This is a genomic window from Microcoleus sp. FACHB-672 (assembly GCF_014695725.1).
Lineage (GTDB): Bacteria > Cyanobacteriota > Cyanobacteriia > Cyanobacteriales > Oscillatoriaceae > FACHB-68.
The window spans coordinates 57,672-173,014 of record NZ_JACJOU010000020.1 but is presented as its reverse complement, the minus strand read 5'-3'; the positions used below and the strand labels follow the sequence as shown (position 1 = coordinate 173,014).

Genomic DNA, 115,343 nt, shown 5'->3' with positions numbered 1-115,343 from the left:
AAATGTTGTTTAATTCTTCTGACGGAATTTCAGCACCGGAATTGGTGACGCTGAACTGCACTCGGTCGCCCACTGTAACAACGTCTACAGTAATTTGCTCACCTGCCGGCGTGTACTTGCAGGCATTGGTCAGCAACTCTGCTAAAACTCGCTTCAGAATCGATGGATCGCCGAATAAATCTGGCAGATCGGGTGCCATCTCCAGTTGCAAAACTTGCTGACAGTTACGAGTTTGATCTTCAAAAGGCTCGACGATTTGCGGGATCAGCCGTTGCAGTTGGATGATTGCCGGTGCCCAAGTTTGAGAACCGGCATCAAGTTGCTGTAACTCCAGCAAGTCATTGATCAAGTGAATTTCTCTCTCACATTCATTTCGGACAATTTGGAAGTAGCGGGCGAGTTTGCTGCGTTCTGCTTCCGGCTTGGTCAATTCTGCAAAAAAGCCTGTTTCCTGATTCAGCGAGATCGCGAGCATTTGAATCGCCATTTTCATATTCGACAAAGGCGTCCGCAATTCGTGAGACACTGTACTCAAAAAGTCATCTTTCAGCTCATTAAGTTTCGCAAGTTCTGTTACTTGATTTTGCGCGGATTTATAAAGTCGAGCTTGTCGAAGTGCAATCGCGCAATGATGCGTCACGAGCTGCACTAAGCGAATTTCTAGATCGTTAAAATTATCCTCTGACTGTTTAAATAACCACAAATCGCCGAGGATTTCGTCCCCATGAGAAATCGGGCAAGCTAAGATGGCTGCTTTCCCTTGAAGGTTGTTGCTGCCGGCCTGACAAAACTGAAATTCCTTGCCTTGAAGCAGTTGGCAGTATACTTCGGGAAAGTCTGCCATTGGTCGGCTGCGTGGCGAAGGCGGCGACGAAGTTGAGTGTTCATGACAAAGCGTAACCGTTGTTCTGTCGGCACTGTACACTGCACTGCTACACTCTTCAATGCCTAGCACCTCAGCCAGTTCTTGAACTGCTGTTTGCAAAATCTGAGTTTCATCAAGACTGTTGCAGGCTTTATCGGTTATGCGTTGCAGCATTGCTTCAAACTCCAGAACTTGTTGCAGCTGTTCGTTGCAGTCTTCAACTTGACGGACTAAATCTGCATTGAGCTGCCGCACCTTCTCACACAGTCGCGATTGCTGGATTGCAGTTTCTAATTGTGTCGTAACTGAGGTCACTAAATCAATTTCAAATGGTTGCCACTGCCGGCTACTTTCGCACTGATGGGCAATCAGCAATCCCCACAATTTTGAAGGGGAATTTGACGGTTGAGAATCTAGAGTTTTTTGTGCGGGGTTGATTCTCAATTCTTCACCCACAAGCAAGGGGACAATTAACTGAGATTTAATCCCGAAAAATTCTAGAAGCTCAAGATGAGCCGGCTCCAAATTGACAGTGCTGGTATCCTCAATCGCTTGAAAGCGACCGCGCTGATACCGGCTCAGATACGGGTCGCTAGAAAGGCAGGGTTCGCGGAGCGAAAATCCCAGCATAGATATCCAGCCCGACGCTAAAGATTCTACAACAATTGAACCGCTCCAGGCTTCCGCAAATCGATAGATTAGCACCCGATCAGCTTGCATCGCCTCTCTGACTTCTGAGGCAGCCATGTTGAGCGTTTCTTGAAGGCTGGAAGAGTGCCGGATCTGCTGGGATATTGTCACACTCAGCCGTTCTTTTTGGGCTTGCCGGCGCACCACTGCTTCTAACTGCTGCTGTTCCTTGGCTTTTTGTTGCAGCTGTTCATCAGCCGCCTGCACAGATGAGATCAACTCGGTTTCTACCGCCGTACGTTCAGCGAGATGCTGTTCTAGCTCATTGACTTGATGCTGCGCCTGTTGGTATAAGACGGCTTGCCCAATGGCAGCTGCCACCATACTAGCTACGTCACACGCCCAGTGAATGTGTTCGGGGGTAAAGGCGTCTGGAGTGTCTGCCCCGATGTTGATGCAACCCAGGATGGGGGCTTTAGCGGGGCGAAAGTCTTCTGGATGCCCGACGATTGGTACGCTGAGATAGCAGCACACGCCCTCTGCTTGCAAGGCTTGAAGCGCTCTTGAAGGATTGGAGAGGTTGAGGAGGTTTCCTGTTAGGTGAACTTCACCTTGCCAAATTTCTGGGGCAAGCGCCAAGACTTCGAGGGGTAGGCGGGTTGCTTTTTCTCTGGGGGGTTCGCCGATGGTGTAGGTAGCGAGGATGGTTGCGGAACCGGCTTCTCTATCGAACTTGACTAGGCTGGCTTGCCGGCAGGGTACGAGTTGATGCAACTGGCTAATCGCTAAACGCGCCATAACTTGTAGGGAACGCGTCGGCTGCATCGATTGAGCGGTTTCTCCCTGACTTTCTAAATATTCTGCAGTGTACTGCATGGGTCTCTCCTTGATTATGTTTGTGCCGGTGTTTTCACGGCTAGCTCAGCCTCAACTGCATATCCTTTTCTCCCACGGCTACCCTGAATTTCCCAGCCCTGCATTAAACTTTCAACCCATTAAATCAGTCGCTTTTTTTATTTTTATTTTTCAAGGGTGCTAAGATATCGAGCAATTTTTTTAAAAAATTGCCTTTTTGCTGGGATATATTGGTATAAGCCAGTGAGATAAATAACTGACTTTTTTAGTATTCCCACTTTTGAATTCGATCTATCTTCTAGCTGTTTTGTTTATTTAATTTATTTATCTAATTTTTTAATAGCTTAGGGCAGATGGCTCAGGACATAAGCCGTTAACTCTTGGTGCCAGTGAGAAATGACAAAATCTTTTTTATAAACACAGTTTGTGTAATTTTCCAACAGTTTTTCCGCGTCTTCTGTAACGACGGGAGCTAGTAAATTTATCATTTCTCTGTTCATTCTTCAACTCCTGATCTATAATAAATCGTCAAGTTTATTGAGTTGTTTAAGATTACTCGTTCTTCACTTATTTTTTACAGTTTTGTTTACATTTTTTAAAAAATTAGAGTCATATCTTGATATTAGGCTTCTCTAGGAATTATTTAAACAAAGCGGTTAATCAGAAAGGATAAATAAACTTGGCTAAGGGTTTCTTAACTTTAAGAAACCCTTAGCGATTTTGTCCCAGTTAAACTGTGATAAATGTTTGGAAGTAAACTTTAATCTCACAGATACACACGAAACCTGTCTCGAGGCAGTCATTTCTTAGAACGTGAGGGCGACCGAGAGCCGGTTTCTCACCTCCGAATTAGTGGGTTCACGCTCAGGAGAGACTTTACCTACTCTCTTGAGCGTAGCTAGCGAATGTGAAGAAGTCGTGAAGATACAGCCGATTTTTGCAAAGAATTCGTTTTCCTGCCCTACTTCCGGCAGATAAAGCAGGGGAAAATCACTGCTGTACTTGACATTTGTCCTGTAATATGCAATTAAAATTAGGTGAGAGCCGGCGTTTATCCCTATTGGAGAAAACACAGATTAAGTAAACGTGCCGGCAAGCCGCTCTCATCATAAAGTAACTTGATTTAAGGCAAATCAAGCATTTCTTCAACAGCAAACCGCTTCTTAAAAACTCCAGTCCAATACTTGAGCAACTTGATTAGCGAGGTTCATCGGATCGAAAGGCTTGGCAATGACCCCCGCAACGCCTAATTCAGCAAATCGCCGCTGATCGGTTGCCTGTACCTTAGCGGTTAACAGAATCACGGGAATTTGCTGGGTTGCCTTGATCAGCTGCATTTTAGCAAAGGTAGCAGGGCCATCCATATCAGGCATCATGACATCGAGAAGGATGGCATCAGGCAGTTCAGCTTCAGCCTTAGCAATTCCCTCACTGCCCGAACCGGCTGTAAGAACTTCCCACCCGCCAACCATCTCCAAGCTGAGTTGAGCGACTTCGCGAATATCTTCCTCATCATCAATGACCAAGATGCGCTTGGCTGCCACGATTTTCGTCTTCCTCCATACGTTGAACGCTCAGCATAAGCTGCGTCTTGAAATTACCAGTCAAATTTTACCGGCTATTTGGGGCAATCGCTCACAAATAGACTGCGCTTTTATTCCTGATAGCTTTTGCCCGAACTTGTTTGTGTTTTGAGGACTATACAGTGGTAGATTACTCACTGGCTGATCTGGAGAAACACATTTAGCAGCAATTAGTGCTGCTTGAACTCTATTAACAAGGGTACGAGATCTCAGGATAACGCTTTTCCAACGCACAGTTCCCCACTGCATCACCTTGTTTAACTTATCGTGGCAATAAAAAATTATCATTAAACACAACGCTAGCTTTTAACATATTCTAAACCTGGATTGACTTCCCACTCTGGTTTAAATGAGGAAATAACGGTTAGCAGCTATTTAAAATGTGCGTTAGCCAACAAAAAAATATCTAGCATGGGGCAACAACTTTTTCGTCAAATTCTCAAGCGAGCGCAGTTAATTAAATCGCAACTGAAGCCCTATTTGCGCTGGGTGATTTTGGGCGGAACCCTGTTTTTCTTGGCGAAAACGCTCAAGGACAACTGGCAGGAAGTCGCCGCCATTCAGATTGCCGGCCCACAATTGGCCGGTTTGGCAACTGCATTAGGCGTCACCCTCCTCGCTCACATTTGGTCTGGATGGGTTTGGACTTGGATTCTGCGGGAGTTCAAGCAGCCGGTGCCGGTATTATGGGGTGTTCGAGTTTACCTGAAAACGAATATCGCTAAGTATCTACCCGGAAATGTTTGGCACTTTTACGGTCGCATTTTAGCCGTCAGCGGCATCGGAATCTCCCCAGATGTGGCAGCCTTAAGCGTACTAATCGAGCCGGTGTTAATGGCTGCTGCCGCCTTAGCGATCGCCTTAACCGGCAGTTTCTTCACAAATCGCGGCGGACTGTGGCAATATGCCTGGATTACCTTGCCGTTTGTACTGATAGTGATTCATCCCCGGGTTTTAAATCCCGTGATGCAATTGCTGAGACGCGTGAAGCAAAAAGCGCTGGGTAGCCAGTCACAGTCAGATGGGGATGAATTTAAAATTGAGCGATACCCTTTCTGGCTACTGATGGGAGAGATGGGATTTCTCGGACTGCGTGGCGCGGGATTCTTATTAACCGTCCTCGCCATCGCGCCGGCAGAAGTCCAAAACTTGGCACTTGTGCGTCTGCCAATGCTATTAGGCGCTTTTAGTTTGGCGTGGCTCTTGGGACTGGTTGTGCCTGGAGCACCGGGGGGAATCGGAGTGTTTGAAGCGACTGTGACGGTGCTTTTAAAAGGTCAATTTTCTGCCGGCCTAATTTTAAGTGCTGTTGCGTTTTACCGGCTGGTCAGTGTTTTAGCAGAAGTTGCCGGTGCTTTTCTGGCTTGGGTGGATCTCGCTCAAGCCTGCCGGTGGGTTAATCGTTATGCACACCAAAAGTATCTATCAAATTGGCACAAATCGAAAAAATAATCTGTTTTACAGATTATTTTTTTAACAATCAACGTCTTATTTTACTGTGCGAAAATTTCTTCTACCTCTACCGCAAACGGATTGAAATCCATGTCTGCATTGCTGCCGGTGGTGTCAAAAGGGTTTACATACACAGGCGAGTTGCCGGCAAGGGGTACAGCCGTATTTAAATCTGCTTCTAAATTACTTTCCTTTTTCGCCATGAGCTGTGAAAACACGCGATAAGCATCTAGATTAATTGTCGAACTCTCTTCTTTGAGGCTATTTTTCATTTTGAGCAAGTTGTACTGCACGTTATCATCATAAATGACAAAAGTAATCTTTAAAATTTCCAGAAAATTCACCACCCACTGACATTCTTCTTCTGGGTAATTAAGATAATATTGGATCAGATCTGCTAGACATCCTTCCAGGTAAGTACGAATCGGCTTGCAAATCAAGACTACCTTAAGCAAAATAATCACCAAGGTAATTGGATGACCTTGAGAGAGGAGTAAAACAAACAGTGAGGACGGAGTTTTGTGGTTTTCGGTCGTCAAAAATTCCACAACTCGCTTACACGATCTAAGCAGAATTGCATCATTGACGAGTTCCTCGTTATGCTCTTGATAGATCGGCTGAAGCTTTTTAGATAATTTAATATGCAGCGCTTCCACACAATCTTTGTTGTCTACCGAGTAAATTAAATATTTTTGAAGACTTTGCTTAAAATCTTCATACCTCAATTCTTTCGTTTGTTCTAGAAAAATATTCGCAAGGTTACCATAGCTAAATTGCCCACGTTTAACCACAATCAGCTTAATCAGCTTTAAAACTTCATCTCCTAAGCCGGTTGGGTTCTTAGGGTTCTCATTCTTATAAAGTGGAGAATTAGAACGAGCGGTATACATAGCCAAATCAAACTTAAACCGCTCTTTCAGTTGTTGTGATCGAATTCTAGCAGCTTCCCGCTGTTCGGGTGAATTTTTTATATTAATGTATTGATGCACCAACAAATAGGAAGTATAGCGGTCACTCCAATGCTTTTCTTCAGCTTCTTCATACCGAGAAGCAAACAGTTTTAACTCCTCATAATCTTTACTCTTGATAAAGTTTTCTATCCATTCCCTCAGCCGATTTAACGTCATGGACGAAGTATGTTCCTGAATCGCTGAATCAGAAAACACTTCCATGACTAACTGCTGAATTGCCTGGTGGTTTCTCTCGGCAGCCCAATTATTAATTAAAATATAACAAGACCGTTTTATGGTGTTGACAAACTCCTCTTCGTCGCCAGAAATAATAATTTCATAAAAAGCTTGAATAATTTCTGGATTAGACGCATCAAGAAGATGAATAAATAAATTTTTAAATTCTACTAAAACCCGATGAGATGATTCTTGTCTGACAAGATCCAGCCAAAATCGGTAGACTTTATCTTGAGCCTTTTGAATAATTTTTCTTTGTTCTGTCACTTGTAAAGAAGTCTCATTCTGAATTGCAGTGCTGACGAAATTTCTGACCATTGGTAGACTCTCCCTGAAATTTAAACATGAACCCTGATTTAAAAAAATATTTGCTTTTTACAAATCTTGTAAAAAAGAGTGATTGCCTGATGACAATGATTTCAACCTTGATGAGCGTTTGTTAATGATTGCGTGCGGCTAACGTATTTCAATTTTTACACTCACGGCTGCTTAATAAAACCTGCCTTCAGAAGGAACAGACAGTAAAGGAACCAAATTCAGTCTTGAGGATGAATCATATTGTTAAGTACGAATTGGATTCAAAAGAAGTGAGAGATAATTTTTAAAAGGTGGGGTCATGATAGAAAAAATCGGCTGTTTGCGATGAAAAGCTTTCGCCTCTGTGAAACTTATCAACTGCGGGGGGAAAACGCCGGCAAGAGAGGGCGGGGTGGTGCCGGCATCACTGCCAAGGTTGCTTGCAATTAACTTAAGAACAAGAGGGGTGGGCATCTGAACTTTAAGAACGGTTTGTTCATCCATAGTATGCGCTATTTTACAGTCAAGCTGGGTGATTGAACCCTGACGAGGATGTGACAATTTTTACTGAGCTTAGTGACCCCAATCACTCTTCGGATCGCTTCTGCCCTGGCCCTTGATTGTGTACAGATAGGGGTATACGACCGATGCTTGCGGTAGCCGGCAGGTTGGAGAAATCCAATGCCGATGCTTACCTCGCACAGCGATAAGAGGTTAAAAAGTCCCCTGACATTCAATAACTCTCACCGGCCCTCCCGATTCCCGGGAACCGCCAAAAGTTTTTACCAAAAACTCATCAAGTCTCGCTGACCCCACACCATCAACGCACCAGAAATTGCCATTGTAGCAAGAACGACTTGCCGAAACTGTTGCTCGCTCATCTTGCTGAGAACGTACTGACCAAGGTAGTTTGCCGGGACTGCTGCTAAACCGATCACCAACCCGTATCCGAGATACTCCGGAGTCAAAGCGCCCAAAGCTGCATAAGTCACCATTTTGGCAATATGAACAACCACCACATTGGCTGATTTTGTGGCGATCATCTCTTCTTTGACCAAGCCATAGTTCAGGTAAAGCGGATTCATCACCGGCCCGCTACTGCCAATAATTCCTGAGACAAACGCATACACAAAGCCAGCGGGTAAGAAATGCCACGATCTGGCCGTAAAAATACGTTCTTTTTTACCAAAACCGAAGCTAAAAACCGTAATCATCAAAAACAGGCCGATTAATAGTTGCAGCCAATCCAGATGGATTTTGGTAAAAGCATAAGCGCCGGCAACCGCCCCAACAATCGCACCCGGTAAATACCAAAACGTCACAGTCCAGTTGATATGCTGCCAAAACATGAAAATCCGCTGGGAATTTCCCAGCAGCATTCCCGTTGTGAGGGTTGGGGCTAAGGCTTGGGAACCCAATAGAAAATTCACCAGTGGAATCAGCAATAAAGGACTGCCACCACCAGCCAAGGCGCTGATGAACCAAGAAGCGAAACTGACTAAAGCCAGGAAAACAACGGGCATGGGCGCGTTAGCAGGAAAGGTTAAATATTGGTTAATTGTCGCACTTTTACTTATTTTGGGCAGGGTGGCTGTTGCTTTCCGGATTTGCCAGAAATGGGGCTGAATCACTAGGGAATTGTGGCCTACCTGTGAATCACAGGCGGTCCTCCACCTGAGCACCAGCGACGCGCTGGCCTTGTATGCTGCACTCTTTAGACGGTGTCTGAGATAATCACAAGAAATTGAACCTTGTGGTGTAAGCGAGTGAATAACATTCCCCCTCTTGACCTAGCCCAACAGTACGAAACCATTAGTGAAGAAGTCAGTAAAGCGGTCTTAGGGGTACTCGCCTCGGGCCGTTACATTGGCGGACCCTTGGTGGAAGGTTTTGAGCAGCAGTTTGCCGCCTATGTGGGTGTGTCTGAATGTGTGGCGTGCAACTCTGGTACAGATGCCCTCTATTTAGCCCTGAGAGCTTTAAAAATCGGCCCTGGGGATGAGGTGATTACAACGCCTTTCACATTTTTTGCCACGGCTGAGGTCATCAGTGATGCCGGCGCGACGCCGGTGTTTGTGGATATTGACCCGCAAACTTACAATCTTAATCTCAATCAGCTTTCATCTGCGATTACCGGCAAGACGCGGGCGATTGTGCCGGTACACTTGTTTGGGCAGCCGGTGAACATGACTGAATTGATGGCAATTGCCCAGCAGCACGGTTTGGCGGTGATTGAAGACTGCGCTCAAGCCACCGGCGCTGAATGGGCAGGGCAAAAAGTTGGTAGCATTGGTCATATTGGTTGCTTCAGTTTCTTTCCCACCAAAAATCTGGGTGCTTGTGGCGATGGTGGCGCACTGACAACGAATGATCCTGAAATCGCCGCTGAAGTTCGGGCGCTGAAGGAACACGGCCAGAAACGGCGCTACTATTACGAAGAAATTGGCATGAACAGCCGGCTTGATACTATACAAGCTGCAATTCTTCAAATTAAGCTGCGTTATCTTGATAATTGGAATGACCGGCGTCGGGCGGTTGCGGTGCATTATGACCAACTGTTGAGTCCAATTCCAGGCATCATTCGCCCTCAAGAACTGTCTGAGGGGCGCGGCGTTTGGAATCAATACACGATTCGCATTGCTCAAACGTCGCCAACGGGTGCCGGTCGCGACCAAGTCCGAGAGCGACTACAGCAGTTGGGCGTTAGTTCAATGGTCTATTATCCCTTGCCTTTGCATCTGCAACCAGTTTACAAAGAATTGGGTTATCAAGCCGGCCAGATGCCGGTGAGCGAACAGGTTGCAACAGAGGTCTTATCCTTACCGATGTTCCCAGAACTTTCACCGGCACAGCAAACTCAGGTCGTCTACAGCCTTAAAGATTGCTTGACACCGCCGGCAGAAAGTGCAAACGCCTGAAAAATTGAGTGAAAAGATACAAGCATAAAGTGAAATGTGATAAACTAAACTAGCAGGAACTTCACAGTAGATAATGGCAGATCAGTATTATCACGCTTCACTTTTCACTCTTCACTCTTTACGATAAATGTGATGCTCAGCCGATTAGAAAACCTCCGGCAATCAGGCGAACTAGCCGGCTGAGGTATTATATACCTTACACCCCCTACAAAATCTCAATCGCAGTAATCTCGATATGAGTTTTATCGGGCTGTCCGCAACCGCCACGAAGAGAGGCCAGCACTCCTCTTTCAGCCGCCATCAATTGTTTGCTGGGCATTCCATAGGAGAAACAAACACATGGAAACGATACAATTTGTAGATGACGTTGTCAAAGATTTAGAACGTATTGAAAATTTAATCAAAGTCAAAAAACTCCTGTTATGCGCTAGCAAAAATACATGGGAGAATGACCTGAAAAAGCTCGAAGCTATTCAATTATCCACCTTAATTAAAGACCTGCACGAAATTGCCCCAACTTACGGGCAGCTTAAATCGGTTCTGATTCAAGTTGTCAAAAAACTGAATAAAAAAGTTCAGTATTTCATGCTAGCCAATACGTTGATTCAAAAATTAAATAAACTGTATCCAGAAAATTTGGCATCAAGAAAACGGATACGCACGCAATTAAAACAACTCAAAAAAGGAGTAAAATATCCCTACGATTTATACGATTTAAAATTTAAAGTTGCCAGAGATTCAACCCTCCGGCGAGCAAAAGTTCTGGTATTTTCCGCCCTGAATTATAAATTTGCCTACAGCACGCAAGACTGGGCGACGCTTGATTCGCTAGAATTTGATGAGATAGTCAGAGCCTTGTTTTATTCGTGCGAAACACCCGAAGATTTAGAATTTAGATTGTACGGAACAGCAGCCTGCTTGGATGAGCCAGATAAGCAGATCGGCACAGCGGGAATCATCGTTGACTGTCTGCTACCTTACTATCAATACCTGCAAAAAGGTCGGGATATTACTGACGATGCGGATGAGGATGAACCTACAGCAATAGATTTAAAAGCTCCGTATAACCCTTCTTCAGAAGACTATCTTGCGCTGCCACTAAACAGCAAAGATGCCTTTGAGGATGATGATGAGGATGATAGTTGTAACTACGGCTTCTTAAATATTCCAGAATTTCCTTTGGGAACTGAGGATACAGAAGGAAGAATTAGTGACACCATTAAAAAGCAACTCGAACTGGAAGCCGTTGTTAAAGGATTGGTAGAACAGCGAGTCAATGAGGTGATGGCTGTCATTGAAAACAGCGTCCGGGACTTAGAAACTTATTTGGAACAAAACTTAGAAGAAGGCAATTTCCAAGGATCTATTCCGCTAAAATATCATAGTCTCAAGAGTTTTGTAAAAACCGTTCAATTCCAGTCCTCAAAATACCTGGAAATCTTACAAACTCTAGAAGATAATGAAAGAAGGGCCGGAAAAAGTGCGTAAATAAAGCTGTTCTCACAAGCATTCATCTGCGATGTAGGAGATGAATGCTTGAGTTCCAAAATATCTATTGCAATGCGGGAATTTTGAAGTGAAGAAACTCATTTAAAATCCCGCATTTTGTCATTTTTTCAAAAAATCTGCAGTCTTTGCCGCATTCCTTGAATTAGATAGATTCATGCCAGATTTTGATGTGATTGTCATTGGCACCGGCATTGGCGGCTTAGTGGCTGGGGCAATGCTGGCTCGCTATGGTAAAACTGTGGTGGTCTGCGAAAGCCACACAGCCCCAGGTGGCGCCGCACATGGCTTTCACCGGCAGGGATTTCACTTTGACACAGGCCCATCATTTTACTGCGGCTTATCAGGCCGGCAAAGTCTCAACCCCCTGCGGCAAGTGCTAGAAGTTTTGGGGGAATCTCTGCAAACCGTCCCTTACGAACCGCTGGGTCATTACCACTTTCCAAATTTCACGCTGCCGGTGTATTCTGATTCAGAACGTTATCGACAAGCTGTCGCCCAGATTACGCCCCAAGGTGCGCGGGAATTAGAGCGCTTTGAGAAGCGCCTCTTAACTCTCTACGATGCGCTTAAAGATATCCCCACCTTGGCACTACGGGCGGATTGGCAAATGCTGCCGGCATTGCTGCGATCTTGGCCGGCTTTGTTGAAGTTGCTGCCTCAAATTGGCACGATCCAGGGTTCTGCCGGCCAGGTAATGGATCGGGATGTCACTGACGCGCAAGTGCGGCAGCTCATTGATTTGGAATGTTTTCTGCTTTCCGGTTTGAAAGCACACGGAACCATTGCGCCAGAAGTGGCGTTTATGTTTGGGGAACGCAACCGCTGGGGCGTTGAATATCCAGTCGGAGGAAGTACCGCCATTGTTGATGCGTTGGTACGAGGATTAGAACGCTGGGGAGGCCGGCTGCGGCTGAAAACTCATGTCGAGCAAATTTTGGTAGAATCGGGTCGAGCGGTGGGTGTGCAGTTGCGATCGGGTGAAGTGATCCACGCACCAATCGTTATTTCCAACGCCACAATTTGGGATACCTACACCCATCTGCTTAAACCCGAAGACTTGCCGGCATCTTATCGACGCGATGCCCTTGAAACGCCGGCGGTGGAAAGCTTTATGCATTTACATCTCGGCATCCGAGGTGAGGGTTTGGAAGCGTTAACGGGTCATCATGTCGTTGTTCACGACAGCGATCTCGATATCGCCACACCCGGCAATACCTGCATGATTTCCATTCCCAGTGTTTGGGATTCCCAACTCGCGCCGGCAGGACACCATCTGGTTCATGCTTATACGTTGGAACCTTATGCCGGTTGGCAGCGAGATAGCGCTTATGAGGAACGCAAACAACTGAAAGCGCAACCTTTGTTTCGCGCGGTGGAACGGGTGATCCCAGACTTGCGGCAACGTATTAACATGGAAATGATCGGGACGCCGGTGACACACGCGAAGTATTTGCGCCGCTATCAAGGAACTTACGGGCCGGCAATTGCGGCTGGCAAGGGGATGTTTCCTGGCTTGCACACACCGATTGCCGGTTTGTACCGAGTGGGAGACAGCACGATGCCCGGTATCGGCGTTCCAGCGGTTGCTGCTTCTGGGATTTTGTGCGCCAATACTTTGGTAAATCCTGAACAAAGTGCGAAGTTGTTGGGCTTGTAATTTTGGGTGGTTATGAGGTCAAGATTTTGGGAGTTGCAACTGTCCTAAGATTTGATCACTCAAAACAGTTGCAACTCCCCACTCAAGACTCAACCGCCGGCGGCAAATGCGCTCATAATCGCGATGGATAGCGCTAAACCGGGTAGCAGCAGCATTCCTAACATTAACAGGTCGTGTGATGACATAATTCTGCAAAATGACAGTATAAGACCGGGCAAAGCCCTTTGTTTCTAGATTAGCACTCTCTCCATTAACAGGTTGGATTTGTTGTCAGTGCTGTTTGGTTAAATAATTTTTTATTTTACTGGATTTACCTTTTAATTTTGTTAAATTTAACATTTACTTCCAATTTTCTGTTTTTGCGGGTGAGGCCGGTTGAAGGTAAAATTAATAAATAAATGCTAAGACACGGCAACTTTCAAGAATTGACAGATAACTGTTTAAGCTTTCAAGCTTAAACAGTTATTTTGTCATTCCAATTTCACAAAAGAAGGCGATAGATGGGTTGGGTAGCGCAACACCGGCACTAATTTAAAACATTGGGTTTAAAACTCAACTAACATTTGCTGAGATTAGGACAAGCGGGCAAGATGCCGGCACTACCTATTTACAAAAATGGGATGTTCCCGTCGCTGTTCACAAGATAAGCTAGTCTCCCCCAAGCGGTGCCTGCCCTCTTGTTCCGCAAAACCCCTTAATGTCTCTTGTGGGGCGAATGACATCTGAAGATTATTTAACAGCAGTTCATATTCAACGACAAACACATTCATTCTTAAGCTGGCAATAATTTGTTTGCCGGCATAGGTTGCCTCTAAATGATGCACTCCCTCTTGAATGTAAGAATCCACTACATTCCAGAAAAAGTTAGGAAAGCCGGCACGCAAGTCCCCAGGATGGCGATAACCCAAGATTTTATTAGTGCCGATTTCTTCAAATTCATAAAAGAGTGCCGGCAATTTGTCTAAATAGCGCGGATCACTCAACTGCCCGATGAGATCGGCTGCCCGAACTAAGCCTGGAAAGTCAATGGTATCTTTATGATCTGCATCGTTGGGCACGGGAAAGCGCGTCAGCTCAATATTACGCTTAATGACTTCAACATCAATGAAATCGTGCCCAGAAAAATGCTCCTCGATAAACAGTTTTCCCCGATCTACATGATAGGGAGTGAGACTGGCATCTGTTGAACTCGGAGGCAGAGAAATCATGCCATCGCCTACGCCGGTTGCAAATAATCTTTCTTTGCTTCTGTCTTGCCGGCAAAGCCCCTTAACGTAGCCAATATCATGGCACAATAAAGAAATAATCGCGTGCAACCAGTCTTCACAGGAAACATTTCCTTCCCGAAGCTGCTTGCCTCGTAAGATTTCTTGCCCTACCAGGGTAACAATAACGGTGTGTTCAACGTTATGATAAAGGGCGTTGCTATTGGCAATGTTTTCTAAAGCGAGACTGGCAACCCAGCCGAGCATTTCAGCATACTTCGGCTTAAGATTTCCGTAAGTTTTACGGTAGCAAGTTTGTAAGCTTTCTGCGAAAGTTTTAATAAGTACGTCTGTGGGATTAAACATCTTTATAACTCTGAATAAACAGCAACCTGAACGCCTAATTTCAACACACCCTTATTGCTCTTTTTTTAGCACTTCTTCATTTTTTAACTCCGGAATCTGGCTTTCCTACTTTGTTTAGTATGGTTCAGAGTTCACAAGATTGTAACCAGAAAATCTCAGAATTTTAGGCAAGAAAATTTTCTACCTTTTGCTTTCACTCCGTAAAACCTCATAAAACCTCATAAAAACTTGTGAAATTACCAAAAAACCTCTGTTTGAGTTAAATAAGCAGTATCTTTGAAGCAGGGTTTAAAATCGCGGTACAACCGGCAAGCGCCAAGGCTCAGCAACCTTGCGGAGCGCGATCTAGACAGAGTCAGACAAAACTGAAACGGAAAAGCCCCACTGTCACTCGCTCTTTACCTTGCCTGATGGATGACGTGAATTCTATAATTTAGATTAATAAATTCTTCAATTCAGCCGGCAATATGGATTGTAAAGAAGCCTTAGAATTTGCAGATAACTTAATTTATGCCAGCACCGGCAAGCACCTCAACGATCTAGAAAGAGAAGTGTTCACCGGCTCTTGGCAAGGACAAACGTATGAGGAAATTTACCCAGTTAACCCTGAATATATAGAAAAATATGTTGGTTATAAGTTATGGCAAAAGCTTTCTGACGTTTTAGGAGAAAAAGTTACCAAAAAAAAGGTAAAAGGAGCGCTTGAAAGAGCCATCGAGCGACAAGGAAAACCCGCTAGTCTGGCGGTTAAAAAAGTTTTTATCAGCTATCGCAGCCAAGAACCAGATTCGTCTTTAGCGGCGCAATTTTGTGAAGCGATCTCAGCGGCTGGACATAAAGCATTTACTACGAATTTAGGAGTGGGTTCTCCCGGTTCTATTCAGCCGGCACAAGATTGGCTTTCTCAGCTTGACTCACAACTCAAAGATTGTGACTGTTTTTTACTACTACTTTCCCCACAAGCAGCCGTGAGTGAAATGGTAATTGAAGAGTTGCAGCGGGCGCGACAGTTGCGGGACTCTCGCCACAATAGCAAGCCTGTTGTGATACCGATTCGGATTAATTTTCCTCCCAATTTGTCGCTAAATCACGACTTGCAAAGCTACTTACACGGAACTGTGCAGAGTGAGTGGGTTTCGCCGACAGACACTCCTAGGATCGTAGGAGACGTTCTCAAGCAATTGGCAGAGGGTGTTGAAAAGGGACAACCGGATAAAATTGAAGAGTGGGAAAGTGTCGGCAGTTCCTCAATTTCCACCTCCCCATCCCTCAACCCGAATGCTCCACCCTCGCCGGTTGCCGAACCTGAGTTACCAAGTGGTCAAGTGCGTCTTGCTTCTGCATTTTACGTTGAGCGCGTTCCCTGTGAAACGCAATGTTATAAAGAAATTTTGCAACCCGGATGTTTAATTCGGATTAAAGCACCTAGGCAAATGGGCAAAACGTCATTAATGGCGAGAATTCTGTATCAAGCAAAAGAACAGGGATATCGCACCGTTCCTCTAAGTTTTCAACACGCCGATACGGCAGTTTTTACGAACCTTAAAGAACTTTTACAGTGGTTCTGTGGCAAAATTAGCAGAAAGTTGCGGCTGCCTTATCAAGTTGATGATTATTGGAGCGATACTTACGGCAGTAAAGATAACTGTACCGCTTTCTTTGAAGATTGTTTATTGCCGGAAACAGATAGTCCCCTTGTCCTCGGTTTAGATGAAATTGATCGGGTTTTTCACTATCCCAAAATTGCCGATGATTTTTTTGGGTTATTACGTGCTTGGTATGAGGAAGCGGGATATGGGGCGAATGATGGCTATGTTTGGGAAAAACTGCGCTTAGTCGTTGTTCACTCAACGGAAGTTTACATTCCTCTGGATATCAATCAATCACCGTTTAATGTGGGTTTGCCGATAGAATTGTCGGAATTTAGCGCGGATCAAGTGTTTGACTTGGCGTGCCGGCATGGACTGAATTGGGGGGAAAGCGAGGTTAAACAACTCATGACTATTGTGGGAGGACATCCTTATCTAGTCCGCTTAGCGCTTTATCACATTGCTGGGCAGCAACTCACCTTAACGCAACTGGCAGAAATTGCCCCCACAGAAGCAGGAATTTATGGTGATCATTTGCGCCGGCACTTATGGAATCTCCAACAGCACCCAAATTTAGCGGCAGCATTCGCTAAAGTAGTTGTAACCAACGAACCGATTGAATTAGAATCTGTGCCGGCGTTTAAATTACACAGTTTAGGGTTAGTGCAGTTGCGGGGAAATGAGGTAACACCGCGTTTCGATTTATATCGTCAGTATTTCCGAGATCGTCTAAACAAAATTTCCTCAAGTTAAAAAAATGAGAGATATCCATTCAGAATTATTGCTAGAGGTGATAAAATGCCTTTTCCATTTCCAGGAATCAATCCCTACTTAGAAAAATCTGACGATACGACCGGGCAGAATTCGATTTAGCGGTAGATTATACTCAGCTGCCGGTGCCGACACTTAAAGTAGAAGATACTATCTGGGCTGGTGTGCTACTAAAAGAAAAAGGATTGCGGTAATTTAAGCAATTATGTAATGCCTCGATTTCATCGATTTTGTCAGGATTTGTGCATCTCAAAACGGATAATAGGTGGGTCATTTCCGCGCTACAACTGCATCTTAAATTGTCAGGGACGCTATGTTTTCGCAAAAACCAGAAACCGTGTTAGATGAAGAACCAAACTCAAACTATCGCTACAAAGTAGGCGGGCATTTACCCCTTGATGCCCCGACTTATGTCGTCAGGCAAGCTGATCGAGACCTTTATGAAGGGTTAAAAGCCGGTGAGTTTTGTTATGTGCTTAATTCGCGACAAATGGGTAAAACCAGCTTGCGGGTGCGAACAATGCACCGGCTGCAAGCGGAAGGCGTTGCTTGTGCGGCAATCGATCTGACGAAAATTGGTAGCCAGGATATCACGCCGCAGCAGTGGTATGCCGGTTTGATGAGACGCCTGGTGACAAGTTTTCACCTTCAGATTAATTTAAGGTCTTGGTTGCGAGATCGCGAGTTTTTGCCGCCGGTGCAGTGCTTGAGTGAGTTTATTGAACAAGTATTGCTTGATTCTGTCAGTGAACAAATTGTTATTTTTATCGATGAAATTGATAGCATTCTTAGCTTAAATTTCCGAACTTATGACTTTTTTGCCTTTATTCGCGCCTGCAATGAATACGACCGGCTGACCTTTGCATTGCTGGGAGTTGCGAGTCCATCAGATTTAATTAAAGATAAAAACTACACTCCATTTAATATTGGTCGCGCTATTGAATTGCACGGCTTTGAAATTGATGAAGCTCAACCACTTGCTCAAGGTTTTGAAGGGAAAATTAGCCATCCTGAAGCTGTTCTAGAAGCTGTCTTAGACTGGACCGGCGGCCAACCGTTTCTCACCCAAAAGCTTTGCAAACTTATTCTTGAGAATGCAGAAGGTAAATTGATCAAAAATCCCGAAGCATGGGTGGAAAACGTTGTGCAAACTCGCTTGATTGAGAATTGGGAAGCTCAAGACGAACCCCCGCATCTCAAGACAATTCGCGACCGGCTGCTCAGAAGTGGAGACCGCACAGAAGCCCTACTAAAACTTTACCAGCAAATTTTACAGCGTGGTGAAATTGCCGCTGATCAAAGTCTTGAACAGATGGAATTGCGGCTTTCTGGCTTAGTCGTAAAAGAGGGGGGAACCCTCAAGGCTTATAACCGCATTTATGGGGCTGTTTTTAACTGGATTTGGTTAAACAAAGCTCTAGCAATTCTGCAACCTAGCTTTCAGCAACTGGTTGCTAATCAAGAACACAAACTCATGTCGATGCTCAGCGGCATGGAGGGGAAAGATTTTGATGATATTCTTTACGAAATTCTGGGTTCGATTATCCTGAAGTTGGGCGAGTTAATGAGCGTTGATCGCATGGCTATCTTTTTTATTGATAAAGATAAAAATGAATTGTGGTCAGTGATTGCCAGAACAGCCAGTATAAGTTCTACAAAGATACAAATATTGGCAAATAATCCAAGTGCCGGTCGAGTCACTATTTATAAGCAAGCAGTCAATGTTCCCGCTGATTTATCAGAAGATTGGTATTCCGGAGTTGCTCAGGAACAGGATAAAAGAACCGCCTACCACATTTATAATGAGTTTACTTCACCTTTGTTGAACGAAAAAGAAAATATTTTTGCCTTCGTTCAGTTGGTGAATAAACTCAAACAACCGAATAATCCCAACGATTTGTTTGTCGAAAGAATTGCAGAAGCAGGTTTTACAGAAGCAGATAAACAGCAATTTGCTGAATATGCGCCGGCACTGCAACGAATTTTAGAAAGATGCCAGTCTTGTTATAAGTTAACTCAAAGATTGCAAGCTTCGGAAGCCCTCACAGAAGCTACTCGTTCCGTTTCTCAAAGTAGTCTAGATTCGGAAGAAATTATCACGCGGGTGATGGAAGCCGCTAAAAAATTGATGAATGCGGATCGCAGCACGCTTTGGTTACTAGACTCTGAAAACGATGAATTGTGGACAAAAATTACCTTTGAAGATGGGACTGTGCGGGAACTGCGCGTGCGAGTGGGACAAGGATTTGCCGGCAAAGTTGCTGCTACTGGCGAACCTTTAAATATTGCCTTTGATTTGTACAATCACCCTGACTCAGAAACCGCCCAGCGAACTGACCAAAAAACAGGATACCGCACTTGCAGTTTACTGTGTATGCCGGTTTGGAGTCCTGAAGGTGAATTAGTCGGGGTGACGCAATTAATTAATAAACGAAAACCGGGTGAGCATCTTGAATATGATCCCGAAACTTGGCCGGAAGCGCCTGAATGTTTCGAGGATAGTTTTGATGCCAATAGTCAAAAATATATGCAAATTTTTAACTCTCAAGTGGGAGTTGCTTTGCAAAATGCTAAACAGTTTGCTGCCCTGAAACAACAAGCAGAAAATCAACCGCAAAATGTTGTCAGCCAAACATTAGCAATGCTTAATCAAGTCATGGACGGTCAAGGGTTTGATGATATTCTTGACGCAACTTTGCGATCAATTACTTTAAAAATGGGTAAATCATTGAGTGCAGATCGCACAACGATTTTTCTATTTGATGAAGAACGAAATGAATTTTGGTCAATAATTGCTGAAGCGGAAGGGGATCGATCTTTAGAAATTCGACTGCCGGCAGATAAAGGAATTGTAGGGGAAGTCGCAGCTAGCAAACAAATTATTAATATTCCCTACGACTTTTATGACGATCCCCGCTCTACTACTGCCAAAGAACAAGACATAAAAAATGGTTATCGCACTTATACAATGCTGACATTGCCCCTGTTAAATGATCAGGGAAATTTAATTGGAGTTATTCAGTTAATTAACAAATTAAAGCGTTTTTATAATCGGACGTCACCTTTGTCTGAACAAATTGAGCCAGAAGGTTTTACTCAACTAGATGAAGAACGATTTGCAGAAAATGCTCCCCTAATTCAAATGATTTTGGAAAGCTTCCGCTCTTATCATAAAACAGCGAGAGGACAGCGGGTGGCGGCAGCACTCATGGCAGCAACTCGCTCGGTTTCTCAAAGCAGTTTAGAACTCGATTCGATCCTAAAACGCGTGATGGAAGCTGCGAAAGAATTGATGAATGCAGATCGCAGCACGCTTTGGTTACTGGATCGCGAGACAAACGAGCTGTGGACAAGAATTCCTTTTGGTGACGGTTCGATGAAGGAACTGCGGGTGAGTGTGGGACAAGGTTATGCCGGCAAAGTGGCAGAGATGGGGGTGCCGCTAAATATTCCTTTTGATTTATATGATTACCCGGATTCGGACATGGCGAAGAAAACTGATCGCGCCACCGGCTACCGCACTTGCAGTTTGCTCTGTATGCCGGTTTGGAATCCCGACGGTGAGTTGATTGCTGTCACTCAATTAATCAATAAAATTAAACCGGGTGAGCCTTCAATACACGCGCCGATTCAGGCGAATGTCGTGCCTGATTATTTCCAGGCAAGTTTTGATCAAAGCGATCAGCAATATTTACAAATATTTAATAATCAAGTGGGCGTGATTCTCCAAAATGCTGAGCTTTTAGCAGCAGTCAAACGACAGGAGCAAACACTACGCATTAACCTGAGTGGCGCATCAGATGTTGAGTCGCAAGTTGCCGGCAACCAGTCAGGATAAAAAGCATTCAGAAAAATTAAAATGATAGCGAAAAACTAGAAAAATATTCTGTTAGAAATCCAACACAACAGTTATTGAGCGGTAAAGTTGACGCCCCAGCATCCCCAGCTTCTTTCCTCCTTGGAACCAAGCAAGAGAGGGAGGTCGCCTACTATGGCATGAAGTCTTTTAACCAAAGCTAGGACCCTGTTCTAAACCCCATTGGTGCTTTAGAAGATTCTGATAAGTTGCTTCACGAACCATCATTTGTTCGTAAAGTTTTACCAAAAAGTCCTGAGCTTGTTGCCGACTCATTTGCTGAACCTGGCTTTCAAAGGCACGAATACTGAATTGTTGTTCCAAAGAAAGGTTAATAGGTTGGCTCATAACGTCCTCCGATAAGAAGAAGTAGGATTTTTGACTCTCAAACTCTGGATAGACCAGATCGATTCACCCGTTTTCAGTGATCGCCGCTTGGTTTCAGGATTGCCGGAAACTGTCAACGCTCAACTTATATTACAAAAGATAACAATCGTTTGACAAAGTGCACATCCCTCCAAATAGGTAACTTAAGTATGAAGATGTTAAACCTCCCTCCTAATGTTCCCGGCGAAGTAAGGTAGTTGTATCAACTTGTAAAGAGTAAAATTGCTCAACCTGAACAAATCTTTAATGATCCCAGCTTATATGTTTAATTAAAAATGATTTATCTTCTACCCTAAATCAGGAAAAAGGTTAGCAAAAGCCTTGATATATAAAAGTTTGAGCGACCTGTTGCCAAAGCCCCTCTTCTCGGCTGGATTAAAGATTATTTATCCGGATTCTGTAATAAATGTCAGGCCGACATAACACAACAAAAACAGCGAGGAAGTTGTGAAGTGTTCCTCGCCGTATCCGCCGGCACATAAATTGTTACCCAGTGATCCGCCTTAAGTTCGTGTTTCAACCGCCACGATCACCACGGTAATGTTATCGCGTCCGCCTTTATCTTTTGCGGCATTCACCAGCGTCTTCGCCGCTTGATCACAGGCACGGATTGACTTAAGGTAAGAGCCGATGGCACTGTCAGTAAGTTCTTCAGTCAAGCCATCGCTGCACATCAGTAGGCGATCAGCAGGGTGTACTTCCATCGGCTGAATATCAATTTCTTGCAAATCCTGCCGGCCTAAGCATTGAGATAGAACGTGACGCCAGGGGTGGTTACGGGCTTGATCCGAAGTAATATGCCCAGCTTTTACCGCCCGCGAGATCCACGTATGATCTTCAGTAATTTGCTCCAGCTTGGCACCGCGCAGCCGGTAGAGGCGCGAATCACCCACATGAGCCACCCAACTTTTCAGCGACTGGGTGCCGGCAGGTTCCGAGGCTTCCTCTCTAAAGATCGCCACTACTGCAGTTGTCCCCATATCTGAGCGTTCTGGATGATTGCGCTGATCTACCAAAATAGCTTGATTTGCTTTAAGAAAAGCTTCCTCTAACAGAGCAGTTGAAGACTGAGGCGAATCCCAATGCTCAATCAGATAATTCTGAATCACCTGAGTCGCGATTTGACTCGCCTCCTGACCCCCTGCATGACCGCCCATCCCATCCGCCACGATAAAAAATCGTCCGCTGGGGTCGATGTAGTAGGCATCTTGATTGACTGAGCGAAGCAGTCCCTGGTCTGTGAGGCCGGCAAAGTAGCGTTTCATGAATTCAGTATTAAGCAATAAGTGCTGGTTGCTAAGTGTTGAGTACACAGTCCCCTGAGTGAGTCAGACTAACCAAGTGATTAAGCCTTCACTTAAATACTTGTGCGGGCAGTCTGTGAAGAAATCACAGCCTGTGCTAACGCTTACTGCCCCATCTTCACTCAGCCAGAGTTCAGAGCGCGTCAAGACATCCGATCAAATCGGTCAACCCGCATCAGGAGTCGAATCAAAGTCACAGCTAGCACCGTTGCAACTAGAGCCACAACCAGCGCCAACCAGACATAATTATTCACTAATAAAATCGTAGCCGACAAGGTGAAAGCACCGATCAGCAACGCATAGTTCGTTGCCAAATGCATACTGCTCAGCCGGCGAATGGCCCGATCTGTTTCAGTCGAGCGGACACGAATGCGGAGATCCCCCCGCTCTAGCTTTTCAATCGTATCGTCAATTCGACCCGGCAAACCCAAGGCCGTGCTACTCACCTGAGCTGCTTGACGCCCCAGTTCATCGAGAAAGCTACTGCGATCTGAGGAATTGCCATTCGTCATAATTTGCATTGCAAAAGGCTTTGCAACCTCCATAAAATTAAAATCTGGGTCAAGTCCCTTCCCCACCCCCTCTAAAGTGGAAAAAGCCCGCATCACAAAGGTAAACGTAGCCGGAAAGCGGAAAGGCTGATCGTAGGCAATCTCGTACAAATCATCAGTAATGTCGGCCACCGACTGATTTTCAAAGGGCTGATCCATAAAGTGATCCAGCATATACTGGATCGACCGGCGCACCGGACCCATATCATCCATCGGGGATAAAGCTTCTAGTTCTATCAAAGAAGTCACAACTTTATTGGCATTTTTTTGGGCAATGCCAAAAAACAGCTGCATCATCTTTTCCCGGACATCATTTCTGACCCGGCCCATCATGCCAAAATCATAAAAGATCAACGATCCGTCCGGGTTAACCGCAATATTGCCTGGATGGGGGTCAGCATGAAAGAAGCCATCATTGAGCAGTTGATGCAAGTATGCCTTAGCACCAAGATTTGCCAATTCCTTGCGGTCTAAACCGGCAGCCTCCAACGCTTCGTAGTGACTGATCTTAATCCCTGGCATATATTCCAGAGTCAGAACCCTCGGCGAAGTGTAGCGCCAATAGACACGCGGCACCTGCACCCAGTTCTCATCACGGAAGTTGCGGCGAAAAGTATCCGCGTTGCGCCCTTCGCTGAGATAATCGATTTCCTCATAGAGAATCTTGCAGCACTCGTCATAGATTCCCATCCAATCCTTACCTCTGCCCCAGTCTGGATGGTTTTGAAAGTAACGGGCAATTCCCTTAGCGATATCTAAATCGATTCCGAACAGCCGGCGTAGTCCAGCGCGTTGCACCTTAACCACAACCTCTTCGCCGGAGTGCAAGTACGCCTTGTGTACCTGTCCCAGACTTGCGGCTGCCAAAGGAACCGGGTCAAAAGTTTTGAAGAGCGTTGCTATTGGCTTGCCTAAGTCTTGCTCAATAATCCGCTCCACCTTCTCATAACTAAAAGCCGGCACCTTATCTTGCAGCTTAGTGAGTTCTTCAACATACTCACCCGGAATAATATCCGCACGCGTTGAGAATAACTGTCCCAGCTTGATAAAAGTTGGCCCCAATTCCAGGAGCGACTCGCGAATCCAGATAGCTTGGGCGCGGCGTCTGGCAGTCCGTTTAGGTTCCGTCATGCCACCTGGATAACTCCAAGCTTTGCTATCGCGCCACACACTGAACATAAACAACAGAAAAAACGTCCAGATTTCGACAAAGCGCCGCTTGTGGGAGTAATCGTCGCGACTCCAGCGGTAAGCTTTATCCTTGTTAGCCTTGCCGAAAACTGGAGGCCAAGCTATTCCCTGGGTAGAGGCGGCACGAACACCGGCGGAATGCGCGGGTAATGCGGAGCGCTTCTGGTGCTTATGGGTGACAGGATCATCAGGGAGAACAGACACTAGGCTTCCTAACTTGTGGTTTCAGGTAATTGATAGTCTCAAGTCGCAAAGTCGGAGAGTCCTGAGTCAACCGTTGTACTCAGCACTCTCTATTTAAAGAGAGCCGGTGCGATAGCGCTGCAACTGAACCCGCAATTGAGCGATTTCCGCTCGCAGCTCATCAATGGTTGCTTGCAAGTCAACCGAAACTGAACTGTACCGGCCCGTCGTAGAACCAGACGTGCCTTGCGTGGGAACCGCTGCTGTTGCTTGATTGGCCCGATCCATCACTGCAATTGTGAACTGCCGCAAGCGCTCGCGTTGCTCAGCATCGAATTTACCGAGTTCACTAAACGCGTTGGTTACGGATTTCTCTAGCTCTTCGTTGAGAGCTTCAGCCACGGCTCTGCCGACAAAAAAAGCATGAATTAATGGATCACTCATAAAAAAATCTCTGTGCCTATCCGCACAAATTATAACCTGCTGGCTGAGGCGCTGTCTGAATCTAGATTAAAGCAAGTGGGCGAGAAGGGAACCCTAGCTGCTGTGGCGAAAGCCGGCAATTACGGTCAGGTGTAAGGGTGGCTTGCTTTAAGTGAAACAGTCTGGCGCTACATTCAGGCTGGACTCGCTGACAAATTCTCCAAGCTGGAAGGAAGGTTAGTCAGGATTGCCGTAGGGGAATGGCAGCGCCGGCCTCAGAGGGTGACGTGCTAGATGGGGAAACCGAGTTAGGTGGAGCGGCCCATTCTGGTTGAGCTTCAAGCTCTGAAGCTTCTTGTGCCGGCAGGACATCGACCGTTTCTTCCTGGGTGTAAGCGGGAAAACTTTTCTTACCGAGGGCGTATGGAGACAAGCCCTGCGTCTCTGTCCCCGGCCAGTCTTTTAGCGGGGGAAAGGACTGTTCAGTATTAAAAAGGCCAGATCCCACCTTGCCGGCGTTGCCAAAGCGAAGTGACAATCCAAAGCCGGCACCGGCTAACCCAGCGAGGACGGCAGTTAGGATGAAACTGAGTCTAACGAAGCGTTTAGATGAGTGCCGATCTGAAGTTTTGGGGCTGGTTACGCTTGCAGGCTCTTCTACTTCTCCGCTGCTTTCCCCTTGAACTTCTATAATTGCCGGCTCTATCTCGTTCATGTCTTCTCCAGCCGGTAAAAGTGACAGCCACGCGTCTACTGTTTGGGGACGCCGGCTCGCCTCTGTTTCCAAACCGCAGCGAATCGCCTCAAGAACAGCCAGAGAGAGGTTGGATTGACAGGGTTGCTCATTGGTGGAATTGGTGGAAACAGTACCCTCGCCCAGTTGTGCTGCCACCGGCAGTTGGCCGGTTAGCAAGCCGTAGAGGGTCGTTGCGAGTCCATAAATATCGGTGCTTCGGGTATGCCGCAAGTTTCCAAAGTCTGGCTCAGCCGGCCCATAAAGGGTGGCAAAAGAGCCGCCGTCTGTTCCCTCTTGGCCGGCACTCAGCTCATTGGCAATACTAAAGTCAGTCACTACAACACAATTGCTGCCCTCTAAGCGAATCAGGTTTTGGGGCTTAATATCTCCATGTACTAAACCATGTTGATGAAGGACGCCCACCGCTGAGCCAATCTGACGGATATAGTCCAGTGCTTGATCCTGTGGCATTGGCTGGCTGAACTGTATTAGTTCTGCTAAAGTCTGGCCTGGAATATATTCCATGACCATATAAAACAACCCAGCTTGTTTGAAACAATCGAAAACTCTGACGATGTTTGGGTGCTGGCACTTTTGCAGGCGACGAGCGAGGCTTTGAAATTGCTTCTGCAACTGCTCAAAGTTAGCCTGGTGGCGCAGGCTCTCATTGAGGGTTTTAATCGCTACAGGTAAGTTTAAATCGGTCTGGGTGGCCCGATAGGTGATGCCTACTGCACCTTCGCCCAAAGTCGCGTTGATGACGTATTGGCCATTTTGAAGGACTGTGCCAGCTGTTAAGTTCATAGGTATTTGCGCTGCCAGTTTTTCAACTTATGCTAACCCTTTGCGCGACATCTGCCTTGAGAACCTCCCTTGAGAAAGGTAGTTGCGCTTTTTTTTGGACACGCTACAAAGGATGGTCTACAGAGTCTTGCACAAAAAGTATTAGAAATATCAAACTTACTGTTTGACAATAACTCAAAGATATGCATAAAAACAGACTAAATTTTCACGTAGCGGCCATCAACGAGGGAATTATAAGAATAACAACTCCTCGCTATTTGAAAAAGAGGTAGGAATTTTTTTATCCCTAAGTGAACATCAGTCTGTTAAGGTTTGCCGAGTAAGACTAAAGTTGAGAAGTTGTCAACTGCATTGAAAAGTTTAAATTTAACGTAATTCTATAAAATTAATAATATTCTATAAGATGTTTTTATCTAGAATGTAAAAAACATGAGACTAAGAACTCTATTTTTAAAAAATAAGGTTTTAGCCGTCACAAACAATAGATATTTGCTATAGGTATCTGATTAAAAATTTTCACCGGCACCTCTCAATTATCTGATTTTTCCGAAACTCGAATCCTAGCTTTTTGGTAATCAGTAAATTTTTCAGAGTTAGCAAACAAAAAGCAAATAAAAAAACGACAAGTGACGAGAAGAACGGCCTGTCACTTGCCACTTGAATGCTGAAACCGGCTAGTCTATTTGACGCTCATAGGTCGCTTCCATCGTACTGATGAGAGAGTGGCCGGCCATGATCCCACTAGAGTGATAATACTTATTAACATCCATGCGGTGCAGCGTTTCAAAACCACTGCGGCGCTGCCGATCACCGAGTACCCAGTAGCGTTGCACAATCGATTCAGGAGCAATCCAGCCTTCACCCTCCACGCGGCCAAATTCACTGTGCTGAAGTACAAAAGTATACTGACGCTCACCTCCATCCAAGTGTCCTCGGTACTGAAACGTAATTTCACCCCGCTCACTGCCTGGAAATATTAGCTTTGTAACCATCGTGAACCAATTGTCTTGATTCCAGGCAACTAAAGTTCTCCCTTTAACAGGAATCGGCATTCCATTGCGCTCTAGCCAGTTACCGTCTAACATCCACCGACCTGACTGCATTAAAAACGTGTGACTCACGGCATGATTCCTTGCTTGAACTAATTGCTGCCGTAATGGCCTTGTTTGCTATCTTATTGCCTTTCGCCGGCAACAAAGAAATCTTGTTAATTGCTCACAACTGTTTGAATAAATTCTCTTCTTCCTTTGCGATCCTGCCTGAAAAAATTAGTCCCAATCTTTGCTCGCTTCCTGCATAGAACAAGGAAAATGAATATCACCGAGGAGCATCGGCTTGCACGCACCTGTGACCAGTGGGAGATTACCGGGAATGTTCCTCTGACGCCAATAAGCTAGCACAGCAAAAGCAATCGCTTCTTTGAAATCAGCATTTAAACCGGCTTCATCAGTGGTTAACACCGGCACAGAGTCGAGTTGAGCTTGCAGTCGGTTTCTTAAGTATAGATTTCGGCTACCACCGCCGCACAACAAGACTTGATCCGGCATTTGGGGTAAAAAAGTCCGATAGCTGTGAGCAATCGAAGCAACCGTGAGTTCAGTGAGTGTGGCCAGCAAGTCAGAGGGACTGAGTGAATAAGCTTCAGCATCTCTGAGACAGCCGTGAAGGTAGTCTGGGCCAAACAGTTCTCGGCCTGTGGATTTGGGCGGTGGCTGGTGAAAAAATGGGTGTTCCAACCATTGCTCAACCAAACTAAGACAAGGAGTGCCGGCGGCGGCTAAAGCACCGTCTTTGTCGTAAGTTTGAGCGCCATTTGTGAGATGTTGCACGGCCAGATCCAGCAAGACATTAGCTGGGCCGGTGTCCCATCCCACCGGCTTTTGCATACTGGAGGCGGCTGAGGGTAAATAAGTGACATTGCCAATGCCGCCGAGGTTTTGAATGCAGTGGTTGCGGGTGGGATGGGTGAGCAAACACACATCGATTTTGGACACCAAAGGCGCACCCTGGCCGCCGGCAGCAATATCAGCAGCGCGGAAGTTAGTGACTGTGGGAATGCCGATTAAGTGGGCGATCGCAGCACCCCGTCCAAGTTGCAAGCTGTAGCCCAAGGGTAGCGTTGTCCTCGGATCTGGCTGGGGTGGACGATGATAGACCGTTTGGCCGTGAGAACCAATCAGATCAGTTGGGGTGCCGGCGGCAACGGCGGTGGCTGCGAAAGCAAATTGCTGAGCAATTGCATCATCAAGTTCCGCGAGTTCTGCCATTGAAATTGCCTGGCCGGCACATAAGGCTAAAATTTGCGCTCGGAGTTGGGCGGGATAAGGATAAGTATCTGCCGCCAATAGCTGAATTTTTAAATCGAATTCAGTGCCGGTGATATCTACTAAGGCGGCATCAATGCCATCCACTGATGTGCCGCTGATCAAACCAATAACTTTGGTCATTTATTTGCTATTTTTTGTTTGCTGTCATTTGTCATAAGTCAAGCATCAATGTTCCATTGCTGACTTATGACAAATGACTACTGCATCGCGTTTTCCATCAAGATTTTCTGGGCGGATTGCTCGTTGCCTTCTTCTGTAGGACGCCGCTGGATGTAGCTGCCATCGGGCTGTAAATCCCAGGCTTGGCGATTATCTGCCAGCATAATTCCCAAAACTTCTTCAAGGTCTTTGACAATCTCCGGTTCTTCCACCGGCACGATCGCTTCAACGCGCCGGTTGAGGTTACGGGGCATCCAATCGGCGCTGCCGGTGTAGACTTCTTCTTGACCCCGGTTGTTGAAGTAATAAATTCGCGAGTGTTCTAAAAAACGACCGACAATGCTGATAACGCGGATATTTTCACTCACCCCAGGCAATCCGGGGCGCAAGCAGCACATCCCGCGCACAATCAGATCGATCTGCACGCCGGCACCAGATGCTTCGTAAAGTGTGGCAATAATTTGTGGGTCTACCAGGGAATTCATTTTGGCCACAATGCGGCCTGTTTGACCGTTGCGGCAGTGTTCGATCTCGCGCCGGATCAGTGAAATCATGCGTTCGCGCATATTCACCGGCGCGACGAGTAGTTTGCGGTACGATCGCTGCCGCGAGTAGCCGGTTAAGTAATTAAACAAATCTGTTAAATCTGCCCCCAACTCTTCTCGGCAGGTTAACAGTCCTAAATCTGTATAAATCCGGGCAGTTTTCGGATTATAGTTGCCGGTGCCGATGTGGACATACCGGCGCATCCGATCTTCCTCTCGCCGCACCACCATCGCAACTTTAGTATGCGTTTTTAGCCCCACCAAACCGTAAACCACATGAACACCGGCTTTTTCTAGCTTCCGCGCCCAGTGGATATTATTCTCTTCATCAAACCGGGCTTTCAGTTCCACTAAAGCCGCCACCTGTTTGCCATTTTCCGCCGCCGCGATCAAGGCGTTGACGATGGGGGAATCTCCAGAAGTGCGGTAGAGTGTCATTTTAATTGCCAACACTGCTGGATCGTGGGCAGCTTGGGTGATAAAGCGCTGCACTGTTGCGGCAAACGATTGATACGGGTGATGCAGCAGCCAATCTCGCTGGCGGATTAGTGCGAATATATCTTCTCCCTCGTCGCTATCTACTTTCGAGTGTTCCACATGGGGTTCACTCAGCCGGCGGAAGCGAGGGGGCACCACCGGCGTCCACGGGGGATCTTTAAGTTCTGGCAGGGGCAAAGCCATAAAAGACATCAAATCCCCCAAACTTAGCAAACCCTCGACTTCGTAAACATCACTTTCAGCCAGAGAAAGCTCCTCTCTGAGCATTTGCTGCACAGGTATCGGCATGGCGGCTTGAATTTCCATCCGTACAACCGATCCACCAAATCGGCGTTTCCGTAATTCCTGCTCAATTGCCAGCATCAAGTCATCCGCCTCGTCTTCTTCCACTTCCAAATCCGCATTGCGGGTAATTCGGAACGGGTGATATTCCTGAATGTTCATGCCGGGAAACAGGAATTCTAAATTATGGGCGATCACCTGCTCAAGGGAGATAAACAGAAAAGCAGTTTCGCTGCTTCTTTCGGCTGCCGGCAAAGAGACAAACCGGGGCAAAACCTTAGGCACTTTGACTCTGGCAAAAAATTCTTCTTCGGTGTCCGGATCTTTTACCACAACTGCCAGGTTCAGGCTGAGGTTAGAGATATAAGGAAATGGATGACCCGGATCAACTGCTAAGGGCGTCAGGACGGGAAAGATTTGCTCCTCAAAATACCGTTGCAGATACAGTCGTTCTTCTTGATTTAAGTCTACATATTCCAAGATGTGTATCTTGTGGTTTGCTAAAAGCGGTCGGATTTCCCGCTCAAAATGCTGGTGCTGTTCCGTTACCATCGGGCGGAGTCGTTGGCAAATCACATCTAGTTGATCTTGCGGCGAACGCCCGTCGGCAGATAATTTACTGACTTTCGCTTCTACCTGCTGTTTTAGGGCAGCGACGCGAACCATAAAGAACTCATCTAAGTTAGCGCTGAAGATGCCTAAAAATTTCAGACGTTCTAGCAGTGGCGTCCGGGGATCGAGGGCTTCGCGCAAGACTCGGTTGTTAAACTCCAGCCAGCTTAGTTCGCGGCTTAAGTAGTATTGCGGATCGCTCAGGTTGATTTCGTCTGTAGTTGTCTGGGTTGTGGTCATGATTTTGAGTGGATATGGGCATTCAAAATAGCTGTGGGCTGAAAGCGCTTGGCAAGGAGGAAGAATTCAAGAGGCTTATATTTATTTTTTATTTAAAATTGCTAATTGCCTCTACTAAATTTTGCTATGCGCTGCCCTCTCTGAGAAACTTGCCTTCACATTCAGAAAGCTTCGTCTTCGATGCCAACCCACCACTCCCCTAATTTCATCAAATCTTGGTGAATATCGGCTAGCTCTTTGGCATAATCTTCAGGCGAAAGGGTGTCTTTGCTTTCTTGCAATTTTTTCAAGCGCAACTGTACCAGCAGCCAAGGTTTAGAGATGCTGCCGGTGGCTTCAATGTACTGGGCCAGTTCTTTGCTATTCATCTTAAAGGGGTTGCTAGTTTCAGGTTTGGTTATTGACAGATTAAGTATTATATGAGTTTTTAACCTAGTCTTAAATCTAGAAAAAGGAGTGAGATTGCCACTAGCTTGCTTCATCCTCTATGGTTGACCCTGATAAAATTCCTAGATGAAGCTTTACTCAGCGTACACCTTTTGTATTAAATCAGAAATACAGCCGATTGAGAAACGACGTTAAGTTTAATTAATTTACAAACAAAGTAGATTTAAACTAAAGAAACAGAAATTTTACTTTCTTATGTAACTCGTTATAATTACAGAGAATTGGCTTATTATTTTTAATAAAAAATAATTGATATTTTATTCATTTTAATTTTTACTAATATATTAATTCTCAATCATTCGTGATATCTTCCGGGATTGCCTTCGCTACTCGAACGCGTTTGGTTCTTTCTAAGATGCAGGCATTCCATTTTTTTTACAATTTCAATAGTAATGCTATATAAATGCATTGATTTAAGAAAAGTTTTATGTTGAACACCGGCAGCCTTCAGCTAATTGGCTTATCTCAACTAAACTGATAAAAACCCGGCTTTTTAAACCGGGTTTTTCAAGTCAGTAAATAACTCGCTTAGGAAGCTTTAGCCAAGTTTTCGGCAACGAAATCCCAGTTAACTAGGTGATCGAGGAAGTTTTGAATAAAGTCAGGCCGGCGGTTTTGGAAGTCGAGATAGTAGGCGTGTTCCCACACATCCAGAGTCAGCAGTGCAGTTTGCCCGTTTGCAAGGGGGTTTTCTGCGTTGCCAGTCTTGGTGACTTTCAGAGTGCCGTTATCCAAAACCAGCCAAGCCCAACCGCTACCAAATTGGGTGGTGGCAGCGTTTTTGAACTCTTCTTTGAATTTGTCGTAGCCGCCGAGGTCTGAGTTGATTTTATCGGCAAGTGCGCCGGAGGGCTGACCGCCTCCACCTGGTTTCATGCAATGCCAGAAGAAGGTGTGGTTCCAAACTTGGGCGGCGTTGTTGAAGATGCCGGCTTTGCTGGAATCTTTAAAAGTTGCGGTAATAATTTCTTCAAGAGACTTGTCGGCGAGTTCCGTCCCTTCGATTTGTTTGTTGAGGTTATTCACGTAAGCTGCGTGGTGCTTGTCGTGATGGAACGAAAAAGTTTCTGCCGACATATGACCTGATTCTAAGGCATCGGCGGGATACGGTAATTCAGGAAGCGTAAATGCCATCGTGTTCAATCCTCTCTAATACTGCGTTTAAGCACTGAATCGGCTTTCAGGCTTTATTAAGCTGATCGTGTCCTCTCACCGGCATCTAAATTGCTTCGAGCCGGCGGCTATCAGACTTAATGATAGAATTTTATATCAAAAGTCCCGTTTCAACTCAAGTGCGTCAATTTTGCGGTGCAGGGCAAGCCCATCTCAACGCAGGCTGTTGTCCAACCGGCACACAAGTCAGAGCTATTGCCGCTCAGCGTTTGTTAACAGTGGTTAAAATAGAATTTAAGGGCATCTACAGGCTTTTTTCTAAACCAAGTGCTTTCACAATTGCTTTAATTGCAGCATCTCATCTACGGTTGCTGCTGTTACATTTACAACACTCTAGGGTTCTAAGTATTCAGCATTACATCTCAACTTAATAGTTTTTTCGTCCTCTTGAGAGACATCTGGGCAAAAAGTGGCGATGAATGAAGTCACAAGTAATAATATAAAAAAGTCAACTATCTTAAGAATGATATCTCTTAATAAAAATGCTATCAAAGAGAATAAATGAGATTTGTAGAGTCTTATATTTCTTCCAGGTTTGGCGGTTGGCCACTCAAGCCCAGACCGGCAGCGCCCCTCAGCACCCTATCGCAAAAGTCAACCTAGCAGCAGATTCGCACTCAGGCTAATCGTTTATTTCTACAAACTGCCGGTTCAAAGGTTTTTTTAACAAACACCCGTTAAAAGGTCACAAATAATGCCAGGCCAAGAAAATCTGCTTCATCAAATCACCAATCGCATTCGGCAATCACTAGAGCTGCCAGAGATTTTGAACACAGCTGTGCAAGAAATTGGCTGCTACTTAGAGGTAGACCGAGTCAAGATATATAAATTTGATGCAGATGGCAGTGGCGCAGTCATTGCCGAAAGTATTCAAGAGCAGCACTTACCCTCACTGCTGGGCCTGCATTTTCCTGCCGATGATATTCCCCCTCAAGCTAGGGAAATGTTTCTTAAAGCACGTCAGCGAGTGATTATTGATGTGACCGCTCAGCGGAAAATCCTTAATCAATTGGACTGTGCAGAAACCGGCGAAAATCTAAGCGTTGAAGACACCCGCTACGCGCCGGTTGACGAGTGCCACGTTCAATATCTTTTGGCAATGGGAGTGCTCGCTTCTCTAACCGTGCCGATTGTTTATCAAAACCGGCTTTGGGGACTGCTTGCCATCCACCACGCCGAACCGCGTCGCTTCTCAGATCGAGAGTTGCAAATTGTACAACTATTAGTAGATCAGATATCGATTGCCATTGCTCAATCTAACTTGGTCATTCAAGTGCAGCAGCAGGCACACCACGAAGCCATGATTAATCGAGTGAGCAGCCTCCTCCACTGCCCCCTTAATCAGGCTGAAATCCGGCAAATGGTTCTAGAAGAAACGGTTAAAGCACTGCAAGGTTCTGGCGGGCGGCTACATATTGTTGTTGAACCGGCAGCGCAGCCATCACAAATTTATACTTATGGCGAACAGCCGACGGTGCCGTTTATTGAAGAAACCACCGCCTGGAAAGAACTGATCGGTTGGCAGGAAACGCCGGCAACCCACAGCCCAACTCATGAAGAAATCGCTCTCGCTTGGCAACAAGCAGGAAAATCGCTGATTGCACTCGATCTCAACTCTCCAAGCAGCCCCACCTTCAGCACCAACGGAGTTCCCTCCCCCCAGATCCTCACCACCTTCTCCGGCGACATTCAAGGGCAGTCCCTAGCATTTGCCTTTGAATCCACTCCAATTCGTTCTATCTTGATCATCCCCCTCCAGTATCGGCACCAATGTGTCGGGTGCCTGAGTATTTTTCGCAATGCTTATGATACTGAAGTGATGTGGGCAGGGCGCTACAACCGGGATGAACGGAACCTGCACCCGCGCAACTCATTTGAAGCTTGGCGCGAACTCAAAACAGAGCAAAGTCCAGAATGGACTGCCGATGAAATCAAGCTGGCACAGTCGATTGGGATTCACCTCTATATGGCGCTGATGCAAAAGCGCGTAGAATCTATGCTGCGCCATCAAGCATCCCACGATCGGCTGACAAAGCTTCCCAACCGGCTGCTATTTGACGAACAGCTTTCCCTGGCACTCGCCAACGCGCATCAAACCGGAGAAATGCTAGCGGTAGCATTTCTAGATTTAGATCGCTTCAAAACCGTTAACGATACTTTAGGTCATGCAGTTGGCGATCAGCTATTGCAGCAAGTAACAGAACGCTTACGGGGTTGTCTTCGTAAGTGCGATGCCGTTGCGCGGTGGGGTGGAGATGAATTTACGCTTTTGTTCCCCCATATTGGTTATGTGGAGGACATTAGCAAAATTTCTCGAAGAATTTTGGATGCGCTGAACGCTCCATTTTTTATCGAAGCTCAGGAACTTTATATCAGTGCAAGTTTAGGAATTTCCTTAGCTCCTTATGATGGCGAAGATGCAGACACGCTGCTAAAAAATGCAGATACTGCCATGTATCGAGCTAAGCAGCAGGGGAGAAATAACTATCAGTTTTACTTGCCTGAAATGAACACCAAAGCCCTAGAAAAATTGGGACTGGAAGCCGATTTGCGTAAGGCGTTGGCAAGAGATGAATTGCTGCTGTATTACCAACCTCAAATAGATATTAACACCGGGGAAATTGTCAGCTTAGAGGCGCTAATTCGTTGGCAGCATCCGCATTTGGGATTGGTGCCACCAAATCAATTTATTCCCTTAGCAGAAGAAACAGGACTGATCTGCCCAATTGGGGAATGGGTGATCCGGACTGCGTGCAGCCAGCATCAAGCTTGGTGCGAACAAGGGCTTCCTCCGATTCCTATTGCGGTTAATCTTTCGGGCCGGCAGTTTCAACAGCAAGGTTTGGTTAAAACGATTGAGCAAATTCTGCAAGAAACTAACATCAAGCCTTGTTATCTAGAAGTAGAAATTACTGAAAGTATTGCGATGCAAGACATCAATTTCACCATTGCTATTTTGCAAGAACTGCGGCAAATGGGAATTAAAATTGCAATGGATGATTTTGGTACGGGTTACTCTTCGCTGAATTCTATCAAATATTTTCCCCTACATACCATCAAAATTGATCAGTCGTTTGTGCGGGATCTCATTCACGATCCCAGTGATGCCGCAATTGCGAAAGCCGTTGTTGCTCTCGGACAGGGTTTGAATTTAGAAGTCTTAGCTGAAGGAGTTGAGACGTTAGAACAGTTAGCATTTTTACAGTCAATTGGTTGTGACAGCGCTCAAGGCTATCTGTTTAGCAAACCACTGCCGGCAGAAGCCACTTTTCAACTTTTAAGCAATTGGGTGCCGGCGCAACAACAAGAGCAGCCTTTAAATGAGGGAAACAACTTAGAGAATTTGCTGTCTTATGCACAGGTTAGTGAAGGTGCTGAAGTAGCGACTCAAATATCACCCGCACAAATCAATGAAAACAAAAAACCAGAAGACATTCTGATTCGCAGCAAAGCTCTTGAAGTGGCCAATCAAGAACTTGAACAACAAATTATTAAATACAAGCAGATTGAAGAAGCGCTGCGCCAGCAAAACAAGCAAGAGCAATTAATGGCAAACATTGCTCAAAAAATTTGCTTAAACTCTAACTTAGAAGAAGTTCTAAACAAAATCGTTAGAGAAGTGCGTCAGTTTCTTGGTGTTGATCGGCTTATCTTTTATTGTTTTGAACCGGATTGGAGTGGCAGTGTAACTGTAGAATCTGTTGCAGAAGGCTGGAGATCTCTAATCGGCATAAAAATAGAAGATTGCTGTTTTCAAGAAAAGTACGTCCACTATTACAAAGAAGGGCGAGTGAGAGCGATAGAAGATATTTATAACGCTGTTTTAGCGCCCTGTCACATTAATTTATTGGCTCAGTTTCAGGTCAGAGCCAATTTGGTTGTTCCTGTCCTAGAAGGGGATAATTTGTGGGGACTGTTAATCGCTCAACAGTGTCGCGAACCGCGACACTGGCAGCAAAATGAAATTAGCCTGCTGAACCAAATCGCAGTTCAAGCGGCGATTGCTATCCAGCAAGCTGAACTTTACCGGCAGCTAGGCAGCGCCCAACCGCAGCCGTAGCTTTAAGGGTAAGGGAGAGATTATGAGAAAATCTTTTAGACAAAACAGATAGGAAAGCTGAAAAAATGGCTTGCCAGAGTGCCGGCTCTCAAATCACAATGGCAAAGAGAGCGGCATCATGGCAGTTGTTATCTTTTGTAAATTAAAATTAAGAATTGAATATAGCCCCCGTCTGGTTGATAAAACTTTATGAATCAAGAACAGATTGAGAGGCGGTTGCAGCGGTTAAAGGAGGAGCGAGAACTCATCCTTAACCAAGTCGATAATGCGATTGCGCTGTTTGACCAATCCGATCACTTAATTTTGTTTAATCGGAAACTCGCTGAAATTTGGGGGATGTCGCCTGAGTGGCTTCAAGAGCAGCCTCATTGTGACGTCGTTTTTGCCAAGGTAGTAGAACAGCGCTATTGGTCAACTGAGCAGGTGGAACAGCTCAGGGAAGCCCTTGCACAAACAGAAACCGAGAGTGTTTCCCTCTATCTGGAGCAGGCAAATGGCATCTGCTTGGAGGTATATACCACCATGACTTCAGATGGGGGCCGGCTATTTACCTTTCGGGATGTCACCGGCTATCGCAGATCCCAAGACAGTTTGAACGCCGAAGTCAGACGTCTGACATTTATACTCGGTTTGACGGAACGGCTACAAGCATCTGTGGAACTGCGGGAAATTGGCCAGTTTGCCCTGAGCTACCTCGTACAGGCGATGAATGCTGCCTTTGGGGATGTGAAAGTGATCACCGGCGTCGGAGTTGATCGTTACGCCGGCATCCTCACCAATCAAATTTCCACTGAGTTTATTGCCACTTATGGTGCGCCGGCAGTGGCTGAGATGGAGGCGGTGCTGGCGCAAGGTATTCCCTACGGGCAAGGATTGGTTTGGGACGTTGTAGAAACCGGCAAACCCCTATTTGTGGATGACTATCAAAACCACCCAAAGGCAGTGCCGGCATTTCGCCATCCCGGTATTGGGCAGTTGGGCATCTTTCCCATTCCCTCCACCACCGGCAAAATTATTGGGTTGCTCACCTTAGAATCGCGCAATCTGCAAAAACTACAGGAAGCACCGCAACAGGATATGCTCCTCGCCGCCTGTCGTACCTTGGGTGTGGCGATCGAACGCGCTGAAGCCCAAGCGCACTTACAGCAGATTAATAAAGATTTAGAGCGGGCATCCCAGCTAAAATCTGAGTTTCTGGCGGCCATGTCTCACGAACTGCGGACGCCCCTCAACAGCATTCTAGGCTTCGCAGATTTGCTACACCGGCAAACAGGTGGCCCATTGACTGATAGACAAGTCACTCATGTCAAGGCAATTGAAAAAAGCGGCCAGCATTTGTTGCAATTGATTACCGATATTCTGGATCTCTCTAAAATTGAAGCCGGCAAAGCTGAGCTAAATTTAGAGCCGGTTTCAATTCCAGAATTGTGCGGGCAGTGTTTGAAAATGATTCAACCCCGCGCCCAAGCCAAAGGGTTAGCGCTGAGTCTGGAATTAAATTACCAAGTCAGTGGTGTCATGCTCGATGAGCGCAGAGTTCGGCAGATGCTGATTAACTTGCTGTCAAATGCCGTTAAATTCACCCCAGAGGGAGGACACGTTAAGCTGACTGGGCGTTTAGCTTACGGCACTCAATTGGCGCAAGATGTTCGCCCCGATACAAGTCCGGTACACCCGATGACGCCGTACCTATGTTTGGAGGTGAGTGACTCTGGGATCGGGGTGCCCCAGGAAAAGTGGCACTTGCTGTTTCGCCCGTTTCAGCAGGTAGATTCTTCCCTGACACGCCGGCATGAAGGCACGGGTTTGGGATTAGCGCTGACAAAGCGACTGGCGGAACTGCATGGGGGGACGGTGTCGTTCCAATCAATTGCCGGCGAGGGTAGTACGTTTCGAGTTTGGCTGCCGGTGACGGAACCGCGTCGGGAGGTGCCGGTTGCTCATGATCAGCTTGCTCGATTAAGCCGTTCTAGCGCACCTACCAGTTTCGATGGAAGTGCAACGGCTGTTAGTGTCAAGCGTGTTTTGGTTGTAGAAGATCAACCGTCTAACCAAATTTTGATCGCGGAGTTTTTGGAGTCTGAGGGGTACATGGTTGAGCTAATTTGCGATGGTTCTGCCATGTTGGAGGCGATTCACTCGCCTTTAGTGACAGTGGCTTCACTGCCCGATTTGATTTTGATGGATATTCAGCTGCCTGATGTAGAGGGGTTTGAATTGATCCGGCAGCTAAAAGCTCATGCACTTTGGCAACGGGTGCCGGTGATTGCGGTGACGGCGATGGCGATGCCGGGAGATCGTGAGCGATGTCTTCAAGCCGGTGCGGATGGCTATTTAAGCAAGCCGCTTAATCTTGATCGCGTGTTTTCAACAGTGCGTTCTTTCGCCGGCTCCACTTAATATAGAGCCGAAGCGAACCATCTAATGGCTTGAAGGCTCTAGAGCTTGGCCAAACTGAATCAGGGGCATCTAAATTAATTATTAATGAATGTGAATTTAAAAGTTTCACCGGAGAATTTTAAATTCTTTCACCTTTTCTGCCATGCCACTTTTTTCTTAAGTTTATGTCAAATAACCAGCCCCGTATTCTGCTTGTTGATGATGAGCCTAACAATTTGTATTTATTAGAAGAACTGCTGCAATCAGAAGGGTATACCACCCTTTTGGCAGAATCAGGACTCAAAGCGCTAGAACTGGCAAAGACCTCTTTACCGGCAATGATTTTGCTGGATGTGATGATGCCGGATATGGATGGGTTTGAGCTGTGCCGGCGTTTGCGCGAAGATGTGAACTTACAAACGGTGCCGGTGATTTTTTTAACCGCTCTTGATGATGACGATTCTCGCCTGAGAGGATTGGAGATGATGGGAGATGACTATATCACCAAGCCGGTTAAAAGCACGTTGCTGTTAAAAAAGATTGCGAGTGTATTGCACCTAAACCAGATGCGAATGCAGCAATCGCAAATTCAAATCGGGCAGCAAATGAAGGAAAAAAGTCAACGAAATATGGCAGCCGCTTGGCAAATCAATCAAGCGCTTACGGAAAAATTTCGGTTGTTTGTGCCCGAACAATTTCTCCAGCGTATTGCGCCGCGTGGTGTGGAATCGATTGAGTTGGGAAATGCGAAGGAGGAAGAATTATCGATTGTATTTTGTGATATACGTGGGTTTACGGCTATTGCAGAATCCCAACAAGCGATTGATACGTTTAACTGGTTAAATGCGTTTTTTACGCAGATGAATCAAGCCATTTCATCCCATTTTGGCTTTATTGATAAGTTTTTGGGCGATGCGATTATGGCGGTCTTTGACCGGCCAGGACAGCACGCGCAAGATGCTTTGAATGCGGCAGTTATGATGCGGCAAAACCTGCGCGAATTTAATGCAAGCCGTGATTTATTTAATTTAAAAGAGCCGGTAAATATTGGGATTGGGCTACACACCGGCAGGGGTTTGATCGGCACACTTGGGGCGGATTCTCGTATGGATTCAACCGTGATCGGTGATGTAGTGAATACGGCGTCTCGGTTGGAAGATTTGACAAAGGTTTACGGATGCCAGGTGATTGTCAGTGATGCGGCGATCGCTCAGTTAAATCAACCGGAGTTTTTTCATTTACGCTGGATTGATCGAGTCGCGCCGCGTGGGAAGCAGCAAGCGATTAATATCTACGAAGTATTGGGTACGCAAACCTATCCCCTTGACGAGGCGAAGATCCTGTCACTGCCGGCATTTGAGATGGGAATTCAATCATGGCAGCAGGGAAACTTCCCACTCGCTCTATCATCTTTTCAAGATATTGTTAATAAAAATAGGATAGATAGCGTTGCGGCGCTTTACATTCGACGCTGCGAGTCTCGCTTAACTTCACTACCGCCAGATTTCGAGCAAAGTGGGCCGGCTTGGGATGGAGTGCCGGTGGGGTAAGCAAACTCATCAATTTGCTACTACAAATGTGTTTAAGGCGATGAGATCGGCTGCTTTTAAAGGCGCTGATAGATAAGCTTGATAATTATTATCTTTAACGTTCGGTTGTGCCCAACCGCAAATACACAACATCAATATTTACTTGTCACAATAGTAATAGAGACTACTCGACAGTCCGTAAAGTCATAGAGACAATACGGACTTTCTTAGCCAATCACAACACAAGCATATTCAAGAGGTTTAAAAATGGCAACTCTCCAACAGCGCCGGCCTGAAAATATCGCTGGTGACTTTTATGTGGATAGTACCTGTATTGATTGCGATACGTGCCGGTGGATGACTCCGGAGGTGTTTCACAGTGCCGGTGATCAGTCAGCAGTTTATCGCCAACCCACTGACGAAGCCGAAAGATTGAAAGCGATGCAAGCGCTTTTGGCTTGTCCAACCGCTTCTATTGGCACGGTTGAGAAGCCAAAAGATATTAAAGAAGCACAGCAAAGTTTTCCCATCCCAGTTACAGAAAATGTTTACCATTGCGGCTACCATGCTGAAAATTCTTATGGTGCTGCAAGTTACTTGATTGTGCGACCGGAAGGCAATATTTTAGTAGATTCTCCTCGTTTTGCCCCGCCGTTAGTCAAGCGCATAGAAGCAATGGGAGGAATTCATTATTTGTATCTCACTCATCGAGATGATGTAGCGGATCATCAGAAGTTTTACGAACATTTTGGCTGTGAGCGCATTTTACATAAAGATGAAATCAATGCCGGCACTCGTGATGTAGAAATTCAATTGACTGGATTGGAGCCGGTGGAATTAACACCCGATTTGTTAATTATTACCGTTCCAGGTCACACGAAAGGTCACACAGTTTTACTCTACAAAAACAAGTTTCTCTTTACCGGCGATCATCTTGCTTGGTCTGCGGGACGCAAACATCTGATTGCTTTCCGCGATGCTTGTTGGTATTCGTGGCCAGAATTGCTTCAGTCAATGCGCCGGCTGACTGAGTATGAGTTTGAATGGGTGCTTCCCGGTCATGGTCGGCGATTTTATGCGGATAAAGAGGCAATGCAGGAACAGATGCACAATTGTATTAGCTGGATGGAAAGGCAATAAAAAAAGTTGGCTTGGTTGCCGCAATTAGAAATAAGCCGGTAAACTTGGTTACTGTTGGTCGTGAATCAAGTATTTAACGATCAAAATTTCAATGCATATCTTTTGAAAAATACTCGTTCTAGATAAATTTCTGAAAAACTCAAGAAATTTCTCTGGGTAAAAATGTATGGTATTTAACGGATGTGCGTTCAATGCCAGTTAGTTGATGTTATTCGGTGCCTTTGATGCCAAAACTATATATCTGGGTTTTAGTCTTGCTGTGTGGTGGTCTCTTTACTCTGTGCGATTCTTTAAGTGCAAATTGGGGAAAGACTGGCGACTTGAAAAGCATTGCAATTGTTTGCCTGCTTTCCCCAAGTACCTACCTGTTTTTTGGGTTTCTGAATAAGCAAGTAAAACTCGGTGTTGCCGGCTCATTAGTAAATCTGACCATTGTCATTGGAACTGTTTTAGTGGGAACTTTCTACTTTCATGAAATCTTGAGCAGAACTCAAATGTTAGGGCTTGCTTTTGCCGGTCTTGCTATTGTTCTGCTAAACGCTTAAAACAGGTAGAACTTAGCCAAGATAGAGGCGGTTGAACCCTAGCTAAACAAACGAAGTCGGCGCGGTGGACTTAAAATTTGTCTACCCGCGACTTCATCGGAAAAGCTATTTTGACCTTGTAATTTCAACGGTAATTTTACCGCCAAAGTCGGGGATGGGAGCAGCCGGCTTGCTTAACCGAACTTGGACTTGCTGCACCTGTGCCGGTTCTAAACTAGCCTCTGCGATCGCATCAACCAATCGCTCAATTAAGGCAAATTTAGAGGTTTTTACTAAGTGCTGTATGGTGGAAATTACGCTGCGGTAATCGAGGGTATCTTCGATGTGATCACTTTTGCCGGCGATTGCTAAATCGACCCAGAGTGTGATATCCACTTCAAACCACTGACCGAGAACTTGTTCCTCTGGCAGGTAGCCGGTGTATCCATAACATTTGATGCCGGTGAGTTGAATTGAATCCATTAACTTGTTACTCCACTACACTTGTCTGCCAATTATCTACTGAGGAGAGTTCCTTTGCATCCAATGCAATCAAATCTTGAATGTGATTCGAGATTTTTGCTGTAGGTGGGACTGAAGCGCAAAGTTGTAAAGCCAATTTAAATCACTGCAATTTTCCACCAGCCATTAAGATATTATTTGTCCGTTGCCTGTTGCGCCAGTAGAGTAATGAAGGATAAAAAATCAACGGTTAATTGCTTTACTTTTGTTGGTAATTATGTTATCTTTAAAGCTAAATTTTAAATTCAAAATAACCTAATAAAATAAGAAAGTTCTAGCAATTTTATACAATTTTTGGAATTTTAAGCTTTTTTTTAAAGATTTATTTATAGCTCATTTTTATATTGAATGAGCGCTTTTTTCTAAATAATGGATAAGCGCTCACCCAATATAAAACAGCATTTTCTACAAATCTTTGTGCGTGAAAGGTTTCGCATCTTTGCCTGAATAAGTGGCCGCAATATGCCCGTCACCGGCAACTTTATATTTATACGTGATTAACCCTTCTAAACCCACCGGCCCGCGAGGCGGCATTTGTTGTGTGCTAATTCCAACTTCTGCACCGAAACCGTAACGGAAACCATCGGCAAAGCGTGTGGAACAGTTGTGAAAAACGCCGGCAGCATCCACTTGATTTAAAAATGTCTCAGCGGCGGCTGCATCTTCAGTGGCGATCGCATCCGTGTGTTTTGAGCCATAAGTATTGATGTGGTCAATTGCTTCTGCTAAAGAATCCACAACCTTAATGGATAAAATTAAATCGCTGTATTCAGTTGACCAGTCTACTTCCGTTGCCGGCACAATATTGATAAACTCGCGGCTGCTATCATCTCCCCGTAATTCCACATTCTGTTTTTGCAACGCCTCGCCAACTGCCGGCAAAAAATCAGCAGCCATTTCTTTGTGAACTAACAAAGTTTCAATCGCATTACAAGCAGCAGGATAATGAGTTTTCGCATCCACTGCAATTGTTACCGCCTTCTGAATATCTGCGGCTTTATCTACATAAAGATGACAAATTCCATCAGCATGACCGAGTACCGGAATGCGAGTATTATCCTGTACAAATTTCACAAAAGAATTAGACCCTCTGGGAATAATCAGATCTACATACTCATCTAACTTCAGGAGTGCTTGAATTTCTTCTCTCGTTGTCAGTAATTGCACCGTATCTGAGTTAACAGCGGTTGTCGATAAACCTTGATGAATTGCTTTGACTAAAGCTTGACAAGATCGCACCGCTTCCTGTCCACCTTTGAGGATGACACCGTTGCCAGATTTAATCGCTAAGGCGGTAATTTGAATTAATGCGTCGGGACGCGCTTCAAAAATGACACCGAGCACTCCCAAGGGACAAGTAATGCGTTTGAGGATTAGTCCTTCATCAAGTTGCCGGTGAATTTGAACTGCACCTACAGGATCGGGTAATTTACCCACATCTCGCACACCGGCGATCGCACCTTTGAGCTTCGTCTCGTCCAATTTCAGCCGGCTGTAAAGCGCTTTAGCAATACCGGCAACCTCTGCGGCTTCGCAATCTGCTGCATTTGCTGCCAAAATATCGCCGGCAGCCGCTTCTAAAGCCAGAGCAATCGCTTCAATCGCTTGGTTTTTCGCTTCGGTAGGGAGAATTGCCAGCTGGCGTGCAGCTTGACGTGTCTGCTGAGCAAGCGCAGTCAGAGGAAGAGAAGCTATCGGAGTGGTGGTCATGGTTTTGAATCAAACGCCAAAGTTTCGCCAAAATATCGGCTTCTCTTTCAATCGTAGTGCAACGGGTACAGAAATCTCCCACGCCGCCTTTGGCCACCGGCAGCTTAATTTTTGTGGAGGATTGCAGACGAAATTAAATTTCCAGGTTATCAAGGAAGAGAAAACTCTATCTAAAGGAAGTTGCATCAATCAGTATCTTTGCCATCTAAGACCTGAGTCTGTTCTACTCCTTCTTGACGGAAACACCTATGTCATCTCAATCTGGATTGCTCAATGCGGGGCATGACGCCTTTAAACAAGGGCGCTACCCAGAAGCGATTCAACACCTCGAAGAATTTTGCTTCAATTGCAACGATCTTCAATCGCCAGACTATTTCCGGGCGCAGATGTGGCTGGTTCAAGCCTATCAGCACAATGGCCAGCACTCACAAGCGAGAGCCATCTGCAACCGGCTAGCGATTAGCGAGAATCCCGACGTGGCAAGCTGGGCACAGCAAGCCCTTCAATCTATCACCGGCGAGCCGGCAAGCGCTCAAACTCAACCGAGTATGGTTGAGAAAGCCGGTCGCGCAGGAAGTACCGGCCTAAAATTGGCCATGTCTGGAGCCGGTAATCTCACCCTCGCCTCTGGGGTGACGATATTTTTGCTGTTGGGTATGGTTTTGGTTTTAGCCTTAGCCGTCTTCTTCATCCTCAGCAGCGAAACGCCCACCACGGGTTTAATCATCTCAGTGGCGTTTACCCTGATTTTCAACCTCGCTGTTTTCTTCCTCTCGCCTTGGTTGATGGACTTAACCCAAGGCTGGCTGTATCACACGCGTTGGGTATCTCTGGCAGAGATTGAAAATCAAAGTCCCGAAGCTGCCGCTGTCATTCAGCGAGTTTGTGCCGAGAAACAACTGAAACAGCCCCGCTTGGGAATTATCGATGACGAAAATCCCACTGCATTTACTTACGGTTCCTTGCCAAATACAGCGCGGGTGGTGGTGAGTCAGGGGTTGTTTACCTACCTTGATGATGACGAAGTTGCAACGGTTTACGCCCACGAACTCGGCCACGTTGTTCACTGGGATTTTGCAGTGATGACGTTAGCTTCAACGTTGGTGCAGATCGTTTATCTGATATACATCTTTGCCCGACGCATGGGGCGCAGTGGTGGCGAAAAGATGAAAGATGCTTTCGCAACTGCGGCAATGGTGGCTTATGTGTTTTATGTTGCCGGCACGTATCTGGTGCTGTATTTGTCGCGCACACGGGAGTATTTTGCCGATCACTTTGCCGCTGAAGTCACCGGCAACCCGAACGCCTTGTCCCGTGCTTTGGTAAAAATTGCCTATGGCATTTTGGAAGAGGGGCAGCGGGCGCAAGAACCCAGCCGGTTGATGGAAGGCACGCGTGCTTTAGGCATTTATGACCACAAGGCGGCTTCTTCCACCGGCACCGCTTACCGAATTGCTTCCGATCCGAGCAAAATCGGTCGGGTGTTTCTGTGGGATATGTTTAACCCTTGGGGTTGGTGGATGGAGTTGAATTCAACTCATCCGTTGACAGGTAAACGAGTTCGTGCGTTAAGTACCTACGCGGAACAGTTGGGCATTGAGATTGAGTTTGACATGGGCCACGTCATCGGGGAAGGTCGCGGTTTGAATAAGGGCCGGCTCTACGGTAGTTTTGTGCTGGATCTGTTGCTCTACAGCGCGGAGGTGATTGGGATTTTCGCAGGGTTGGTACTCGGCATTTTCCTGATGGCTTCTATGGGAAATCAGATGGCGCTGGCTTGTCCGCTGATTGGCTTTGGGTTGGGAACTTTAATCAAGACGCTGGTGATGTTTCCTAGCTATAAGCAGGCACCGGCAACGGATGTTCTCACGCTGATGTCTAACCCCTATGCAAGTCCGTTGCGGGGTGTGCCGGCAAAGTTAGAGGGTGAGTTGATCGGACGCGGGGATGCCGGTTATGCGTTTGGATCGGATCTGATGTTACAAGATCGGACTGGGTTAATGTATTTGCGTTATGCGTCTCGTTTCGGGCCGGTTGGGAATTTCCTATTTGGCATGAAACGAGTTAAAAGCCTGATTGGGGGGCAAGTGGGTGCTTTGGGTTGGTTTCGTCGCGGCGTCGCACCGTGGATGGATTTGATACAGATAAATAGTGAAAGCGGCACGGTGGTGAATAGTTACCATCGTTTTTGGTCGTTTGTGATGGGTGCCGGTGCGATCATACTCGGTGTTGTCGTGGCAGTGGTTTTAACCGGCAGCGTTTAATTTGCAATTGTGCCGGCAAGGCCGGTTACATTCGCCCGTTTTCTTAAAGAAACGGGTTTTTTTTGCAAAGTTACGAATTATGAGTTATTGATGGTTAGTTCTGACATCCTTTGCCATTTTTGGTATACCACTCAAAATTCTTTATGTCTTACGAACAAGAGAAACAAGTTGCCATTGAAGCTGCAATTGCGGCGGCGAAACTGTGTGAGCGAGTCCGCGCTGCAATCCCGGCAGCGATGGAAAAAAGCGACAAAAGCCCGGTGACAATTGCTGATTATGGCTCTCAGGCGGTGATTTGCAAGGCGATCTCAGAGGCGTTTCCCGATGATCCGGTGGTGGGTGAGGAGGATGCTGCCCAACTACGAGAGCCGGCGATGGCTGAGAATTTAACAAAAATAACAAATTATGTTAAAGAATTAATCGCGGATGCAACGTCAGAGCAGGTGCTGGACTGGATTGATCGGGGCAATGGCACGGTAGCGCCGCGTTATTGGACACTCGATCCGATTGATGGCACCAAAGGGTTTTTACGTCAAGATCAATATGCGGTAGCGATCGCCTTAGTGGAAGCCGGTGATATAAAAGTGGGGGTTTTGGCTTGCCCTGCGCTGTCGGTGGAAGGCGGTGAAACGGGGGCGTTATTTGTGGCAGTGCGCGGTGAGGGGGCGCAGATGATGCCACTTGCCGGCGGTGAATTGCGCTCAATTCAGGTGATGAGTGCCGGCAATGTCAGCAATTTCTGCTTTGTGGAAAGTGTGGAAGCAGCGCACAGCGATCAGTCGCGTCAGGATGCAGTGGCAAAGGCAGTGGGCATTAATGCGCCCTCTGTACGGATGGATTCTCAGGCGAAGTATGGCGCGGTAGCCTGTGGGATGGCGACACTTTACTTGCGGTTGCCGTCACCGAAGACGCCAGATTACCGGGAGAATATTTGGGATCACGCTGCCGGTGCAATTGTGGTGGAAGAAGCCGGTGGGCGTGTCACAGATATGTATGGCATTCCCCTAAATTTTTCTGAAAGCACAAAAATGGTGAATAACCAGGGTGTCGTTGTTAGTAATGGGGCGATTCACGATGCAGTATTAGAAGTATTTCGGGAGAAGATGCCGTAGCGTTGCACAGATAAGTGATTAAACCGCAGATAACCGGCAATTAATCTGGGCTTATCTGCGGTTTTTGCGTTTTTCTATTTCAGCGATGGGTAATAGTAAGGTATCGTCTATTTCCTGTCGTACTTCAGGGGATACAACGCAATCGCTGTTGAGGCATTTCACTAGCAAGAGATTAGCATCGTAATACTGATCAAGTAATTTAAAATCCTCAAGTTTTAACTGCCAATCATGGCCTATATTGCGATATTCAATCATTATTTTTCTTACTTTATCAATCCAAGTTTGACGGTTAGATTGCCACCATTCTTGAAATTTTTCTTGATCTTGATTGGGATCGGCTAACTCATCCCTAAGTTCTCGTAACGATTGTTTTAGTTGAGGTTCAATATCGTCATCCAGAATGAATTCAATGCTATCAGCAAGGGCACTATTGGGACTGAAATTAGAAATATTTTCGTAGAAAAGTAACTCGTAGCAATTGTGATCGATAAAACGGTTGTCATCAGTGCCATAATAATTATTATTAAAATTTTGAACACCAAAATAATCAGCTAATTCAATAAAATTATCGGCTGAAAAAATATTAAAATTATAAACATACTCAAGGCAAAGGTAAAAAACTCTAACAGCGGTTTGGTCGTAGCATTTATCAACTACCAAAGATTTTTGATTTACCCACATTAAGAACCGCTGTAGCTTTTCATCATCTGCTAAGATTGTATCGACCTGCTGTTTCATTAACAGTAAGAGACTCTCTGCATTTGGTAACATTCCTAGCGTGAGCAAAAAGACTTCGCGCCAACGATGTTCGGTAATGTGGCTAGCTAAACCTTGCAAAGATTTGTCATCTAATGAGTCCGGATTACAACTGCTGACAATCTTTCGTGCTGCGAAATACTCCTGAAATGTGAGATGAGAAAAAGAATAAATGCCTCTTGCCCTTTCTACCAGTAGCCCATGTTGCGATTCAATGGATTTCAGCACTACTTCACTATCTAGTTGCAAAGCTTCTGGATCGGTTTTAGCATCTTGTAAGTTACGAATGTAATCAGTAATATATCGCTCAGCATCTCTCTGCTTGAAAAAGTAATCTTTACGTTCAAAGGTAATCAATGCAACTTGACTAAGTAAATCTTCCTTTCGGTTGGAAGGTAGGTTTTTATAAACCTGATCGCGCTTAATTCCACGCTTAGTGTCCCATTTTCTCAGTAGAGTATGGGTTGCCCTTTTGTATAACTCTGCACGATCATTTGGAAAATCACCTGAATCTTCAAATTCCAAACATAGTAAGTTAGTAGCAGAGGATTAGTTGCCAATTCTCTAATTGGTTCATGTTCCTCTAATTCTTTCATGAATTGCTCAACCAAGCTTAACTTTTTTGCCTGAAACCATTTGCTAACAAATATTTTTATTTGCTCATCATTAAAATCTGCAACTTCCACTTCTTTGAATCGTTGAAAAGTATGTTCTCGTGCCGCTATTCGGCAGGTAATTGCAACATGATTCATGGAATAGCGTTCTGAAAAATTCTCAACTTGCTTGATGACTCGACTCGCATCCTCTTCTCTAACTTCATCCAAGCCATCGAGCAAAAGAAATGCCATCCCCTGCTTTAGCAATTCAACAGTTTGAGTTTCTGTCACCCCGCTCTCAGCGAATTTCTGGATGATGAATTCAATTAATCCAGGCTGAGAATCAGTCTCGGCAAAATCCTTGAGGGTGATAAAAGCCGGCACTCGATCCCGTAGAAAATCCCCACCAATGCACTGAAGGGCCAGATATTTCAAAAAAGTAGTTTTACCCGCTCCTGGTTTACCCAAAACCATTAGCTTAGAGTAACGCTTCACTGCTTCTAGTCCGGGTACTTGTGTTTCAGAAATTCTGCCAAATCCAACACGGTCAAAGTTTTCTTTTTCGGGATCAAAGCCTTGCATCAATTTATTAATTTCAATGCCTCGGCGTCCAGTGATTTTCTCCAAAATGTTGACGCTGGTGTAGATATCATTTAACCCAATCGATTCAGTCATGTCCAGCACCTGCATAGTGCCACATTGCTCGATGGTTCTAGGTTTGATCTTTTCTCGCACCTCTCGCACCAAGGCATCGAGATTATTACCAAATTCCTGTACCTCTTCAGCAAGTTCAGCTTGAGCAATCTCCTCCCAATTCAAACTAAGCTGAGAGCAAATTTCCATAAAAAATTCGCCATCAATTGGATTGCCTTTTAACAAACTCCAAATAGTCTGCCGAGAGCAGCCCGCCGCACCAGCTAGATAAGTTTGTGACTGTTTCTTGCGTTTGAGAGTTTTTCTGATTGTTTGGATGCCTTCGGGAGATGCCTGGATTGTGTGCCCTGCCATATCTGTACTCTCTGTATTAGTTAATTTTACAACTTTGACAACTCTTACACTAACTCAAACACTGACTCTGACTTTGTTTCAAGCTACGGATGTCATGATGTCAATGTCGAGATTGAAAGTTTTTTTATGCACACTCCACAACAAACCGAACAAGAGCTATATTTCAAAGATCATTCCTTGCGACTCATCAAAACAGCAGAAGGAATCGAATGGATTGCTGAAGACTTGCTGCCGGCACTGAATCTCACCGAGACTGCATTAAAGAAAGTTCCAGAAAACTTAAAAAGTTTGCGTAAAGTTAGTCAGGGCAAAAATGGTCAATTATATCTTTGGCAACAGCTTCTTTTAACTGTAGAACAGCGGGGAATAGAATTGTTACTTGACCTTGCAAATCAGCAAACCGCTATGCAATTTCAGAAGTGGATCTATGAAGAGGCACTACCTTTACTAAAATAGCGAAAATCGAGTTATAGCCCGCATTGACGGGCTTTACTTGTGTAGATACAATTTTTACTCGCCCGAATTATCCCTTTCCTGCTTCTGCTTTGCCAACTGAGCTTTTGCCTGCTGCCACATTGCTTCTAACTCATCTAAGGTATAATCTGTTAGCGGTCGATCTGCAAAGATTTCCATTTTTGAAAAGCGCTGAATAAACCGCAAATTAGTTTCCTGTAAAGCCTCAGCCGGATCTAAATCATACCACCGGCCTAAATTAATCAAGACAAATAGAATATCCCCTAATTCTGCCTGCTGATGGGCTTTATCTTCATGTTCAATGGCGTATTTAAATTCCCCTAACTCCTCCTGAAACTTCTCCCAAACCCCCTCAATATTTTCCCACTCAAACCCAACACCAGCAGCTTTTTGAGAAATCTTCATTCCTGCCATCAACGGCGGCAACGTTTTCGCATACCGGCTTAGTTTTGAGGAAAATATTTGTGATTCTGCGGTTTCTCCTTTTTCAGTTGCTTTGATTTCCTCCCAATTTTGACGAACTTCATCAACGCTGTTAACTTCTACATCACCAAATACATGAGGATGCCGGCGAATTAATTTTTCTGTGATGCCGGCGGCTACTTCAGCCATTGTGAAATCACCAGACTCACTGGCAATTTGCGCTTGTAGCACCACTTGCAACAGTAAATCGCCTAATTCTTCGGCAATTGCCTTCTTCTCGCCACTGCGAATTGCATCTACCACCTCATAAGCTTCTTCAATCACATAAGGAATCAAGGTTTGAGGTGTTTGCTCTAAATCCCAGGGACAACCGCCTTCAGGAGATCGCAACTTTGCAACAACTTCAATCAGCTTTTGCAAAGCTGTAAGGGCAGCGGAATCAGATGCAGCCGGTTCGGGTGTTTGTGGGCTAGACATGAGAAAAAACTCCAAGACTTATTAATAATTTTTAACTAAATTGGCTGCCGGTGCCAATAAAATTCTACAAAAAGACCTTATTAATAGTTATGAGGTTTCAAAAAATTGCTTTTGGCTTATTTTTTTATAATTTAATTTGAATAAATAAATATGTTGCTAAAATCGAAAGTTTTCAAAATCAACGGCACTTAACGTGTAAGACATCCGCGCTCATCTGCGTTTATCTGCGTGCATCTGCGGTTAAAAATAAAAACAAATTTTTGAAAAAAGTCTAATTTATCAACCTAAAAAATCGCAAACTTAAATTTTAGACTTACCTTTAGTTTGCCGGCGCTTATTCTCACTAGCAGGACGGCGGTTTTTTTTAGAACTCGTAGCAGAAAACAGCCAGCCCATCAGCCCATACTTCTTAATCCGCTTATAAGCTGAACCGACCCAATCACTGAGATAGTGACTCATCGAGCCTAATTCCAGCCCGATATAAAGCGCAATCCATTCAGCATAATAAAGTTTGAGTGATTGTAGAAGAAAGTCAGCAACCATGTCCCAAGTCCAAGACCAACCCCAAAACTGCTGACCGGCTAATAACCCCAACATTACCACAATCCCCACACAGCCGGCCAGATAAAGCAGCCGCAGCGCAGATCCAATTAGTGGGCCATGAGACAAAAATGACCGATGGCGCAAACTGTTTTGATAAGGCAACCAAATCCAACGCAGCCATCCCCAACGCTGGAACTGCCGTGAGTAAATGTCCAAATCTGGGCCAAACATCAGGCCGCTGAAGAAAAAGCCACCGGCAACCAGCAAGGTGAGATTACCACTCCGGGTTTGCGCGAACGTCAGGCCGGCAACCACCGGCAAAGTCCACAAGGTAATACGGTCATGGGTGCGACCAGAGGGCATTCAGGATTTAGGATAGGGGAATGGGGATTGGGGTAGAAAATGCCCATCTTAAATCAGTTTGGCTGATTGATTTATTTTCTACAAGGTGCTACCATAGTATTCTATGAGAAACCCGGGCGGTTAACTCAGTGGTAGAGTATCTGCCTTACAAGCAGAGAGTCACTGGTTCAAGTCCAGTACTGCCCATCCAGTCAATTTTAATAAAATCAGAAACTGTAGAAGCGTGTCACAGGGATATTTGTGACATTTCTCAAAAGTTTCCGAGATGTCAAATCCCCGGACGTTGAATACTAAGCTTCAAAGTTATAATTTCTGCTGGGCAAAGAAGTGAGTCAAGTGGGTTGGTCTTTACCCAAATAATAATCCCATAAAAAGTAGGGAAATCCGAATCACTGCCGGTAGGGCAATCCCTGAAGCAAAATCAGGCGTCAGCCTACAAAATCGATCATAATCGGGACTGAGCAGTAAAGTTCAGCAGTCAGCCGGCGAAGCGCTATAGGCTGAAAGCAGAAAACTCAACTCAGTCCTCAGTCTTTAAGTAGTAACCAAAACAAGAGCTATGACAATGCTGGAACAGGGCACTATCAGTATTCATACCGAGAATATTTTTCCCATTATCAAGAAGTCCCTCTACTCTGATCACGAAATCTTCTTGCGGGAATTAGTTTCTAATGCCGTCGATGCAATACAGAAACTGAAAATGGTTTCCCTTGCCGGCGAACTCAGCGGCGAGGTGGAAGAACCCAAAATTCAGATTACTCTCGACAAAGAGAAGAAAACCTTAGCCATCTCCGACAACGGCATCGGTATGACGGTTGATGAGGTAAAAAAATACATCAATCAAGTCGCCTTCTCGAGTGCTGAAGAATTTATTCAAAAGTACAAAGCCGGCGACGAACAGCCGATCATCGGTCACTTTGGCTTGGGTTTTTATTCCTCCTTCATGGTGGCTAAGCACGTTGAGATTGATACCCTTTCCTACAAAGAAGGCGCTCAAGCGGTACACTGGTCTTGCGATGGTTCACCCACTTTTCAGTTAGAAGAATCTTCTCGCACCACTCGCGGCACCACCATTACCCTCACCCTTCAAGATGAAGAGGGAGAATACGCGGAATCGGCTCGCATTAAGCAGCTAGTAAAAACCTATTGTGACTTCATGCCGGTGCCGATTGAACTTGATGGCGAAACCATCAACCGTCAAAAAGCTTTGTGGCGGCAATCTCCCAGCAGTCTCACCAAAGAAGACTATTTAGAATTTTACCGCTACCTCTATCCATTCCAAGAAGAACCGTTGATTTGGGTGCATTTAAACACCGACTATCCCTTCCTCGTCAACGGCATTCTCTACTTCCCCAGACTCAAACCTGATGTCGATGTTACCAAAGGACAAATTAAACTGTTCTGCAATCAGGTTTTTGTTAGCGAACACTGCGAAGAAATTATTCCCAAATTCCTGCTGCCCATGCGGGGGGTTATTGATAGCCCTGATATTCCCCTGAATGTCTCGCGCAGTGCCTTGCAGATGGATCGAACCGTTCGCAAAATTGCCGATTTTATTGCCAAGAAAGTTGCGGATCGCCTCAAAGAACTGTACCGCGACAGCAAAGAGCAATATATCAATTGCTGGCAAGATATTGGCACCTTCGTTAAATTCGGCTGCTTAAACGATGATAAATTCAAAAAACAAGTTGAAGATATCATTATCTTCCGCAGCACAGCCGAACTGAATGCCAATGCCGGCAGCGACACGCCGGCAGTGGAAGTGCAATCTGAAGAAGGCGACGTTTGGCAACAAGTGAACCCTCCATCTAATTCTGCCGGTGGCCCTTCTTATACCACGATTAAAGAATACCTGGAACGCAACAAAGAGCGCCATGAAAACCGGGTATTTTATTGCACCGATGAAGTGAACCAATCAACTTATGTGCAATTGCACAAGAACCAAGGTTTAGAAGTCCTATTTATGGACTCCTTCATCGATCCTCATTTCATCAGCTTCTTGGAACGAGAGTATCAAGATGTTAAATTCTCTCGTGTAGACTCCGAACTCGACGACAAGCTGATTGAGAAAGATAAAGCCTCTGAAATTGTCGATCCGACAACCAACAAAACCCGCAGTGAACAGATCAAAGATTTGTTCCAAAATGCTTTAAATAAGCCGAAACTAACGATCCGCACCGAGGCGCTGAAGTCAGACGATGCGAAAGGTACGCCACCGGCAATGGTTCTTTTGCCAGAATTTCTGCGCCGGCTACGTGATATGAATGCCTTGATGCAACAACAAGAATTGTCGCAATTCCCAGAAGAACACATTTTGGTGATCAATACAGCTCACCCAATGATCCAAAACCTGGGCAATATCAGCCAAGGCAGCATTATTCAAGGTGAAGGGCAATCTCCCTCTGGTGAACTAGCTAATATGATTTGCCATCATGTCTATGACTTGGCGCTGATGGCTCAGAAGGGCTTTGATGCTGAAGGGATGCAAAATTTCGTTGAGCGCTCTAACAAACTATTAACGAGCCTCACAGAACGCGCTGCCGGTGTCTAACAGAGGCATAGGGTAACCTAGTCAAGGTGACTCAACTTTCTTGGCGTTATTGACGGCAGGTTGATCAACCAAAAGTTGACGAATCTAGCGCGTTGAACGCTTATTGATCGGTTTGGTGGGCAGAGTGAATCTCTTCCTCTTGCCCCCAGCCTGTAAGAGTGGGTTACAATGGGACATTGCACACATAAGAAGGATGATTAGGAAGTTGCAATGGCACGCAAATGTCAACTGACCGGCAAACAGGCAAATAATGGTTTTGCAGTTTCTCACTCCCATCGGCGCACCCACAAACTGCAAGAAGTTAATTTACAGTGGAAGCGAATTTGGTGGCCCCAAGCCAACCGTTGGGTGAAATTACGGCTTTCCACTAAGGCGATTAAAACTTTAGAACACAAAGGTTTGCAGGCTTTTGCGAAAGAAGCCGGTTTGGATCTGCGGAAGTTTTAAACCACAGGGGATGGAGCATTAGGGACGAGGCATTGAGAAGTTTTTTCTTCCCTCTCCCACTCTCCCCCTCTGCTACTCATCCCACTCAAGACTCAACACTCAAAAGCTCAGCACTGCCCCTCATCCTTCATTTTTTCAATTTCCAAGGCGGCTTTCACTCGCTCATACTCCGCCTCAACCTGCAACGCCAGCGCCGGCGCTTCGGCTATGCCGCCGGCACGTCCCATTGATTCAAGCTGGTTGCAAAGTTCAAAAAGAGTCAGGGCACCTACAGTCCCGCTGGTTGATTTTAAAGAGTGAGCTGCTGTTCTCAATGCCGGCGCATCGTCCGCGCTGATCGCTTCGCTGATAGATTGCAGCAATGCCGGGACATTTTCCAGGTAAAGATCAATCACCTCAACTAAGGCATCAATGTCCCGTAGTGATTGCAACATTTTGGCATCAAGGACTGGCGGCATTTGGGATTCCTCAAGGCAGTCGTCTTCTATCTTTTGACCAAACACTTCGTCATCCCCCTCCCCAACAACCGAAGCAGTCTCTGCGGGCTTGGAATAAGGCTGGCACTTGGCTAAAGCTTGCACCAGTTCATCTACCCGAATTGGCTTGCTGATGTAGTCATCCATGCCGGCCTTAATGCACGCTTCTCGATCACCCTGCATCGCATTCGCTGTCATCGCAATAATTCGAGGACTCTTCGCATCAGGCCATTCCATACGAATATGACGGGTGGCTGCCATCCCATCCATTTCAGGCATCTGGACATCCATCAAGACCACATCATAGGGCTGCCGGTGCAGGGCGTCAAGCACTTCCAACCCGTTGCCGGCCATATCTGCCCGATACCCCATCCGCTGTAACGTGAGCAAAGCCACCTTCTGATTAACCGGATTGTCCTCAGCTAAAAGAATCCGCAAAGGTCGCAATTCTCCAAGATCGGGCGAGATCGCACCCATATGCAAGGGTCGAGATTCGAGACGCTGCCCACCAAAAATGCCTATTAAAACATTATATAAGTGAGATTGTTTGATTGGCTTGCTCAAAATGGCTGCGAACTCAACACCGGCAGAGGGAAAATCAATTTCCTGCCGGCCTAAAGAAGTCAGCATCACCAGGGGTAAGGCGTTGTTACCCGCGATGCGACGGATTTGTTTAGCCAAAGTCAAACCATCCATTTCTGGCATCTGCATATCCAGAATCACCAAATCAAACAACTCTTCTTGTTTGAGCCGGTTCAAAGCAATCGCACCCGATTCAGCCACTTCAGTCAGCATTCCCCACGACTGGGCCTGTAAGGTCAAAATTTGGCGATTCGTCGAATTATCATCCACAATCAGCAGCCGTTTGCCGAGCAGTTGGGGTTGAAAGTCGGCAAGATTAATCACAGAGGAAGTTTCAACGGCGGTAGCCTTCACCGTGAAATAAAACGTAGAACCTTTGGAGTTTAAACGATCCAGTTGTTGCTTAATTCCAAATATTTCTGACTCCCCATCGCGATCTCTCAATTCAAATTCATCAGGGGGATTGCCGCCTAAAGTGCCCCGACTTTCCACCCACATTTGACCCCCCATCATTTCGCTCAAGCGCTGGCTAATCACCAAGCCCAGTCCCGTGCCGCCATAGTGGCGAGTGGTGGAGGAATCTATCTGGGTGAACGACTGAAACAGGCGTTCCATCCGGTCACCCGGAATACCAATGCCGGTATCTTTGACCGCGAATACAATTGAATATTGAGAACTTTCTTCTTTCTTTATTCTTAATTCCTCAGGCTCTATTTTTTGAGCAATTACTAATACCACTACCTCACCTTTATTGGTGAATTTAACCGCATTACTTAGCAGATTAACCAAAATTTGCCGCAGCCTGGTAACATCGCCCATAATCGCCAGCGGGGTTTCTGGAGAAATTAAATAAGCCATTTCCAGATTTTTTTCCGCAGCTTTAGAAGCGAGCAGATCGATGGATTCTTCAATACAAGAGCGCAAGTTAAAGGGTTGCTGTTCCAGTTCCATCTTTCCGGACTCAATTTTAGAAAAGTCCAGAATGTCGTTAATGATGGTGAGCAGGGCGTCCCCACTGCTGCGGATCGTTTCCACAAAGTCTCGCTGTTCGGGCATCAGGGGCGTGTCGAGCAGCAAGCCGGTCATGCCGATCACCGCGTTCATGGGGGTTCTGATTTCATGGCTCATGGTGGCGAGAAATTCGCTTTTTGCGCGGGTGGCGGCAAGTGCTTGATCACGCGCTCTGGCCAAGTCTTCGGCATCTTTCTGGCGCTCAAGTTCGCGTCCAATCCATTGAGCCATGAGCTTTAAAAGCTCTTTGTCTACGGCTCGGAAGGGTCTGTGGAGCGGGTTAGAATTCCAGAAACTGAGGGTGCCGTAAACTTTGCCGGCCACTATGACGGGCGTACCCAGATATGCTTCTTGATCGAATAAGTTATCAGAGGGAGGCCGGTGCCACCGGGAAACCATGATGGATTCAAAGTAAAGCGGTTCTTTGTGCCTTACGGTTTCCAGGCAGTAAGTTTGGTGCAAATCGAAGACATCGCCTTTTCTGAGAAAGTGGTTGGGCGACTGGCCGGCAATAATTTCGTAGCGGTCATCTTCGATGAATGCCAAAGCGCCGCATTCCATGCCAAATCGGTGGCATCCCATCGCCAGAAGTCCTTGCAGGCGCTTTTCAAAGGTGAGTTTCCGAGCGGAAGTAACCTTATACAAAGCGCGAATAGACGCCTCACTTTCTCGCAATTCTTGTTCTGTTTGCTTGCGCTCGGTGATGTCGCGGGACATTGAGATAATTTCTTGTACGGTTCCGGTTTCCATGTCGCGGATGGTGCGGCTGGTGGTTTCAAACCAGACGTAATCACCGTCTTTGCGACGGATGCGGTAGCTAATTGTGTAGGTAACCGGCTGGTGCCTTAAAGCGCTATAAGATTTATTAATTGATTTTAAATCTTGAGGATGGAAGAATTCATAAGCGGGCCGGCCAATCAGTTCTTCGGGTTCATAACCCAGTAAGGCGCGACAGGCCGGCGATGCGTAGAGAAATACTCCGTCGGGACTGTGTCTGGCAATAATGTCGGTGGAGTTTTCCGCCATCAGCCGATAACGTTCTTCGGTGGTGTGGCGTTCATGTTGGAAACCTTCGATGGCTTCGAGCATTCCGTTGATTTTGTCAGCCAGACTGGACAGTTCATCATTGCCGGTTGTTAAGACTCGCAACGAAAGATCGCCGCGCTGGCCGATGTTGCTCACACTGCTGCTGAGAAATGCCAAGCGAGAGAGCACCAATTTTTCCACCAGCAACAGCGTAACGGCACTAAATACTAGCCCGACGCCTAAAAGGGAGAGAGTAAAATAGCGGACGTTAACTTTACCCTGCCGGTAGACGGTTCGGGGTAAATCGACTTGCAACAGCAGTGCCGGCTTGTTGTAGATGTCTTTGAGCAGGGTGTAGCCGCCGATGCGATCCTCACTCAATGGTTCTACGATTGCCGGGTTGTTTTTTAATAAAGTGGCAATTGCACTCTGTAATTGGGGCTGTGGGGTACTGAGTTGGTTTGCCCTAACTTCTTCAACTTCGTACAAACCGAGAGAAAGCTGGGTTAGCTTAGCCAGCTGCTTCAGTTCGGCGGCATTAAGGTAGCGTCCCATAATCAGAGTGCCACGAACCGGCCCTTTACGTTCACTGGTCAAAATCGGCTGTGAGGCAATCAATAATGGGCCTTCCGACAACAGAAGGATTCCAGATACCCAAGTTTTAGAATTCGAGTGTTTCAGCAGGGGACTATTAGGAGACAGGTGTTTCTGCAAACTTTGAGAAATGCCGGTTTTTGTCTCGCGGTTGAGATCGAAGCCTTTGCTAAAAACAATGCGACCGGCACTGTCACTCAACACCACCACATTTAGTCTTAATTGCTTAAATGTGTCATCCCCAAAATTTGACTTGAGATAGTTCTCCGTAAAGGCCGGTTTTAATTTCTCCTTCCGGATAAAGGCGTAGGTGTCATCCCACGCAGCTTGATCTTGAGTGATTGTGTTTAACTTAGATATCTCGTTACCCAGCGTATCAACAGCGCGTGCTAGATCCTTGCGGACGCCTTGTTTTTCCAGTCTTTGGAAGTCACGCAGCAAAATCGTTGAAGCTGTAGCGTACAGAACGGCATTTAAAGTAATCAGCGCTGCGCCAACAATCAGCAAAGTCTTCTTACGAAGTTTCATGCAGTTGCTCCTTCAGCGTACGCTTCCGAAGTGGGCAGGATTGTTTCTCGATGCCGGTTGCGTCGGGGAATGTGACGCGCCCCGATCAGCATCAAATTAGAAATTACCCCTTTCAGCCCTGAATCCGATTGAGGGGGAGAGGGGGAGAGGGGGAGAGGGGGAGAAAAATCTCTGACTTTTTGAACTCGTGATGTAACTTTTGAAAATTTTAATGGGTCGTTATCTAGCAAATTAGGCATATTGTCTTATAGGTGCGGTAGACGGGGGATTGCTTTGCTGGGCGACATATTAAGGATTCCCAATTTAAGGTCGCTATCCAAGATCGGTTCCACTAAAACCTTCACTTTCTGGGTGTCGTGATACCAGATGCCTGTCCCGCAACGGTTGCCGGCGACGCCCATAGGCGGAACCTTGGGGATCTCCACCTTTCCCCTGCCGGCGCTTGAGTCCGATCTGAGCTGTTATTACAACACGCTATCCCTATGTAAATGCACCTGTTGCGTGTTGTTACTATTATTCCCATGATCCGCCGGCTCTTTCCATAAGCCGGTGGCTGCTTCTCACAATCTTTAATAATATATCGCCGGCCTAGAAGCAGACGCGATTCTTTACAAGCATTTAACTTGTCTAAAAACGCAATCTGCCATTTATAGCCCCAGCTTAAATCAATGAGGCTTTTAAGCGCATTGATTTCTCAATGACTGGCATTTCTATTAAATTTAGTTACGGTGTCGGTTTAATTTACCCTTTTAGTAAAGGCATTTGTAAAGTGTATTCCTACATTAATATTTCTTAACTCAGTTTTTCTTGAACTACCTGTTTGTAAAATGCTTCTAATGCTTCCACGCAGACTTTATCATCAAAAAGATTGTCGTGTCGCATTCTCATTCTTTCGGCGATTTCCTGCCGCCAATCTGGATCTAGTCCTAATCTCACTGCAATTTCTATATATTCAGCTTCAGTTTGAGCAATTGTCTCTGTCACGCCCATCATTTTAAGGAAGCTATCTGCATGGCGTCCGCGCATAAATTCTCCGGGACAAGTTACAATCGGAAGATTGCAAGCAATTGCTTCTAGCGAAGTATTTCCACCTGACCAGGTGAAAGTATCTAAGAAAACATCAGAAAGCAAATTGATTGTGAGATAGTCAGAGCGAGTGGGAATCTTGCGGAATACACAATAATCTTCATATTTTAGCCCAACTGCTAAAAATGCTCGCTGTAAGCGTTCTTGAAGCACAACTCCGCGCAAAAATAAAAACTGAGCGTGAGGAACACGAAGGGCAATTTCTGCAAGAATCTGATCGTATTGTGGCAGATACTTAAACGGAGCTTGACAGCACAAGTAAATAATGCTTTCTTCCCGCAAATCAAAATCAGCGCGAGTCTTGGTTATCGGCGGAATATCTTGGGGTTTTGGGTAGGCTACTCCAATATTTGGGAGCAGGATTAAACTCTCAGAGTAATGTTCTTGCGCGTTTTCTGGTTCCATTAACACGCTAGATAAAAAGTAATCAATGGTTGACAAGCCGGTGGTTACGGGATGCCCCCAAGCTGTACACTGTAGTGGTGCAAGGCGTAAACTTGCGATTTGCATGGTTGGGGGATTCATGCCAATTTCCGGGAATATGAGAATGTGGAGATTGTCTGAAGTTACTTGCTGACAAACTGCTTCCAGGTTGCCTGGAATATGATGAAAAAAATCACTGTATTCCTGAAATTTTTGTGTGATTGAGTCGGGTTCGTTTCCGATATAATAAGAGTATATTTCAAAATTATTTCGGTCATGCTGGCGCAGCCAGCCAATTAACCAAAGCGTTCCGCTATAAGAATGTAGATAAGCGGAAAGGTAGCCAATCCGAATTTTTTGATGGGGTGGAATCGGTGGCATTGAAATAGGCTGCATCCAATTTGGATAATTAGCCTCCATAATTTTATGAAGTAAATTTCCATACCGGCATTGAGATTCTCGAACGTTATGTGCTTGATAGGCTAAGTAAAAGTTTGTTACATTTCCTGTGCCGGCTAAAGCTCCTTGTCTGGCTTCTAGAGTGTCTAAAGCTGTCTCTTGAATTAAATTAACCAGTTCTTTGACAAATCGCTGCCGGTAGATATCTATTTCATCCGGAGTATTATAAATAATCGGAACAATTAAATGACTGAAAATTTTAAAGGTATAATCGTCTGGGAGCAGACGCGACGCTCTTTCTGCACTGGCAACAGCTTCTACATTACGTCCATTTCGCAGCAATGTTTGAATTAATGGAAAGTGTAATCGGCCTTCTTTAGGATAAAGACGAATTCCTTCTTCAACTGTTTTAAGAAACTCTTTGGTTAGCTCAAGCCTACTATAACAGTCACTTAAACTTAAGTAAATATCAACGCTTCCTGGCTGAAGTTCTAAATACTTTTGATATCGATCAATGGCCTCTTGATATCTGGCTGCTTGATAAAATTCATTTCCCCAAGTTAATAGATAATTGGCTGGATTGCTTTTTGCTTCGAGAGCAACGTTTAAATTATTTACAATATCTGGATTATTAGGATTTAATTCTAAAGCGGTTTGATAAGCTTCTATCGCTCGATCAACTTGATTTTTTTCTATGAGTAAATTCCCCAAGTTGAGGTAGCTGCCAAAATGATGGGGATTGACAGATATGGCTTGCCGGTAAGCTTCCTCCGCCGGCTCATTTTCGCCGAGTTGATTCAAAAGCTGGCCCAAATTGTTATAAGCTTCAAAGTTGGTCGGTTCAAGCTCTATTAATTGTCGATAAGCTAAGATAGCTTGATTCAGATTATTATTTTTCTCGAAGACGAAAGCAAGGTAATTATACAAACTCGCGTTTTCAGGAGCAATTTCTAAAGATTTAAGCAGCGCTTCTATCGATTCTGCATACTTTTGTGTTTGTATATAAATAATTCCTAAGTTTAGCCAAGCTTCGGCATCTCGATTTTTATAAAGTAAATATTCTTGATATTTTTTTTCGGCTTCTGCAAATTGTCCTTGATTCTGTAATGACAAAGCTTCCGCAAGAAGGGTTTCAAACTGGTTCACCAGATGCTCAACTATCTGAAGATCAGCAATCGCTTGGATTGCTGTCTCTTGACGCATTTCGTTAAACAGTTCCCAAGATAAATTTTCCTCCCTCCCACTATCCCAACTTAAAATAACAATTCCTTTATCAAAAGCTCCGCTGGGTAATTCTAATAAAATTTGACATTCCCTATGCGTCGCCACAAAGTCCAAAATTGCTTGTCGGCTTGTGCTGCAAAGACTATTATTAATAATTAGTAAAGCTTGAGTTGCTAAAAAAGGCTTTACAAGAAGCAAAGCTAAAAGTTGTGAGCGATAATCAGGCTGACTGTTATAAAAACATAAACCAATTTTGTCTTCAGTTTTTAAATCCCGTAAGTAAAAGAAAAATTCTTCAAAAGTTTGGTCACATAAAAATACTTGTTCCTGAATATTTAATTCTTGAAGCGTCCCTAGTAAAGTTACGGCCATTTCTTCTCCCAGCTCAAACTCAGAGAAGTGATTAACTGCATAAGCCATACAATCTGGATGCTCGTTAAGTGCGGCAATTAAAGTTGAGCCTTGTTGAGTTCCAATCTCACAGTAAATTTCGCCAGCATCTAAACAAGAGACGGCAAAATTAAACAAAGGCATAAGATTTTCCTCTGTCAGAATGGGGACTCGATTGAGTAAATGTTGAAACCGTTGTAACTTGGGTTTAACAGATTCCTTTCCCCAGTTTTCATACAAGTTTGGTAGCTGTTCAATAAAGTTTTGATAATCCACAACTTTCTCCTTAAACCTAAACTTCTTATAATTTTAAAGCTTAAAATATTTTAACGTTAGGAAATATATCCCTATAAGATCCTAGACATTTTTTCATTAAGTTTGCCCACATTCCGTAATAAACTCCTGCACCCGCTGCCAAACTCGCTCAAATAAATCCGGCATATACACATCAAACCACTCGATGTCAGGAACACCTCTAAACCAAGTGCGCTGACGTTTAGCAAACTGACGGGTGTGTAGGACAGTTAAATCTTTCGCTTCAGAGAGAGAAAGGCTGCCGGCTAAATATTGTTTCATTTCTTGATAACCTAAAGTATTTAACAAAGGCAAATCAGAACGGTATTTTTTACAAAGATAATCTACCTCATCTAACCAATTAGATGCTATCATTTGATTAGTTCGCAATTCAATGCGTTCTGCCAAAACCTCGGCCTTACAATCTAAACCAATTTGTAAAATTGGATAATCGGGTGGGTTCTCTCCTTGTTGTGCGGAAATGGGATGACCCGTCACGTAAAATACCTCCATCGCCCTTAAAGTCCGTATGGGATCATTGGGATGAATTTTTGCTGCCGCAGCGGGATCAACTTGTTGTAAAATTGCGTAAAGCTGAGCTTGACCGAGACTCTCTAATTGCGCTCGCAACTCCAAATGAGGAGCCACTCTGGGAATTTTTAATCCTCGCACCACTGCTTTAATATATAAGCCGGTGCCGCCAACGAGTAAGAGTGGGGGAGGGGGAGAGGGGGAAACAGGAGGAGAGGCAATTAAAGCTTGCGCTTGCTGCTGATAATCTGCAACTGTCAGCGTTTCGGTGGGATCGCAGATGTCTATCAAGTAGTGCGGGACTAATTGCTTATCTGCGGCGGATGGCTTAGCTGTACCAATGTTAAACTCTCGGTACACTTGGCGGGAATCGGCACTGAGAATCACCGTTCCCAGACGCTGTGCTAAATTAAGCGCCAATCCAGACTTGCCGGTTGCCGTAGCCCCACAAATTGCAATTAAAATCAAGCAACCTCCAATCTCAAATCTAAATATAAAATCAACAGGTGCATCCCCTACATAAACTTCTCAGGAAATTGGCCTAGCGTCGCCTATAACCCTTTTGTGCTAGAATTTTGTTAGATTTTGTCTTTTTGAAGTCGCCGTGGGCTTCACACCCATTATAGGAGCTATTTTGGTATGACCAGCAGTTACAGCGCTGATCAGATTCAAGTTTTGGAAGGTCTTGAAGCCGTCCGCAAACGACCGGGGATGTACATCGGCACCACCGGCCCGCGAGGACTCCACCATCTAGTTTACGAGGTTGTGGACAATTCCATCGATGAGGCGCTAGCTGGCCACTGCACTCATATCGAGGTTGACCTCAATGCTGATGGTTCCGTCACCGTCACAGACGATGGGCGGGGCATTCCCACAGATACCCATTCCAAAACCGGCAAATCAGCCCTAGAAACCGTGATGACGGTACTTCATGCCGGCGGTAAGTTTGGCGGCGGCGGCTACAAAGTTTCAGGCGGCTTGCACGGGGTTGGTGTGTCTGTTGTCAACGCCTTATCTGAGTGGGTAGAAGTAACCGTTTGGAGGGAGAAAAAAGAATTTAAGCAGCGCTATGAAAGGGGCGTTGCTGCCGGCGAACTTGAATCCAAACCCGGCAAAGAAAATCGCACCGGCACCTCCGTTTCCTTCAAACCCGATAGTCAAATCTTCACCACCGGCATCGAATTTGACTACACTACCCTATCCGGGCGCTTGCGGGAATTGGCTTACTTGAATGCCGGGGTCAAAATGACCTTCACCGACAATCGGCTGGAACTGCAAAAAAATGGCGAACAGCGAGTAGAAACCTACTGCTATGAAGGCGGCATCCGCGAATACATTTCCTACATGAACCACGACAAGCAACCCTTGCACGAAGAAGTTATCTTCGTCCAGGGAGAACGCAATAACGTTCACGTAGAAGTCGCCTTGCAATGGTGTGTTGATGCCTACAGCGATAACTTATTAGGCTTTGCTAATAATATCCGAACCATTGATGGTGGCACCCACTTAGAAGGCTTGAAAGCCGTGCTAACGCGCACGATGAATGCGATCGCCCGTAAGCGCAACAAAATCAAAGAAAACGAAGCCAACCTCGGCGGAGAAAACGTGCGAGAAGGCTTAACCGGCGTTATTTCCGTCAAAGTACCCGACCCCGAATTTGAAGGGCAAACGAAAACAAAATTAGGCAACACCGAAGTGCGGGGAATTGTTGATTCTTTGGTGGGAGAAGTTCTCACCGAATATTTAGAATTCCGCCCCAACGTTGCAGACGCCATTTTAGAAAAAGCCATCCAGGCATTTAAAGCCGCAGAAGCTGCCCGCCGCGCCCGCGATTTGGTCAGGCGAAAATCGGTTTTAGAATCTTCGCCTTTACCTGGAAAATTAGCAGATTGCAGCACAAGAGACCCCTCAGAATCTGAAATTTTTATCGTAGAAGGGGATAGTGCCGGTGGCAGTGCCAAACAAGGACGAGATCGCCGCACCCAAGCCATTCTTCCCTTGCGTGGTAAAATCCTCAATATTGAGAAAACTGACGACGCAAAAATCTACAAAAATACCGAAATTCAAGCCTTAATTACAGCTCTTGGCTTAGGGGTAAAAGGTGAAGAATTCGATGCTACCGGACTGCGCTATCACCGCATCGTGATCATGACAGATGCAGACGTTGATGGGGCACACATCCGCACCCTGTTGCTAACCTTCTTCTATCGCTATCAACGTTCGCTTGTCGATCAAGGCTACATATATATTGCCTGCCCTCCCCTCTATAAAGTTGAGCGGGGACGCAATCATTATTACTGCTACAGTGAGCGCGAACTCGCCAGCTTAGTCCAGCGCGAATTCCCCGCCAATGCCAACTACACCATCCAGCGGTTCAAAGGTTTGGGTGAAATGATGCCGGAACAGTTGTGGCGAACCACGATGAACCCAGAAAGCCGCACCCTCAAACGCGTGGAGATTGAAGACGCTGCTGAAGCAGATCGGGTCTTTACTGTTTTAATGGGTGATCGCGTTGCCCCTCGCCGCGAATTCATTGAAACCTATGGGCCAAAACTTAACCTGATGGATCTGGATATTTAAAGCCCTGTTTGACATCTAATACTGAATTGCATTGATTGGTAGGGGCGATATTTTGTTCGCCCCTTTTTTTGACTTTACTTATGTCGAATCGACTCGTAAATTTCCAAGTAATCTTTACCTGGATAGTTCCATGAGTAGTCGTAGTTCATCCCCTGAATGGCGAGTTGGCGGAATTCTTCGGGAGAGTTATACCACAACCCAATTGCTCGATCTATCGTAGATTCCAGAGCGTGAAAGTCGGTGTCATAAAAGACATAACCGTTGCGTTGTTCGGGCAAATGGTTTTCGTCGTAGTCTCGGTCAAAAACGGTATTGACTAGACCGCCAACTCCCCGCACAATTGGCACAGTTCCATATCTAAAGCCAATCATTTGTGTTAATCCGCAAGGTTCGTAATTACTGGGCACAACAATCATGTCTGAACCTGCATAAATAAGGTGAGATAATTCTTCATTAAATCCCAGTTCTAAATGAACATCGGGGTTATCGTTTAAGACTTCTTTTTCATGCCAGAAGTGGTTGTTAATTCCCGCTTCGGTTGCTGAACCCAATAGCACAAACTGCGCTCCTTTTTCGAGAGCGTAGTAAATCGCGTGATGGACGAGGTGAACGCCTTTTTGATCGTCGAGCCGGCCAATAAAGCAAATGAGGGGTTTATCGACATCGCGCAGCAGCAATCGTTCGCGTAAGGCTTGCTTATTTTTCGCTTTTCCTTCTAATTTTTCTTTTGTGTAGGAATGGGGAATGTAGCGATCCCTTTCTGGATTCCACACCTCATAATCAATGCCGTTGAGGACGCCTCGGAATTTACTTTGGTGCGTATGTAAAGTGTGCCCGAGTCCGTATCCAATCGGAGTATAACAGGCTTCCCAAGCGTGATGGGGTGAAACTGTTGTGACGTAATTCGAGTAAACAATGCCCCCTTTCATGAAGTTCAACGCAAAGGGATTGAAGTTATCCCGCAGGCGATCATACTGGAAAAAGTAAGCTTCTTGGTTGAGTCCTGTTGCCCACAGAACCTCTGAACCGCCCATTCCTTGATGTTTGAAGTTATGGATGGTGTAGCAAACCCGTTGCAATCCCATGTCATATTTATAATTCTCAAATAACATGACGGGAACTAAGCCGGTTTGCCAGTCATGGCAGTGGATGACATCGGGACGCTTGTTACTCTTGTGCAAAAATTCTAGGGCAGCTTTGCTGAAGAATGCAAAACGCATATTGTCGTCATCGCAGCCGTAGTAACAGTGCCGGTTGAAGAAGTTATCTGGTGAGTGCGGTTCAATGAAGAAACACAGTCGCCCGTACACCCAGCCGCAATAAACGGAACAGTGGATCGCACCGCCATACCAGGGCACCCATAAATCTTTATAGGCATCATGAAGTCCCCAAATATGGTCATAGCGCATACAATCGTATTTCGGCAGAATCAACTCTACCGTATGACCGCGACTTTCTAAATCCCTGCTGAGTCCGTAAACCACATCACCCAAGCCTCCAGCTTTGATGACGGGGGCGCACTCGGAAGCGATTTGTACGATATACATCCAGACTCCTCGCTCAATAACAAATGTATTTTTTAAACTTCACAGAAGTATACATATTTAGAGCCAGAACGCAACTCAGTCATTGGAAACAGATCCAGTGCGAGGGTTGTGGCGGCTTGGGAAATAGAACTTGGTTTTCTTGGATTATTCTCAATTAATCGGCATTTACGGTAGCGAAAAACACTGGCACCCGAAAAACTAAAAACCACCCAGACTTTAAAATCTTAGGTGGCTTTGCTTTAAATATATCTAGCTTTTAATTAAATGGAGCCGAGCAGAATTGAACTGCTGTCCAAACAAGGTATTGACTCTCCGCTCATTCACAGGCTTAGCCCATCTGACCCTCAGGGCGGGAACCATCCATTATCCCGGATGACAGGATGCACTGGTTAAATCTTAGCTAGTAAGCCACCCAGAGAACACTTACTAGAGCATCCGTTGGGGTTTTGTCTGCAATCCTTAACGGAGTCGAACTACAGACGCTCGAACCTAAATGAGGTTTTTATTAGGCAGCAACAGTGGCTGTCTTACGAGCAAAAGGAACGATGTTGTTCGCATTTACTTTTTTTTTGAGCCTAGGATTTACGAGAGGCGACTCACTCTCGGCCTGAATCACAAAGTAGCTTTCGCTCGCCTGTCGAAACCATTACGGCCCCTTACGTTCTTTTCTTATTATAATCAATTCTTTTGACCAGGACTAGGAAAAAAAGATTAAAAAGGTGGTAATCCCCGAAACTTTTGTAGGGTTAAACGAACCTTGCGGAAAAATGAGCCAGTTTTGCGGAGTGTAACTCTGACGGCGGTGAATGATGAAACCGAAGTTGACCACTACCCCCCTGTTCCTTTGGCTTGCCACCGGCAGCTAATCCTGATATATAGGGGGGGTTTCAAGGGAGATGGGAAATTGAAGCTACTTTGCCTCAGCAATGGTCATGGGGAGGATGCGATCGCGGTTCGCATTTTGCGGGAACTACAGCAGCAGCCAAATCCCCCGGAATTAGCAGTCCTTCCCCTTGTCGGTGAAGGGCGAGCCTACGCCGAGTTAGAGGGCGTACCGATGATCGCCCCGGTGAAGAAAATGCCCTCTGGTGGCTTTATTTATATGGATAGCCGGCAGTTGTGGCGGGATGTGCAAGGAGGCTTACTGGATCTGACGTGGAATCAGTTACAAGCGGTGCGAGCTTGGGCACAACAGGGCGGATCGATCTTAGCCGTAGGGGATATTGTGCCCTTATTATTTGCCTGGTGGAGTGGGGCAAATTATGCGTTTGTGGGCACTGCCAAATCAGAATATTATCTGCGCGATGAAGCCGGCTTGCTGCCGAACCGTTCGTGGTTTGAGGATCTGGAGAGTTGGTCTGGGTCAGTTTACCTACCTTGGGAACGCTGGCTAATGCGTCATCGGCGCTGCAAAGCTGTTTTTCCCAGAGATCCGCTCACCGCCAAGACGTTACAAAAGTTTTCGATTCCCGCGTTTGATCTGGGAAATCCCATGATGGACGAATTAGAACCTAATCACCCACCGGCACTCTTTTATGATCCAGATGCGGAATTGAAAGAAACTCGGCGTCCCCTGATTGTCACCCTCCTGCCCGGTTCTAGATCACCCGAAGCTTATGATAACTGGCAGAAAATTTTGCAAGCTGTAGCGCAGTTGTGCCAAACCTTTGTCGAGAGAGCGCCGGTGTTTTTGGCTGCGATCTCGCCTGGTTTAAGCTTAGATATCTTCTGCGAAAAATTAGAAGGTTATCACTGGCAAGCGGGAAAGCCGGATAAACCAGCGATTTTTCCCCCAATTTCTGATTCTGCTGCTGTGACGTTTACTCAAGGAAATGCAACCCTGATTTTGAGCCAAAACGCCTTTGTTGAGTGCTTGCAACCGTCAGATTTAGCGATTGCAATGGCCGGCACTGCAACCGAACAGTATGTGGGGTTGGGAAAGCCGGCCTTCGCATTTCCTGGGGTTGGCCCTCAGTTCACGCCGGCTTTCGCCGAAGCTCAAAGCCGGTTGCTGGGGCCATCCTTGATTTTGCTCGATCGGCCAACCGAAGTGGCTATAGTATTACGGCAGCTACTGCGCGATCCAGACCGGCTGCAACTGATTGCGGACAATGGGTTGCGGCGCATGGGCGAACCCGGTGCCGCAGGCCGCATCGTGGCTTGTTTGAGCGAAAAATTGTTAAATGTAAATGATTAATTGATCAGAAAGCCTTGAATTTTCTCTGCCCCACCACTTTTAAGGGGTGGGGGATCGCCTCAACACATTATCCGTGCTTAACCAAAACGCCCGGTTCTCGCTGAATCGGCAGCACGTCTAAAATATCCGTTTGTACGCAATATTTTAAGTCTTCGTGGCAGTCGAGACGCAGGAGGCGTTGGCCGTGGCTGGCGTGGTGCATGAGTTCTAATAGTTGGTCTTGCCATTGCCGGTAAAGGGCGATGGCGGCAACGGTTTCATCGTTGCCGGCAAAAGCGCTCAAAGTGCCACCAATGCCGGTTAAGAGGCTGTCAGCGAGTGCGCCGGCGCAAGCGGTATCTTCGAGAGAGAAACTGCCTTCCCAACCTGAACCGACTATCCAAACGGTTTCTGGCTTCTGGGATATCAGATAGTTCACCACTGCCTGCCGGTTGATAAAGGCAGCTGCCAAAACCATGGAGGCGTCTTGCACGCGCTGTAGTGCACGGGTGCCATTGGTGGTACTGATGAATAACCGGCGTCCTTGCATCCGTTCTGGGGTGCAGTCGAGGGGAGAGTTGCCCAAGTCGCAGCCGGCTACTTTGGAACCGCCTCGTTCGCCGGCGCGAAGACGTTTCTCTGCGGGCCACTCTTCACTGACTTGCATCAGTTTTTCCATATCGCTGAAGACTTGCACGGCTTCCGCGCCGGCATTCAGTGCGGTTGCTATTGTAGTGGTAGCGCGGAGAACATCGACGGCAATCGCACAGTCTGGCTGGCTGTCGGTTGGCGTCAGTTCAGGGGTGTGGTAAACAAATAGCTTCACAGATTGGGATTCCCTGTATTTACAACTGCCGAACTACTATTTTATGGGTCGGCGTTACCGAATAGATAAGGCAGTTTGAGGTATCCTTTGAACACTCGCTGCATCTGTTGGGGAAGCCGGCAGGAAAGCTGCCGAGTAAGATAGTAATTGTTCGCTTCACAGAAAAAAGGGGAAATGTTGAGACGTACATTAACTCGAAGGGCGGCACTGGCATTTGGGGCAGCTTTGTTAGTTGTAGCTGCTACAAATCTTGCCGCCACCGCAAAAACCTATTATGTCGATCCTGCCGGCAGCGATAATCAAGGGGATGGATCGAAGCGTAAGCCGTGGAAAACGCTTGCTCATGCCGTCAAGAATGTCCCTACGGCGCAAGCACACACTATTCATTTAAATCAAGGCATTTTTACAGAGACTGTCCCCTCCATTGTTCCCCCCGGAATTAGTATTGAAGGGGAAGGAGCCGATAAAACTGTAATTAAAAGTGGAATTGATGATTTTTTACTTCAACTTGAATCCGCGCCAGTGGTGGAGGGCAATCAAATTTTGAGTAATTTCAAAATTGAGGGGCAAAATCGCAACTTGAAGGGGGGTATTTTTGTTCGAGGCCGGCATAATGTGATTATTCGGGGCGTAGATTTTGAGGAAATTGATTTTACCGGCTTGCAGATTATTGCTGAGTGGACTTCTTCTAGAACGACACCTCCAGCAACTTATCTTAATGGGATTGAAGTTGATAACTGTAACTTTAAAAATTGTTCTAAAGATTTGGATAAATGGAGTTCTGGCTGTCTCCACATTGGCGGCTTAAAAGAAGCAAAGATTCACGATATCAAAATTCAAGAGGATCGAGGCTATGGCATCAAGTTTTTCGCTTGGGGCTGGTTTAAAGGAATCAAAATTTATAATTGTGAACTCGCGGTTCCCGATTCAGATCCCCTTTGGAAAGCAGATAGTGCTTTGGAACTGTGGCGACTGTTCGATGATTGTGAAATTTATAATGTGAAGTCTAACCAGTGGTTTTCTCTCGTGGGTGGGGACAAAGGTAAAGGAACCCGAAGCGTTACAGTTCATGATTGCGAAATTATTGTCAAACGGTCGGATGAGCAATACCTTCAAGGCATAGAAGCAACCGTTTCAGATAGTGAATTTTATAACAATTATTTTGAAAATCCTGGAAGTTTTGGTGCGTTTGCCATGTGGGGAGGTGAACCCCTCTCTAATATTCTCATTCATCATAATATTGTTCGGGGCGGAACGAATACAAATGCGCTGGCATTTGTTCAATCTGATGATTCGGCAGATTTTTCAGATATCAAGTTTTATAACAACCTTTGTGAAAACCTAGAATTTGGAGTAAAACTGAAGCCGGTGGGGACAGGAGAGATTCGTAAAGTTGAGATCAAAAATAATATTTTTATTGATGTCAAAACTGCAATTTTAGCTTATAATGCGCCCAATAAAATACGCGACACTGCTATTGCTTTTAACTGTTTTTATCAAGTAGAGAAGACATTTAAAGAAGAAAAGGGTAAAACGGTTAATACAAATTTTGAGAATAATATTGAAGTCGATCCCGAATTAATCGGTTCTGGGAAAAATCGAGAGCAATACTATAAACCGAAGAGTGCAAAAAGTCCGGTGGTAGATGCCGGCATAGAAGTTGGCTTGCCCTATAAAGGCAAAGCTCCTGATATGGGTGTTTATGAATATTAATCTGTTAGATCAGTTTTCCTAAAACAGCTTTTTGCTGAAATTCCTCTACACTACAAGATTGAGAATTTATCAGCGTAATTAGGGTAACTTCTGGGGGACAAAATAGGCGACCAGGGCGGTACGTCCCCAGTCCTCGATTGACATAAAGCTGGTTATTTCCTAACTGGTACAATCCCGCTGCCCATTCCCAATGCTCAACCACTTTGTAACAGTTTCCAGACATATAAGGAACCCAGCGCCGTAGGGGTTTGGGAGTAGCGCACCGCATTGGTTTGAGAAATGCCGCCACCGGCCCGATTTTGGGTAAGACAATTTGGCCACCGTGGGTGTGCCCAGACAGTTGCAAATCCACTCGCCACTTTTGCAGGGGCAGGGCAGTATCCGGATTGTGAGATAATACGATTCGGGGGGTCGTTTGATCTAGCAGGCTAAACACCGGCTTAGGATTGAACTCGCCCGACCAAAAATCGGCTAGCCCCACCAGGGCTAATTCTGGCCCGAAGGGATAGACAATTTCATTCCACAATACGCCAATATCGATTTGAGTTAAAGCTTGGGTAATTTCGGTTTTCGAGTGCGGGTATTTGAGGTCGTGGTTGCCTAAAATCGCATAAATGCCGGCGCGGCTTTGCAGATGTTTAAGGTACAGCACGAGCTGGTGAATGGGTTCTGGCTTTTTCGTTACATAGTCGCCAGTGAGCAGGATGAGATCGGGTTCTGCCTGATTGGTAACGGCGAGGGCTTCTTCTAAAAGGGAGTCAGACAGCCTGCCTCCATCGTAGTGGAAGTCCGACAACTGCGCGAGCTTTGTCCCTTGGAGGTGCGCCGGCAGGTTGGGGATCGCAACGGTTAAATTTTCTACCCGCAATGGGCCAGTTAATAGCCGATGCATATTTGGGATATCGATTGACAAAGTGCAAGTTTAGCTTAGCAAACTAGCCGGTGTTGAGGGGGTGCCGGTGTGGAGGTGCGGGAGTGGCACCGGCTGCCAAATTGCCATATATTTGGAGCAAAATTAGAGATTTTCAAATCCTTGTAACTCCTGTGCCATAACTGTTTTGGCACCCACTAGACAAATAGGCAGTTTGTAGGAGACGCTATAAATGAGCTGGCTCTGAACAAATCGTTTCTTTTGTACGTCGGTTTTTGGTACAGCTACGCTAGTTGCGAAATCAGATACAGAATTGCCGCTGTGTCTACCTGTGAAATGAAGGATGCCTTAAAAAACATGAGCCTTACAGTTAAAGTTGTTCAACCTTCCGGAATTTTAGATAGCACGAAAGCCAATCAATTTGAGCAAGAAATTAGCGAGATCATTGAAGCCGGCGCTGATATTGTGTTGGTTGATTTAAAGGATGTAACCTTTATGGATAGCTCAGGCTTAAGAGTTTTAGTATCTGCTTTTAAAACGGTTCAAGCTGCTAAAAGCAAACTAGCTGTCTGCTCCGTTAACCATCAGGTGAGAATGTTATTTGAGCTAGCTAGTGTTGATAGATTCCTTGATATTTTTGCCAATCGTGAGGAATTTAGCAACTCTTTAGTCTCATCCGACTCATCACGTTGATTGTTTGATTAAATTGTCGCTCGATAGGCAATACTGTTTAATCAAAGACTGGCGGTTTTGGAGCCTTTGGTTTTTATTTTACGCCGGCATCACTGAAGTTTCAGTCAATTTTTCTAGCCAGTCGGGGCGATTTTTAATTTCGCCCCTATAATTTTTAATAAAAAATAATAGCCGCCATGAAGATTAAAGCTCTTGGAGCGTTGCCGCTTGAGGGTTTAAATTTAATCAAAAGTCACTTGTAAAAGAGATACATCATCTTCAAAGGTATCTTTGCTGCCCAATGCCCGTAGGTCGTCTAAGATATGTTGAAGGCTGAGGGTGTCCGGTCGTCTGGACTCGGCCAACCACTCAATGAAATGATCGAAGCTCCAAATCGTCCCATCAGGTTGCTTAATTTCGTAAATTCCATCACTGTAAATGTACAACGTGCTGCAAGGTTCAACCTGACACTCAGCGTTTGCATATTTGACGTTAGGAAACATTCCAATGGGCAACCCTCCTGGGGTTCTTAGATGTTGAACTTGGGGGGAAGGGGTATTTATATTTGATAATAAGACTGCCGGCGGGTGGCCGGCACTAGCATAGACGAGTTTGCGCGTGACTCGGTTATAGACTCCATACCAGATGGTAAAGTACATATTTCGTTGCTTTTCCATCTGAAACGCCTCATTCAGCGCATCTAAGACCGCATTCGGTTGATAAAAATTTGTATTAAGAGAGCGCGAACGCAAAACATTTAGAACAGAAACTGATAGCAGTGCCGGCCCTAAACCATGCCCGGAAACATCCAGCAAATAAATCGCTAAATGGTCTTGATCGAGCCAGTAATAATCAAAGCAATCGCCACCCAATTGTTGCGAGCTAATAAACTTCGAGTCGATGCTTAACGGCTCATTAACCGCAGAGGGGAGGAGCGATTTCACATACTCAGCCGCTTCTGCCAATTCCGCCCGCAACGCTGCCTCGGCTTGCTTGCGCTTAGTAATATCGATTCCGACAAAAACAGCCGCTTCATCTCCCAGCCACTTCCACTTTTTGGCAATCACCACCAGACTGCGGGGAATGCCATCGACTGGCGGACCCTCTATTTCTATGGAGTCTTCGCTCGTCCGGTTAGCAAAAAAACTGCGGACAAATTTACCAAACTTATCTTGACGAAAGCCGACTTCTTGACCAACTAACGCGTCTTGAGACAAGTTGAGAATGCTGGCCAAATGCCGGTTCACTCCCAGATAGCGAAAATTGGAACTAATTAAAGAAACTGTACCGGGCACTGCATCCAGCACAACTTGGAGCAAGTCCCTCGCCATCTGCAACGTCGCCTCTGACTGCTTGAGACTGGTGATATCCTGCACAAACCCTTCCACAGCCACAGGCCGGCCTTGGGTATCTCGCAGCAGCCGGATCGTTTCGGAAATCCAGATGACCGCTCCATCCCGTTTACAGACCTCAGCCTCCGTCTTATGCTGCACCTGGCCTTGAGTTTCTAAGTAGCGCACGCACTCAGCCCAGTGGATGGGATTAACATAAAGTTGATTGATATTTCCTACCCTCTCGAGAAATTGCTCTGGGGAATCATAACCGTAAATGCGAGCCAAGGCCGAGTTAGCGGTGCGATAATGTCCGTCTAGGGTCACTTGAAACAGCCCTTGAGCGGTATTTTCAAAAATTTGCCGGTATTTCCGAGCGGTGATATTTCGGAAAATCCCTCGCGTGACGGCAGGTTGACCATTTTCCCACCGGCAGCTGATATTTCCTTCCACCCACACCGGCTCCCCCTGCTTGCTGACAAAAATCATCTCGACTGATTCGAGCGATTCTCCGTGGCGCAGTTTTTCCAGCAACCAAGGCTGACGGCTTTCTGGATGTAAAATATCCCAAAGCGATAGTTGGGCCGCTTCCTCGTCGCTATAGCCCAACGTTTGCCGCCATGTTTGATTAACAGACAGAAAATGCCCATCAGAAACTCGAATGCTCTGGATCAAAACATTGGCTCTGTCGAGAAAATTGTGGAGATGAGCTTGGGTTGTTTCCATTTGCCGCAGTTGCCGGCCTTTCTCCATCAGCGCCATTACCTGACGCGACAGAGTCGCTAGAATGTCTAGCTGCGCCTCGCTCAACTCTCGCGGCACATAATCCATAACGCATAAGGTGCCCAAGGTAAAACCATCGGGGGTTACTAGCTGGGCACCGGCATAAGACCGAATATAAGGAGGACTAATCACTAAGGGATTGGCAACAAAACGGGGATCTTGCAAAGTGTCGCTGACCGTAAACACTTGATCGGACAAAATTGCATGGGCACAGAACGCCACATCCCGTTTTGAAGTCCGTCCTGCCCATCCCACTTTCGACTTGAACCACTGCCGGTCGGTATCGATTAAGCTAATCAGGGCGATGGGAGTTTCACAAATTTTTGCAGCGAGACGCACCAGATCGTCAAATGCCTGTTCAGGTAATGTATCAAGTACCTGATACTTCCGTAGCGCTTCAATCCTCTTGGCTTCGTTATCAGGCAATGGTGCCTTGATCATTGCGATACGACCACTTGCGAGGGAGTTAACCATCAGACGATTTGCCTCAAGCCAAGATTCTGAATGCATAAGCTACTCCTATACATCTAAATAGACGTGGCTCATCGAGGCAATCCCCCTAGGGGTTGATTTTAAACGGGCTGGTAAAAAAGCGCAATTGACACAACCAACATTAAAAAATTTGATTATTTGCTAATGTTCTTTTGCATCAGCAAACAATTGCGCTCGTCTGGTGTTCGCGTATACGAAAGCTCATCCATTAGCTTGTACATAAAGATCAATCCATTGCCATGCGGGTCGGGATCGCCAGGGCGAAAGAGCGCTAGGTTTTCGTGCAACCTTTTTTCTAGGTCGAACGGTTGACCTTGATCCCAAATTCGCATTTCCATTCTGTGTGGAAAAAGTTTGACCTCAATCTCAATTGGGGTCGTCTGAGGCAAGTTTCGGTGGGCATGGCGCACCGCGTTCGTCAAGCCTTCTGCAAGGGCTGTTTGGCATTGCCACCAAACGTTACAGGGTAGCAGCGCCAGCTTAAACTGCTCAAACCATTGCAAAACTTCGGCTAGAGAATTCAGTTCCGTCAATACGGAAAGCTGCGCTTGTTTGAGGGGTTGTTCTTGTTTCTCTGGTTTTTTTCTCAGGTGGGATTTCCACCAGCTGCCAAGGTTGTCTAACACCATCTTCTCAATGAAGAATGAAGAATGAAGAATGAAGAAGGAAGAATAAAGAATTCTCAATTCTTAATTCAGAAATCTTCCCTCACATCGCACCGCTGTTTTTATTAAACAGGACCAGAACAGTTTGGATAATTAATTTTAAGTCATATATAAGGCTCCAATTCTTTTGATATTGCAAATCCAGGCGGATCACGTCCTCAAATTTGCTGATGCGAGACCGGCCCTTTACTTGCCATTCGCCGGTCATGCCGGGTTTGACATCTAAGCGCTGCCATTCTGGCACTTCGTAACGCTCTACTTCATCTGGGGTCGGGGGGCGGGTGCCAACTAAACTCATTTCCCCTCTGAGCACGTTCCAAAACTGCGGCAACTCATCCAAACTGGTTCGCCGCAGAAACCGGCCTACTCGCGTGATCCGGGGATCGTTGTCGTTTTTAAATAATGGGCCTTCTACTTGGTTGGCGACTTGTGACTTCAGCGCTTCTGCATTGACGCACATGGAGCGCAGTTTCCACAACCGAAACCGCCGGCCCATCCAACCGCAGCGGATTTGACTGAAGAAAATCGGGCCAGGATCGTCCAGTTTGATGGCAATCCCAATGGGGATCAGCAAAATTGCCGTCAGAACCAAACCTACCAAAGCCCCCACCACGTCTATCAAGCGTTTGACCCATGATCGTACCGAGGGATGGGTCGTCGGTAGCTGATTTTGGACGCGACGGGCGCTATTGGTTGTCGCCGTTGTTTCCGTTGCGGGTTCAATTTTTAAAACTTGATCGAGTCCAGTTATGGACAGGACTGCCATGACTTGGGGCTGGACAGTTTGCAGCACCAATTCAATTCCCTGCTGTTGGGTGATTCGCACATTATTGACCAAAGCCCCTACCCCACTGCTGTCCATAAAGTGGGTTTGGCTAAAATCAAGGATGATTTTGCTGGGAATGGGGCTTTGCTGGCAAAGCTGTTGGCAGGTTTGCTTAAAGGCGACTGCTTCTAGCACGCTGAGGCGAGCAGGCAGCTGAACCAAGGGAATTTCGTTAGTGACTGTAACCCGAAAGTCTGCGTCTGAGGGTTGGCTAACCATAAAAGCCTGATACTAAGTTACGCTCGCATAATTTTATTTTGAAACTTTGGCGAATGATTTTCATCCTTATCTGGCTAATCCTAACTGAGGAAACAACTTAGTATCAATCCCACTCACACTTTTCTAACACAGTTGCTTGAACAAAAAAAAGTCCCCTAGCAATTTATGTCAGATATCTTTAATTTAAGGAAAAGTTTTTACCGGCCAAACTGACCGCTTTGGAATGCTTCGATCTAGCCGGCTGTATTGCCGATCACACAAAGCCGCATCCAAAACTCAAATTGAATAAGCTAATAGTCGCTTTTGTCAAGCTTTTTTTGGCTTTTGTGGCTGGGACACCCGAACTCCCAGTGGATGGAGCGACTCCCGCAGAAATAATATAAGTTGTTCGCTACCAGTGGTTAGTTTTTTAGGCGTCAAGTGCAAAAAAACTTAACAATTTGTTTGGGGAGCGTTGAGCTTGATCGGAAGGCAAACTAGGCTGCCGGCAGAAACATCATAGCCCTTCCCTTGCCACAGCGTGATCCCCATTAAAAAAGCCCACAGAAGCAGGCTCTAGCACAGCAGGTCAAATTAGATGTAGCCCGGCCAAACAAAATATTTGCTAATTTGCACTTCCAACCTCGGATGGGTGGGAGAAAATTTTACCCATCATAAACTTAGGTGGAAATTGTCCTAAGTCTTCTGGATTGGTAGAATCCTCTGCTATTTCAGGCGGGGCCACGCAGATACCTGTCTGGGCGACTCCAGGCATCAGGTTGGTTACTTGAGTGATGATGCTGCCGATGCTTTCGGCTAGTTGCTTTGCCGCGTCTAGGGAAGGAGCCAAAATGAAAAAGGTTTTCACGCCAGTTTGACTGGGGGCAATACCAAAGGTGCAATTATCTAACAGGCTGCGGGTGGAACCATCAAAAGAATCACAGAAGCGATGTAGTAACGCTTGGTAAAAGGATTCAGCCAGAGTTCGATCATCGAAACTGGGTCTTGAGAGCATGGCAAGTCCCTCCTAGGACTGTTGGGTGCCATAAACAAATCTTCATATTTCTAGTATGGGGCATTTTTTCCCACCGACAGTGACCGATTCATTAAAATTATGTGACAATCATCTACCGGAAGAGTGATTCTAGTTATTGAGGAAGGGTGATATAAGTATGGAAAGTATGTGATATAGATCACTAATCGGAACGAATGGATGAGATAGGTGGCTAGTGACCAGGCAGTACAGCAGCACGAGCGTAAAAAAATTGAAGCGTGAAAGAGTAGCAGACAAAAAAGGAGAAACGCGTTTTTGCTCGGTCTGCTTAGAAGGATCGGCGCAATTGGAAGAACTTCTCTAGAATGCTCTGCAACCGGCTATTTTTGGCATATTTTTGCTTGGTGAGCTGCAAAGCCGCTTTACTGTTAACTTCTGCCAGGGTGGGGTAGATGTGAATCATGCCCGTGAGGGCCGATACCTTGAGCCGGTTGGACATCGCCAAAACGACCTCGTGAATTAACTCGCCGGCAGAAGGGCCAACGATATGAGCGCCGAGAATTTCTCCGTTACCTTTAGTAATAATTTTAGCAAATCCACCTGTCGCTGCTTCTGCTTGAGCGCGATCTACAGAGGCAAATTCCTGTTTAAGTACCAGAATGCGATCCCCGTAACGGTTTCTCGCTGCTTCCTCTGTCAATCCGACCCTAGCAAGTTCAGGATCGGTAAAGGTTGCCCAGGGAATCACCCGATAATTCGCTTTAGTTAGGGGAAAGAATAAAGCATTTTTCAGCACCACACTGGCTTCATAGCTGGCAACGTGGGTAAATTGGTAGCCGCCGATCACATCCCCACAGGCATAAATGCGGGGATTGGTTGTTTGCAGTTTGCCGTTTACCTGAATTCCCTGTTTACCGGCTTCCACACCGGCAGCTTCCAAATTCAGAGATTCTACATTCGCAACTCGACCGGCAGCCACCAAAATTTCAGCCGCGACAATTTTCTGGTTTCCCATCCACAGAACTTTTTCACCCTCCAGCACTTCCACCCGATCTACTCGTGTGTTCGTTAGCACTCGAATGCCTTCAGATTCAAACTGGGCTTGCACCGCAGCCGCAGCTTCCGGGTCTTCTTTGGGTAAAATGCGATCTTTGCTGGCGATCAGCGTCACCTGCGAACCTAAGCGGGAGAATGCTTGACCCAATTCGCAGCCAATTGGCCCCCCACCGATGACGGCAAGGGATTCTGGACGCTGTTGCACAGAGAAAACTTGCTCGTTGGTTAAATAACCGGCTTGTTGCAGTCCCGGTACAGGGAGAAGTGCCGGTTTTGAGCCGGTGGCAATCACAAATGCTCTGGCGCGGAGTTTTCGGCCATTTACCTCAAAAGTCTGCCCGTCAAGGAATTGGCCCGCTCCAAAGATGACTTCAACGCCTAAGCTTTCAAATCGTGCCGATGAGTCATTGGGTTCAATGGTGGAGATGACGTGCTGAACGTGCCGATTGGCTTTGGCAAAATCAATTTGGGGATCTTGGTAGGAAATGCCAAAACGCTCAGCATTTTTGACTTCATAGGCGATACGAGAGGCGTGAATCAGGGATTTGCTGGGTACGCAACCCACCCAAAGACAGTCCCCTCCCAAGCGATCCCGTTCTACCAAGACTACTTTTGCTTTCAGTTGCGCTGCCGCACTAGCGACGACTAAACCCCCAGATCCACCGCCGATGATGACTAAATCGTATTCAACTGCCACGATTTCACCTGTTATTCCCGTGTTGCGTCGTAACTTTAGCTTAGCTTGTGATGCAGTTAAAGCTGATTGAGCGATTCGGTTCAGTAATATTTGTTGCACCGATATTTTTAAGTTTTGCCTTTTTATGGAAAGTCATGATTGGTTAGTCACCGATAGCGGGCAGTGTCAAGCTTGTGTGTTGCTGAGCGAGAGTGAGTGGCCAACCAACACTTACCGGCTCTATCGGTTTCTGACAGAGGTGGAAGATATTCTGTTGGAGGTACAAGAAGATCGCCGGCGTCTCCAAGCAATTCGCCCATTGGTGCGCCGGTTGCTCACGAGTTCCTATTGGCTGCAATGTACTTATCTTGAACCTTCCCCGGAAACGGGATGGTCGGTTTTAAAGCTTTACGAGGAGCCAAATTTTCCCCTATGTGTGCAAATTGTATCTTGGCTGCCTGGAAAAGTTTCGGCGATTCACCATCATGGGACTTGGGCAATGGTGGCGCTAATTAGTGGTCAGGAGAAAAATACGTTTTGGCAAAGAACCGGCGAGGCTGAATTTCCAAATCGAGTTCAACGGGTTGGTGAACGCATTTTGGAGGGTGGGGATATTCTGTGTTTTACGTCTAATGTTATTCATTGTGTTGAAGCTTTCGGTGATGAGCCGGCGGTGAGTTTTCATATTTCTGGGAAACCGGAAAAATATTCACCGTTGAAGTTTGAGCCGGTGAGTTCTACAGCTAAAATTTTGTAAGCTGTTTGGCTGCGAATTAGGTTTTTTTTAACCGCAGATGGACGCAGATGAACGCAGATGGTTTATCTGTATTCACCTAGGTTCGGATGTTTTTGTTAGGGGTTCCCTGCGTCAACCCAACCTGCCAAGAATTGAGTGCGGTTTTTGTGAATGCTGGAAAATAGGGTTAGGGTGTTGTTGGTGTTGGTTCTGTTTGAGGTTGTGGGAAGAATTTCTGACTTACCCAAGCGGTGAGAATATGGGAGAGCAAGCCTAACGGGCCGGCAAACAAGCAGAGGGCGATAGAATGAATTGTCCAGGTGCCGGTGCGTTGTCCTTCTAGGTAGATCCAACGACCTACAAATAGATCCATTACTAGAAAATGTACCCAGCCGGTTGCTGCGGCTCTTTCTTCAGCGAAGAAGCGGGCGATATCTGCTAATTTTGGATTGGATAATGCTTGAGCAGATTCAGATGTGATGGTGCCGCTGAGCAAAAATAAGTACAGCGCGGCTAAGATCACAAAAGGTATTAGGGATTGCATAATCTTTCGGGTGATCCCCCAGTTGGGCAATAAAATCATTAATGTCCAAAAGGGTAAGACGAATAAATTAGCGCCGGTGAATAGTTGTTCGATTGTCATAACCTGGTCGTGACTCCTGCGTGATGGAAGAGAATGTTACTGAAAATTTTAGGCAAAAATAACTCGGCTCGCGCAAAAATCTTTCAAGCACTCGTTTCTGTGAGTATTGCTCTAACACTCTCTTTAGAAGTTTACAGGGTGCCGGCGTCTATCGGTCAGCCGGTGCCGGCAACGATGTTTAAAACGTTTGCTGATTGGTGCTTCAATCAAGCTAATCTTTCGGCTGATGTAAAACATACGGTTGAGGTGCTATTAAAAGAAGCCGGCACTTCTGATTGTGATGTGGCAAACAAGCAACTTTCAAGACAGACTATTCTTATCCTTAAAGGTCAGCAAATTTCTAATCTTAGCCCCTTGCAATCGCTGACTAATTTAACGAATCTATATCTCAGCTATAATCAAATTTCCGATCTTACACCTCTGCAATCTTTAACCAATCTCACTCATCTAGACCTTTACGAAAATCAAATTTCCGATCTCACGCCCCTGCAACCTTTAACCAATCTCACTTATCTTTCTCTGAGTCATAATCAAATCTCAGATATTACGTTGCTGAAATCGTTGACTAAGTTAACGACACTATCTCTAGATTTTAATCAAATTTCTGATATCAGTTCCTTACAATTTTTGACAAATTTAACAGGACTCTATCTCACCGGCAATCAAATTAAGGATCTCAGTCCGCTGAAGCCGCTAGAAAACTTAACCGCTCTTTTTGTTAGCGGCAATCAAATCAGAGATATTAGCGCTTTGCAAGAATTGAGTAACTTAACGATCCTTTTTCTTAGCGTCAATAAAATTAGAGAAATCGAGGCTCTGCAATTTCTGACGAATTTAACTGAACTTAATTTGAATTCCAATCAAGTTAAAAATATTAGTGCTTTGAAATCTTTAACGAAACTAACAACGGTTAATCTGCGGCAAAACCGAGTTTCTGAACAAGCTTGCCCGGTTCAACCTGAGTCAATTTGTAAGTTTTAGCTTTAATGTAGATTAACAAAATATTTTACCACTTCCGAAATTAATGAGCGCAAAACTTAATTATTTTAAACATAATCACTACAAAGCTTGAAGAATTAGAGTTTGTAAATATGCCAATGTATATTTACAAATTAAGTGTACATTCCTAAAATTAGGACAAATTATTTGTGCTTCATTAGAAACTTTAGTTTTGCAACTTTTTAAAGATTGAGCAAATAAATGTTTGTTTTATGATGTCACCGTGTCACAAGATTGAGTTGCAGTTTCAGCAAAGACAGGGGTGCAAAAAGCATGGGTTACGGTTGCTCTCGGAGCGTCCTCAGGGTGGGGCGCGGTTTAAGGGACTGGCGCTTTGGGTCGATGGGTTGTGTCAGAGGTGTTGTCTGCGGCGCTAATCATCAAAAATATTTATAGCTTATCAGTATTTCAGTATTAATAAATTTATCTAATATATTTAGGAGAGTAGGCAATCAATTAAATCTTAGGCAGATCTCCTATTCCGACAGAGATAATTCTAGCTGAACTGGCTTTAACTCTTGCTGTTCTGCTCTCTTACTGCTTTGCCCATGTTTTTTGTTGTCGTAACCTTGTTGTATAGAGCTAGGCGTGTAACAACAAAAAAGCTTATAAGCTCTAAGCTGAAGTTCCGCTCAATGAATAGCCTCCTAACTCATGAAAGGTTTACCCTGTAATTGATTGAGCGATTTTTACCGGGAAGGCTTACCCATATACTTAAGATTTCCTCGATTATTTGAGGGGGAACTCACTCTTACCCTATTTCTGTGTGGGATTAACCAAAGCTTTTCTCCCGTAAGCTTTTGAAGTGACTCCTCCCGCAAGATATCCAGTAGCCGCCCTCCTCAAAATCGCCCAAGAAAAGACTGCACGAGCCTTTCCGGGAATGTTCTAGACGAAACTTCAGCTTAGAGCTTATAAGCTTTTTTGTTGCTAAAAGGTTTGTGGTTGATATTTTGTTCTTTTTTTCTAAGCCTACTTGCAAGGCGCGGAAAGATATGTTAAAACAAAAATGAAGCAACCAGCTTTCCTCAAAGCATGGTTGCCTTCATCTTTTAGTATGCCTCTGTTCTTTTTGAAAGATTTAACGCTTACCAGGCAACAATCTTCAATTAGCCAGAATTAGAGGCAGCTTTACTCCCCTGTTGAAACTTAGGAGCTAAATTTTCTATGTCATATTCTAGCGAACAATCAAACGCTGATCAAGCTAGCAGCACTGACTCCAGCCTAGCCAGAAGAAACTTGCCGCACCTCAGTACGCGCGATCAGTGCGATCTGGTGGCTTTAGAATATATCGGCAAAAACACCGACCCAGCAGTTGGTCTCGGTGTTACAGTGGTTGAGATGATGCGCGTGATGGGCTTATCAAACGCAGCCACCTCAACTCGCCTCCGTCGAATGAGCGATCCTGAATACGGGCAAATAGATAGAGCATTAATAGAGCGACGTAAGTTTGTCGGCCCTCAAGGGGCAGATTTATATTTTTTAGCGAACTGGGTAACTTTGGCGGACGTCCAAAAAATAATGGCTATGAAAGGCTATAGCTATGACAGTTACCAGGCCAGACGCAAGGAGAAAAAGCAAAGTAATAGTAGTAGCGAGTATGAAAATTGGGCAATTGATGATGTAGAAAATGAATTAATCGAGGTTGATAACAATAAAATTGACTCTCAACTTTCAGAGACTGAAGAAAATCAAAAACAATCAAATTCTTTACAACCAAGTGCGACGTATGAACTCAAGGGCAAAGACATAGATGATTCTGATTATGAAAATGATGATGCCGAAGGCATAGAAGTAGCAATTGTTCGGTTAATTACAGAAGTGGCCGAACTCAAGCAAAACTATATCGTCATTAAAGAAGAAAATGTTCTTCTTAAGGAAGAAATAGCCAATCTAAACAGTCAGTTGGCTAAAATCGAACAAAAGCTTTTGGCTGGAAGTAGTTATAAGAGGCTTGTGGCGAAATTAGATGAGGTGTTCGCTCCAAACCAAACTCAAAACGGCAAAGATGCTCATTAAAACAGCTTTGCCGCTTTGAGTTTGGTTTGTTCTTTTGGGGGTGTGGCGGAACGCAAACGCACTGGACTCCTAATCCAGCGGCCTTGACCTAGGTTTTGTGGGTGCAAATCCCACCTCCCCCACGATTAACCATTCTGCGTGGCTAAATTGAAAGGCTAAAGTCAGTATCTACAGGTTTCCTACTTCCTGGGATGCAAAACTTTAGATTGCTTATTGTGCCTATGATTATACATCAGAATTGGCGCATTTGTCACCTTTTCCAATAGCCACACAATGCAAAATTAGTCAATAGGTAGACAAATGACAAAATCACACAATTCTAAACCCAAGGATTTCTCTAAGCATCTACTTTGTAGTATTGAGGATGGTGGCGAATATTTCACAGTAAAGTCAACGGGTCGCTCTGGAATGTCCCAACGTGGCCTAGCTCGTTTTGTGGGAAAGCATCCTAGCTCTATTTGGGATTGGGTTAACAAAGTTCGCAAAGCTGACCCATTGAGCAATCAGCTACCAGAACCCCTAAAGCTTTTTGCGGGCAAGACTTTGACGCTGTTGGGGTACACCGATCCACAAGGGCGAGATATTCTTGAAGACAGGTTTTGCTCTGCCTTAGTGGAATATTTTGCTTGGTGGGCACAAGATGCTGAAGCCAACGTTCAAGCCAAGCGTGCATTTGGACTAATCCGTGATTTAGGAATGCGATTGTTCATACATCAAAAAACTGGCTGGCACCCAGTTTTTAATTCAAAAGAGTTTGAGCAGTTGCGTGAAATCCATGAACAGCGCTTAACAGCAAGAAATATCTTAAAAGACGAACTACGCCCAGAACTTATGGCAGCAGTTAAGGAGTGGCAAGTAGCGAATCGTGCATCAAGAAAGATTTACTCGCAGACTCACGATGCGCTTAATGAATGTATTCAAGGATTGAAATCTCGAGAGATTAAAGAGAGCAATAATCTTCCAGACAAGGCTTTGATTCGTGACTACTACGATACACGACCTCTGATTGATTATGGAGCAATTAGCCGTTTTGCAGGTAATCTAATCCGATTTTCTAATATTCATCCTGTAGAAGCCGTAAAACTGACTTGTGCTTGTTATTTCCCACCAAGCTACGCAGTAAAGCCTTTGCATCTGGTCGAAAATATTCACAAAGTCAGTAAAATTTTACAGGCTAAACACCAGGAAATGGAACCGTCTGAGAAGATTCCACCATTGTTACCAGGCTAATCCTTTATTGACTATGTATGAGTCATAGTTAATATTATGGCTCTTTAAAAATATAACTAGGAACTATTTACAAGTAGGTTCTAGTTATATTTTTATTTTTTGAACTTGACTGTAACTCAGTTTTCTAGCCAATTGTTTATGTATCCGTAACGACACGAAAATTATAGGCTCACCCGCTTTCACTAAGGCGATTACCTTCGACTTATCAAATTCTACCAGTTAAAGCACTTCTCCCTTACCCCTTCACTCGCTCGCAACCGCCCATAAATCACATCTATCCAAACCGTCACAACAGCCGTGCCCCCCCGCCCAAGCAGCTACTACTTTGTCCAGCTCTAGCTCTACGAGCTTGGCAGTTCCTTCCTGCGGTTCTTTCACTAAAATTAAATGTTTTGCCTCCTGAGCGCTCAAAAACCCCGGATACTGCTAATGTGGCAATCGACAAAAAAACGTTAGCTTCAACCGGCTCACAACCGGCTTCTAATGCGGATGAAAGGACTTGAACCTTCACTCCTTGCGGAACCAGAACCTAAATCTGGCGCGTCTGCCAATTTCGCCACATCCGCATGATGCGCTTTGCTATCATAGCAAAGCTTTCTGGAATAAGGAACTCCCTGAACTGGGTAATTGGAAGAAATTTTAGCTCACAGGGGCTTTGAGAGGATTTGCTAATCAGTGAGGGAGATGCCTGCCGGCTATTGTAACCATTGCAGGGGAAGGGTTGCCGGCTGCTAGTGTACTCAGCAAAACTCATGCCGGTGTGCGTCCTGCCGGCAGCAAAAGTATAAACGTTAAGATTTAAAAGGTTTACTCGCTTTCCACTTTAAGAATACCCGTTGGGCAGCACAGAAAAATGCTGAGATAGCGATAATCTTCTTCTGGGAAGGGAGTGATCAAGACAAAAAATCAAATCTAAGCGCATAAACCCTATGAATGAAGAACGCATCCAAGCTTACTTGGCGCTGATCGAATCGCTGATGACTTGTACGAGTGGTGAAGAACTGGAGATTTTGAATGCCCACCTAGACTTGATTGATGCCGGCTTGGTAGAAACGATGCAAATGGTATCGGCAAAGCTGCAAGAGGAGGGCAATCACGATGCTGCGGAGTTCTTGCAGGAGTTCGCAACTCAGCTAAATGCGGCGATGGGTAACGCAGCCGCCGCCGCAGCTAGTCCAGAGGAGTATTTCAATTTCTTGGGTGAAATCTTGCAAGTCGTGTCAGAAAATCCTGATCCGCAAGTAGTTTACCCCCTGCTGCAAAATAATGTAGATAAGCTGGATGGATTTTTCGCGCAATTGCTGCAAAGCTGGGCAATGTCAACGCTGCCGCAGGTGGATCAAGAAGAAGGCGAAGGACTTGCCGGCGTGATTGGCAATTTTAGCAATCTGATTCAGCAATTCCCAATGGGTGATAAGGGCAGTAATTTAGAGATTGCTATCACCGGCTACGAAATTGCGGCTGCTGTGTTTAGCCCGGAAAGCTTCCCAGAAGTGTGGGCTGGCACCCAAAATAATTTAGCGGTGGCTTACAGTGATCGCCCTCAAGGTGATCGGCTGGAGAATTTAGAGCAAGCCATTAGTTGCTATGAAAATGCCTTGCAGGTTTATACCTTGGATAAATTCCCAGAACAGTGGGCAATGGCTCAGCGGAATTTGGCCATCGCTGAGGATGAGCGCAAAGTTCTTGCCGGCGTGGTTTAAGTTATTTCCTGAAACCAGCCAAGTTGAACCAAAAAGAGGGAAGCTGAGATTTAAGTTTTCTCGGCTTCCCTCTGCGTTATTGTTCTGCAACCTGATGCTTTGAGAGAATTCCGCCGATCCTCAGTTAAGGCACTGAGGGAAGTGCAGATTCCTTTCTAAGCGGAGACTTTTCGGGGATCAGCTCAGGTGCCGGCTGTTGTGGAGCCGGTGTTGCAGCCTGTGTTGGAGTCGCTGCCGGCTGTTGTGGAGCTGGTGTTGCAGCCTGTGTTGGAGTTGCTGCCGGCTGTTGTGGGACAGCGGATGACTCTTTAGAAGTCTGATTCACTGTCGGCTTTTTAGGGACAGATGTGGACTTGTCGGGGTTCTGAGCCGGTGCCCCGCTTTCTGGTGCCGGTGCCGGCTGTTCGGGGATCAGGTCAGATGCTCCTGCGCCTGGTGTCGGTGCCTGTTTTTCAAGCTGTTCGGCTGCCGGCTTTTCTGGAGTTGGTGCAGACTGTTCCGGCTGAGTGGGTGCCGGCACCGGCTGTTCGGGGATCAGCTCAGGTGCTGGCTTTTCGGTTGCCGGTTTTTCCGGCGTTGGCTGCTGGTTTTGTGCTGGCTTTTCGGTTGCCGGTTTTTCCGGCGTTGGCTGCTGGTTTTGTGCCGGCTTTTCTGTTGCCGGTGCTGCATTCTGGGGTGAGTTGCCGGTTTGGAACTGGACAACTAACTGGTAAACCACCGGCTTTTCAGTGGGATCATACTGAGCCTGCATCACCGCATTTATCGCTGCCTTGTCCAGCACTTCATTCCCTGTTTTCGTTAACAGCTGTGCTTCAACAACTTTGCCTTGGGGGTTCACCGTCACCGCCACTAAAGCAGCCGCTTCTTTTTGCGGTGAACCGGCCTCTTTTGGATAGGGGGCCGGTATTGATTGGGGGCTTGCCATCACCGCATCAGGATTTGCCTTTTGTACTTGGGCAAAGTAGACGGTATAGGCTTCTGTCGCCCTCAGCCTCAGTTGGTCATTCTCTGAAATCGAGCCGGTGGCAGTTGCGGCGGCTTGTTGCTGTTGCTGCCTCTGCCGCATCATTGCCGCGATTCTTTCCTCTTGTGCCCTGCGTTGTTGCTCAGGGGTGAGTGAACTGGAATTTGGAGTGCCTGGTTTTGCTAATGCCGTTGCCCCAGTCGCATCTGTTTTACGGGCAGCTTGTTCCTGTTGCTGTTGCCGCCGTGCGATTTGCTGTCGTTTCTCCAAGGTCTGTGCAACCTTTTGTTGAACTTCCCTTGCTTGGGGGTTATCCGGTTGATCAGCCGGCAGCATTTGATCAAGGGGCGATAGCCCTGCCTGCAAACCCGGATTCGGCAATGTCCCACCTGATGTTGGAGGGGGGTTAAAACTTGTCAATGGCGGCGGTGCCGGCAGGCGATCCCAGTTCGGATAGGCCATTGCCGGCGGTTGCTTGAGGGAACCTTGCACCGTGTTGTTCGGTGGCAGGTTTGACCAATCGGGGATATCGGCGGGGGATGTCAGGTTTGACCAATCTGGGAGGGAAGTGGGAGGTATGGCGCTATATAAATCTGGTAAGGAAATGGGCGGCGGCAGATCGGTCAATTTAGGAAAGGCGTTGGGCGGCGGCAGGGGAGGAAAATTATAAGCGGTTATTTGATTATCTAGGGGCGGCAGCTTGGGCAGTTGACCTTCTCCTGGCAGCGCCGGCAGAGGCGGCAGTGAATTAATCGGCGAAGGAATCGGTGGTAGCGTAATTTGCGATCTTGTTGACAAGTCCGGCAGGAGACGCTGTTCTTGGGGAGTTAATTGAATAACATTAATTGTTGAGGCCGGCTTAACTGTCTTGGAAGACATCGGCAACATAGGCCAACCAACAGCGAGAAGTGCATGGATGCCCACTGAGGCGAAGATGGCCAACCAAGTTGGCTCCAACAGTGTTGTTCGCAGGCTATTCAAGGGGGAGGCGTTTTCCATAATCGGTACACTATAGGCCACTCTGTCGTGGCGGACTTGTCAGCAGGCAATCTATTCTACAGAAGTATTCCGCTCACAGATTAAGCGTCAGAATTACTTCAAAATTCTAAGATCGTAGAAGGGGTTTTTACCACTGCTGAGCTAAATTTTCTCTAGAAAAATGACCGCTTTGCCGGCTTAAAAGTTGCTATCCTCGAATCTGATAGGCTTCGTTCCAGACACTTGTACAATCATTAGCGAGAAATAAGGCAACTTTAAGTGGGGACGATCTCGCAAGTCAGTATAGATCACTTGGTCTGGTAAGGTAGCGCGTTCCACCACCCAAGTATTGGTTAGTAAGTTATGCCGGTGTAATAGTGCCCAAACTTGTTCATAAACCGAACTCAGCTTCATTAGCACCACAACATCTGCCCAATTTAACGCTGTTTCCAGTTCAGTGATGTTATAAAGTGCCGGCAACACGACAAGGCGTTGACCACGAATGGTTAGGGGTAATCCTAAAGCTGCTGCTGCTGCCATTGGTGAACTAATTCCGGGGATTGTCTGCACCACAGCTTCTGGGTGCAAATGTTGTAGTGTTTGCGATAAATAGGTAAACGTGCTGTAAAAGCTCACATCTCCCTCAGAGACAAACGCCACATCTTGTCCCTGCTGCAAATATTGCCAAACTGTTTCCGCTGACTGCTGCCACGCTTGTGTCAAGATTTCCTCATCTTGCACGTATGGAAAGTTTAACGCCAGTTGCACTTGTTGGGGACGCAACCATTCAGCCACAATGTCTTGGGCGATTCCCGGTTTGCCGTGAATGCCGGCTGGAAATGCCACCACCGGCACCCTTTCCAGCAGCCGCATTCCTTTGACCGTGATTAATTCTGGATCGCCTGGGCCAACGCCAATGCCGTATAATATGCCGGTTTGCACAGTTATTTCAGTTTTCAAAATTGAATGAATAGCCTGTTTAATTTTTAATTTTATTTTCTAAAGGGCGCTCCCTTTAAAGTTACCAGCTCAAGCGGGTAAATTATCCCACCGCCGGCTACATAATGACAGATTTCTCGAACATCTTGTTCGCGAAGCGGTAGCTTCTCTAATTCTTCTAACGTAAACCAGGCTGCCCCTAAAGATTCTTCATCTGCTATTGTTTTTGGGGATGTGTTATTTTGCGGACGTGCGACAAAAAACACTCGAACACGAGCCGATATTCCATCCACAGGCGTATATTCAATGCGAATAATTCCTTCAAGAATCACAGGAATTCCGGCTTCCTCTAATGTTTCCCGCTGTGCCGCCTCTATCCAAGTTTCTCCTGGCTCAATTCTGCCAGCTGGGAAATACCAGGGCTGATCGTAATTACATTCTTGAACTAACAAAAATCGCTGTTCTAACCGAACAATAACGATTGCAGAATACTTAGTCGGAATTGGTTCACGCAGCATAATGGCATTTTAAATTTTAAATTAACTTTTACTTATCAATTTGTTTATAGAGGGATGCAAAACCAAACAATATGATGGCAAAATATCATAAAATATTACCTAAGATTAACAAAACAAGGAGCTAAATGAGTGTATATTTATTCTCACTTTTTAAGCATATCTTGAAATAATTGTCAACTCAATTTTAACTTTAAAAACTAAAATGCCATTACCAACTGTTATTTTACCGGGTTATTTTGCTGGCGCTGCTGAATATCGCGAATTACAACAATCTTTGGTGGAGTTGGGTTTCCCTGCAGTGACGGTGCCGGTGCGCCGGCGGGATTGGTTACCAACGGTGGGGGGACGGTCAATTGTTCCTATTTTGCGCCTCCTAGATCGCACAGTCAAACAAGTTTTACAAGAATACAATGCTTCTCAAGTTAACTTAATAGGTCACTCTGCTGCCGGCTGGATCTCGCGCATTTATTTAGGAGAAAAACCTTACATCATTCATGGAGATGTGATGGAAGATGCCGGTTTGTGGTTCGCCCATCCATCGGTGACGACGTTGGTGACGCTGGGAACTCCTCAATACAGTTTATATGAACGTTGGACGCGCAAGAATCTAGATTTTGTCAATAATAACTATCCGGGCGCGTTTCATCCGAACGTGCGTTATATCTGTGTTGCCGGCAAGGCGATTTTTGGAGCGCGGCGTCCGGGGCAATTGTTGGCTTACAACAGTTATAAATTGACTTGTGGAATCGGCAATACTTGGGGAGATGGAATAACGCCGGTTGAGGCCGCACATCTGGAGGGTGCGGAAAACCTGGTGTTAGAAGGGGTGACGCACTCTCCAAGGCGTGTTGGTTTGTGGTACGGTTCCTCAGAGGTTTTGCCGGCTTGGGTGCCCTATTTAAAGTAAAAGGTAAAAGAAAAAATTTTTCCTTTTACCTCTATTTCAACTATCCAGCAAATATGCAAATTAGAGACGCTATTCTTAACTGCCGATTATCCTTGCGGAACTGTTGAGTTTACTGATGCGCGTTGGTGGAGAGTTTTAAACCATTGTTCCAGCTGTGGGTGCTGCCGCTGCCACTCTTCCCCAAATCGCAGGGTATAGTAGCCGAGGGCAGAAAGCGCAGCAATATCTGCAGCCGTCCAAGTTGTCCCAAGGAGGAACGGGGAGTTACTGAGTTGCTGTTCTAGGATAGGTAAGAGCCGGTCAATCGCCGCTTGATACTTTGCCTGATCGCCGGCGTCTGCCTTGTCGCCTTTACGCTTCTGATACCACAGGCCAACAATATTATCCCCTAGAGTATCGGCTAGTTCTTCCCACTGCCGGCATTGGAGGCGTTGAGCGCGATCATTGGGGTAAAAACTCGGCTCTGGATAAGTTTCGTCAAGATACTCCACAATCAATGTAGAGTCCCAAAGGGTGGTGCCATCTTCTTCTACGAAGACTGGGACTTTGCCAATCGGAGAAATTTTTAGGAATTCGGGTGATTTATTCGCAATATCGGTTTCCTTGAGTTCACAAGGCAAATTTTTCTCTGCCAGCAAGATCCGCACCTTCCGAGCGTAAGGCGATCTCTGAGCGTAGTATAAGGTTCTAGCCATCAGATTAATTTGGTATCCAAAGTTACTGTTTTAGAGTTTACTCTATGTATGGATACCGAGTCTCTGCATGGAGAGAGCCGTGGATAAAAATTCGCACAGTTTGCCTATAAACTGCATAATCCACTTACCATTGATGCTAGTAATAGCATTCATGCTGCAAAGATTAGGCAGTAAATTCTCTAAGAAATTTTAGAAAATTAATTGTTAATAAAAATTACAGTAAAATACATTCAATTTTTAATAATTTATCAACCTTTTTGCTCTAACAATAGCTAAGCCTTTTACATTCAATACTGCGGATCTCCAATTGTCACCTTAACCTGTCCAATTTCACAAGTCATACCTGTATGACACAAGCCGGTGCCTATAGGATCGTTGAATTTTACATCAATTGCGCCATTCCTAGCTAACCCCGCACTGCTGCTCCTAGCCACTCTAACTCGCACCGCCTCTCCCCTAACCTTCCTAGAGCAAGTCGCTCAACAAATCGCTAGAATTAAAGACATTGATGAGTGGCGAAATATTTTAAGTTGTGCGGATATTCTCGCCGGCTTACGATTCGAAAAAGATTTGAGCCGTCAACTATTTAGAGAGGACATTATGAAGGAATCTGTTACCTATCAAGCTATTCTTGAAGAAGGCCGGCAAGAAGGTCGGCAAGAAGGCGAGTTGGCGAGTTGCTGTTAATTTTACGCCAGATCGCCCGCCGGCTGGGTGGAGTTGATTCACAGATGCAAGAACGCATTCAGCGTTTATCCATCCCTCAGCTCGAGGAATTAGGTGAAGCGCTGTTGGATTTCTCCGAGGCTAGTGATTTAGTCGCTTGGTTAGAAGCCCATCAGTCATAACTTTTACGACTCGGCTTTAACTTCTTCTAAAGCAGTTTCTAACACAGCAGCCGGGATCGGAATTTCTTCCACCGCCGGCAGCTTTTCTAGAGTTAGACGAGAATTGTTTGCACCCGATAGTCGCCTCAAAAGTTTGGGTTTAGGATCGTGCAGCAGATAAATAATTCGATCTCCAGGTTGCCAAGTTTCAGAGGCCGGCACTACCTGCAAATGCGCTTCCCGTTCCCTTAATAAGGGCACCAATTCCCCCGAACGAATTAGCGCTTGGAGATGAGCTTCTTGAAAAGCAAAGCCAGGTTCTTTAAGAAGCGTTTCCCCTAACTTTACTTCCCCGTCGCTAATATATTCGTTCCAAGCTTTACTTGGCACATCTGGCATAAACGGCTGATTTATTTTTGCTTTATTCGTGGGAGGACTGGCTTGCGGATCACGAGGGAATATTGCCAAAACTCTAGGAGGTTGAAATTCTTCCGCAGCACGCTGAGCTAATACTAAATTCACCTCACCATTGCTCGTCATTGCTAAAAATGTTCCGATTGATGCCAGTCCCGCCTCGTCCAATACATTCGTATCAAGGGCACTGCTTAAAAAGATCGGAATATTTTCTTCTTCAGCCAGCTTACAAGCTTCCGGGTTGGTATCAATTATAACGACAGATTCACCCCGTTCTTGGAATAGACGCGCAATCAGCCGTGATAGAGGATTCGACCCAACAATCACAGCGCCGGTTGCCTTTGTGGAGGTAACGCGGAGCAACTGAGCGACCCAACGAGCGGTTAATCCTTGCACAAAAACCGTCAAGATAATTGTTAGAAAAACCAGGGCTTTAATTGAATCTCCCCCGTTAATTCCGCGCTGAGTTAACAAAATTGCAAATAGAGAAGACACTGAGGCGGAAACAATTCCTCTGGGGGCAATCCAACAGACAAAGAGCTTTTGACGCCAGTTTAGCCCACTGTTCCAAGTGCAAAGCCAGACATTAATCGGGCGCACTATAAACATGAGTGCTAAGACTGTGAAAAGGCTGCCCCATCCTAAAGCGATAATACTGGCGAGGGATAAATCTGCAGCCAGCAAAATAAACAGCACTGAAACGGCTAAAATCGTGAGCTGGCCCTTAAACCGGCGCAACAAACGCTCCTCTGGCAAAGACGCCGAACGCAAAACAATACCGGCAACCACCGTTGCCATCAGTCCGGACTCATCCCGCACGCCTTGCGCCAGACAAAATAAACCCCACAAGCCGGCTAAAACGACTAAGTTTTTTAGTTCTTCAGAGAGAAACTCAGCTTTTTTCAGGAAAAAGCCCATACCCCAACCACCGGCAGCGCCGATCGCGCCGCCAATTCCTAAGCGAAGAACCAAGCCTGAAATCAGCCTTACAGGGTCAGCATCGCCATTTAAAATGATGTCGAGCACTAAAACGGCTAAAATTGCCCCCACCGGATCGATTAAGACGCCTTCGCCCTCTAACAAGGCGGCAACCTGACGATCAACCTGTACCTGTTTCAGCAATGGGCCAATCACGGTCGGGCCGGTGACAACGACAAGCGCCGCGTAGAGAAAGGCAATGGGCCAAGGAAATTCGCCCAGCCAGTGCGCCGCCATGCCTCCGCCAATGAGCGTGATTAGCGTGCCGATGGTAACCAAGTTCCGCAAACTCGTTGAAACTCTTCCGAGTTCTCGCAGTTCTAGATTCAGCCCTCCCTCAAATAAAATTAATGCTACTGAGAGAGACACAATCACCTCTAACCCCTCGCCCAGCAGGTTGGGATGCAGCACCCCCAAGCCATCCGAGCCTAAGAGAATGCCGAACAGCAGCAAGAAAACGATACTGGGGACTTTTAAATAGTCGCCCAGAACTTGAGCCGCTATTCCGCTGACGACAGTTAAAACTATCAGCAGGGTAATATCAAAAGGTGAGTCCATAGGCGTGATTCAGTGCAGACTATCCGCTTGGGGTTAAATGCCTCATTTTTCGGGTTGATCGCGACTGAGTGGAGTTGGCATAAACACTGAAGCGGGGGAGTAAAAAGTTTCCCCAGAAGTTCGTCCAAAGTCAGGGGTTAACCCAGGAAAAATGATAATCTAAAGGGTTGTTTTTGATTTTCTTGGAGCCTCAGATCCAAGTCAACCCAGAATAGCATAGCCGATTGAATGGTTTAGTTAGGGTACTAAGCTCAAGGGTGCCGGCCAGAGACTGAAGGCTAATCACTCGGCTCTGTCCGGCAAAATCTAAAGATTGTGAGCGTCTCCTTACTTGAGGAGTAGGTAATAGAGATTTCCTCTGGTGCCGGTGACACCGGCACGTTCTCCAGCCATCTTACCGGCTCCCACAAAATAATCAGCGCGACCTGGCCCTTTGATGGCGCTACCGGCATCCTGGTCAAGCACATAGCGGCTCACCAAGCGTTGCTCTATCTGACCGGCAGCATTGTGGTAAGGCAATTTTGTGTGAACCAAGGCTAAGGCACCGGGCGGCATGACGGATTTATCGGTGGCGATCGAGCGTTCCGCAGTCACCGGCACTTGCAAGCTTCCCGTCGGTCCCCCACTCTTGGTTTCTGCGAAGAAAATAAAGCGATTATTTTGCGGTAGATAGTTATTCAGTTCACCCGGATTTCTGCGGAAAAAGTCGGTGAGAACCGGGATTGTCTGGCCATCGAGCTTTAATTTACCATCGTTTGCCAGGAGCCGGCCAATGCTGGTATAAGGATAGTTGGTTGCGCCGCCATAGCCAACGCTCATCACGCTGCCGTCAGTTAACTGCAATTGCGCCGAGCCTTGGATATGAACCCAGAAGGCTTCTAGGCGATCACTCAGCCACACCAGTTCCATCCCCCGGAGTGGGCCATTCGCCGCTTGCAACCCATCGTAACCTTCGAGTTGGGCGCGAGTGGGATGGGGTTGAGACCAGTTGGCGAAGTTGGAGGGCCGGCGGTAGAGGGGATAGCGATAAACTGAAGTGGGGACGCGGCTGGCGGCAAATTGCGGTGTGTAATAGCCGGTGAAAAACACGGTTCCCCGATCATCGCTGCCGGTTGATTGGTAATACACAAATTCACGGCGAACAGCCGCTTGCAGTTCTGCCGGCGAGTTTGATTTGATCACCAGTTGCCGGAACCGTTGGAGGCTGCGACGAACCCGATCAAGAGTAATATCAGCTGCCGGATACTGCTGATAGGCTTTGGCGGCTGCCGGTGTTTCTAAATATCGTAGGCTGTTGTCAATCGCAGTTAGCATTGCTTGCCGATCACCAGGTTGGCCGGCTTTGTCCCACAATTGGTCATCTAAACCTAAGACGTTGCTGGTATTCTGACGATCTGGAATGATGGGCTGCAATGGGACACTTGAGAGTCCACTCAATTGAAGCGTTGATAAGGCGACTCCTAAACTGAGCACCAAAGCCAATTTTTTAATCATAAAGAGAAATCCGATAGAGTAGGAGACTCAGTCGCTAAGCTGCGCTGAGAGAAAAACACTGGCTGCCGGTTTTAGCCGGCTTCACGCCAATGCCATCCTGATCACTTCGCTATGTAGTCTCAATAACCCGAAAACTCGATGAAGCAATAAATCAATATTGGAGGCAAAAACAATCAGAACTGTGTCTAAATTCCGCATGGGAGTCTGAGAAGCAAGCTCAGCCCGTGGTGTGAACGATACGGCTTGAGCAACCAGGAGAATGAAGGCTGAATGTAATGGTGCCGCCAATATTGGATAGACAAGTAGCCACACTGGTTTCTACCAGAGTGGGGAGGATTTGTTTGGCACAGCCTAAATGAGAGCCAGGTGTGTCAATCTTCTTCGGTGTATCTTTCTACACTAGATGTGTAAATCGGTTCTACCCGAAGCGCCAAAATTCGGGAGGGGCGTGCGACCATATACTCACCTTGAATATTTTTGATCGGTACGCTGATGAAGTCGTTGGAATTGGATTTGGGCACTAATTCGCCGCTGTACCACTTCTGAAATTCTTGAATGGTCGGGAAACGAACTTCTTCCCGGTGTCCACCCTCCATCAAGATGTGAACGGCATATTCATTAGGGGTTCTGGGCATACAGAATGGCTATCCTAAACGCATCCCTCTCATTATGAGCAGGGCTATATAGAAAACAACGCAATTTTCTCAGAAAACTGGGTCAAAAACTCTACCTAGGATAGCAGACTCACAAAATTTTAGATTTTAGAGAAAGAAGGCTGGGATTAGCGGATGAGGGGATTGGGAAACGATTTAGTTGTTTTTAATATTTTAAACAGCAACACCCAAGGCTTTACTAACTGAGTGATTTCCTCTTGTTTGGTGATCTTTTTTAGAGGTGTACTGATTTATATTTTCACTGAGGTTGCTCAGGAATATCAGTGACATTGCTCTCTATCAACTAAGTGAGGAAGTATCAGCGTTTTGCTTGGGTGTGACTGTATTTAGACGAGACAGATTTAAGTGAAACAGCTCTTTTTACCTCTCAATTTAATGGGACTTGGCTGTTGTCTCTGCCAGGGAAGCTTTGTTGCTTCACTTATTAATATAGCACTGCATTTTGAAAGCAACTGTTCATGACAAAAAACTTTACTTTTAGCAAAATTTAGTTATTTTCTAACAGTGGAAAATGCCTGCAATGTTTGCTGCTTAATACTTTCATTAAAGTTAACAAATGTAAAATCATTAAGGCTCGGCTTGCTTAAATGTGTAGTTTAACCTGTTTGAGTAATTGTGCTTGGGATTAATTACCGGCTTCTTCTTGAAGAAAATCAAAGAGATGATGAGCGAGTTGCAGCTTGCTACAGGGGGGAATTTCAACTTGCCGGCCTTCACTATTTAGAAAGATGGCTTGATTGGTGTTGCTGCCAAAACCGGCATCCGGGATATCAATCGGATTGGCAACAATCGCATCTAATTTTTTTGTCTGTAATTTCCGCCGCGCCGGCGTCAAAATATCGCCGGTTTGGGCGGCAAATCCGATCAAACGCTGATGAGGTTGTTTGAGCGTGCTTAATTGCGCCACAATATCAGGCACCGGCTCTAAAGGTAAAGAGGCCGGCAGTGCTCGTTTTGGTAACTTTTGGGCTGTGTAATGCGCCGGCTTAACATCGGCTACCGCTGCCGCCATGATAATTAAATCAGCATCGGGAAAACATTCAAGCATTGCCTGTTGCATCTGCGCTGCGCTGCCGGCGGCAATGGTTCGCACTTGTTGCACAGAGGCGAGCATTTTTGTCTCCATTGGTGCGTGAACCAGTGTCACCTTAGCACCCCGGTGGACGGCTGCCTGGACTAAGGCGATGCCCATTTTACCTGTCGAAGGGTTACCGATGAAGCGCACCGGATCTAAGTGTTCTCGGGTTCCACCGGCACTAATTAAAATTTGTTTACCGGCTAAATCTCGTTTGCCGGCAGTATGTAGCAGCGATTCAATTTGGGTCAAAATTTGCTCAGGTTCTGCCATACGTCCGGAACCTACCCGATCACAGGCTAAAATACCGGCATCAGGGCCGACACTATGATATCGGGAATCGGTTTGAATTAGTTGCCAGTTTCGCCGCACCGGCACCTGTTCCCACATATCTGTATTCATTGCCGGTGCTAACAAAATCGGACAAGTAGAAGCGAGGACGGTATTCGTCAGCAGGTTGTCTGCCATACCGTAAGTTAATTTTGCCAGCGTATTTGCGGTTAGCGGCGCGATTGCGAAAATTTCTGCCCATTCCCCCAACTCAATATGTAGCGGGCGTTTGTGGGTGGGTTGCCAGAAATTTGCATCGGTATAGGCGGGATGCCGGCATAGGGTTGCTACCGCTAGGGGTGTGATAAATTCTTGGGCACTATCCGTCATAATTACCCGAACTTCAGCCCCAGCTTTTGCCAAGGTTGAAATCACATCACAGACTTTATAAGCTGCAATACCGCCGGTGATACCAATTAAAACGCGTCTGCCATACATAAAATTTAGAAAAAAGTAAGGGAGAACTTTTAGTCTAATTCTCCCTCACTGCTGGAGTTCCTCTGTTACTTCCCGTCAAGCTTCGTCATAAGCTTCCATATCCAGGAGGTAGATGTAAGGTTCAACGAGTTCTGGACGTTGAAATGCGATGGCACGCAAAAGGTGCCAATCATTTAGCCCCTCAAAGGCATCCGTATATTCATCTTTCTCTAGCCGTACAGCCAGTTTCGCTACATCATCTGATGTCAGAGTAGCGATTTCTTGCTTGAAAATGCTCGAAGTTACCATTGATCCGCCCTCCTTTGGTTAGCATCTGCATTAACTTTTGACTCAAGGAGTACAGATGCGACTCCGACATCTATCCTAAGCTTTTTAGCGGGTATTCGACACGGTTTCCACAATAAAACTTCGCATCAGAACAATGGCAGCCGGCACAATTTCATGCCCCATGTCGTATTCTTGATACTTCACCGGCAATCCTAAAGCAGTTAAAGTGTCTCGCGCTTGCTGGGCAGCACGCAGAGGAACCATATAGTCTTGTCGGCCATGTACAATCAAAATCGGTGTGGAAATCTTGCCGGCTGGCTGAGGATTTGGATGCAAATAGCCACTAAGGCAGATTAAACCGGCAAGGGGTAAAGTTAATCCCACATCCAGCGTCATTGCCGCACCTTGAGAAAATCCGCATAAAATTGTGCGCGAAAGGGGGACGCCGGTGGTGCTTTCGAGGGATTTTAACCAATCTTTTAATAGTTGCCGGCTTTCTGTTAATCCCTTGGAATCTTGTTGTTCCAGGTTGTACCACGCTTTGCCGGTAGACATCCGGGGATGACTAAAGGGGGCGTTTGGGCAGATAAACTGGTAATCCGGTAAATTCAACACCGGCACCACAGATGCTAAATCTTTGGCGTTGGCACCCCAGCCATGCAGCACAATGACTAAGCCAACAGGGGGTTGACCGCTTGCCGGTGGTATGGTGATAACTTCTAGTGACAGAGGGTTACTCCTTGAATACGATTTGCTAGATCGTATTTTAGACCTCATGCCAAGTGCCGGCTTACCTCTTGAGGAGAGGGTTAAGACAGAGATATTGCATCATATCGGTTCAATATCTAGTCCTTTTCAGAAGACGGGTACAAAATGTGAGTTAAGACCGAGATTTGATAGGAATCCCTAAATCTTCAATCCAAAATCAAATTTAAGCGCTTTTGAGAATCTTCTAAAGCTTCTTTAGGTGCGCCACCTAATAAAGTTGCTTCAATTGCCCTTCCCAAGCTATCAGATAAGCGAGAATAACCGGGAATGATAGGCCGTGAACGCGTCCATTCCATTTGCTCTAAAAAGACTTTGAGCGTCGGTTGTTTTGCAATAAAATCTTGGTAAGTTTGGCTTTTTCGTGCTTTTAAGTTAATCGGTAAATAGCCGGTTCCTAAAGCCCATTGCGTTTGAAATTCTTCCGTTAAAACATACTCTAGAAATTCCCAAGCTGCTTGTTCTCGTGCCGGCAGTGTTTTCATCACAAATAAATTTTCCCCACCCATGACGGCTGCCGGTTTTTCTAGCACCGGCACCGGCATCACATCAAAATCAATCCCTGCCTGGGGCAAATAACCCAATGTCCAAGGGCCGGTTAATTGCATTGCCACCCTGCCGGCAATGAAATCATCTTGCTCATAACCCCGTTCTGGGGCGGAAAGCACAGCCGATCCTTCTTTTACCATATCCGACCACAATTGTAAGGCGGAGATCGCCCCATTATTCACTAAATTTGGTTTGTCAGCTTGTACCAATTCTCCGCCGGCACTATACATAAAAGGCAACCAGGTGAAAACTGTCCATTCACCTTTGCCTAAAGATAAAATTATTCCATGCTGATCGAGCCGGCCATCTCCATTTTTATCTTGGGTTAGTTTGCGTGCGGCTTGTCGAAATTCTTCCCAAGTTCGGGGTAATTGAGTAATACCGGCTGCTTTAAATAAACTTGGCCGGTAAAATACTCCAATATTATTCGTTCCCATTGGAATCGACCACGTATGACCGTCCAAGTTCATGCTTTCAAACATTACTGGATCAATGCCAGACTTTAGCGGCGATTGATTCAACCAATCTTCCACAGGTCGAATTGCTCCCAATTCTACCAACTGGCCAGTGAGCATGGGTGAAAACCACAGAATATCCGGCGGCGCATTACCGACAACAGCCGTGAGAATTTTCGCTAATTGTTGATCGGCTTGCCCAACATAAAGCGATTCAACTTGAATGTTGGGATGAGTTTGATTAAAATTATCTACCAACTTTTGAAATACATCTCGGTTGGGTGGCGGGTTAATGCCATGCCACATCGTCAGATGAATGACTTGCTTTCCCTCCTCGCTGACAGACGCGTTCGGAAAGGTTTGACAACCGCTGATCATCAGCAAATTGAGACTGAGGAAAATTACACAAAACCAACGCCGCCACTGAGCAATCATCGCTAAGCTAGATAAAATTTTATTCTCAAGCTTATTGTGCCAGAAAGATGCCGGTTATGCGTAAAATGAGCATCACCTAACCTCCAAGCACTTAAAACTCAACGACCCAAGGAACGTGATTCAGGGGCTTATTCTAAAGTTGAAAAAGTGCTTTCTATTTAAAAATTAACCCTATTTCCCGTGACGTAAATCTTTAGATAGAATTGGGCTGCAAAGATTGCCACGAGAATCAGCATTCAGCTCGAATTGACTGGTTTAATCCTTTGCTGAGTTAGATTTCCTTAATTCATCCCCAGTAAAGTACGGTTTCGTACTGACTCCGAAGGCCGGCAAATACTATACTGAATCTTAGTTTAGCAGTCAGCCTGAATTTAGCAATGTTTTTGTATTGAAAGATATTCCTGATAAAGATAATGACTGACAGATGAGCCAGGTTAAAACTTTTGAGAACGCGCAACAACTCATAATCTCCAGCCATTAGTTTACCGGCCTACCCAGAGCAAAACGAGCGCATCCATGTTTTGTCGTTGGGAGCTGCCGGCATCAAGCAAAATTCTCCGATATGAATAAGTTAATCGAAACCGTCGCTCAGCCAAGCCCGTACCTTCTAGGGGTGTCTACAACATGAATACAAAAGTCTTTACACAACAGGTTAAAGTCATCTCTGATCGCTTAGCAAACCTGTATCAAGGACTCAATACTTCTGCAGCAGTACCGGAGGCACTGCTGCCCTCTGCGCTGAAAGAACTCGGTATTGTCTCTGAACGGCTTCAGTTGGCCGCAAAAATGCTGTACCACCAGAATGAGCAGTTATTATTAGCTGACCAGACTGCAAAAGCCGAACGCCGGCGATATCAAGAATTGCTGGAGTTTATCCCCGATCCTTGCCTGCTAACCGATGCAACAGGAATTATTCAGGAAACCAATCGGGCAGCTGCCGAATTGCTCAACCTTCCGCAAAACCTAGTGATCGGTCAGTCTCTGACGGCATTTATCGCGCCCCAAACGCGCAAACAATTTCAAACTCAGTTGCAGCAGTTTCAGCAAAGCCCCTGGAAACAGCAGTGCCAGCTAGATTTGCAGCCACGTCACGATATTGCTTTTAGAGTCAGCGCTGTCGTTGAAGGTAGCCGGCCCGCAATTGACGAACCCCTGACCCTGCGCTGGTTGCTATGCCGGCACAAGGATGAGAGCCTAGCCAAAACCCCAGAACAATCTGACAGTAATGCCGAGCTGAACTATCCTGTGCGGGTTTATTACAAAGGAGAAGCCATTCCCCTTAACCCTCAGATCATTTGGCAAGTGCGTTCAGGACTGGTGAAATTAACCACATTTTCCGATAACGGTCAAGAAGTTTTGGTTGGCTTAGCGGGTGCTGAGGCTCCTTTTGGCCCTAGCTTGACTGCCTTGCCACTTTATGCGGCAACTGCCCTCAGTGATACTGAGCTATGCAGCATTCCCGTCGCTGATTTCGAGTCTTCTGCTACTCTCAGACACCGCCTTTTGCCACAAATTAGTCGCCGGCTTAGACAAACGGAATTGCTGCTAACAGTTTACGGACAAATACGCGTGGCAGATCGCCTTTACAGCTTATTACAGCTGTTAAAACAGGAAGTTGGGGAACCTGTGGCGGATGGCACTCGGCTAAGCGTTCGTCTCACCCATGAAGAGTTAGCCACTGCCTGCTGCACAACCAGAGTCACCGTCACCCGGTTAGTCAGCATACTCCAGCAGCAAAAGAAGCTGAGGATAGACTCTCAACATCACTTAATTTTGAAAGGATAAATTTGAAAGGATAAAACCGCGAATAAATGGGAGCATCTGATTTTTACAAATCTTCTATTTGCCCTTTTTACAATCGTGAAAAGCCGGCAAATGAATCTCCCATCGTGGTTTGCAAACTGCCGCACCACAGCATTTCTAAAGGCACCCTTTGATAGATAGCTTATTCATTGGGAAGCTGGGATAATGACTCAATCTGCCCCTTCCACAATGTGGGGATTTCACCGGCAGGAAAAAGGCTGTATTTGTCTGCGAGATTTTGCTTCTTTTTTAGATAAGCTCTAAAAGGTAGGTTTTGATCTAGCAGTTTAAAAATATCCTTATGAAAGTCCACAATCGGCTGCTTACTGCCTTGCCTCGTGAAGTATCCGAGAAACTCGCTCCCCATTTAAAGCTTGTCTCCCTAGAGCGGGGCAAGATCCTCCACCTTCCGGGCGAAACGATCCACGATGTCTATTTTCCCCTGGATTGCCTGATTTCCATCACCATCACCATGAAAGACGGTTCTACCGCTGAGACGGGTGTCATTGGCAATCGAGAAATGCTGGGTGTCAACGCCTTTATGGGGGGCAGCGAAACCACGCAGACGGAATATATCGTGCAAATTGCTGGCACGGGGCTGAAGACAGATGCGTCGGTGCTGCTGGATCTGTTTGATCACAATAAGGAAGTGCGGGATTTATTGCTGCGTTTTACCCAAGCGCTAATCGCGCAGATATCGCAAACAACCGCCTGCAACCGGCTTCACGTTTTGGAACAACGCTTTGGACGTTGGCTGCTGGAGTCTCAAACCCGGATGGAATCGGACGAGCTGTTGCTGACACAGGAGTTCCTTGGCCATATGCTGGGCGTGCGCCGTGCCGGTGTCACCCAAGCCGCGCAAAAGTTCCAAGAAAAGAGTCTCATCCACTACAGCCGGGGGCGCGTCCACATTATCGACCAACAGGGACTAGAAGCAGCAGCCTGTGAGTGTTTTAAGACTGTCGGGGATGAATATAATCGCTTGCTAGGAGCAAAGTAGGAATGTCTAACCTCATGAAAGAGGAACGAAATGCACCGCCAACTATCCTGCTGCTTGAGCCAGATGACGAGACACGGCCACTGCTAAAGCATAATCTCACTAGCAAAGGTTACCGTACGATTGTGGTGCTAGATGCAGAAGACGCGATCGACCGTATCCGTGGCAGAAGCGAATATCCTGACCTACTTTTGATCAATCAGATGGATCTGTCGATTGAGGAGAGCGTAAATTTAGGTCTGTATATCTGCCAAAGCACGGGTCTTCCTAAAGATACGCCGATTGTGATTATCGCTGAGCACTACGGTGCTGATCTCGAAGGCAAAGATATTCAGCTTGGCGAACGTGAGTATGTGACTTACCTGGAAGATGGACAGCAGTTAATGAATCTCCTGTACCGGCTCTGTGGCACTCGGTAACTTTTCACGATTCAATGTGCCGATTTCAATGAGTGGCACACGCTGATAAACTCATATATTTTTAAGTACGTTTTCGTACAGAATTTTGAGGCGGGTTATAATTATTCTTTAAGGAAGATCAGCAATCAGGTTTAACAGTGTTGTTCGCTGCCGGTGCGATTCCTCAACTCATACAATTTTTCAATCATTAGTTCCTATATCGAGGTTAAGGGGGTCTTACCCCTTGGTTAAAGTCTAATTCCCAGATTTTCCGTCAAATATTTGGAGGAAAAGGTGAGAGGATTGTGATGATTGTAGCAATTTTTTAAAGTTTTTCAATCACAGAATCGTCAAAAATATAGGATTTATAGCAATGCTTTGTCAGCAAAAGTTACATAACTATTTGAAAAATTATATTTTTCTCTGAGAAAAATATAATTTTTCAACGATATTGAGTCAATATTTATTAAATAAGTTCAAAAACGATGATTTCAAACACTCCAACGTTAAATCTACCAGAAAATAGCAATGAACTGCCCTTTGAAGACGGAGAAGCTTTTGAAACTTTTTTGAACTACTTTTGGGAAGAATACGGATTTAACTTCACGTATTATAAACGAGCGAACTTGATGCGCCGAGTCGGGCAGCGAATGAAATCACTTGCCCTATCAAGCTATAAAGATTATATCAAATACCTAAAAGCGCATTCAGAAGAATCAACAGCTTTGTTGAAGTTTATCCCCATTAATCATACTTGTTTTTTCAGAGATGCTGAGACTTGGGATCACATCACGACCGACGTTATTCCGCACATTATTGCCAATCAAAAATCTGATGAGTTGATTAAAGTCTGGAGTGCTGGGTGTGCATCTGGAGAAGAAACTTATACTCTAGCAATTCTACTCATTGAAGCCTTGGGAGTCGAGCAATTTAACCGGCAAGTTCGGATTTATGGAACGGATATCGATCCAGAAGCTCTTTACCTTGCTCGTCAGGGCAAATACTCTCAAAATCAAATGGTGGGTGTTCCCCCGGTTTTCCAAGAACGATACTTTGAAGAAATTAATCAAAGTTATATCTTTCGCAAGGAGTTTCGGCATCCAATCGTCTTTGCCCAGAGCAGCTTGCTTGAGAACGCTCCTATTTCTCAAGTAGATTTATTGGTGTGCCGCAATACTTTGATGTATTTTAACGTGAGTGGGCAAAATCGAGTTTTATATCGCTTTCATTTTGGGTTAAAAAATAAGGGAATTTTGGTCTTAGGCAATAAAGAAAGACCAAACACTGGCATTGATAATGTTTTCTTCTCTGGAGTCAGCCAGCAAAACCGAATTTATAAGAAGGTTTCAACAACTTATTCAGCTCGCCAATTAATTGAAGCATTTCAACAGAGGAGACCCGGAGAATTGTAAAATTATTTATACCGCTCAGTTTCCTTCACTCTTTCGCTTGCTGCCGGCGATGGGCAAACCAAGATTGCAACTGCTGCCGGCAAGCAGATTCTAAAATGCCGGCAAGCACGGGCAAGCGATGATTAGAAGTGGCACTGTCGGGAATATTCGCCACGGTTCGGATGGCGCCGGTTTTTGCGTCGTCGGCACCATAAACGAGAAGATTTAACCTTGCATGAACAATCGCACCGGCACACATCGGGCAGGGTTCAAGAGTGACGTAAAGTGTGCAATCATTCAGGTGCCAAGTTTGCAAAAATTGGCCGGCTGCCCGTAAGGCAAGAATTTCAGCATGAGCAGTGGGATCTTTATCTCGCTCTTTACGGTTTTGCGCTTCTGCAATTAATTTGCCGGCATTGTCAACAATTAACGCCCCCACCGGCACTTCGCCAGCATCTCCGGCAGCTTGTGCAAGTTCTAAGGCACGACTCATCCAGTGCCGGTGAATCTGATAGGTTGGCTCATCAATTAGCATCTCAGACTTGAATTTTGGGGCTGCCCAAACAATGCCGGTGAAGGCGGGTAACTTTTATTTCTAAACAGCCGGTTGCTGACTCAGCAGGGGTTCTAACTGTCCCTGGCTATCCAACTGATAAAGATCATCACAGCCACCAATGTGCTGGTTGTTGATGAAAATTTGCGGCACGCTGCGCCGTCCATCCGCGCGTTCAGCCATTTTAACTCGCGCTGCCCCATCTCCATCAATTTTGTATTCGGTGTAATTAACGCCTTTCCACCAAAGTAATAGTTTTGCGCGAATGCAAAAGGGGCAGGTTTGCCAAGTGTAGATTTCTACATTGGCTTTTATGCGTTCTGGATGCCGGTTAAGGATAGGGTTAAGAAAATCTAGCATTTTTCAAAGGGTAGATTGTAAGTGAACTATCTATAGCCTAGATCATTGCTCGTCAGGCAAGGAAATGTATTTTAAAAGTATAGGGGTTCTCAATTGGATGAAAGATTGGAAAAGCCAGAAAGGCATTGGGGGGGTTCCCCCCAAACCCCCGATTGGGTGACGGTTGCGTCCCCCAAACCCCCTCCAAAAGGGTTGATCTGCTGGGTATCAATATTTTGAGCTGAGTCTCTTATAAGTGAGAACTGCTATATAGGGGTTCTCAATTGGATGAAAGACTGGAAAAGCCAGAAAGGCATTGGGGGGAATCCCCCAAACCCCCGATTGGTGGACGGTTGCGTCCCCCAAACCCCCTCCAAAAGGGTTGATCTGCTGGGCGTCAATACCATGAAGTTGATTCTAAATTAGGATTTGAAACCCTTGCTTGAATACAATTGAGAATTGCTATAAATATCCTTTTATTGATAGAAGAACGGCTGAGAATCTGTCTCTAGAAAAAGTTTAATTTGGAGTTGTCCCGCTTATAGAGGGGAAATTCTAAGTGCCGGCACGATTCTAAAAAATTGATTAACTTCCCCCATTTGTGGTTTAAAAATACTGAAACGCATCTTTCAAAACTTCTTGGTGAATTAACGCGCGATCAACCAAAGATTGAATCTGCCCTGGTGAAAGGGGATCGCCATTGGCATATTCTTCTATCCAACGCTTGCTAATGATTGTGGCGTCTTCAGGCATTTGGGATAATTCCCATCCCGGCATTTCCAGTTCTGCCATTAGCTGAGTTACTTTGGGGTCATAACTAAGGGCAAAACACCGGCACTCTTCGGCAGCCGCCATGATTAAACTGTGAAGGCGCATTCCGATTGCCATTTCTACTCCCCGAAACACGCCTTTTAATTGTTTGGGGTCTTCTAGTCTGAGAATATGAGAAGGGCCGGCTAATTGCGGCTGAATCAATTCAGCGATTGCCAAATCTTGAGAAGCCTGAAATGGAATCAGGAGAATACAAGTTTGGGTTGCTTTCTGGAAGTCTATCAGGGCGCGAGTGAGAATTTGCAATCGTGCGGGGGTGAGTTGGGGATGCGATCGCAGCGTTATAGCGACTCTAGGGGCCGGTAAATCCCACAAACCGGGCACGGGCATCGAATCTAGCGCCCAGACGGGATCGGGTGCCATAGAGCAAGGAATATCCCAGTCTAAGAGCAGGCCGGCAGAGGCGCGATCTCGCACGCTGACGACTGTGCAGCCGGCAAAGGCTCGTTTTGCCATTTGGCGAGTTAAGGGACGCTTCAAGGGGCCAACGCCCTGCGCCCAAGCAATGGTTTTCAAACCCAAGCGCTGCGCTAATCCCATCAAGCCGGCATAATAAACTGGACTGAGGGCGCTGGTAACATCTTGAATTAAACTGCCTCCGCCCCAGATAAATACATCAGACTGGCGCAGTGCTGCAAATACCAATCGGGCATTCATCCGATCCACGGCTGCCACCCCATAGCGTTCACGGGTTTCAGCTGGGTTGCCAGAAAGAACAACCGGCGTCACGTCAGCCGGTAACATTTGCAACAGCGAAGCCAGCAACGCTTCGTCACCGCCGTTGCCTTTGCCATAATATCCGCTACATACTGCTTGAATCTGCCCCATTTCACTTCCTAGCTGTGTTCGCCCCTCCAATTCAGTTTAGGGCAGCAGTTGACAGCAAACTTCAAAAGACAACGCTTCAACAATTAATCGGGGTAGCATAAACAAAATCTTCTGTGTCCGTTATTTTTATGCACGCGCTTTCGATTCCCACTTGGATTATTCACGTTTCCAGTGTCATTGAGTGGATTGCAGCCATTTGGCTAATTTGGACGTATGGCGAAGTTACTGGCAACCGGGCTTGGTGGGCGCTGTCTTTAGCGATGCTGCCGGCATTAATTAGCGCCATGTGCGCCTGTACTTGGCACTTTTTTGACAACCCAGCATCCTTAGAATGGCTTGTCACCCTGCAAGCTGCCATGACAGTGGTGAATAACTGCACCCTTTGCATCGCCGGCTGGTTAATTTGGCGTACAAGAGACTCTGCCGGCAATCAACAGCAACTTGAAGGCGAAAAGGGTTCTCGCCCTTCTACCACACCAAAGGATTTCGAGGCATGATTTCTAAAGAAACTCTGTTTGCTGTGTCCTTGTTTCCTTACCTGGGATTCTTGTGGTTTGTCACCCGTTCAGGGCAGATGCCCCGGCTGGCGCTGATCGGGTTTTACATGACTTTGGTTTTTGTTGCCGTTACCATTCCCGCCGGCATTTACGCCAAAGTTGCCTATAACGAGTCTTTAGCAAATATAGATTGGTTACATGGCGCTGCGGAAGTGTTCTTAACTCTGTCAAATATCTTGGTTGTGCTAGGCTTTCGGCAAGCTGTACTTGACAGCCGGCAGTCATTAAAATAGAAAGCTTAAGCTCGCGCTCGACCAGACAGATTTAGGGTGGCTGCCGGTCAAATCTAAACACTTCCATGCTGCCTCGCCAAACTAAACAACGCTATTCATTGGGTAACAACATTTCCGATGATCGATTTGCAGCAAGATAACCAGAGTATGTGTACCCACACCCTTACAGGTCATTCTGATGGGGTTAAGGCCATCCTGATCTGCCCGGATGGACAAACGCTGATCAGTGGGGGAGAAGATGGCACGATCAAGCTGTGGCAGCTACAAACCGGCCAGCTAATTCGCACCCTCACCGGGCACACCTACGGCGTAAAATCACTGGCGATTTGCCCCGATGGACAAACTTTGGTCAGTGGGGGGGGTGATGGCACGATCAAGTTGTGGAAACTGCCGGGTGCTGAATTAATTCGCACCCTAATCGCGGGTTACTCTCGCTTAGATTCTGGTTGGATGCCGGTGGCTATCAGTCCCGACGGTCAAATTGTGGCCAGTCACAGCAGCAGCTACAGCCAGACGATCAAGTTGTGGCAGCTAGACACCGGCGATTTGATCGGCACTTTAACCGGCCATGCCGGCTCTGTAAAGTCCTTTGCCTTCAGCCCAGATGGCCAAACCCTCGCCAGTGATGGGGCGGATAACACGATCCGACTCTGGCATCTGAATACTGAAGAACAGATTAATACACTTGCCGGTCACACCGGCGGGATTTATTCTATCGCGATTAGTCCTGATGGCCAGACTTTGGTGAGTGGCGGTGTCGATCAAGTTCTGAAGATTTGGAATTTGCACACCGGCAAACTGGTACGCACGCTTTCGGGACACTCCTACTCAGTCAATTCCGTTGTGATTAGCCCAAATGGGCAACTGCTTGCTAGTGGCGGTTATGACGGAATTATTAAAGTCCGGCAGCTGGCAACCGGCAAACGGCTGCGGATTTTTTCAGGTCATTCGGGTTCTGTAAATTCTGTGGCAGTCAGTCCAGATGCTCAAATTCTGGTTAGTGGGAGTGCTGATAAGACGATCAAGATTTGGCAGATCGCACCCTAAAGTGTCGGTCAGGAATGAAAAATAAGGTCAAACAACCAGGTTTTTTAGTCATTAAAACTATTTTTTTGAGTTTGACAACGATTAGAAATTGGATTTTTAACATGAGTTGACCGGCTCTCTCATCGCAGGTTCACCGGCAAGAACAGACAATTTAAAATGCCGGCTTGTCAGAGTTAGGCAGAGGAAAGTCTGGGGAAGCTTTACCATAGGGTTAGGTTGCTCTGCTTCCCAGTATGACTTTTTGCCTTAATCCCTCGTGTTCACATCCAAAAAACCCTGAGTCTGTCTCGCATTGCCAAAAGTGCGGGTCAGCTTTGTTGCTCAGAAATCGTTACCGTGCCCTCACTCCCATCGGGCAAGGGGGATTTGGCATAACCTATCTTGCCGTAGACGAAGACCGGCTGGGAACTCGGTGCGTGATCAAACAATTCGTGCCGAAAATCGAAGGAAGTGGTTCCCGCCAGCAAGCTTCCTTAGAAAAGGCAATCCAGCTATTTAACCAAGAAGCACTGCGACTGTGCGAACTCGGAGAACACCGGCAGATTCCGACGCTGCTGGCTTTCTTTGAACAAGACAAACGCCTGTATCTCGTGCAGGAGTTTATCGACGGACAAAATTTGTGGCAGGAATTGGTCGAAGAAGGCGCTTTCAGCGAACAGCAAGTGCGGCAGGTACTCGCCCAAATGCTGCCGGTGCTCAAGTTTATTCACGGCCATCGCGTTATTCATCGAGACATCACCCCAGCCAACATTCTACGCCGGCAGCGTGATGGCCAATTAATGCTGATTGATTTTGGAGTGGCCAAGCTGCTGAGCCACTCCTCGATGGGGCAAACCGGCACAAAAATTGGCACCCACGGCTACGCACCCCTGGAACAAATGCGGAGTGGCAAAGCCTATCCAGCAAGCGATCTCTACAGTTTGGGCGTCACCTGCCTGCACCTGCTAACCAATGTGAAACCAGAGCATCTTTATGATCCGCTCACCGGCTGGACTTGGCGGGAGCATTTATTCAACCAGGGGAAAGCAATTAGTGACCAATTAGGGCAAATCTTGGACAGAATGGTTCAAGAGATGGTTCGCGAACGCTATCAATCTGCGGATGAAGTGATCAATGAACTCAATGAGCTGCCGGCAAGCTCCCTACCATCCCCGACTATAGCCCCTCCCCCATCCGCAAAACCTGCGACGGCTTCTGTTGCTGGAAACAAATCAGACGAAAGTGCCATTCAGGCCACGGTTAATGCGCCGGCAGCAGTATCTAAGCCCAGAAGTCGCGGCTGGCGATGCGTGCAAACGCTGCAAGGTCACTCCTCATGGGTAACCTCTATCGCCATTGGCCCGAACAGCCATATCCTTGCCAGTGGCAGTTTAGATGACACGATCAAGATTTGGAATTTGCACACCGGCGAACTATTGCGGACTCTGTTTGGGCATTTAAATGCCGTGAACTCGGTCGCGATCAGTCCCGATGGCCAGGTTGTTGCCAGTTGCAGTGATGATGGCAATATTAAGCTGTGGGCAATATCCACCGGCCATTTGTTAAGTACGCTGGTTGGACATTTAAGAGATATCAATTCGGTTGCCATCAGTTCAGACGGTCAAATTTTAGCCAGTGGCAGTGAAGACAGAACGGTTAAGCTTTGGCAGTTAGCCGAGGCAGCAGAACAACCCCAATCCTTCCCTGCACGCAACCTCTCAGGTCGTTCTGGCATGATCAAATCTGTTGCGATTAGCGCGGATGGACACTTCGTTGCTAGTGGGGGTTTGGATAACAATATCCATATTTGGAACTTGGCAAATGGAGAAGTATTTAACACACTTTCGAGCCATTTCAACTCGGTAAATTCGGTCGCTATCAGTCCGGATGGGAAAATTCTTGCCAGCGGCAGTAAGGATCAGACGATTAAGTTGTGGTCAATGGCTGCCGGCGCAACAACACCCCTACGCACCCTCTCCGGTCATGCCGGCATGGTGAATTCTGTCATCTTCAGCCCCCAAGGTAGCACCCTAATCACCGGCAGCAGCGATAAAACAATCAAGCTATGGCACGTTGCCACCGGCAAACTGCTAGGCACTCTTTCCGGGCATTTAGGCGCGGTTAATGCGGTGGCCATTAGCTCTGATGGCAAAACAATTGTCAGCGGCAGTTGGGATAAAACCATTAAAATCTGGCGGTGGTTCCCTTGAAGAGAGGCTAGATCAAGAGAGTAGGGCGCTTGGTGAAGAGTTGAGAGAAAAGGCAAGTTTTAAGAGTTGTCTGCTTCTGGCATACAACTCTAGGGAAAAAAAGTTATTGCTGCGTTGGATCTTGGGTAGATACAGCGTCCTTTTTTCGCTTTTTTGTTCCGTTGTAATCATAAAGACGAATCAGGTTAGACTTCTTGAGTTTTTTCACTCCACTGAGAACGGCTAACGCCATCAGTGTTCCAATCAAACTCATTCGCCATAAACCACAGCCGGCTGCTGCTCCCAAGCCGGCAGCCAGCCAAATCGTTGCTGCGGAAGTTAACCCCTTGACTTCTGCCTTGCCAAGCCTGGAATGAGGTTGTTGCAGAATCATTCCCGCACCTAAAAACCCAACTCCTGTGGCAACACCTTGAAGCGTTCGGCTTAGAGCGTTCGTTGAGTCAAACGTACTTTGACTATTAACTTGTAAGGGAATCATCACAAACATGGCAGCGCCTAAGCTCACTATCATAAAAGTTCTCAAGCCTGCCGGTCTACCGGGCTGCTCCCGGTTAAAACCGATTGCGCTGCCAACCAGTAGTGCCACACTCAGTCTGAGGATGATACTCTGCCAATCGCTAGGACTAAAAAATATTGAACTCATTGCCCACACTCCTAGAAGAACTAGAACAGCAATTCCTCAGCCAGTCAATCTACTGATTAGAAACTCAAGGCTGGCTAAGTGGCTGGTGATTGACACTGTCGGAGTGGTTTCTCTCGCCAGCTAAGTACGGTAACTCGCATAATTTAGTGTAGATTAACATTTGGTTAAGATTAAAGCTAGGTTAAGTTTAACAATAAGATTCAATCGGCAGTAGGTATTTGTTGTGCCTGCTTGCTTTGTCAATACTCGCGAGTCTGCGAAAGAATCTTATATCGCTTCTTAGTGCTCCCTGCTCTTGCGCTTTGTTGCGGGTGGGCAAGACAGCGACGCAACAGGTCAGAATAGAGACAAGTCTCGCAAGCGAACAGCCGGTATGAGTTATTGCCTCACTCCCAACTGCCCAAACCCTCAGAATCCTGAAGGGACAAAGTTTTGCCTCAGTTGCGGTTCTAAGTTGCTGCTTAAGGAACGCTACCGCGCCATTCGACCGATTG

General features: G+C 46.1%; 90 protein-coding genes, 3 tRNA genes and 1 other RNA gene (2 of these 94 cut by a window edge). 40 read left to right on the top strand and 54 right to left on the bottom strand.

What is annotated here, in order from left to right; translation table 11 throughout:
• The 3 genes from H6F56_RS16705 to H6F56_RS16695 all read right to left on the bottom strand — a co-directional run.
• Window positions 1-2,371 carry the 5' portion of a GAF domain-containing protein gene (locus H6F56_RS16705; RefSeq protein WP_190670195.1) on the bottom strand. It extends 182 nt beyond the left edge of the window, so 2,371 of the gene's 2,553 nt are visible here — the first part of the coding sequence; its start codon is at window positions 2,369-2,371; its stop codon lies off the left edge, out of view.
• A gap of 323 nt (window positions 2,372-2,694) precedes the next feature.
• Entirely contained in the window at window positions 2,695-2,850 is a 156-nt protein-coding gene (locus H6F56_RS16700) for a hypothetical protein (RefSeq protein ID WP_190670193.1), read from the bottom strand.
• 663 nt (window positions 2,851-3,513) lie between these two features.
• Window positions 3,514-3,894, bottom strand: a complete 381-nt coding sequence (locus H6F56_RS16695) for a response regulator (protein ID WP_190670191.1) — start codon at window positions 3,892-3,894, stop codon at window positions 3,514-3,516.
• Window positions 3,895-4,344: 450 nt separating this feature from the next.
• Between H6F56_RS16695 and H6F56_RS16690 the strand changes: the two genes are divergently transcribed.
• Complete coding sequence (locus H6F56_RS16690; protein WP_190670189.1) at window positions 4,345-5,385, top strand: lysylphosphatidylglycerol synthase domain-containing protein; 1,041 nt, start codon at window positions 4,345-4,347, stop codon at window positions 5,383-5,385.
• Window positions 5,386-5,426: 41 nt separating this feature from the next.
• Here H6F56_RS16690 and H6F56_RS16685 read toward each other — a convergent pair whose 3' ends face one another.
• Both H6F56_RS16685 and H6F56_RS16680 read right to left on the bottom strand, forming a co-directional pair.
• Complete coding sequence (locus tag H6F56_RS16685; RefSeq protein WP_190670187.1) at window positions 5,427-6,890, bottom strand: hypothetical protein; 1,464 nt, start codon at window positions 6,888-6,890, stop codon at window positions 5,427-5,429.
• Between the two features lie 761 nt (window positions 6,891-7,651).
• Entirely contained in the window at window positions 7,652-8,392 is a 741-nt protein-coding gene (locus H6F56_RS16680) for a sulfite exporter TauE/SafE family protein (RefSeq protein ID WP_190670186.1), read from the bottom strand.
• A gap of 243 nt (window positions 8,393-8,635) precedes the next feature.
• Between H6F56_RS16680 and H6F56_RS16675 the strand changes: the two genes are divergently transcribed.
• The 3 genes from H6F56_RS16675 to H6F56_RS16665 all read left to right on the top strand — a co-directional run bounded on the left by H6F56_RS16675 (window position 8,636) and on the right by H6F56_RS16665 (window position 12,953).
• Window positions 8,636-9,787 carry a DegT/DnrJ/EryC1/StrS family aminotransferase gene (locus tag H6F56_RS16675; RefSeq protein WP_190670184.1) on the top strand — a complete coding sequence of 384 codons (1,152 nt, stop codon included), beginning with the start codon at window positions 8,636-8,638 and terminating at the stop codon, window positions 9,785-9,787.
• Between the two features lie 339 nt (window positions 9,788-10,126).
• A complete protein-coding gene (locus tag H6F56_RS16670) occupies window positions 10,127-11,275 on the top strand; it encodes a hypothetical protein (RefSeq protein ID WP_190670182.1) in 1,149 nt (382 codons plus the stop codon).
• Window positions 11,276-11,450: 175 nt separating this feature from the next.
• Window positions 11,451-12,953, top strand: coding sequence for a phytoene desaturase family protein (locus tag H6F56_RS16665; protein ID WP_190670180.1), 1,503 nt, complete (start codon window positions 11,451-11,453; stop codon window positions 12,951-12,953).
• 599 nt (window positions 12,954-13,552) lie between these two features.
• Here H6F56_RS16665 and H6F56_RS16660 read toward each other — a convergent pair.
• Window positions 13,553-14,524: an Npun_R2479 family HD domain-containing metalloprotein gene (locus H6F56_RS16660; protein ID WP_242032050.1), complete on the bottom strand. Its 972-nt coding sequence runs from the start codon at window positions 14,522-14,524 to the stop codon at window positions 13,553-13,555.
• 467 nt (window positions 14,525-14,991) lie between these two features.
• On the opposite strand from H6F56_RS16660, the gene H6F56_RS16655 reads away from it, so the two are divergent.
• Window positions 14,992-16,866, top strand: a complete 1,875-nt coding sequence (locus H6F56_RS16655; protein WP_190670178.1) for an AAA-like domain-containing protein — start codon at window positions 14,992-14,994, stop codon at window positions 16,864-16,866.
• A gap of 331 nt (window positions 16,867-17,197) precedes the next feature.
• Complete coding sequence (locus H6F56_RS16650) at window positions 17,198-20,722, top strand: GAF domain-containing protein (protein ID WP_190670176.1); 3,525 nt, start codon at window positions 17,198-17,200, stop codon at window positions 20,720-20,722.
• 168 nt (window positions 20,723-20,890) lie between these two features.
• Here the strand turns inward: H6F56_RS16650 and H6F56_RS16645 are convergent, their stop codons facing one another.
• The 4 genes from H6F56_RS16645 to H6F56_RS16630 all read right to left on the bottom strand — a co-directional run bounded on the left by H6F56_RS16645 (window position 20,891) and on the right by H6F56_RS16630 (window position 24,800).
• Complete coding sequence (locus H6F56_RS16645; RefSeq protein ID WP_190670174.1) at window positions 20,891-21,088, bottom strand: NblA/ycf18 family protein; 198 nt, start codon at window positions 21,086-21,088, stop codon at window positions 20,891-20,893.
• A gap of 542 nt (window positions 21,089-21,630) precedes the next feature.
• Window positions 21,631-22,392 (bottom strand): PP2C family protein-serine/threonine phosphatase, encoded by a 762-nt coding sequence (locus tag H6F56_RS16640; protein ID WP_190670172.1) that lies wholly within the window; start codon window positions 22,390-22,392, stop codon window positions 21,631-21,633.
• Between the two features lie 182 nt (window positions 22,393-22,574).
• Window positions 22,575-24,278, bottom strand: a complete 1,704-nt coding sequence (locus tag H6F56_RS16635; RefSeq protein WP_309236561.1) for an AarF/ABC1/UbiB kinase family protein — start codon at window positions 24,276-24,278, stop codon at window positions 22,575-22,577.
• Window positions 24,279-24,470: 192 nt separating this feature from the next.
• On the bottom strand, window positions 24,471-24,800 hold the full coding sequence (locus H6F56_RS16630) for a DUF6825 family protein (RefSeq protein ID WP_190670168.1): 330 nt from the start codon (window positions 24,798-24,800) through the stop codon (window positions 24,471-24,473).
• Window positions 24,801-24,812: 12 nt separating this feature from the next.
• Between H6F56_RS16630 and H6F56_RS26915 the strand changes: the two genes are divergently transcribed.
• On the top strand, window positions 24,813-24,935 hold the full coding sequence (locus tag H6F56_RS26915; RefSeq protein ID WP_255513734.1) for a hypothetical protein: 123 nt from the start codon (window positions 24,813-24,815) through the stop codon (window positions 24,933-24,935).
• An 85-nt stretch (window positions 24,936-25,020) separates the two neighbouring features.
• Here H6F56_RS26915 and H6F56_RS16625 read toward each other — a convergent pair whose 3' ends face one another.
• The 6 genes from H6F56_RS16625 to H6F56_RS16600 all read right to left on the bottom strand — a co-directional run bounded on the left by H6F56_RS16625 (window position 25,021) and on the right by H6F56_RS16600 (window position 32,563).
• Window positions 25,021-26,319 carry a serine/threonine protein kinase gene (locus H6F56_RS16625; RefSeq protein ID WP_190670166.1) on the bottom strand — a complete coding sequence of 433 codons (1,299 nt, stop codon included), beginning with the start codon at window positions 26,317-26,319 and terminating at the stop codon, window positions 25,021-25,023.
• A 674-nt stretch (window positions 26,320-26,993) separates the two neighbouring features.
• Window positions 26,994-27,440: a hypothetical protein gene (locus H6F56_RS16620; RefSeq protein ID WP_190670164.1), complete on the bottom strand. Its 447-nt coding sequence runs from the start codon at window positions 27,438-27,440 to the stop codon at window positions 26,994-26,996.
• Between the two features lie 147 nt (window positions 27,441-27,587).
• Window positions 27,588-28,766: an anhydro-N-acetylmuramic acid kinase gene (locus H6F56_RS16615; RefSeq protein WP_190670162.1), complete on the bottom strand. Its 1,179-nt coding sequence runs from the start codon at window positions 28,764-28,766 to the stop codon at window positions 27,588-27,590.
• A gap of 77 nt (window positions 28,767-28,843) precedes the next feature.
• Complete coding sequence (gene ppk1 / locus H6F56_RS16610; protein WP_190670160.1) at window positions 28,844-30,982, bottom strand: polyphosphate kinase 1; 2,139 nt, start codon at window positions 30,980-30,982, stop codon at window positions 28,844-28,846.
• A 161-nt stretch (window positions 30,983-31,143) separates the two neighbouring features.
• The gene (locus H6F56_RS16605) at window positions 31,144-31,350 is read right to left on the bottom strand and encodes a hypothetical protein (protein WP_190670158.1); all 207 of its coding nucleotides are present in this window, start codon (window positions 31,348-31,350) and stop codon (window positions 31,144-31,146) included.
• A 607-nt stretch (window positions 31,351-31,957) separates the two neighbouring features.
• Window positions 31,958-32,563 carry a superoxide dismutase gene (locus H6F56_RS16600; RefSeq protein WP_190670156.1) on the bottom strand — a complete coding sequence of 202 codons (606 nt, stop codon included), beginning with the start codon at window positions 32,561-32,563 and terminating at the stop codon, window positions 31,958-31,960.
• Window positions 32,564-33,296: 733 nt separating this feature from the next.
• Here H6F56_RS16600 and H6F56_RS16595 point away from each other — a divergent pair.
• The 5 genes from H6F56_RS16595 (at window position 33,297) to H6F56_RS16575 (ending at window position 42,255) form a co-directional block, all read left to right on the top strand.
• On the top strand, window positions 33,297-36,662 hold the full coding sequence (locus H6F56_RS16595; protein WP_190670154.1) for an EAL domain-containing protein: 3,366 nt from the start codon (window positions 33,297-33,299) through the stop codon (window positions 36,660-36,662).
• A gap of 189 nt (window positions 36,663-36,851) precedes the next feature.
• Entirely contained in the window at window positions 36,852-39,062 is a 2,211-nt protein-coding gene (locus H6F56_RS16590; protein ID WP_190670152.1) for a response regulator, read from the top strand.
• A gap of 164 nt (window positions 39,063-39,226) precedes the next feature.
• Complete coding sequence (locus tag H6F56_RS16585; RefSeq protein ID WP_190670151.1) at window positions 39,227-40,591, top strand: response regulator; 1,365 nt, start codon at window positions 39,227-39,229, stop codon at window positions 40,589-40,591.
• A 246-nt stretch (window positions 40,592-40,837) separates the two neighbouring features.
• Window positions 40,838-41,710, top strand: coding sequence for an MBL fold metallo-hydrolase (locus H6F56_RS16580; RefSeq protein WP_190670149.1), 873 nt, complete (start codon window positions 40,838-40,840; stop codon window positions 41,708-41,710).
• Window positions 41,711-41,934: 224 nt separating this feature from the next.
• Window positions 41,935-42,255, top strand: a complete 321-nt coding sequence (locus tag H6F56_RS16575) for a hypothetical protein (RefSeq protein WP_190670146.1) — start codon at window positions 41,935-41,937, stop codon at window positions 42,253-42,255.
• 105 nt (window positions 42,256-42,360) lie between these two features.
• On the opposite strand, the gene folB is transcribed toward H6F56_RS16575, so the two are convergent.
• Together folB and H6F56_RS16565 are read right to left on the bottom strand one after the other, a co-directional pair.
• Window positions 42,361-42,717 (bottom strand): dihydroneopterin aldolase, encoded by a 357-nt coding sequence (folB, locus tag H6F56_RS16570; RefSeq protein ID WP_190670144.1) that lies wholly within the window; start codon window positions 42,715-42,717, stop codon window positions 42,361-42,363.
• A 444-nt stretch (window positions 42,718-43,161) separates the two neighbouring features.
• Entirely contained in the window at window positions 43,162-44,466 is a 1,305-nt protein-coding gene (locus H6F56_RS16565) for a glutamate-5-semialdehyde dehydrogenase (RefSeq protein WP_190670142.1), read from the bottom strand.
• A 248-nt stretch (window positions 44,467-44,714) separates the two neighbouring features.
• Between H6F56_RS16565 and H6F56_RS16560 the strand changes: the two genes are divergently transcribed.
• Both H6F56_RS16560 and H6F56_RS16555 read left to right on the top strand, forming a co-directional pair.
• Complete coding sequence (locus tag H6F56_RS16560) at window positions 44,715-46,730, top strand: zinc metalloprotease HtpX (protein ID WP_190670139.1); 2,016 nt, start codon at window positions 44,715-44,717, stop codon at window positions 46,728-46,730.
• Between the two features lie 143 nt (window positions 46,731-46,873).
• Entirely contained in the window at window positions 46,874-47,842 is a 969-nt protein-coding gene (locus tag H6F56_RS16555) for a 3'(2'),5'-bisphosphate nucleotidase (protein ID WP_190670136.1), read from the top strand.
• Between the two features lie 51 nt (window positions 47,843-47,893).
• Here the strand turns inward: H6F56_RS16555 and H6F56_RS25915 are convergent, their stop codons facing one another.
• Window positions 47,894-49,123 (bottom strand): NACHT domain-containing protein, encoded by a 1,230-nt coding sequence (locus tag H6F56_RS25915; RefSeq protein WP_199312964.1) that lies wholly within the window; start codon window positions 49,121-49,123, stop codon window positions 47,894-47,896.
• Window positions 49,048-50,202, bottom strand: coding sequence for an NACHT domain-containing protein (locus H6F56_RS25910; protein WP_199312962.1), 1,155 nt, complete (start codon window positions 50,200-50,202; stop codon window positions 49,048-49,050). The genes H6F56_RS25915 and H6F56_RS25910 overlap by 76 nt, the downstream gene beginning before the upstream one ends.
• Before the next feature lie 126 nt (window positions 50,203-50,328).
• On the opposite strand from H6F56_RS25910, the gene H6F56_RS16545 reads away from it, so the two are divergent.
• On the top strand, window positions 50,329-50,658 hold the full coding sequence (locus H6F56_RS16545; RefSeq protein ID WP_190670134.1) for a hypothetical protein: 330 nt from the start codon (window positions 50,329-50,331) through the stop codon (window positions 50,656-50,658).
• 54 nt (window positions 50,659-50,712) lie between these two features.
• Here the strand turns inward: H6F56_RS16545 and mazG are convergent, their stop codons facing one another.
• Window positions 50,713-51,576, bottom strand: coding sequence for a nucleoside triphosphate pyrophosphohydrolase (gene mazG / locus H6F56_RS16540; protein ID WP_190670132.1), 864 nt, complete (start codon window positions 51,574-51,576; stop codon window positions 50,713-50,715).
• Window positions 51,577-51,876: 300 nt separating this feature from the next.
• The gene (locus H6F56_RS16535) at window positions 51,877-52,482 is read right to left on the bottom strand and encodes a metal-binding protein (protein ID WP_190670130.1); all 606 of its coding nucleotides are present in this window, start codon (window positions 52,480-52,482) and stop codon (window positions 51,877-51,879) included.
• A 114-nt stretch (window positions 52,483-52,596) separates the two neighbouring features.
• Between H6F56_RS16535 and H6F56_RS16530 the strand changes: the two genes are divergently transcribed.
• From H6F56_RS16530 to rpmB, 3 genes are all read left to right on the top strand, one after another.
• Window positions 52,597-52,668: transfer RNA gene (locus H6F56_RS16530), tRNA-Val, on the top strand.
• Window positions 52,669-53,041: 373 nt separating this feature from the next.
• Window positions 53,042-55,033, top strand: a complete 1,992-nt coding sequence (gene htpG / locus H6F56_RS16525) for a molecular chaperone HtpG (RefSeq protein ID WP_199312960.1) — start codon at window positions 53,042-53,044, stop codon at window positions 55,031-55,033.
• 210 nt (window positions 55,034-55,243) lie between these two features.
• Complete coding sequence (gene rpmB / locus H6F56_RS16520; RefSeq protein ID WP_190670128.1) at window positions 55,244-55,480, top strand: 50S ribosomal protein L28; 237 nt, start codon at window positions 55,244-55,246, stop codon at window positions 55,478-55,480.
• A 107-nt stretch (window positions 55,481-55,587) separates the two neighbouring features.
• On the opposite strand, the gene H6F56_RS16515 is transcribed toward rpmB, so the two are convergent.
• From H6F56_RS16515 to miaA, 5 genes are all read right to left on the bottom strand, one after another.
• Window positions 55,588-59,697, bottom strand: a complete 4,110-nt coding sequence (locus tag H6F56_RS16515) for a response regulator (RefSeq protein WP_190670126.1) — start codon at window positions 59,695-59,697, stop codon at window positions 55,588-55,590.
• Window positions 59,694-59,936, bottom strand: a complete 243-nt coding sequence (locus H6F56_RS16510) for a hypothetical protein (protein ID WP_190670124.1) — start codon at window positions 59,934-59,936, stop codon at window positions 59,694-59,696. The genes H6F56_RS16515 and H6F56_RS16510 overlap by 4 nt, the downstream gene beginning before the upstream one ends.
• A 6-nt stretch (window positions 59,937-59,942) precedes the next feature.
• Window positions 59,943-60,122, bottom strand: coding sequence for a hypothetical protein (locus tag H6F56_RS16505; RefSeq protein ID WP_190670123.1), 180 nt, complete (start codon window positions 60,120-60,122; stop codon window positions 59,943-59,945).
• A 367-nt stretch (window positions 60,123-60,489) separates the two neighbouring features.
• A complete protein-coding gene (locus H6F56_RS16500) occupies window positions 60,490-63,495 on the bottom strand; it encodes a tetratricopeptide repeat protein (RefSeq protein WP_190670122.1) in 3,006 nt (1,001 codons plus the stop codon).
• Between the two features lie 96 nt (window positions 63,496-63,591).
• The gene (miaA, locus tag H6F56_RS16495) at window positions 63,592-64,512 is read right to left on the bottom strand and encodes a tRNA (adenosine(37)-N6)-dimethylallyltransferase MiaA (RefSeq protein WP_190670120.1); all 921 of its coding nucleotides are present in this window, start codon (window positions 64,510-64,512) and stop codon (window positions 63,592-63,594) included.
• Window positions 64,513-64,683: 171 nt separating this feature from the next.
• Between miaA and gyrB the strand changes: the two genes are divergently transcribed.
• Window positions 64,684-66,624 carry a DNA topoisomerase (ATP-hydrolyzing) subunit B gene (gene gyrB / locus H6F56_RS16490; protein ID WP_190670118.1) on the top strand — a complete coding sequence of 647 codons (1,941 nt, stop codon included), beginning with the start codon at window positions 64,684-64,686 and terminating at the stop codon, window positions 66,622-66,624.
• 74 nt (window positions 66,625-66,698) lie between these two features.
• Here gyrB and glgA read toward each other — a convergent pair whose 3' ends face one another.
• Together glgA and ssrA are read right to left on the bottom strand one after the other, a co-directional pair.
• Window positions 66,699-68,171, bottom strand: a complete 1,473-nt coding sequence (gene glgA / locus H6F56_RS16485; RefSeq protein WP_190670116.1) for a glycogen synthase GlgA — start codon at window positions 68,169-68,171, stop codon at window positions 66,699-66,701.
• Window positions 68,172-68,433: 262 nt separating this feature from the next.
• Window positions 68,434-68,827, bottom strand: a transfer-messenger RNA (tmRNA) gene (gene ssrA / locus H6F56_RS16480).
• A 248-nt stretch (window positions 68,828-69,075) separates the two neighbouring features.
• On the opposite strand from ssrA, the gene H6F56_RS16475 reads away from it, so the two are divergent.
• Complete coding sequence (locus H6F56_RS16475) at window positions 69,076-70,368, top strand: lipid-A-disaccharide synthase-related protein (protein WP_190670320.1); 1,293 nt, start codon at window positions 69,076-69,078, stop codon at window positions 70,366-70,368.
• Between the two features lie 67 nt (window positions 70,369-70,435).
• Here H6F56_RS16475 and H6F56_RS16470 read toward each other — a convergent pair whose 3' ends face one another.
• Window positions 70,436-71,173: a 2-phosphosulfolactate phosphatase family protein gene (locus H6F56_RS16470; protein WP_190670115.1), complete on the bottom strand. Its 738-nt coding sequence runs from the start codon at window positions 71,171-71,173 to the stop codon at window positions 70,436-70,438.
• Window positions 71,174-71,347: 174 nt separating this feature from the next.
• On the opposite strand from H6F56_RS16470, the gene H6F56_RS16465 reads away from it, so the two are divergent.
• Window positions 71,348-72,886, top strand: coding sequence for a right-handed parallel beta-helix repeat-containing protein (locus H6F56_RS16465; protein WP_190670113.1), 1,539 nt, complete (start codon window positions 71,348-71,350; stop codon window positions 72,884-72,886).
• 4 nt (window positions 72,887-72,890) lie between these two features.
• On the opposite strand, the gene H6F56_RS16460 is transcribed toward H6F56_RS16465, so the two are convergent.
• The gene (locus tag H6F56_RS16460) at window positions 72,891-73,778 is read right to left on the bottom strand and encodes a metallophosphoesterase (RefSeq protein ID WP_190670111.1); all 888 of its coding nucleotides are present in this window, start codon (window positions 73,776-73,778) and stop codon (window positions 72,891-72,893) included.
• Window positions 73,779-74,114: 336 nt separating this feature from the next.
• On the opposite strand from H6F56_RS16460, the gene H6F56_RS16455 reads away from it, so the two are divergent.
• The gene (locus H6F56_RS16455; RefSeq protein ID WP_190670317.1) at window positions 74,115-74,450 is read left to right on the top strand and encodes an STAS domain-containing protein; all 336 of its coding nucleotides are present in this window, start codon (window positions 74,115-74,117) and stop codon (window positions 74,448-74,450) included.
• Window positions 74,451-74,671: 221 nt separating this feature from the next.
• On the opposite strand, the gene H6F56_RS16450 is transcribed toward H6F56_RS16455, so the two are convergent.
• The 5 genes from H6F56_RS16450 to H6F56_RS16430 form a co-directional block, all read right to left on the bottom strand.
• On the bottom strand, window positions 74,672-77,053 hold the full coding sequence (locus H6F56_RS16450) for a SpoIIE family protein phosphatase (protein ID WP_242032049.1): 2,382 nt from the start codon (window positions 77,051-77,053) through the stop codon (window positions 74,672-74,674).
• 116 nt (window positions 77,054-77,169) lie between these two features.
• Window positions 77,170-77,664: an ATP-binding protein gene (locus H6F56_RS16445; protein WP_190670109.1), complete on the bottom strand. Its 495-nt coding sequence runs from the start codon at window positions 77,662-77,664 to the stop codon at window positions 77,170-77,172.
• A gap of 79 nt (window positions 77,665-77,743) precedes the next feature.
• Window positions 77,744-78,745: an anti-sigma factor antagonist gene (locus H6F56_RS16440; protein WP_190670106.1), complete on the bottom strand. Its 1,002-nt coding sequence runs from the start codon at window positions 78,743-78,745 to the stop codon at window positions 77,744-77,746.
• A 604-nt stretch (window positions 78,746-79,349) separates the two neighbouring features.
• Window positions 79,350-79,739 (bottom strand): hypothetical protein, encoded by a 390-nt coding sequence (locus tag H6F56_RS16435; RefSeq protein ID WP_190670104.1) that lies wholly within the window; start codon window positions 79,737-79,739, stop codon window positions 79,350-79,352.
• Between the two features lie 307 nt (window positions 79,740-80,046).
• On the bottom strand, window positions 80,047-81,471 hold the full coding sequence (locus H6F56_RS16430; RefSeq protein ID WP_190670309.1) for a dihydrolipoyl dehydrogenase family protein: 1,425 nt from the start codon (window positions 81,469-81,471) through the stop codon (window positions 80,047-80,049).
• A gap of 124 nt (window positions 81,472-81,595) precedes the next feature.
• On the opposite strand from H6F56_RS16430, the gene H6F56_RS16425 reads away from it, so the two are divergent.
• Window positions 81,596-82,207, top strand: coding sequence for a cupin (locus H6F56_RS16425; RefSeq protein WP_190670102.1), 612 nt, complete (start codon window positions 81,596-81,598; stop codon window positions 82,205-82,207).
• A gap of 166 nt (window positions 82,208-82,373) precedes the next feature.
• Here H6F56_RS16425 and H6F56_RS16420 read toward each other — a convergent pair whose 3' ends face one another.
• Window positions 82,374-82,829, bottom strand: coding sequence for an ABA4-like family protein (locus tag H6F56_RS16420; RefSeq protein ID WP_190670100.1), 456 nt, complete (start codon window positions 82,827-82,829; stop codon window positions 82,374-82,376).
• 33 nt (window positions 82,830-82,862) lie between these two features.
• On the opposite strand from H6F56_RS16420, the gene H6F56_RS16415 reads away from it, so the two are divergent.
• The 4 genes from H6F56_RS16415 (at window position 82,863) to H6F56_RS16400 (ending at window position 87,077) form a co-directional block, all read left to right on the top strand.
• Window positions 82,863-83,810 carry a leucine-rich repeat domain-containing protein gene (locus H6F56_RS16415; RefSeq protein WP_242032048.1) on the top strand — a complete coding sequence of 316 codons (948 nt, stop codon included), beginning with the start codon at window positions 82,863-82,865 and terminating at the stop codon, window positions 83,808-83,810.
• 1,185 nt (window positions 83,811-84,995) lie between these two features.
• Entirely contained in the window at window positions 84,996-85,847 is an 852-nt protein-coding gene (locus H6F56_RS16410; RefSeq protein ID WP_190670098.1) for a hypothetical protein, read from the top strand.
• A gap of 36 nt (window positions 85,848-85,883) precedes the next feature.
• Window positions 85,884-85,969: transfer RNA gene (locus H6F56_RS16405), tRNA-Arg, on the top strand.
• 178 nt (window positions 85,970-86,147) lie between these two features.
• Window positions 86,148-87,077, top strand: coding sequence for a hypothetical protein (locus tag H6F56_RS16400; protein WP_190670096.1), 930 nt, complete (start codon window positions 86,148-86,150; stop codon window positions 87,075-87,077).
• Window positions 87,078-87,561: 484 nt separating this feature from the next.
• Here H6F56_RS16400 and H6F56_RS16395 read toward each other — a convergent pair.
• Window positions 87,562-87,643, bottom strand: a tRNA-Leu gene (locus H6F56_RS16395).
• Entirely contained in the window at window positions 87,607-87,831 is a 225-nt protein-coding gene (locus H6F56_RS16390; protein ID WP_190670094.1) for a hypothetical protein, read from the bottom strand. The genes H6F56_RS16395 and H6F56_RS16390 overlap by 37 nt, the downstream gene beginning before the upstream one ends.
• Window positions 87,832-88,006: 175 nt before the next feature.
• Here H6F56_RS16390 and H6F56_RS16385 point away from each other — a divergent pair, with 175 nt between their 5' ends.
• Window positions 88,007-88,780: a tetratricopeptide repeat protein gene (locus H6F56_RS16385; RefSeq protein WP_190670092.1), complete on the top strand. Its 774-nt coding sequence runs from the start codon at window positions 88,007-88,009 to the stop codon at window positions 88,778-88,780.
• 124 nt (window positions 88,781-88,904) lie between these two features.
• Here H6F56_RS16385 and H6F56_RS16380 read toward each other — a convergent pair whose 3' ends face one another.
• The 3 genes from H6F56_RS16380 to H6F56_RS16370 form a co-directional block, all read right to left on the bottom strand.
• Complete coding sequence (locus H6F56_RS16380; protein ID WP_206753411.1) at window positions 88,905-90,743, bottom strand: TonB family protein; 1,839 nt, start codon at window positions 90,741-90,743, stop codon at window positions 88,905-88,907.
• A gap of 177 nt (window positions 90,744-90,920) precedes the next feature.
• Window positions 90,921-91,682 (bottom strand): precorrin-2 C(20)-methyltransferase, encoded by a 762-nt coding sequence (locus H6F56_RS16375; protein ID WP_199312958.1) that lies wholly within the window; start codon window positions 91,680-91,682, stop codon window positions 90,921-90,923.
• 32 nt (window positions 91,683-91,714) lie between these two features.
• Window positions 91,715-92,179, bottom strand: coding sequence for an NUDIX hydrolase (locus H6F56_RS16370; RefSeq protein WP_190670088.1), 465 nt, complete (start codon window positions 92,177-92,179; stop codon window positions 91,715-91,717).
• 202 nt (window positions 92,180-92,381) lie between these two features.
• Between H6F56_RS16370 and H6F56_RS16365 the strand changes: the two genes are divergently transcribed.
• On the top strand, window positions 92,382-93,086 hold the full coding sequence (locus tag H6F56_RS16365) for an esterase/lipase family protein (RefSeq protein WP_190670085.1): 705 nt from the start codon (window positions 92,382-92,384) through the stop codon (window positions 93,084-93,086).
• Between the two features lie 86 nt (window positions 93,087-93,172).
• On the opposite strand, the gene H6F56_RS16360 is transcribed toward H6F56_RS16365, so the two are convergent.
• Window positions 93,173-93,781, bottom strand: coding sequence for a glutathione S-transferase family protein (locus tag H6F56_RS16360; protein ID WP_190670083.1), 609 nt, complete (start codon window positions 93,779-93,781; stop codon window positions 93,173-93,175).
• A 360-nt stretch (window positions 93,782-94,141) separates the two neighbouring features.
• Here H6F56_RS16360 and H6F56_RS26425 point away from each other — a divergent pair, with 360 nt between their 5' ends.
• Together H6F56_RS26425 and H6F56_RS26420 are read left to right on the top strand one after the other, a co-directional pair.
• Entirely contained in the window at window positions 94,142-94,468 is a 327-nt protein-coding gene (locus tag H6F56_RS26425) for a hypothetical protein (RefSeq protein ID WP_242032047.1), read from the top strand.
• A complete protein-coding gene (locus H6F56_RS26420) occupies window positions 94,459-94,629 on the top strand; it encodes a DUF4351 domain-containing protein (RefSeq protein WP_242032046.1) in 171 nt (56 codons plus the stop codon). Before H6F56_RS26425 ends, H6F56_RS26420 begins: the two co-directional genes overlap by 10 nt.
• Window positions 94,630-94,632: 3 nt before the next feature.
• On the opposite strand, the gene H6F56_RS16350 is transcribed toward H6F56_RS26420, so the two are convergent.
• The 7 genes from H6F56_RS16350 to H6F56_RS16320 form a co-directional block, all read right to left on the bottom strand.
• Window positions 94,633-96,558, bottom strand: a complete 1,926-nt coding sequence (locus tag H6F56_RS16350; protein ID WP_190670081.1) for a cation:proton antiporter — start codon at window positions 96,556-96,558, stop codon at window positions 94,633-94,635.
• A 327-nt stretch (window positions 96,559-96,885) separates the two neighbouring features.
• Window positions 96,886-98,052 carry a murein transglycosylase A gene (locus tag H6F56_RS16345; protein WP_190670079.1) on the bottom strand — a complete coding sequence of 389 codons (1,167 nt, stop codon included), beginning with the start codon at window positions 98,050-98,052 and terminating at the stop codon, window positions 96,886-96,888.
• 371 nt (window positions 98,053-98,423) lie between these two features.
• Entirely contained in the window at window positions 98,424-98,687 is a 264-nt protein-coding gene (locus H6F56_RS16340) for a hypothetical protein (protein ID WP_190670077.1), read from the bottom strand.
• Between the two features lie 664 nt (window positions 98,688-99,351).
• Window positions 99,352-100,569 (bottom strand): bifunctional phosphopantothenoylcysteine decarboxylase/phosphopantothenate--cysteine ligase CoaBC, encoded by a 1,218-nt coding sequence (gene coaBC, locus H6F56_RS16335; RefSeq protein WP_190670075.1) that lies wholly within the window; start codon window positions 100,567-100,569, stop codon window positions 99,352-99,354.
• Between the two features lie 75 nt (window positions 100,570-100,644).
• A complete protein-coding gene (locus tag H6F56_RS16330; protein WP_190670073.1) occupies window positions 100,645-100,857 on the bottom strand; it encodes a DUF2555 domain-containing protein in 213 nt (70 codons plus the stop codon).
• Between the two features lie 84 nt (window positions 100,858-100,941).
• Window positions 100,942-101,565 (bottom strand): alpha/beta hydrolase, encoded by a 624-nt coding sequence (locus tag H6F56_RS16325; protein ID WP_190670299.1) that lies wholly within the window; start codon window positions 101,563-101,565, stop codon window positions 100,942-100,944.
• 185 nt (window positions 101,566-101,750) lie between these two features.
• Window positions 101,751-103,040: an ABC transporter substrate-binding protein gene (locus H6F56_RS16320; RefSeq protein ID WP_190670071.1), complete on the bottom strand. Its 1,290-nt coding sequence runs from the start codon at window positions 103,038-103,040 to the stop codon at window positions 101,751-101,753.
• 624 nt (window positions 103,041-103,664) lie between these two features.
• Here H6F56_RS16320 and H6F56_RS16315 point away from each other — a divergent pair.
• From H6F56_RS16315 to H6F56_RS16300, 4 genes are all read left to right on the top strand, one after another.
• A complete protein-coding gene (locus H6F56_RS16315) occupies window positions 103,665-104,825 on the top strand; it encodes a PAS domain-containing protein (RefSeq protein ID WP_190670069.1) in 1,161 nt (386 codons plus the stop codon).
• Window positions 104,826-105,144: 319 nt separating this feature from the next.
• Window positions 105,145-105,843 carry a Crp/Fnr family transcriptional regulator gene (locus H6F56_RS16310; protein WP_190670066.1) on the top strand — a complete coding sequence of 233 codons (699 nt, stop codon included), beginning with the start codon at window positions 105,145-105,147 and terminating at the stop codon, window positions 105,841-105,843.
• 2 nt (window positions 105,844-105,845) lie between these two features.
• Complete coding sequence (locus tag H6F56_RS16305) at window positions 105,846-106,259, top strand: hypothetical protein (protein WP_190670065.1); 414 nt, start codon at window positions 105,846-105,848, stop codon at window positions 106,257-106,259.
• Between the two features lie 464 nt (window positions 106,260-106,723).
• Entirely contained in the window at window positions 106,724-107,650 is a 927-nt protein-coding gene (locus tag H6F56_RS16300) for a CheR family methyltransferase (RefSeq protein WP_190670063.1), read from the top strand.
• Between the two features lie 25 nt (window positions 107,651-107,675).
• Here H6F56_RS16300 and tadA read toward each other — a convergent pair whose 3' ends face one another.
• The 3 genes from tadA to csaB all read right to left on the bottom strand — a co-directional run bounded on the left by tadA (window position 107,676) and on the right by csaB (window position 110,180).
• On the bottom strand, window positions 107,676-108,164 hold the full coding sequence (tadA, locus tag H6F56_RS16295) for a tRNA adenosine(34) deaminase TadA (RefSeq protein ID WP_190670061.1): 489 nt from the start codon (window positions 108,162-108,164) through the stop codon (window positions 107,676-107,678).
• A gap of 60 nt (window positions 108,165-108,224) precedes the next feature.
• A complete protein-coding gene (grxC, locus tag H6F56_RS16290; RefSeq protein WP_190670060.1) occupies window positions 108,225-108,542 on the bottom strand; it encodes a glutaredoxin 3 in 318 nt (105 codons plus the stop codon).
• A gap of 585 nt (window positions 108,543-109,127) precedes the next feature.
• The gene (gene csaB / locus H6F56_RS16285) at window positions 109,128-110,180 is read right to left on the bottom strand and encodes a polysaccharide pyruvyl transferase CsaB (RefSeq protein ID WP_190670058.1); all 1,053 of its coding nucleotides are present in this window, start codon (window positions 110,178-110,180) and stop codon (window positions 109,128-109,130) included.
• A gap of 128 nt (window positions 110,181-110,308) precedes the next feature.
• Here csaB and H6F56_RS16280 point away from each other — a divergent pair, with 128 nt between their 5' ends.
• From H6F56_RS16280 to H6F56_RS16265, 4 genes are all read left to right on the top strand, one after another.
• Window positions 110,309-110,677 carry a DUF2499 domain-containing protein gene (locus H6F56_RS16280; protein ID WP_190670295.1) on the top strand — a complete coding sequence of 123 codons (369 nt, stop codon included), beginning with the start codon at window positions 110,309-110,311 and terminating at the stop codon, window positions 110,675-110,677.
• Window positions 110,674-110,970, top strand: coding sequence for a DUF3593 domain-containing protein (locus H6F56_RS16275; protein ID WP_190670056.1), 297 nt, complete (start codon window positions 110,674-110,676; stop codon window positions 110,968-110,970). Before H6F56_RS16280 ends, H6F56_RS16275 begins: the two co-directional genes overlap by 4 nt.
• A 117-nt stretch (window positions 110,971-111,087) precedes the next feature.
• On the top strand, window positions 111,088-112,017 hold the full coding sequence (locus tag H6F56_RS16270) for a WD40 repeat domain-containing protein (protein WP_242032044.1): 930 nt from the start codon (window positions 111,088-111,090) through the stop codon (window positions 112,015-112,017).
• Window positions 112,018-112,250: 233 nt separating this feature from the next.
• Window positions 112,251-114,206: a serine/threonine-protein kinase gene (locus H6F56_RS16265; protein WP_190670054.1), complete on the top strand. Its 1,956-nt coding sequence runs from the start codon at window positions 112,251-112,253 to the stop codon at window positions 114,204-114,206.
• Window positions 114,207-114,309: 103 nt separating this feature from the next.
• Here the strand turns inward: H6F56_RS16265 and H6F56_RS16260 are convergent, their stop codons facing one another.
• A complete protein-coding gene (locus H6F56_RS16260; protein WP_199312956.1) occupies window positions 114,310-114,849 on the bottom strand; it encodes an MgtC/SapB family protein in 540 nt (179 codons plus the stop codon).
• A 295-nt stretch (window positions 114,850-115,144) separates the two neighbouring features.
• Between H6F56_RS16260 and H6F56_RS16255 the strand changes: the two genes are divergently transcribed.
• A protein-coding gene (locus H6F56_RS16255; protein ID WP_309236552.1) for a serine/threonine-protein kinase crosses the window boundary here: on the top strand, window positions 115,145-115,343 show its 5' end (the start). The gene runs 1,007 nt beyond the window's last position; only the first 199 of its 1,206 coding nucleotides appear in the window; its start codon is at window positions 115,145-115,147; its stop codon lies beyond the right edge, outside the window.

Coding starts and splice junctions, on each gene's coding strand:
- H6F56_RS16380 (WP_206753411.1), bottom strand. CDS start 90,743: ATGGAAAACGCCTCCCCCTTGAATAGCCTGCGAACAACACTGTTGGAG.
- coaBC (WP_190670075.1), bottom strand. CDS start 100,569: ATGTATGGCAGACGCGTTTTAATTGGTATCACCGGCGGTATTGCAGCT.
- H6F56_RS16410 (WP_190670098.1), top strand. CDS start 84,996: ATGTCATATTCTAGCGAACAATCAAACGCTGATCAAGCTAGCAGCACT.
- H6F56_RS16685 (WP_190670187.1), bottom strand. CDS start 6,890: ATGGTCAGAAATTTCGTCAGCACTGCAATTCAGAATGAGACTTCTTTA.
- rpmB (WP_190670128.1), top strand. CDS start 55,244: ATGGCACGCAAATGTCAACTGACCGGCAAACAGGCAAATAATGGTTTT.
- H6F56_RS16310 (WP_190670066.1), top strand. CDS start 105,145: ATGAAAGTCCACAATCGGCTGCTTACTGCCTTGCCTCGTGAAGTATCC.
- grxC (WP_190670060.1), bottom strand. CDS start 108,542: ATGCTAGATTTTCTTAACCCTATCCTTAACCGGCATCCAGAACGCATA.
- H6F56_RS16560 (WP_190670139.1), top strand. CDS start 44,715: ATGTCATCTCAATCTGGATTGCTCAATGCGGGGCATGACGCCTTTAAA.
- H6F56_RS16345 (WP_190670079.1), bottom strand. CDS start 98,052: ATGATTAAAAAATTGGCTTTGGTGCTCAGTTTAGGAGTCGCCTTATCA.
- H6F56_RS16330 (WP_190670073.1), bottom strand. CDS start 100,857: ATGGTAACTTCGAGCATTTTCAAGCAAGAAATCGCTACTCTGACATCA.
- H6F56_RS16315 (WP_190670069.1), top strand. CDS start 103,665: ATGAATACAAAAGTCTTTACACAACAGGTTAAAGTCATCTCTGATCGC.
- H6F56_RS16690 (WP_190670189.1), top strand. CDS start 4,345: ATGGGGCAACAACTTTTTCGTCAAATTCTCAAGCGAGCGCAGTTAATT.
- H6F56_RS16425 (WP_190670102.1), top strand. CDS start 81,596: ATGGAAAGTCATGATTGGTTAGTCACCGATAGCGGGCAGTGTCAAGCT.
- H6F56_RS16320 (WP_190670071.1), bottom strand. CDS start 103,040: ATGATTGCTCAGTGGCGGCGTTGGTTTTGTGTAATTTTCCTCAGTCTC.
- H6F56_RS16670 (WP_190670182.1), top strand. CDS start 10,127: ATGGAAACGATACAATTTGTAGATGACGTTGTCAAAGATTTAGAACGT.
- H6F56_RS16385 (WP_190670092.1), top strand. CDS start 88,007: ATGAATGAAGAACGCATCCAAGCTTACTTGGCGCTGATCGAATCGCTG.
- H6F56_RS16680 (WP_190670186.1), bottom strand. CDS start 8,392: ATGCCCGTTGTTTTCCTGGCTTTAGTCAGTTTCGCTTCTTGGTTCATC.
- H6F56_RS16445 (WP_190670109.1), bottom strand. CDS start 77,664: ATGGTGTTAGACAACCTTGGCAGCTGGTGGAAATCCCACCTGAGAAAA.
- H6F56_RS16565 (WP_190670142.1), bottom strand. CDS start 44,466: ATGACCACCACTCCGATAGCTTCTCTTCCTCTGACTGCGCTTGCTCAG.
- H6F56_RS16590 (WP_190670152.1), top strand. CDS start 36,852: ATGAATCAAGAACAGATTGAGAGGCGGTTGCAGCGGTTAAAGGAGGAG.
- H6F56_RS16510 (WP_190670124.1), bottom strand. CDS start 59,936: ATGCCTAATTTGCTAGATAACGACCCATTAAAATTTTCAAAAGTTACA.
- gyrB (WP_190670118.1), top strand. CDS start 64,684: ATGACCAGCAGTTACAGCGCTGATCAGATTCAAGTTTTGGAAGGTCTT.
- H6F56_RS16450 (WP_242032049.1), bottom strand. CDS start 77,053: ATGCATTCAGAATCTTGGCTTGAGGCAAATCGTCTGATGGTTAACTCC.
- H6F56_RS16585 (WP_190670151.1), top strand. CDS start 39,227: ATGTCAAATAACCAGCCCCGTATTCTGCTTGTTGATGATGAGCCTAAC.
- mazG (WP_190670132.1), bottom strand. CDS start 51,576: ATGTCTAGCCCACAAACACCCGAACCGGCTGCATCTGATTCCGCTGCC.
- H6F56_RS16655 (WP_190670178.1), top strand. CDS start 14,992: ATGGATTGTAAAGAAGCCTTAGAATTTGCAGATAACTTAATTTATGCC.
- H6F56_RS16300 (WP_190670063.1), top strand. CDS start 106,724: ATGATTTCAAACACTCCAACGTTAAATCTACCAGAAAATAGCAATGAA.
- H6F56_RS16415 (WP_242032048.1), top strand. CDS start 82,863: ATGTTACTGAAAATTTTAGGCAAAAATAACTCGGCTCGCGCAAAAATC.
- H6F56_RS16435 (WP_190670104.1), bottom strand. CDS start 79,739: ATGCTCTCAAGACCCAGTTTCGATGATCGAACTCTGGCTGAATCCTTT.
- H6F56_RS16390 (WP_190670094.1), bottom strand. CDS start 87,831: ATGAGTTTTGCTGAGTACACTAGCAGCCGGCAACCCTTCCCCTGCAAT.
- H6F56_RS16625 (WP_190670166.1), bottom strand. CDS start 26,319: ATGAACTTAACAGCTGGCACAGTCCTTCAAAATGGCCAATACGTCATC.
- H6F56_RS16350 (WP_190670081.1), bottom strand. CDS start 96,558: ATGGACTCACCTTTTGATATTACCCTGCTGATAGTTTTAACTGTCGTC.
- H6F56_RS16400 (WP_190670096.1), top strand. CDS start 86,148: ATGACAAAATCACACAATTCTAAACCCAAGGATTTCTCTAAGCATCTA.
- H6F56_RS16650 (WP_190670176.1), top strand. CDS start 17,198: ATGTTTTCGCAAAAACCAGAAACCGTGTTAGATGAAGAACCAAACTCA.
- H6F56_RS16420 (WP_190670100.1), bottom strand. CDS start 82,829: ATGACAATCGAACAACTATTCACCGGCGCTAATTTATTCGTCTTACCC.
- H6F56_RS16645 (WP_190670174.1), bottom strand. CDS start 21,088: ATGAGCCAACCTATTAACCTTTCTTTGGAACAACAATTCAGTATTCGT.
- H6F56_RS16605 (WP_190670158.1), bottom strand. CDS start 31,350: ATGAATAGCAAAGAACTGGCCCAGTACATTGAAGCCACCGGCAGCATC.
- ppk1 (WP_190670160.1), bottom strand. CDS start 30,982: ATGACCACAACCCAGACAACTACAGACGAAATCAACCTGAGCGATCCG.
- H6F56_RS16555 (WP_190670136.1), top strand. CDS start 46,874: ATGTCTTACGAACAAGAGAAACAAGTTGCCATTGAAGCTGCAATTGCG.
- csaB (WP_190670058.1), bottom strand. CDS start 110,180: ATGGGGCAGATTCAAGCAGTATGTAGCGGATATTATGGCAAAGGCAAC.
- H6F56_RS16665 (WP_190670180.1), top strand. CDS start 11,451: ATGCCAGATTTTGATGTGATTGTCATTGGCACCGGCATTGGCGGCTTA.
- H6F56_RS16545 (WP_190670134.1), top strand. CDS start 50,329: ATGCACACTCCACAACAAACCGAACAAGAGCTATATTTCAAAGATCAT.
- H6F56_RS16460 (WP_190670111.1), bottom strand. CDS start 73,778: ATGCATCGGCTATTAACTGGCCCATTGCGGGTAGAAAATTTAACCGTT.
- H6F56_RS16600 (WP_190670156.1), bottom strand. CDS start 32,563: ATGGCATTTACGCTTCCTGAATTACCGTATCCCGCCGATGCCTTAGAA.
- folB (WP_190670144.1), bottom strand. CDS start 42,717: ATGGATTCAATTCAACTCACCGGCATCAAATGTTATGGATACACCGGC.
- htpG (WP_199312960.1), top strand. CDS start 53,042: ATGACAATGCTGGAACAGGGCACTATCAGTATTCATACCGAGAATATT.
- H6F56_RS16280 (WP_190670295.1), top strand. CDS start 110,309: ATGCACGCGCTTTCGATTCCCACTTGGATTATTCACGTTTCCAGTGTC.
- H6F56_RS16360 (WP_190670083.1), bottom strand. CDS start 93,781: ATGGCTAGAACCTTATACTACGCTCAGAGATCGCCTTACGCTCGGAAG.
- H6F56_RS16365 (WP_190670085.1), top strand. CDS start 92,382: ATGCCATTACCAACTGTTATTTTACCGGGTTATTTTGCTGGCGCTGCT.
- H6F56_RS16270 (WP_242032044.1), top strand. CDS start 111,088: ATGATCGATTTGCAGCAAGATAACCAGAGTATGTGTACCCACACCCTT.
- H6F56_RS16260 (WP_199312956.1), bottom strand. CDS start 114,849: ATGAGTTCAATATTTTTTAGTCCTAGCGATTGGCAGAGTATCATCCTC.
- H6F56_RS16535 (WP_190670130.1), bottom strand. CDS start 52,482: ATGCCCTCTGGTCGCACCCATGACCGTATTACCTTGTGGACTTTGCCG.
- H6F56_RS16275 (WP_190670056.1), top strand. CDS start 110,674: ATGATTTCTAAAGAAACTCTGTTTGCTGTGTCCTTGTTTCCTTACCTG.
- tadA (WP_190670061.1), bottom strand. CDS start 108,164: ATGCTAATTGATGAGCCAACCTATCAGATTCACCGGCACTGGATGAGT.
- H6F56_RS16440 (WP_190670106.1), bottom strand. CDS start 78,745: ATGGTTAGCCAACCCTCAGACGCAGACTTTCGGGTTACAGTCACTAAC.
- glgA (WP_190670116.1), bottom strand. CDS start 68,171: ATGTATATCGTACAAATCGCTTCCGAGTGCGCCCCCGTCATCAAAGCT.
- H6F56_RS16595 (WP_190670154.1), top strand. CDS start 33,297: ATGCCAGGCCAAGAAAATCTGCTTCATCAAATCACCAATCGCATTCGG.
- H6F56_RS16305 (WP_190670065.1), top strand. CDS start 105,846: ATGTCTAACCTCATGAAAGAGGAACGAAATGCACCGCCAACTATCCTG.
- H6F56_RS16465 (WP_190670113.1), top strand. CDS start 71,348: ATGTTGAGACGTACATTAACTCGAAGGGCGGCACTGGCATTTGGGGCA.
- H6F56_RS16580 (WP_190670149.1), top strand. CDS start 40,838: ATGGCAACTCTCCAACAGCGCCGGCCTGAAAATATCGCTGGTGACTTT.
- H6F56_RS16630 (WP_190670168.1), bottom strand. CDS start 24,800: ATGAGTGATCCATTAATTCATGCTTTTTTTGTCGGCAGAGCCGTGGCT.
- H6F56_RS16575 (WP_190670146.1), top strand. CDS start 41,935: ATGCCAAAACTATATATCTGGGTTTTAGTCTTGCTGTGTGGTGGTCTC.
- H6F56_RS16615 (WP_190670162.1), bottom strand. CDS start 28,766: ATGACCAAAGTTATTGGTTTGATCAGCGGCACATCAGTGGATGGCATT.
- H6F56_RS16660 (WP_242032050.1), bottom strand. CDS start 14,524: ATGTTTAATCCCACAGACGTACTTATTAAAACTTTCGCAGAAAGCTTA.
- H6F56_RS16340 (WP_190670077.1), bottom strand. CDS start 98,687: ATGCCCAGAACCCCTAATGAATATGCCGTTCACATCTTGATGGAGGGT.
- H6F56_RS25910 (WP_199312962.1), bottom strand. CDS start 50,202: ATGGCAGGGCACACAATCCAGGCATCTCCCGAAGGCATCCAAACAATC.
- H6F56_RS16700 (WP_190670193.1), bottom strand. CDS start 2,850: ATGAACAGAGAAATGATAAATTTACTAGCTCCCGTCGTTACAGAAGAC.
- H6F56_RS16265 (WP_190670054.1), top strand. CDS start 112,251: ATGACTTTTTGCCTTAATCCCTCGTGTTCACATCCAAAAAACCCTGAG.
- H6F56_RS16515 (WP_190670126.1), bottom strand. CDS start 59,697: ATGAAACTTCGTAAGAAGACTTTGCTGATTGTTGGCGCAGCGCTGATT.
- H6F56_RS16455 (WP_190670317.1), top strand. CDS start 74,115: ATGAGCCTTACAGTTAAAGTTGTTCAACCTTCCGGAATTTTAGATAGC.
- H6F56_RS16370 (WP_190670088.1), bottom strand. CDS start 92,179: ATGCTGCGTGAACCAATTCCGACTAAGTATTCTGCAATCGTTATTGTT.
- H6F56_RS16640 (WP_190670172.1), bottom strand. CDS start 22,392: ATGAAACGCTACTTTGCCGGCCTCACAGACCAGGGACTGCTTCGCTCA.